103 protein-coding genes (1 of these 103 running past the window's edge) are annotated in these 113,640 nt (G+C 64.6%); 53 read left to right on the top strand and 50 right to left on the bottom strand.

The window, feature by feature from the left end; translation table 11 throughout:
• Nucleotides 1-720, top strand: the final stretch of a protein-coding gene (xsc, locus tag FDN03_RS06355; protein WP_246049685.1) for a sulfoacetaldehyde acetyltransferase. The gene continues 1,140 nt to the left of window position 1, outside the view; 720 of the gene's 1,860 nt are visible here — the last part of the coding sequence; its start codon lies beyond the left edge, outside the window; it ends in the stop codon at nt 718-720.
• A gap of 146 nt (nt 721-866) precedes the next feature.
• Here xsc and FDN03_RS06350 read toward each other — a convergent pair whose 3' ends face one another.
• The 5 genes from FDN03_RS06350 to FDN03_RS06335 form a co-directional block, all read right to left on the bottom strand.
• The gene (locus FDN03_RS06350; protein ID WP_138175171.1) at nt 867-1,529 is read right to left on the bottom strand and encodes an alpha/beta family hydrolase; all 663 of its coding nucleotides are present in this window, start codon (nt 1,527-1,529) and stop codon (nt 867-869) included.
• Nucleotides 1,530-1,581: 52 nt separating this feature from the next.
• Entirely contained in the window at nt 1,582-1,908 is a 327-nt protein-coding gene (locus FDN03_RS16765; protein ID WP_249354351.1) for a hypothetical protein, read from the bottom strand.
• Between the two features lie 9 nt (nt 1,909-1,917).
• The gene (locus FDN03_RS16760; protein ID WP_249354349.1) at nt 1,918-2,511 is read right to left on the bottom strand and encodes a hypothetical protein; all 594 of its coding nucleotides are present in this window, start codon (nt 2,509-2,511) and stop codon (nt 1,918-1,920) included.
• A gap of 205 nt (nt 2,512-2,716) precedes the next feature.
• The gene (locus FDN03_RS06340) at nt 2,717-5,131 is read right to left on the bottom strand and encodes an ATP-dependent Clp protease ATP-binding subunit (RefSeq protein ID WP_349291708.1); all 2,415 of its coding nucleotides are present in this window, start codon (nt 5,129-5,131) and stop codon (nt 2,717-2,719) included.
• Nucleotides 5,132-5,376: 245 nt separating this feature from the next.
• Nucleotides 5,377-6,069, bottom strand: a complete 693-nt coding sequence (locus FDN03_RS06335) for a response regulator transcription factor (RefSeq protein WP_138175167.1) — start codon at nt 6,067-6,069, stop codon at nt 5,377-5,379.
• 314 nt (nt 6,070-6,383) lie between these two features.
• Here FDN03_RS06335 and FDN03_RS06330 point away from each other — a divergent pair, with 314 nt between their 5' ends.
• Both FDN03_RS06330 and FDN03_RS06325 read left to right on the top strand, forming a co-directional pair.
• The gene (locus FDN03_RS06330; protein WP_138175165.1) at nt 6,384-7,574 is read left to right on the top strand and encodes a histidine kinase; all 1,191 of its coding nucleotides are present in this window, start codon (nt 6,384-6,386) and stop codon (nt 7,572-7,574) included.
• 341 nt (nt 7,575-7,915) lie between these two features.
• Nucleotides 7,916-8,536: a malonic semialdehyde reductase gene (locus tag FDN03_RS06325; RefSeq protein ID WP_138175163.1), complete on the top strand. Its 621-nt coding sequence runs from the start codon at nt 7,916-7,918 to the stop codon at nt 8,534-8,536.
• Nucleotides 8,537-8,615: 79 nt separating this feature from the next.
• Here the strand turns inward: FDN03_RS06325 and FDN03_RS06320 are convergent, their stop codons facing one another.
• A complete protein-coding gene (locus tag FDN03_RS06320; RefSeq protein WP_138175161.1) occupies nt 8,616-9,809 on the bottom strand; it encodes a hypothetical protein in 1,194 nt (397 codons plus the stop codon).
• 362 nt (nt 9,810-10,171) lie between these two features.
• On the opposite strand from FDN03_RS06320, the gene FDN03_RS06315 reads away from it, so the two are divergent.
• Entirely contained in the window at nt 10,172-11,449 is a 1,278-nt protein-coding gene (locus tag FDN03_RS06315) for an FAD-dependent oxidoreductase (RefSeq protein WP_138175159.1), read from the top strand.
• A 152-nt stretch (nt 11,450-11,601) separates the two neighbouring features.
• On the opposite strand, the gene FDN03_RS06310 is transcribed toward FDN03_RS06315, so the two are convergent.
• Entirely contained in the window at nt 11,602-12,450 is an 849-nt protein-coding gene (locus FDN03_RS06310; RefSeq protein WP_171021148.1) for an NAD(P)H-binding protein, read from the bottom strand.
• Nucleotides 12,451-12,603: 153 nt separating this feature from the next.
• On the opposite strand from FDN03_RS06310, the gene umuD reads away from it, so the two are divergent.
• Genes umuD through FDN03_RS06295 form a run of 3 tightly spaced genes read left to right on the top strand, consistent with a single transcriptional unit; the run spans nt 12,604 to nt 15,652 of the window.
• Nucleotides 12,604-13,020, top strand: coding sequence for a translesion error-prone DNA polymerase V autoproteolytic subunit (gene umuD, locus FDN03_RS06305; RefSeq protein WP_054821624.1), 417 nt, complete (start codon nt 12,604-12,606; stop codon nt 13,018-13,020).
• Nucleotides 13,010-14,335 carry a Y-family DNA polymerase gene (locus FDN03_RS06300; RefSeq protein WP_138175155.1) on the top strand — a complete coding sequence of 442 codons (1,326 nt, stop codon included), beginning with the start codon at nt 13,010-13,012 and terminating at the stop codon, nt 14,333-14,335. Before umuD ends, FDN03_RS06300 begins: the two co-directional genes overlap by 11 nt.
• 48 nt (nt 14,336-14,383) lie before the next feature.
• Entirely contained in the window at nt 14,384-15,652 is a 1,269-nt protein-coding gene (locus tag FDN03_RS06295; protein ID WP_138175152.1) for a glycoside hydrolase family 3 N-terminal domain-containing protein, read from the top strand.
• A gap of 94 nt (nt 15,653-15,746) precedes the next feature.
• Here FDN03_RS06295 and FDN03_RS06290 read toward each other — a convergent pair whose 3' ends face one another.
• The 5 genes from FDN03_RS06290 to FDN03_RS06270 all read right to left on the bottom strand — a co-directional run bounded on the left by FDN03_RS06290 (nt 15,747) and on the right by FDN03_RS06270 (nt 22,644).
• Nucleotides 15,747-19,079 carry a S8 family serine peptidase gene (locus FDN03_RS06290; protein ID WP_138175150.1) on the bottom strand — a complete coding sequence of 1,111 codons (3,333 nt, stop codon included), beginning with the start codon at nt 19,077-19,079 and terminating at the stop codon, nt 15,747-15,749.
• 370 nt (nt 19,080-19,449) lie between these two features.
• On the bottom strand, nt 19,450-19,938 hold the full coding sequence (locus FDN03_RS06285) for an FBP domain-containing protein (protein ID WP_138175148.1): 489 nt from the start codon (nt 19,936-19,938) through the stop codon (nt 19,450-19,452).
• Nucleotides 19,939-20,348: 410 nt separating this feature from the next.
• Nucleotides 20,349-21,173, bottom strand: coding sequence for a bifunctional hydroxymethylpyrimidine kinase/phosphomethylpyrimidine kinase (gene thiD / locus FDN03_RS06280; protein ID WP_138175146.1), 825 nt, complete (start codon nt 21,171-21,173; stop codon nt 20,349-20,351).
• Between the two features lie 30 nt (nt 21,174-21,203).
• A complete protein-coding gene (locus FDN03_RS06275; RefSeq protein WP_138175144.1) occupies nt 21,204-21,824 on the bottom strand; it encodes a hypothetical protein in 621 nt (206 codons plus the stop codon).
• A 109-nt stretch (nt 21,825-21,933) separates the two neighbouring features.
• Nucleotides 21,934-22,644 (bottom strand): TetR/AcrR family transcriptional regulator, encoded by a 711-nt coding sequence (locus FDN03_RS06270; protein ID WP_138175142.1) that lies wholly within the window; start codon nt 22,642-22,644, stop codon nt 21,934-21,936.
• 507 nt (nt 22,645-23,151) lie between these two features.
• Here FDN03_RS06270 and FDN03_RS06265 point away from each other — a divergent pair.
• Genes FDN03_RS06265 through FDN03_RS06255 form a run of 3 tightly spaced genes read left to right on the top strand, consistent with a single transcriptional unit; the run spans nt 23,152 to nt 26,183 of the window.
• Nucleotides 23,152-23,868, top strand: coding sequence for a queuosine precursor transporter (locus FDN03_RS06265; RefSeq protein ID WP_138175140.1), 717 nt, complete (start codon nt 23,152-23,154; stop codon nt 23,866-23,868).
• Between the two features lie 58 nt (nt 23,869-23,926).
• Entirely contained in the window at nt 23,927-24,613 is a 687-nt protein-coding gene (locus FDN03_RS06260; RefSeq protein WP_138175138.1) for an ABC transporter ATP-binding protein, read from the top strand.
• Between the two features lies 1 nt (nt 24,614).
• Complete coding sequence (locus FDN03_RS06255; protein ID WP_138175136.1) at nt 24,615-26,183, top strand: hypothetical protein; 1,569 nt, start codon at nt 24,615-24,617, stop codon at nt 26,181-26,183.
• A gap of 22 nt (nt 26,184-26,205) precedes the next feature.
• Here the strand turns inward: FDN03_RS06255 and tgt are convergent, their stop codons facing one another.
• Complete coding sequence (gene tgt / locus FDN03_RS06250) at nt 26,206-27,498, bottom strand: tRNA guanosine(34) transglycosylase Tgt (protein ID WP_138175134.1); 1,293 nt, start codon at nt 27,496-27,498, stop codon at nt 26,206-26,208.
• Nucleotides 27,499-27,669: 171 nt separating this feature from the next.
• Between tgt and FDN03_RS06245 the strand changes: the two genes are divergently transcribed.
• Nucleotides 27,670-28,755 (top strand): FUSC family protein, encoded by a 1,086-nt coding sequence (locus FDN03_RS06245; protein WP_171021147.1) that lies wholly within the window; start codon nt 27,670-27,672, stop codon nt 28,753-28,755.
• Between the two features lie 78 nt (nt 28,756-28,833).
• On the opposite strand, the gene FDN03_RS06240 is transcribed toward FDN03_RS06245, so the two are convergent.
• On the bottom strand, nt 28,834-29,373 hold the full coding sequence (locus FDN03_RS06240) for an NUDIX hydrolase family protein (protein WP_054821910.1): 540 nt from the start codon (nt 29,371-29,373) through the stop codon (nt 28,834-28,836).
• Nucleotides 29,374-29,572: 199 nt separating this feature from the next.
• Here FDN03_RS06240 and FDN03_RS06235 point away from each other — a divergent pair, with 199 nt between their 5' ends.
• Both FDN03_RS06235 and FDN03_RS06230 read left to right on the top strand, forming a co-directional pair.
• Nucleotides 29,573-31,018 carry an MDR family MFS transporter gene (locus FDN03_RS06235; RefSeq protein WP_138175130.1) on the top strand — a complete coding sequence of 482 codons (1,446 nt, stop codon included), beginning with the start codon at nt 29,573-29,575 and terminating at the stop codon, nt 31,016-31,018.
• Between the two features lie 160 nt (nt 31,019-31,178).
• Nucleotides 31,179-31,955, top strand: a complete 777-nt coding sequence (locus FDN03_RS06230; protein WP_138175128.1) for an SDR family NAD(P)-dependent oxidoreductase — start codon at nt 31,179-31,181, stop codon at nt 31,953-31,955.
• 9 nt (nt 31,956-31,964) lie between these two features.
• Here the strand turns inward: FDN03_RS06230 and FDN03_RS06225 are convergent, their stop codons facing one another.
• From FDN03_RS06225 to FDN03_RS06195, 7 genes are all read right to left on the bottom strand, one after another.
• Entirely contained in the window at nt 31,965-32,849 is an 885-nt protein-coding gene (locus FDN03_RS06225; protein WP_138175126.1) for a hypothetical protein, read from the bottom strand.
• A 105-nt stretch (nt 32,850-32,954) separates the two neighbouring features.
• Nucleotides 32,955-33,968 (bottom strand): pseudouridine synthase, encoded by a 1,014-nt coding sequence (locus FDN03_RS06220; RefSeq protein ID WP_171021150.1) that lies wholly within the window; start codon nt 33,966-33,968, stop codon nt 32,955-32,957.
• Between the two features lie 11 nt (nt 33,969-33,979).
• Nucleotides 33,980-34,792, bottom strand: coding sequence for a DNA-formamidopyrimidine glycosylase family protein (locus FDN03_RS06215; protein ID WP_138175122.1), 813 nt, complete (start codon nt 34,790-34,792; stop codon nt 33,980-33,982).
• A 71-nt stretch (nt 34,793-34,863) separates the two neighbouring features.
• Nucleotides 34,864-39,525 carry an ATP-dependent helicase gene (locus tag FDN03_RS06210; RefSeq protein ID WP_138175120.1) on the bottom strand — a complete coding sequence of 1,554 codons (4,662 nt, stop codon included), beginning with the start codon at nt 39,523-39,525 and terminating at the stop codon, nt 34,864-34,866.
• Nucleotides 39,526-39,583: 58 nt separating this feature from the next.
• Nucleotides 39,584-39,889: a transcriptional regulator gene (locus FDN03_RS06205; RefSeq protein ID WP_138175118.1), complete on the bottom strand. Its 306-nt coding sequence runs from the start codon at nt 39,887-39,889 to the stop codon at nt 39,584-39,586.
• On the bottom strand, nt 39,873-40,343 hold the full coding sequence (locus tag FDN03_RS06200) for a hypothetical protein (protein ID WP_138175116.1): 471 nt from the start codon (nt 40,341-40,343) through the stop codon (nt 39,873-39,875). The genes FDN03_RS06205 and FDN03_RS06200 overlap by 17 nt, the downstream gene beginning before the upstream one ends.
• 94 nt (nt 40,344-40,437) lie before the next feature.
• On the bottom strand, nt 40,438-40,896 hold the full coding sequence (locus FDN03_RS06195; RefSeq protein ID WP_171021146.1) for a 23S rRNA (pseudouridine(1915)-N(3))-methyltransferase RlmH: 459 nt from the start codon (nt 40,894-40,896) through the stop codon (nt 40,438-40,440).
• Between the two features lie 90 nt (nt 40,897-40,986).
• On the opposite strand from FDN03_RS06195, the gene FDN03_RS06190 reads away from it, so the two are divergent.
• The 5 genes from FDN03_RS06190 to FDN03_RS06170 all read left to right on the top strand — a co-directional run bounded on the left by FDN03_RS06190 (nt 40,987) and on the right by FDN03_RS06170 (nt 46,350).
• Nucleotides 40,987-41,676 carry a phosphatase PAP2 family protein gene (locus tag FDN03_RS06190; RefSeq protein ID WP_171021145.1) on the top strand — a complete coding sequence of 230 codons (690 nt, stop codon included), beginning with the start codon at nt 40,987-40,989 and terminating at the stop codon, nt 41,674-41,676.
• A 437-nt stretch (nt 41,677-42,113) separates the two neighbouring features.
• Nucleotides 42,114-42,833, top strand: coding sequence for an IclR family transcriptional regulator C-terminal domain-containing protein (locus tag FDN03_RS06185; RefSeq protein WP_171021144.1), 720 nt, complete (start codon nt 42,114-42,116; stop codon nt 42,831-42,833).
• Complete coding sequence (hutG, locus tag FDN03_RS06180) at nt 42,830-43,768, top strand: formimidoylglutamase (RefSeq protein ID WP_138175110.1); 939 nt, start codon at nt 42,830-42,832, stop codon at nt 43,766-43,768. The genes FDN03_RS06185 and hutG overlap by 4 nt, the downstream gene beginning before the upstream one ends.
• A 6-nt stretch (nt 43,769-43,774) precedes the next feature.
• On the top strand, nt 43,775-45,058 hold the full coding sequence (locus FDN03_RS06175) for a sodium/glutamate symporter (protein ID WP_138175108.1): 1,284 nt from the start codon (nt 43,775-43,777) through the stop codon (nt 45,056-45,058).
• Between the two features lie 122 nt (nt 45,059-45,180).
• Nucleotides 45,181-46,350: a hypothetical protein gene (locus FDN03_RS06170; protein WP_138175106.1), complete on the top strand. Its 1,170-nt coding sequence runs from the start codon at nt 45,181-45,183 to the stop codon at nt 46,348-46,350.
• An 11-nt stretch (nt 46,351-46,361) separates the two neighbouring features.
• Here the strand turns inward: FDN03_RS06170 and pcaC are convergent, their stop codons facing one another.
• The 7 genes from pcaC to FDN03_RS06135 all read right to left on the bottom strand — a co-directional run bounded on the left by pcaC (nt 46,362) and on the right by FDN03_RS06135 (nt 53,212).
• Nucleotides 46,362-46,757: a 4-carboxymuconolactone decarboxylase gene (gene pcaC, locus FDN03_RS06165; RefSeq protein ID WP_138175104.1), complete on the bottom strand. Its 396-nt coding sequence runs from the start codon at nt 46,755-46,757 to the stop codon at nt 46,362-46,364.
• 13 nt (nt 46,758-46,770) lie between these two features.
• Nucleotides 46,771-47,568, bottom strand: a complete 798-nt coding sequence (locus FDN03_RS06160) for an alpha/beta fold hydrolase (RefSeq protein WP_138175102.1) — start codon at nt 47,566-47,568, stop codon at nt 46,771-46,773.
• A complete protein-coding gene (locus tag FDN03_RS06155; protein WP_138175100.1) occupies nt 47,550-48,956 on the bottom strand; it encodes a lyase family protein in 1,407 nt (468 codons plus the stop codon). Before FDN03_RS06155 ends, FDN03_RS06160 begins: the two co-directional genes overlap by 19 nt.
• Before the next feature lie 106 nt (nt 48,957-49,062).
• The gene (pcaG, locus tag FDN03_RS06150; RefSeq protein WP_138175098.1) at nt 49,063-49,641 is read right to left on the bottom strand and encodes a protocatechuate 3,4-dioxygenase subunit alpha; all 579 of its coding nucleotides are present in this window, start codon (nt 49,639-49,641) and stop codon (nt 49,063-49,065) included.
• Nucleotides 49,642-50,427 carry a protocatechuate 3,4-dioxygenase subunit beta gene (gene pcaH / locus FDN03_RS06145; protein ID WP_171021149.1) on the bottom strand — a complete coding sequence of 262 codons (786 nt, stop codon included), beginning with the start codon at nt 50,425-50,427 and terminating at the stop codon, nt 49,642-49,644. It abuts the gene before it with no gap.
• A gap of 104 nt (nt 50,428-50,531) precedes the next feature.
• Nucleotides 50,532-51,728 carry a 4-hydroxybenzoate 3-monooxygenase gene (locus FDN03_RS06140; RefSeq protein ID WP_138175094.1) on the bottom strand — a complete coding sequence of 399 codons (1,197 nt, stop codon included), beginning with the start codon at nt 51,726-51,728 and terminating at the stop codon, nt 50,532-50,534.
• Between the two features lie 254 nt (nt 51,729-51,982).
• On the bottom strand, nt 51,983-53,212 hold the full coding sequence (locus FDN03_RS06135) for an MFS transporter (RefSeq protein ID WP_138175092.1): 1,230 nt from the start codon (nt 53,210-53,212) through the stop codon (nt 51,983-51,985).
• Nucleotides 53,213-53,292: 80 nt separating this feature from the next.
• Between FDN03_RS06135 and FDN03_RS06130 the strand changes: the two genes are divergently transcribed.
• The gene (locus FDN03_RS06130; protein WP_138175090.1) at nt 53,293-54,183 is read left to right on the top strand and encodes a LysR substrate-binding domain-containing protein; all 891 of its coding nucleotides are present in this window, start codon (nt 53,293-53,295) and stop codon (nt 54,181-54,183) included.
• Between the two features lie 59 nt (nt 54,184-54,242).
• Here the strand turns inward: FDN03_RS06130 and FDN03_RS06125 are convergent, their stop codons facing one another.
• Both FDN03_RS06125 and FDN03_RS06120 read right to left on the bottom strand, forming a co-directional pair.
• Nucleotides 54,243-54,992: an IclR family transcriptional regulator gene (locus FDN03_RS06125; RefSeq protein ID WP_138175088.1), complete on the bottom strand. Its 750-nt coding sequence runs from the start codon at nt 54,990-54,992 to the stop codon at nt 54,243-54,245.
• Between the two features lie 350 nt (nt 54,993-55,342).
• Complete coding sequence (locus tag FDN03_RS06120; RefSeq protein ID WP_138175086.1) at nt 55,343-55,813, bottom strand: MarR family transcriptional regulator; 471 nt, start codon at nt 55,811-55,813, stop codon at nt 55,343-55,345.
• A gap of 140 nt (nt 55,814-55,953) precedes the next feature.
• On the opposite strand from FDN03_RS06120, the gene FDN03_RS06115 reads away from it, so the two are divergent.
• The 10 genes from FDN03_RS06115 to FDN03_RS06070 all read left to right on the top strand — a co-directional run bounded on the left by FDN03_RS06115 (nt 55,954) and on the right by FDN03_RS06070 (nt 65,921).
• Entirely contained in the window at nt 55,954-56,880 is a 927-nt protein-coding gene (locus FDN03_RS06115) for an SDR family oxidoreductase (protein ID WP_138175084.1), read from the top strand.
• A gap of 21 nt (nt 56,881-56,901) precedes the next feature.
• The gene (locus FDN03_RS06110; RefSeq protein WP_138175082.1) at nt 56,902-57,795 is read left to right on the top strand and encodes an amidohydrolase family protein; all 894 of its coding nucleotides are present in this window, start codon (nt 56,902-56,904) and stop codon (nt 57,793-57,795) included.
• Nucleotides 57,792-58,979 (top strand): acyl-CoA dehydrogenase family protein, encoded by a 1,188-nt coding sequence (locus FDN03_RS06105; RefSeq protein ID WP_138175080.1) that lies wholly within the window; start codon nt 57,792-57,794, stop codon nt 58,977-58,979. The genes FDN03_RS06110 and FDN03_RS06105 overlap by 4 nt, the downstream gene beginning before the upstream one ends.
• A gap of 69 nt (nt 58,980-59,048) precedes the next feature.
• Nucleotides 59,049-59,519 (top strand): MaoC family dehydratase, encoded by a 471-nt coding sequence (locus FDN03_RS06100; protein ID WP_138175078.1) that lies wholly within the window; start codon nt 59,049-59,051, stop codon nt 59,517-59,519.
• A 103-nt stretch (nt 59,520-59,622) separates the two neighbouring features.
• Entirely contained in the window at nt 59,623-61,152 is a 1,530-nt protein-coding gene (locus FDN03_RS06095) for a long-chain fatty acid--CoA ligase (RefSeq protein ID WP_138175076.1), read from the top strand.
• Nucleotides 61,153-61,322: 170 nt separating this feature from the next.
• Nucleotides 61,323-62,378 carry an ABC transporter substrate-binding protein gene (locus FDN03_RS06090; protein WP_249354337.1) on the top strand — a complete coding sequence of 352 codons (1,056 nt, stop codon included), beginning with the start codon at nt 61,323-61,325 and terminating at the stop codon, nt 62,376-62,378.
• Nucleotides 62,379-62,451: 73 nt separating this feature from the next.
• A complete protein-coding gene (locus FDN03_RS06085) occupies nt 62,452-63,429 on the top strand; it encodes an ABC transporter substrate-binding protein (protein ID WP_138175074.1) in 978 nt (325 codons plus the stop codon).
• Between the two features lie 83 nt (nt 63,430-63,512).
• A complete protein-coding gene (locus FDN03_RS06080) occupies nt 63,513-64,268 on the top strand; it encodes an ABC transporter permease (protein ID WP_349291707.1) in 756 nt (251 codons plus the stop codon).
• On the top strand, nt 64,265-65,038 hold the full coding sequence (locus tag FDN03_RS06075) for an ABC transporter permease (RefSeq protein ID WP_138175072.1): 774 nt from the start codon (nt 64,265-64,267) through the stop codon (nt 65,036-65,038). Before FDN03_RS06080 ends, FDN03_RS06075 begins: the two co-directional genes overlap by 4 nt.
• Nucleotides 65,028-65,921, top strand: coding sequence for an ABC transporter ATP-binding protein (locus FDN03_RS06070; RefSeq protein WP_138175070.1), 894 nt, complete (start codon nt 65,028-65,030; stop codon nt 65,919-65,921). The genes FDN03_RS06075 and FDN03_RS06070 overlap by 11 nt, the downstream gene beginning before the upstream one ends.
• A gap of 499 nt (nt 65,922-66,420) precedes the next feature.
• Here FDN03_RS06070 and FDN03_RS06065 read toward each other — a convergent pair whose 3' ends face one another.
• Nucleotides 66,421-67,017 (bottom strand): PadR family transcriptional regulator, encoded by a 597-nt coding sequence (locus FDN03_RS06065; RefSeq protein WP_138175068.1) that lies wholly within the window; start codon nt 67,015-67,017, stop codon nt 66,421-66,423.
• A gap of 166 nt (nt 67,018-67,183) precedes the next feature.
• On the opposite strand from FDN03_RS06065, the gene FDN03_RS06060 reads away from it, so the two are divergent.
• The 4 genes from FDN03_RS06060 to FDN03_RS06045 all read left to right on the top strand — a co-directional run bounded on the left by FDN03_RS06060 (nt 67,184) and on the right by FDN03_RS06045 (nt 71,709).
• The gene (locus FDN03_RS06060; protein WP_138175066.1) at nt 67,184-68,278 is read left to right on the top strand and encodes an aromatic ring-hydroxylating dioxygenase subunit alpha; all 1,095 of its coding nucleotides are present in this window, start codon (nt 67,184-67,186) and stop codon (nt 68,276-68,278) included.
• 37 nt (nt 68,279-68,315) lie between these two features.
• Entirely contained in the window at nt 68,316-69,332 is a 1,017-nt protein-coding gene (locus tag FDN03_RS06055; protein ID WP_138175064.1) for a PDR/VanB family oxidoreductase, read from the top strand.
• Nucleotides 69,333-69,346: 14 nt separating this feature from the next.
• Entirely contained in the window at nt 69,347-70,699 is a 1,353-nt protein-coding gene (locus FDN03_RS06050) for an MFS transporter (protein WP_138175062.1), read from the top strand.
• Between the two features lie 209 nt (nt 70,700-70,908).
• Entirely contained in the window at nt 70,909-71,709 is an 801-nt protein-coding gene (locus FDN03_RS06045; protein ID WP_138175060.1) for an aspartate dehydrogenase domain-containing protein, read from the top strand.
• Here the strand turns inward: FDN03_RS06045 and FDN03_RS06040 are convergent.
• Nucleotides 71,706-72,599, bottom strand: coding sequence for a LysR family transcriptional regulator (locus FDN03_RS06040; protein WP_138175058.1), 894 nt, complete (start codon nt 72,597-72,599; stop codon nt 71,706-71,708). The two genes, FDN03_RS06045 and FDN03_RS06040, sit on opposite strands and share 4 nt — an antisense overlap.
• A gap of 99 nt (nt 72,600-72,698) precedes the next feature.
• On the opposite strand from FDN03_RS06040, the gene FDN03_RS06035 reads away from it, so the two are divergent.
• The 9 genes from FDN03_RS06035 to FDN03_RS05995 all read left to right on the top strand — a co-directional run bounded on the left by FDN03_RS06035 (nt 72,699) and on the right by FDN03_RS05995 (nt 83,761).
• A complete protein-coding gene (locus FDN03_RS06035) occupies nt 72,699-73,760 on the top strand; it encodes an MBL fold metallo-hydrolase (protein WP_249354334.1) in 1,062 nt (353 codons plus the stop codon).
• A 26-nt stretch (nt 73,761-73,786) separates the two neighbouring features.
• Nucleotides 73,787-75,202 carry an MFS transporter gene (locus FDN03_RS06030; protein WP_138175054.1) on the top strand — a complete coding sequence of 472 codons (1,416 nt, stop codon included), beginning with the start codon at nt 73,787-73,789 and terminating at the stop codon, nt 75,200-75,202.
• 959 nt (nt 75,203-76,161) lie between these two features.
• Nucleotides 76,162-77,373 carry a thiolase family protein gene (locus FDN03_RS06025; protein ID WP_138175052.1) on the top strand — a complete coding sequence of 404 codons (1,212 nt, stop codon included), beginning with the start codon at nt 76,162-76,164 and terminating at the stop codon, nt 77,371-77,373.
• A 54-nt stretch (nt 77,374-77,427) separates the two neighbouring features.
• Nucleotides 77,428-78,099 carry a 3-oxoacid CoA-transferase subunit A gene (locus FDN03_RS06020; RefSeq protein ID WP_138175050.1) on the top strand — a complete coding sequence of 224 codons (672 nt, stop codon included), beginning with the start codon at nt 77,428-77,430 and terminating at the stop codon, nt 78,097-78,099.
• Entirely contained in the window at nt 78,099-78,755 is a 657-nt protein-coding gene (locus FDN03_RS06015) for a 3-oxoacid CoA-transferase subunit B (protein ID WP_054821251.1), read from the top strand. Before FDN03_RS06020 ends, FDN03_RS06015 begins: the two co-directional genes overlap by 1 nt.
• A 149-nt stretch (nt 78,756-78,904) precedes the next feature.
• A complete protein-coding gene (locus FDN03_RS06010) occupies nt 78,905-79,702 on the top strand; it encodes an IclR family transcriptional regulator C-terminal domain-containing protein (protein ID WP_249354332.1) in 798 nt (265 codons plus the stop codon).
• A gap of 127 nt (nt 79,703-79,829) precedes the next feature.
• A complete protein-coding gene (locus FDN03_RS06005) occupies nt 79,830-81,035 on the top strand; it encodes a glycerophosphodiester phosphodiesterase family protein (protein WP_249354330.1) in 1,206 nt (401 codons plus the stop codon).
• A 377-nt stretch (nt 81,036-81,412) separates the two neighbouring features.
• Nucleotides 81,413-82,063 (top strand): hypothetical protein, encoded by a 651-nt coding sequence (locus FDN03_RS06000; protein WP_138175046.1) that lies wholly within the window; start codon nt 81,413-81,415, stop codon nt 82,061-82,063.
• A gap of 288 nt (nt 82,064-82,351) precedes the next feature.
• A complete protein-coding gene (locus FDN03_RS05995; protein ID WP_138175044.1) occupies nt 82,352-83,761 on the top strand; it encodes an anaerobic C4-dicarboxylate transporter family protein in 1,410 nt (469 codons plus the stop codon).
• Here FDN03_RS05995 and FDN03_RS05990 read toward each other — a convergent pair.
• From FDN03_RS05990 to FDN03_RS05970, 5 genes are all read right to left on the bottom strand, one after another.
• A complete protein-coding gene (locus FDN03_RS05990) occupies nt 83,758-84,897 on the bottom strand; it encodes an N-formylglutamate amidohydrolase (RefSeq protein WP_138175042.1) in 1,140 nt (379 codons plus the stop codon). The genes FDN03_RS05995 and FDN03_RS05990 overlap by 4 nt on opposite strands.
• Nucleotides 84,898-84,958: 61 nt before the next feature.
• Nucleotides 84,959-85,462, bottom strand: coding sequence for a molybdopterin-binding protein (locus FDN03_RS05985; RefSeq protein ID WP_246049690.1), 504 nt, complete (start codon nt 85,460-85,462; stop codon nt 84,959-84,961).
• On the bottom strand, nt 85,455-85,973 hold the full coding sequence (moaC, locus tag FDN03_RS05980) for a cyclic pyranopterin monophosphate synthase MoaC (protein ID WP_138175037.1): 519 nt from the start codon (nt 85,971-85,973) through the stop codon (nt 85,455-85,457). Before moaC ends, FDN03_RS05985 begins: the two co-directional genes overlap by 8 nt.
• Nucleotides 85,966-87,198 carry a gephyrin-like molybdotransferase Glp gene (gene glp / locus FDN03_RS05975; RefSeq protein ID WP_138175034.1) on the bottom strand — a complete coding sequence of 411 codons (1,233 nt, stop codon included), beginning with the start codon at nt 87,196-87,198 and terminating at the stop codon, nt 85,966-85,968. Before glp (FDN03_RS05975) ends, moaC begins: the two co-directional genes overlap by 8 nt.
• Before the next feature lie 3 nt (nt 87,199-87,201).
• Nucleotides 87,202-87,453 (bottom strand): MoaD/ThiS family protein, encoded by a 252-nt coding sequence (locus FDN03_RS05970; RefSeq protein WP_138175032.1) that lies wholly within the window; start codon nt 87,451-87,453, stop codon nt 87,202-87,204.
• Between the two features lie 53 nt (nt 87,454-87,506).
• Here FDN03_RS05970 and FDN03_RS05965 point away from each other — a divergent pair, with 53 nt between their 5' ends.
• From FDN03_RS05965 to FDN03_RS05955, 3 genes are all read left to right on the top strand, one after another.
• Nucleotides 87,507-88,676 (top strand): ThiF family adenylyltransferase, encoded by a 1,170-nt coding sequence (locus FDN03_RS05965; RefSeq protein ID WP_138175030.1) that lies wholly within the window; start codon nt 87,507-87,509, stop codon nt 88,674-88,676.
• 22 nt (nt 88,677-88,698) lie between these two features.
• A complete protein-coding gene (locus tag FDN03_RS05960) occupies nt 88,699-89,106 on the top strand; it encodes a molybdenum cofactor biosynthesis protein MoaE (RefSeq protein WP_138175028.1) in 408 nt (135 codons plus the stop codon).
• Nucleotides 89,107-89,216: 110 nt separating this feature from the next.
• Nucleotides 89,217-90,185 (top strand): IS481 family transposase, encoded by a 969-nt coding sequence (locus tag FDN03_RS05955; protein ID WP_138175026.1) that lies wholly within the window; start codon nt 89,217-89,219, stop codon nt 90,183-90,185.
• Nucleotides 90,186-90,740: 555 nt separating this feature from the next.
• On the opposite strand, the gene FDN03_RS05950 is transcribed toward FDN03_RS05955, so the two are convergent.
• The 5 genes from FDN03_RS05950 to FDN03_RS05930 form a co-directional block, all read right to left on the bottom strand.
• Nucleotides 90,741-91,895, bottom strand: coding sequence for an FAD-binding oxidoreductase (locus FDN03_RS05950; protein ID WP_138175024.1), 1,155 nt, complete (start codon nt 91,893-91,895; stop codon nt 90,741-90,743).
• Complete coding sequence (locus FDN03_RS05945) at nt 91,892-93,382, bottom strand: sodium:solute symporter family protein (RefSeq protein ID WP_138175022.1); 1,491 nt, start codon at nt 93,380-93,382, stop codon at nt 91,892-91,894. Before FDN03_RS05945 ends, FDN03_RS05950 begins: the two co-directional genes overlap by 4 nt.
• Nucleotides 93,379-94,548, bottom strand: a complete 1,170-nt coding sequence (gene solA, locus FDN03_RS05940) for an N-methyl-L-tryptophan oxidase (RefSeq protein ID WP_249354328.1) — start codon at nt 94,546-94,548, stop codon at nt 93,379-93,381. Before solA ends, FDN03_RS05945 begins: the two co-directional genes overlap by 4 nt.
• Nucleotides 94,538-95,245, bottom strand: coding sequence for a GntR family transcriptional regulator (locus tag FDN03_RS05935; protein WP_138175020.1), 708 nt, complete (start codon nt 95,243-95,245; stop codon nt 94,538-94,540). The genes solA and FDN03_RS05935 overlap by 11 nt, the downstream gene beginning before the upstream one ends.
• A 412-nt stretch (nt 95,246-95,657) precedes the next feature.
• Nucleotides 95,658-96,614, bottom strand: a complete 957-nt coding sequence (locus FDN03_RS05930; protein WP_138175018.1) for a YafY family protein — start codon at nt 96,612-96,614, stop codon at nt 95,658-95,660.
• A 91-nt stretch (nt 96,615-96,705) separates the two neighbouring features.
• Here FDN03_RS05930 and FDN03_RS05925 point away from each other — a divergent pair, with 91 nt between their 5' ends.
• A complete protein-coding gene (locus tag FDN03_RS05925) occupies nt 96,706-97,254 on the top strand; it encodes a DinB family protein (RefSeq protein ID WP_138175016.1) in 549 nt (182 codons plus the stop codon).
• Here the strand turns inward: FDN03_RS05925 and moaA are convergent, their stop codons facing one another.
• On the bottom strand, nt 97,255-98,298 hold the full coding sequence (gene moaA, locus FDN03_RS05920; protein WP_171021143.1) for a GTP 3',8-cyclase MoaA: 1,044 nt from the start codon (nt 98,296-98,298) through the stop codon (nt 97,255-97,257). It abuts the gene before it with no gap.
• A gap of 240 nt (nt 98,299-98,538) precedes the next feature.
• Between moaA and modA the strand changes: the two genes are divergently transcribed.
• Genes modA through FDN03_RS05905 form a run of 3 tightly spaced genes read left to right on the top strand, consistent with a single transcriptional unit; the run spans nt 98,539 to nt 100,907 of the window.
• Entirely contained in the window at nt 98,539-99,339 is an 801-nt protein-coding gene (gene modA / locus FDN03_RS05915; RefSeq protein WP_138175012.1) for a molybdate ABC transporter substrate-binding protein, read from the top strand.
• A gap of 3 nt (nt 99,340-99,342) precedes the next feature.
• Nucleotides 99,343-100,152, top strand: coding sequence for an ABC transporter permease (locus tag FDN03_RS05910; RefSeq protein WP_138175010.1), 810 nt, complete (start codon nt 99,343-99,345; stop codon nt 100,150-100,152).
• A complete protein-coding gene (locus FDN03_RS05905) occupies nt 100,149-100,907 on the top strand; it encodes an ATP-binding cassette domain-containing protein (protein WP_138175008.1) in 759 nt (252 codons plus the stop codon). Before FDN03_RS05910 ends, FDN03_RS05905 begins: the two co-directional genes overlap by 4 nt.
• Nucleotides 100,908-101,003: 96 nt before the next feature.
• On the opposite strand, the gene narI is transcribed toward FDN03_RS05905, so the two are convergent.
• The 4 genes from narI to FDN03_RS05885 are packed head-to-tail and all read right to left on the bottom strand — an operon-like array spanning nt 101,004 to nt 107,873.
• Nucleotides 101,004-101,786 (bottom strand): respiratory nitrate reductase subunit gamma, encoded by a 783-nt coding sequence (narI, locus tag FDN03_RS05900; protein WP_171021142.1) that lies wholly within the window; start codon nt 101,784-101,786, stop codon nt 101,004-101,006.
• Nucleotides 101,783-102,487, bottom strand: coding sequence for a nitrate reductase molybdenum cofactor assembly chaperone (gene narJ / locus FDN03_RS05895; protein ID WP_138175006.1), 705 nt, complete (start codon nt 102,485-102,487; stop codon nt 101,783-101,785). The genes narI and narJ overlap by 4 nt, the downstream gene beginning before the upstream one ends.
• Nucleotides 102,484-104,139 carry a nitrate reductase subunit beta gene (gene narH, locus FDN03_RS05890; RefSeq protein ID WP_138175004.1) on the bottom strand — a complete coding sequence of 552 codons (1,656 nt, stop codon included), beginning with the start codon at nt 104,137-104,139 and terminating at the stop codon, nt 102,484-102,486. Before narH ends, narJ begins: the two co-directional genes overlap by 4 nt.
• Nucleotides 104,136-107,873, bottom strand: a complete 3,738-nt coding sequence (locus tag FDN03_RS05885) for a nitrate reductase subunit alpha (protein WP_138175002.1) — start codon at nt 107,871-107,873, stop codon at nt 104,136-104,138. The genes narH and FDN03_RS05885 overlap by 4 nt, the downstream gene beginning before the upstream one ends.
• A gap of 205 nt (nt 107,874-108,078) precedes the next feature.
• On the opposite strand from FDN03_RS05885, the gene FDN03_RS05880 reads away from it, so the two are divergent.
• The 4 genes from FDN03_RS05880 to FDN03_RS05865 all read left to right on the top strand — a co-directional run bounded on the left by FDN03_RS05880 (nt 108,079) and on the right by FDN03_RS05865 (nt 111,676).
• Nucleotides 108,079-109,311, top strand: a complete 1,233-nt coding sequence (locus tag FDN03_RS05880; RefSeq protein ID WP_138175000.1) for an MFS transporter — start codon at nt 108,079-108,081, stop codon at nt 109,309-109,311.
• A 91-nt stretch (nt 109,312-109,402) separates the two neighbouring features.
• A complete protein-coding gene (gene glp, locus FDN03_RS05875) occupies nt 109,403-110,650 on the top strand; it encodes a gephyrin-like molybdotransferase Glp (protein ID WP_138174998.1) in 1,248 nt (415 codons plus the stop codon).
• On the top strand, nt 110,647-111,354 hold the full coding sequence (locus FDN03_RS05870; RefSeq protein WP_138174996.1) for a molybdenum cofactor guanylyltransferase: 708 nt from the start codon (nt 110,647-110,649) through the stop codon (nt 111,352-111,354). Before glp (FDN03_RS05875) ends, FDN03_RS05870 begins: the two co-directional genes overlap by 4 nt.
• 52 nt (nt 111,355-111,406) lie before the next feature.
• Nucleotides 111,407-111,676 carry a DUF6457 domain-containing protein gene (locus tag FDN03_RS05865; RefSeq protein WP_138174994.1) on the top strand — a complete coding sequence of 90 codons (270 nt, stop codon included), beginning with the start codon at nt 111,407-111,409 and terminating at the stop codon, nt 111,674-111,676.
• A gap of 38 nt (nt 111,677-111,714) precedes the next feature.
• Here the strand turns inward: FDN03_RS05865 and FDN03_RS17015 are convergent, their stop codons facing one another.
• From FDN03_RS17015 to FDN03_RS05850, 3 genes are all read right to left on the bottom strand, one after another.
• The gene (locus tag FDN03_RS17015; protein WP_349291706.1) at nt 111,715-112,083 is read right to left on the bottom strand and encodes a M23 family metallopeptidase; all 369 of its coding nucleotides are present in this window, start codon (nt 112,081-112,083) and stop codon (nt 111,715-111,717) included.
• A gap of 369 nt (nt 112,084-112,452) precedes the next feature.
• Nucleotides 112,453-113,007 (bottom strand): YetF domain-containing protein, encoded by a 555-nt coding sequence (locus FDN03_RS05855; protein WP_138174992.1) that lies wholly within the window; start codon nt 113,005-113,007, stop codon nt 112,453-112,455.
• Nucleotides 113,008-113,276: 269 nt separating this feature from the next.
• Nucleotides 113,277-113,510, bottom strand: coding sequence for a hypothetical protein (locus FDN03_RS05850; RefSeq protein ID WP_138174990.1), 234 nt, complete (start codon nt 113,508-113,510; stop codon nt 113,277-113,279).
• Between the last annotated feature and the right edge of the window lie 130 nt (nt 113,511-113,640).

Here is a 113,640-nt window from a genome sequence, read left to right as displayed (position 1 = left end):
GCTGAGAAAGAAGCGTGGGAAGAAGAGCTCTCGGCTTGGACTCACGAAAAGGATGACTATTCGCTGGATGTGATTGAAGAAGCCAAGGACGAAGACGGCAATTGGCTGCATCCTCGTCAGGTCCTGCGCGAGCTGGAGAAGGCCATGCCGGAAGACGTTATGGTTTCAACCGACATCGGCAATATCAACTCTGTGGCCCACAGCTACCTTCGTTTTGAGAAGCCACGCAGCTTCTTTGCGCCGATGTCCTTTGGCAACTGCGGCTACGCGCTGCCGACGATCATTGGAGCTAAGGCAGCCGCGCCTGAACGACCGGCGATTGCTTACGCAGGGGACGGCGCGTGGGCCATGAGCATGGGAGAAGTTCTGACGGCGGTCCGCCACGATATCCCTGTCACTGCGGTTGTATTCCGGAATCGGCAGTGGGGTGCAGAGAAGAAGAACCAGGTGGAGTTCTACGGGCGCCGCTTTGTTGCTGGCGAACTCGACAACGGCGAGAGCTTTGCAGAGATGGCTCGCAGCATGGGCGCTGAAGGAGTCGTAGTCGACAAACTTGAGGATGTCGGACCCGCACTCCAAGCTGCCGTGGATGCACAAATGAACGACGGCAAGACCACTGTCATCGAAGTGATGTGCACCCGAGAATTGGGTGACCCGTTCCGCCGTGATGCGCTGTCGACTCCAGTGCGCCACCTCGAGAAGTACAAGGACTACGTATAAAAGGAGACCGAATATAAGCAGCGAATAATCTGCAATAAACGGCCCGACTAGAGGGCTCTGTACACCGGGTAATGGGTGTCCTGTCACTCTCCCACTAGGGGAGGGCCAGGACACCCATTGCCTTTACCCTCGGGCCCAAAAAATAGTTACAGCAGAAACTGGTCGATGAAGTTGGAGGCAAGCGGAGCGAGCAGGGCTCCATCTTGCTCGACCGAGCGCCCGGAGTATGCAGTTTTGAAGGAATGATCCCCGCCTTCGATCCAATGCAGCGTTGCCCTTGCGCCAAGTTTTCCGACCACATCCTCGAGCAGCTGCGGTGTTGCAAAAGGGTCCTTGGTTCCCTGCAAGAACAACATTGGGGTGTCCAGACCGTACAGATGCTCATCGCGCAGTTTTTCGGTCTTCTTTGGTGCGTGCAGCGGATAACCAAGGAAGATGAGGCCTGGAGTCTGCATCCCTTCGGCCACCGCTGCCGACGCCATGCGCCCACCGAAGGATTTGCCAGCGGCGAATACGGGAAGACCTGCGGCAAGATTTTCAGCAGCCCATTCCCTTACCTGTTTCCACACTTCTACTGCTCGGGGAGCGCGGTCCGGAAACTTCTTGCCCGCATCCATGTATGGAAAATTAAAGCGCAGCGTGCTGATCCCAAGTCCGGGCAACGCAGTGGCAAACCCGGACATAAACGGGTGGTCCTTGCCCGCGCCTGAGCCGTGAGCGACGATGAGAAGCGCCTTTGGATCCGCGGCTGGATCCCAGAGCGCGCTCACGGTCTCGCCGTCGAATGGAATTCGTAGTTCTTCGCTCATGTGGTTAACCCTATGTGGAGGCATTGACGTCGTAAGGTCGTGGAGTAGAGCATTACTGGCTCCATTGCTCGCGCGTTCCCGTGCTGGATTCCTTCCCGTTTTCAGTTTTTACAGTCAACTTCTCCACGGCCTCACTACTATGAGCTTTCTTGTTGATCTTCAGAATCATGTTGCCGGAGACAAAATCAACACCGGGGATTCTTGCAGTGTCGTAGGTATTGTTTTGCCATTTTCCGTCCGCCAAGGTCACCAGGAGCTCTCCGCGTGCAGGCGCCTCAACGGATGCAATGTACGCGTGAGGATCGGTGGGAATGCAGGACCGATAATCCTCCAATTTCTTGATGCTCTTTCCGCAGAAGGACTCGTACGTATCATTCATGCTGTCGAGCTACTGCACGTATTTTTCTTCGGCCCAACTCTCCAGGTCGGCCGGATCCGCTCCGGTGCGCGCACGAGAGTAGGTGCCGCTTTTTGAGCCGTCTTCTGTCGTGAAAGTGACGGCTTCCAGCTCTGGAGAGGATTCTCCGATGCTCTCGAACATAACTAGTCCCATGACGCGCAGCTCATCCTCAGCGGTTTGGTAGCTCTGGAACATGCCGTCCGAATTGAACCGATAGGAATTCTCTAGGTAGACAGTGATATTGCCCGGTTCGTTAACTTTCCATGAGTTGATGAGGTTGTAGGGCGGAAGAAACCCCTTAACGGACTTGATCCCCGAATTCTCTACCCACATGGCCATCTTTTCGTCCGCCCACTGCTGGGCGGTAGCCGTCGTGGCAGGGGATGCGCCCGGACGTGACGATGCAGGATCCTCACTCTGAACGGAGGATACGTCTGGATTCGCTGTAGCGGCAGCAGTGGACGGTGCCGCCGACGAAGGCTGGGTGACCGCTTCAGCGCTCTTCTGCGGAACCGCTGCCGTGGAACAGCCGGTGAGCAGCAGCCCGGCAACAACAAGAGACAAGGGGATAGCTGCGCGCATGAGGCCTTCCAGGTCGGGTGATTCCCGATCAGTGTAGACCGGGACCTGATAAGGAACGAAACCTGTTTGGCCACCTTCTCGCCTCGTCTCGCCCCGCGGCTCTGTCCGCTGTTCCCGGCACAGCAAAACTGCCCCGCAGCCTTCGCACACAAGGTGAAAAGGACTGCGGGGCAGTTGCAGCTAGCAGCTGGCTACCGCGTTCGGGTTAGACCCCGAAGTATTCGGCGGTGGTGGCGGCCGCCACCGGCTGGTCCTTGCCGACCGACAGTTTCCCGTCGACGACATCGACCAGAACGGTGTCGCCCTCGCCCAGTTCGTCGGCGACCAGCAGATCCGCGATCGCGTCGTGAACCCTGCGCTGCACCAGGCGGCGCAGTGGGCGGGCGCCGAACTCCGGATCGTAGCCCTCGGTTGCCAACCAGCTGGTGGCCGCATCGGTCACCTTCAGCTGCAGCTTCTGGTCGGACAGGTAGCTGCGGGTTTCCCCCAGCACCAGGGTCACGATCTGGGCAATCTCCTCCTCGCTGAGCTTGCTGAACAGCAGTACCTCATCCAGGCGGTTCAGGAACTCGGGGCGAACGAATTCGCGCACCTTGCCCATGACCTTTGCCCGGATGTCCGAGCGTTCGCTCTGCGCATTGGCGGAGGCGAAGCCCAGTGAACCGGTGCGGCTGGCCAGGTACTGGCTGCCCAGGTTGCTGGTCATCAGGATCAGCGTGTTCGAGAAGTCCACGGTCCGGCCCTGGGCGTCGGTCAGCCGTCCGTCATCGAGCACCTGCAACAGAACGTTGAAGATGTCCGGGTGGGCCTTCTCGATCTCGTCGAGCAGGATCACCGAGTATGGGTTGCGCCGCACCTTTTCGGTCAGCTGGCCCGGCTCGTCGTGACCGATGTACCCCGGAGGGGCACCGATCAGCCGTGCCACGGTGTGCTTCTCACCGTATTCGCTCATGTCGATACGGATCAGCGCATCGGACTTGCCGAACAGGTTCGTCGCAAGCGCCTTGGCCAGCTCGGTCTTACCCACGCCGGTCGGGCCCAGGAACATGAACGAGGCAATCGGACGGTTGGCGTTGGCCATGCCGGTGCGTGAACGACGCACCGCACGAGCCACCGCGGAGACCGCATCGTGCTGGCCGATGACCGAGGAATGCAATTCCTCTTCCAGTTTGGCCAGGCGCGACTTGTCATCCGAGGTGATCCGGGCGGCCGGGATGCCGGTCGAGCGGGCAATGACCTCGGCGATCTGCTCCTCATCGACCACGCGGGTCACGCTCTTGCCACCGGTGGACTCCACCTGGCGGATCCGTTCGGTCAGCTCGGTGATGTGGTCGCGCCACGCACCGGCGTCCTCGAACCGTTCCTCCGCGATGGCCCGGGCCTTGTCCCGTTCGGAGTCAACCAGCTCGGAACGCAGCGCCTGGACATCCACGGTGCCGTCGGCGGCAATCGAGCGCCGGGCACCGGCAATGTCCAGCAGGTCGATGGCCTTGTCCGGCAGCTGACGGTCGGTCAGGTAGCGGGCCGAGAGGCTCACCGCGGCCTGCAGGGCCGCGTCCGTGTACTGGACTTGGTGGTGATCCTCGTAGGACTCCTTCAGACCCTGCAGGATCTGCAGTGCATGCTCCTCGCTGGGCTCATTGACGGTGACCTTGCCGAAGCGGCGGGTCAGCGCGGCATCCTTCTCCACCTTGCGGAACTCGGAGAGGGTGGTGGCGCCGATCAGCCGCAACTCACCGCGGGCCAGCCGCGGCTTGAGGATGTTGGCCGCATCCATGCTGCCCGATTCCCCGGCCCCCGCGCCGACCAACAGGTGCATCTCATCGATGAACACGATGGTCTGGCCCTCGGCGCTGGCGATTTCCTCCAGCAGGGAGGTCAGGCGCTGCTCGAAGTCACCGCGGTAGCGGGTACCGGCGAGCATGCCCGGCAGGTCAATGGAGATCAGCCGGGTGCCCGAGATCTGCTCCGGCACCTCGTCGGCGACGATGGAACGGGCCAGGCCCTCGGCGATGGCGGTCTTGCCGACGCCGGCTTCACCGATCAGCACCGGGTTGTTCTTGGTGCGCCGGGCCAGGATCTCAATGACCTGCTCCAGTTCCTGGTCGCGACCGATCACCGGGTCGATCTGCCCATCGGCAGCCAGTGCGGTCAAGTCGGTGCCGAAGCGCTCCAGCATCGACTCGTCGGATTCCTGTTGCTGTTCCTGCTGCCCCTGGCCGGCGGCACGCTGTGCCTGTTCGGCAGCGGCCTGCTGCAGGGACTGGGCGGTCACACCGTGCTCGGCCAGCAAGATTCCCACCGGGGACTCCGGGGAGAAGACAAAGGCCAGGAACAGGTGCTCCGGATCAATGTAGGTGGAGCCGTAGTTGCGAGCCACCTGGTAGGCGTCAAACAGGGAACGCTGGGCAGCGGCCGAGAGCCGGTTGGTCTTCTCGTTGCTTTCCGAGCGCTTGGGAAGACGCTGGTTGGCTGCGGCGGCCAGGGCCTCGAGGTCCACTCCCATGAACTTCAAGTGCGAGGCAACCGGTTCGGTATGCAGCAATGCCAAAAGCAAGTGCAAGGCATCGATTTCGTCGTGGCCGTCCTCGCTGGCAATAGTGGCAGCCCGTGAAACCACTTCATGAGTGCGTTGCGAGAGCAGACGGGTGATGTCGATCGGACGGGCTGATTGGGCTCGCGAAGAGAGGAACCGCGAAAGGAATTCCTCAAACGAGCCATCGGCGGATGAACCGAAGAACGCTGGCAAGTGAGCCTCCTGAAACTTGAGTGTTACGTACTCATGTTCAACGCTACAGATCGCCAACTATTCCCGAACACCGAAAATTGGTTCGAAAGTTATGCGCTTCACACGCTGGGGCGGCTTTAACGGTGCGGGGGGTCGATTTCTCGCGCGTTGAGATTCACCAGTTGGAGCTGGGTGGCCACGATCAGTGCCTGGACGCGGTCACGCACGCCAAGCTTGTGGAAGATTTTGGCCATATGCGATTTAACCGTCGTCTCGGCGACATCGAGGTATTTGCAGATTTCGGTGTTGTTCAGGCCTTGGGACAAGAGGGTGAGGATCTGCATCTCGCGGGCGGTGAGGCCCAGCTCGTCAGCGACACCTTCGGAGGAGGCGGGCGGGCTGTAGGCACGCTGCACGGCTGCGATCAGGTCCGTGGATACCGAGGGGGAGATGGCGGCGGTGCCCGAATGCACCGACAATACTGCCTGAACGATTTCCGCCGGCTCGGTATCCTTCACGAGGTATCCCGAGGCGCCGGCCAGTAGGACGGGCACCAGGTAATCATCGGAGGAGAACGCGGTAATCGCCAGGATTGCCGTTTGTGGACTGTGGTGTTTGATCTGTCGGGTGGCCTCGACGCCGTCCATGATCGGCATCTGCAAATCCATGAGAACAACATCCACCTCGTGAGAGGAGCAGTAGTTTACTGCTTCCTGTCCATTTTGTACGGAATTTAATAACAAAATGGCATCGTCTGTTGCTAGGATTGTGCCCAAGGCACGCCGGATGAGCGGTTCGTCGTCCGCAATCAGAACTCTGACTTGCTCCATGGGTAATTCAACTTCCTTTGCGGGAACCGAAAAAGTGGCTGCTTAGTGTCGAAGTATATAAGTTCTAGCGTTGGGGATGGATTATGAAACTCGTATATGCAGCAGCTGCACTGGCCTTGGCTATCTCGCCAATTGCCGCCGTTCAGTCCGCCGCACCCGCCCAGGCCGCACCGGCCGTGGCGCAGGCAGGACCTCCGGTGGCTTCGCCGGCCGGTTGGGCAACCGACTTCTCGAAGTGGGTCTGCAAGCGCTACGGAGTGTCTTGCTAATCAGCCTTTCGATGGCTTACCGCTTAGGCCCGGTTTAGAGTGCGCATGAGTTTACGAACAAAATTGCACCTAAGCCGGGTCTTCGGCGGTAGGAACCTGATTATTTGGCTCGGAATACTCGCTCTCGCAGCTGTAACGCTTACTGAGATTGTAACGCTGCTACAGAACGGCATCGGAAACAGTGATGGGCGAGTGATCCGAGCTGCTGGCTTTGCGGTCCTACTTATAATCATTCTTGCTCTGGCTTACAGGTTTGTGTGGGCTTCCCTTGGCGCCTACATTGCGATGTTGTTTTTTGCCTTTGGCAATGGGGAACAATTACTTCTTCTTGTTGCTTCACTCGGTATTTTTACCGCCTTGGTCGCAAGCGTTGATTCTGCGCTCGTCCGAAACATCTACCTGTCATTGTTAGTGGTTTGGATGTTGCAGTTTGCCATCCGTGCTCAAGATGACGCAATCACGCTAGTCGTACAAATTCCCGTAGTTATTCTTGCTTTTATGACCTCACGCAGCATCTTTGTGCTGCTCGAGAAGAACCAGCAGAGCGTGAAACAGATGGAGAGACTGCGGGAACGTACAGAGAACGCTATTCGTGATGAGCGAAAGAACATCGCGCGGGATTTGCATGACATTGTCGCCCACGACATCACTATCGTGGCGATGCAGTCCAAGGCCGCGAAGTTCGCAAACAATGACAATACTTCGCGTGAAGCGATCGACGTGATCTCTAAGCTCAGTTCGGAAACGCTGCACGATCTACGCTTAATGCTTAATGTTCTCCGTAGCGATGGAACCATGAGTGATATTGGGGCAGATCTCGACGGGAAGCCATCGGCAACTACTATCCAAGCCCTCCAGGGAGTAGCGGTTTTCTCCCAGCGTCTCAGAGACGCTGGGTTCGGCGTGCAGACTGACGTAGACGAAGAAGAAATTTCTGAATTGCCACGCTCGGCACATACTGCTCTCTATCGAGTGATGCAGGAAGCAACTACTAACATCATCAAGCACGCGGAGCCTGGCAGCCAGTGTTCCATTTCGCTCAAGCGCCGCGGAGACACTGCGGTGCTGCGCATGGTGAATCAAGTGATGACTAGCAAGAAGATCGCCACCAACGACGCATTGTGGGGTGGCAGTGGTCTCATTGGCATGGAAGACCGCATGCGGGCTTTCGGAGGCCAATTTGAGGCCGGAAAGCATGCTCACCAGTGGATTTTGGTCGCTGAGATCCCCTTCTGACCCACCCCCTCCTACTTAAGTACTATTTCGCTTCACAGAATGACGGGTTAAGTTAGATATGTATCGGTGAAGACCGATCACCGCGGAAGACGAATGACGGGGTTTTGCGAGTGGCTCCTGATTTTATCCGCAGTGATTAAAAGGTACGTTGCGTGTACTACGGAGTGTAACTTTCTCGGTGATGTGCCCCCATCGCATGCCGTGTCCGAGAGTACATGCAACGTACCTTTTATAACGTCCAAACGCATTCTGTATGTGCTTCCACTCACAATCGGTTGCACGGATCCCCAATGATGGCGAACTGTTGAGTTGTAAACGAATTCGCCCCTGAAGGAGACCCCGTGACCCAGCAGGCATATGCCACGGCCCACGACGCATACACCATCGATCCCGCAGCGATGGATCAGCTGTTTTTCGAAGCCCGCAGCGCTAATTCCTTCAGTGGCGAACCGGTATCCGACGAGACCCTCGAAGCCATTTACGATGCCATGAAGATGGGTCCGACGCTGATGAACAATCAGCCGCTGCGCATCAGTTGGATCAAGAGCGATGAAGCGCGCAACGCCATCGCCGCTACCATGTCCGGCTCAAATGCTGCCAAGGCGCTGGCGGCCCCGGCCCTGGCGGTGTTGTCCTTCGATCCGGAATGGCATGAACAGTTCCCCAAGTTCTTCCCGCACGCCCCGGAACGCAAGGCAATGTTCGAGGACGCCGAGTCCCGCGCCGCCGTGGGCAGCAGCAATGCCTGGCTGCAGGCGGGCTACTTCCTGATGGCCGTGCGCGCAGTAGGCCTGGCCGCCGGACCGATGGGTGGATTTGACCATGCAGCTGTGGACGCGGCCATTAACGAAGAAACGGGCCACAAGTCCTTCATGATCGTCAACGTCGGCAAGCCGGGCGCCAATGCCTGGATGGAGCGCCTGCCGCGCCATGAGGCGAAGTTCGCGGTGCGCAGCCTCTAGCAAGAAGTACAGGTGGGGCGCGGTCCATACTTGGACCGCGCCCCACCTGTATCAGACGTCCTGTTCGTGGGACTGTTTGCTAGCCCTGTTCTGGGGCCTCGGATTCGCCGCTGAGCAGCCGTTCGGATACCTTCTCCAGCGCGCGTTCCAGCGGGCCGCGAACGACTTCTGGCACCTCGATGAACTCGTCGATGACCACCAGGCCCTCGCGCTCGAAGCAGCGCAGCACGCGCTCAACTTCGGGGATGGTCGATTCCAGCTTGGGAATCAGGTGATGTTGTTCCTCGGGCAAGTCATCCTTGCCCGGTACTTGCAACGCGAACTCGGCACGCGGCTGGTTGGACGAAGCGGCATTGCTCAAGACGCCGGCCACCATCTCGGCCACCTCGCCTTGGCCGGGAACCGCCAGAGCATTGGTGAGCACGTTGGAGAAGATGACTTCGGCGACGAGCTCCTTGATCAGCCGGGCGCCTGGGCCGGTGGCGGCGTTCAGGGCGTCCCGCAGGCTCTCGGTGGGCACTGCGTTGGGCGCATCGTAACGCAGCATGGCCGTTCCAATCAGGGCATCCCAGTAGGCCGAAAGCCGTGGAATCTGGCCGAGGGAGGAAACTGCCGTTCCATCGGCCGGTTCCCAATCCTTTACCGGGTCCGTGGCGGCCTCATCAATCCGCACGTCCATGCCCAAGGCCGCGGCGGCCTGCTGCAGCTGATCGCCATGCAGCACGCCACTGGGGTCTGTCGGCTGACCCGCGCCAACCCACGCCACCAGCTCCCGCGCGGCGAAGACCAGCGGCAACTGCTCCAGTGCGGCGTTGGCCTCGTCGTCCTCCATGAAGGGCACGACGATGGGGGAGTCTCCGGCCATGCGGGAAAGGAACTCGAAGCTGGCCTTGAAGTCCTCGACGCTGCCGCCGAAGTGGGCGCTTTGACCCAGGAAGACCAGGTACTGCTTCAGCAGCCCGGCGCTGGCCTTGAGCACTTCCTCACCCAACGAGCGCAGGTGTCCGAGTTGCTCACCCAGGGCTGTGGAATCCAGGGTTGTCACATCGACTTCCTTGCGCAGCTGCGCATGCACGGTCAGCAGGGTGGTCAGCCCCTCCAGCGCGGCGCGGGTTTCGGCGGCAGACTCGTGTTGGAAGTGGCGGTACAGGGCCTGCTTGAAGGGCTGCAGGGCCTGGCGGACCTCGGTTTCGAAGGGTACCGAGCTCGCGCCGGGGCGGCGCGCGGGGTGGCCCTGGGCGGTCTTCTTCTTGTGCGGTTTGCGTGATGCCATGACGGGCGCGCGGTCCTTTGCGTAGGTTGGCAGTAAGAATCTGATTCCAGTCTACGCAGGCGGTTCTTAGCCCCGATGGGCTCCATCGGCGGGCTGGAATTCCAAAACGTGGAAAACATCAGCAAAACACCGGTATTCCGAGCAGAGGCAGCGAAAGCCCGTTGAGCGCCGCAAATATTGCGGTAGTTCCCAAGTTTTACTCCAAAAAATTCAGCGTAGTACAAAATGTGGTCTGGATCACCGTTGAATCTCCAGTTCGCGTTGCAATCGGGCGGCAAAACCGAGACAGTGAGTGCAAAGTTATTCCCTTGTGTCTGCAGGGGAAGCAAAAGATTTTCGTTGGTTTCCAAGGAGTGTGGATCATGGCCAAGGGTGCTGCCCCGGATCATGTAGTTATCGTCGGCGCGGGCTTCGTCGGCCTGTCGACCGCCTGGTACCTCCAGGAGCAGGGTGTGAAGGTCACGGTCGTAGACCGCGGCGGTGTCGCCTCCGGTGCATCCTGGGGCAATGCCGGCTGGCTGACCCCGGCCCTGACCCTGCCGATTGCAGAGCCCTCGGTCTTCACCAACGGGCTGAAGATGATGTTTGACCCGGCCTCGCCGCTGTACATCCCGCTGAAGGCCGACGCCAAGCTGATCCGCTTCCTGCTCGGCTTCGCCTGGCACAGCACCCCGAAGAAGTGGGAGCAGGCCATGCGGACCTTCTCCGAGATCGGCACCAGCGGCCTGGACGCCTTCGACGAGATTTCCGAATCCACCTCGGCCGGCCCGGGCGTGCAGGAAACCACCACTCCGGCCAACCCGTTCCTCACCGGCTTCCGCACCATGGCGGACCGCGACGGGCTGCTGCACGAATTCGAGATGATCCACAAGACCGGTGGCAACGTGGAGTACGACCTGCTGACGGGCGATGAGCTGCGCGGCATCGAGCCGACCCTGTCGGAGAACGTCGTGGCCGGCATTGCCATCAAGAACCAGCGCTTCCTGAACCCGCCGAAGTACATGGCTTCGCTGGCGGAGTCCGTTCAGGCCCGCGGCGGTGACATCATCGGCTCGTTCAACGTCACCGATGTGCGGGACAACGGCGGCTCGGTGACCGTTATCGGTTCCGAGGGCCGCGCAATCACCGCGGATCACGTGGTCATGGCCACCGGCGCCTGGATGAACGACCTGACCAAGAAGTTCGGCGTGAACGTCGTCGTGCAGGCAGGCCGCGGCTACTCCTTCACGGTCAAGCCGGAGCACATGCCGACCCACCCGATTTACTTCCCGGCACAGCGCGTGGCCTGCACCCCGCTGGGGGACCGCTTCCGCATCGCCGGCACCATGGAGTTCCGCGACGCCAACCACAAGCTCGAGCCCAAGCGCATCGAGGCAATTGTGGCGGCCGCGAAGCCGGTCTACACCGGCATCAACTGGGAGAACCGCCAGGAGGAATGGGTTGGCGGGCGTCCCTGCACCGCCGATGGCCTCCCGCTGATCGGGCAGACCAACTCCTCGCGCGTTTCGGTCGGTGGCGGACACGGCATGTGGGGCGTGGCCCTGGGGCCGCTGACCGGCAAGATCCTGGCCTCGCAGATCACCGGCCAGTCGGTGCCCGCAGTGGCCCGTCACTTCAACCCGTTGCGCAAGGGCTTCTAAGACCAGTAATCGGTCGAAGACCAACACGCATTCTGCCTCGCGGCCGGAGCCTCACCTTGGGGGATCCGGCCGCGAGGCCGTTTAAGAGCCCGGCCCCGAGGTTCGGGCCGCCCCGGAACGCCGGGGCCGGGAACCTTCAAGGTGTTGCGCGGTCAGTGGTGCCGGCGACCGGAGCCGCGCAGGATGGCCCGGTACCCTTCCCGGTAATTCGGGAAGGTCGGCTCCCAGCCGGTGGCGCGCAAGCGTGCGTTGCTCAGCCGGCGGTCGGCCCCACTGCCGGGGGCCTCCTCGCTGGCGGGTGGCGGCGTGGTGCCCAATAGGCCGGCCAGGTGCTCGTAGACCTCGGCCAGCTGCGCCGGCTCGTTGTCGGTGGCCAGGTAGAGCTCGTCGATATCGGAGCCAAAGTGCGCCAGGTGCACCACTGCCTTGGCCAGATCGTCGCGGTGGACCCGGTTGGTCCACTGCGAGCTTCGCGGCAGGCGGGCCTTGCCCTCGCGCAGGGAGTCAATCAGCCGGGTGCGCCCCGGTCCGTAGATGCCCGAGGCGCGCAGGATCGTGACCGGCAGGGCTGAATCCAGCAGGTAGTCCTCGGTGCAGGCCAGGACCTTGGCCGTTTCCCGCCGCGGCTCCTTGGGGTGTTGCTCGGTGACCCACTGCCCGTCGTTGCCGGCGTTCACCGCCGTGGAGGAAATGTAGAACAGCCTGCGCAGCGCGGGGGCCTGTTGCTGCAGGGCGGTGACCAGGTGCCGGGCCGCCTGCAGATAGCTGTGCTCGTAGCCTGCGGCGTCGCGGCTGGCCGGGACCGGGGTGAACAGCGCGACCTCGGTGTCCGGGTCGATTGGCGGCAGCTGCCCGCTGGCCACATCCACCTGCTGCCCGTGAAAGGTTGGCGGCAGCTTCTGCGGATTGCGCCGCCAGGCGGTGACATGGGCTCCGCGGGCCTGGAAGCGGAAACCGGCCTCCGTGCCCACGTCCCCGCAGCTGATCAGTAGTACCTTCACGAATGCGGCTCTCTTCCCCCGGGTGCAATCTTGGCAGGTGCGCCGGCCGACGGCCGTGGTGCGCAAATCCTGCCTGCTTACAGCATAGACACTGCGGCGTGTTTCCTTGCTAGAATCACAGTGTTCGAATATGTGTACGAAAAGTGGTGGGCGATGGCTGCGAAGGATCCGCTGGTCCCCGAGGCCAGCAGCAGCGGGCCGGTCGGCGCGGTGCAGGCCATGGGGTTCCCCTCACCGGCGCGCGATTACTTCGACGGCGGGCTGGACCTGAACCGGCTGCTGATTACCGACCGCGTCTCCACATTCATCATGCGGGTCGCCGGAGGGGCGATGGTCTCCGCAGGGATCCATGACGGGGATGAAATCATCGTGGACCGCTCCCGCTCGGTCCAGCACGGCAGCGTGGTGGTGCTGAGCCTCAATGAGCAGATGCTGGTGCGCCGCTGGCAGGTGGAGCGGGGCCGGGTCGGGCTGCTCAGCGACGAGTCGGCCCAGCCGCAGTGGCTGGGTGAGCATGACGAGGTCGAGGTATTCGGCGTCGTGACCAGGTGCCTGCATTATGTCCGCTGACCCATCCGCACAGGCCGGCGAGCACATCGCCCTGGTGGACGTGAACAACTTCTACGTTTCCTGCGAACGGGTTTTTGATCCCACCCTGCGCAACCGGCCGGTGGTGGTGCTGTCCAACAACGACGGGTGCGTGGTGGCCCGCTCCGCCGAGGCCAAGGCCCTGGGCATCACCACCGGCCAACCCTACTTCCAGGTCCGCGACCTGCAGCGCAGCCACGGGCTGGCGGTGCGCTCGAGCAACTACGAACTGTACGGGGACCTCTCGGCCCGGGTCATGGAGGTGCTGGCCCGCTTCGGAACCTGGCAGGAGGTGTATTCCATCGACGAGTCCTTCCTGGGGCTGACCGGGTCCCTGCAGCAGGTGCAGCGCACGGCCGCGCAGATTAGGGCGGCCCTGCAGCGTTCGGTGGGGGTGCCGGTCTGCGTGGGGGTGGCCGCCACCAAGACGCTGGCCAAGTTCGCCAACCATGTGGCGAAGAAGAACCCCGGACTGCAGGGGGTCTGCGTGGAGCAGTTGATGGACCCGGAGGTGGTGGCGCGGATCAAGTCCCTGGTGCCGGTCACCGAGGTGTGGGGTGTGGGACGCAAAACCGGCAGGAAACTGGCCGGGATGGGCATCGTGAGCATCGCCGACCTGGCGGGCGCGGACCCGCAGCTGATCCGCAAGAGGTTCTCCGTCGTGCTGCAGCGCACCGTTTTTGAACTGGGCGGCACCCGCTGCATCGGCCCGGTGGAGGAGCGTGCCGACAAGGGGCAGGTGATGTTCACCCGTTCCTTCGCCCACCCGGTGACCAGCCGGGAGCAGATGCGCGAGGTGATGAGCTTCTACGCCCAAAAGGCCGCGGCGCGCCTGGCGCGGGAGGGGCGCTACGCCGCACTGCTGACGGTGATGGCCGGAACCAGCCGCTTTGCCGCAGGCCCGGCCTCCTTCCCCTCCACCCAGGTGCGCCTGCCGCAGGCGACACGGGACCCGATCCTGATTACCCGGCTGGCGGTGCAGGCGATGGAGGGGCTGATGGAGCCCGGCACGGAGTATGTGCGTGGCGGGGTGATCCTCTCCGGGCTGAGCGACCAGCCCGAGGCCACCCAGCTGGACCTGCAGTGGCAGGACGCGGCACCGGCACCGCAGGGCGCCGGGGACAGCGGGGAAACACTGAGCCAGATGGTGCAACAGGTGACCGAGCGTTTTGGCAGCAAGGCGATCGGGCTGGGACGCAGCGGACTGGCCGGGGACCCGGACTGGGCGATGCGCCGCGAGCACATGTCCCCGCGCTTCACCACGAACTGGGATGAGCTGCCCACGGTCCGGGCCTGAATCCGGTTGCCGCGCGGCGGGGGCCCGGCGGGGTGCCACAATGAGAGCATGAGGTTTCCCCGGCGTGCACCACAGTCCCTGGCCCTGTCCTGCGTCCTGGCGTTGGCGCTGAGCGGATGTTCCGGCGGGGCCCCGCAGCCCGACCCCGCCCCGACCCCGGCCCCCGGCTCTTCCAGCCCCGCCCCCAGCGGCAGTGCCTCCGCACCGGCGTCCCCCACGGCGTCGCAGAGCCCCACCGCCTCCCCGACGCCCACCGCCTCCCCGCAGGATCCGGAGGCGCAGCGGGCCAGTGAACTGGTGCGGGACCTGGAGGTGCAGCAGCAGGCCGGACTGCTGGTGATGGCCGGGGTGCCGGCCACCGGTGCCACGCAGCAGGAACTGGACCAGCTGGCGGACGCGGGGATTGCCAGCGTGTTCCTGCGCGGGCGCTCGCAGTTGTCGCTGCAGCAGACCGCCGGCCAGGTGAAGCAGATCCGCAAGGCCGTGGCACCGAACGTGCCCGGCCAGCTGGAGCCGTGGATCGCCACCGACCAGGAGGGCGGTTCGGTGCGGGTGCTGCAGGGCTCGGGCTTCACCAACCTGCCCAGCGCGCTGACCCAGGGCGGCTGGTCGGCCAAGCGTCTGGCCCAGTCCACCGGGCAGCTGGGCCGGCAGCTCAGTGAGGCCGGGGTGAACGTGAACCTGGCGCCGGTGGCCGACACGGTTCCCAAATCGCTGGGGGCCGGCAACGCCCCCATCGGGCAGTGGCAGCGGAATTTCGGTTACGACCCGGACACCGTGTGGGATGCGGTGGGCGAAGTGAACCAGGCGCTGGATGATGCCGGGGTGCAGCCGGTGATCAAGCACTTCCCGGGCCTGGGAAGGGTGAAGGGCAACACCGACACCACCGAACGCGTGGTGGACACCGTCACCGACGCCCAGGACCCATACCTGCAGCCCTTCGTGCGCGGCATTGAACAGGACCTGGCCTGGGTGATGATCTCCAACGCCAGCTACTCCAAGCTCGACGCCAAGAACCCGGCCCCGTTCTCCCGGGCGATCATCGATGAGCTGCTGCGCGACCAGCTGGGCTATGAGGGCCTGGTGATCTCCGATGACCTGTGCGACGCAGCGGCCGTGTCCGAGACCGCGCTGGGGCAGCGGGCGGTGAAGTTCATTGCCGCCGGCGGCACCTTGGCCCTGTGCGTGCAGGCCGATGAGGCGGTGCAGATGGTGCAGGCGATTGCTGCCCGCGCTGCCAAGGACGGGGCCTTCGCCGACACCGTGCGCCAGGCGGCCACCCTGGTGGTCACCGAGCACCTGCGGGCGCAGGAGTAAGTGCAAGAGCCCCGGTCGTGCCCCCAGCATCTGCTGGGAGCACGACCGGGGCTCGGTACCTCAGGACGGAACAAGTCCTGCCGGATCGTGCCGGCTAGTTCTTGTGGTGTCCCGACTTGTGTCCGTCGACCACGGTGAGCACCTCGGCGCGATCACCATCGTTCTGCGGCTTGTGCTTGTTCTTCTTCTCACCGAGCTTTCCGGTGCCGTTGTGCAGGTGCAGCAGCAGCGCCTTGGACTCCTTCTTCACGTTCTCGACGCTGACCGGGATGTGGTTGCCCTTCAGGTCGGTGAACAGGGTGCCGGTGGCGCCGAAGTCCAGCTGCGGGCTGGCGACGTTGAAGTCGATCCACTTCGTGGTGTCCACCGGAACCAGGGCGCCCTGGTCATCCGTGTGGTACCAGGAGTAGGACTGCACGCGGTAGGAGATCTTGCTGCTGGACTCATCCAGGCCCAGCGAGCTGAGGGCCACCGGCAGGATCGCCACGTTCGTGTCGAAGGTGTTGGTGTCCACGTCTCCCAGCACGCCGTTCAGCGGCTGCAGGTCAACCTGGGCCCCGGTCTTCGAATCGAAGGTCGCCACCAGGTCCAGGTCGATGTCATCGAGCTGGGTGGTGAACGAGACGTAGTCGGCCTTGCCGTCCCCGTTGGTGTCGAATTCGACGTCCAGTTCGGTGGCGCCGGCCAGGTTCGCCCAGTTGTCCCAGGTGGAGATGCCGATGTTCAGCAGCCCATCGGCCACCCCGGTGCGCGGTGCAGTGGTGGAGGCGCCCACGTACTGCAGGTCCATGGCGCTGGCCACGGGGATCGACTCCAGGCGCTTGCCCTCACGCTTGCTGGTGGCGCCCAGTTCGAACGCGCCCAGCAGGCTGGTCACCTGGCCCTCACCCTTGCCCAGGGCCAGATCCTGGCCCTTGAGCTTGATGCTGGTCTGGTTCTGCCCCTTCTTCAGCTTCTTGACCTGCCCGCTCATCTCGGCAGTGGGCTTCGGCGCGGCCTGGACCGGCACCCGCAGGGTGGGGGCCTTGGAGCTGCTCAGTTCCACGCGCCCGGTCACGTCGCTGACCCAGGCCCGGGCCAGGCCGGACTGGGTGCGCTCCATGGTCGGGTCCATGGTCTTGGAGAACTTGCGTGGGTCGATGCGCAGGGTCACGTTGACCTTGGCGCTCTTGCCCGGCGCCACCCGTACCAAGGAACGGTCCAGGCTGTAGCTGGCACCCGGGATCTCGGTCGAGGGCACGTACTTCAGCTTGTAGTCCACGCTCTTCTTGCTGGTGTTCTTCACCGTGATCGAACGGGTGGCGGAGAACTTCTTCTTCGCGTCCAGTTCAATGACCCCGAATACCACGGAGGTCAGGTCCGGGTTCTTGGTGTCGAAGGCGTAGGCCGGGGAGGAGATTGCAGCATCGGCCATCACCCGTCCGGCGCCCACGCGGTTCGGCCCGTAGGCCTTGCCGTTGGCGGCCAGCACGTCGGCGGCGGCGGTGTTCATGATCAGGCTCTTGGCCTGCTCCGGGCTGTAGTTTTTGCCTTCCAGCACCAGGGCGGCCACACCGGCGACCATTGGGGTGGCCATCGAGGTGCCGGACTTGACGGACGGACGGTTTCCTGTGCCTACGGCCACGGAGCCGATCTGCGTTCCGGGGGCCGCCACGTCCGGCTTCACCACGCCGTTGGAGCCGTGCACCCCGCGCGAGGAGGAGGAGTTCAAGGTGTCCTTCGCCCCGGAATCCCCGGAGGTGGCCCCGATCAGATCGGGGGACAGGGTGACCTTCAGGGTTCCGGCCTCGGCCGCCGGGCGCAGCTTCTTGGAGTTGTCCAGGGTCAGCTGGGCGCCGGGGATGGTGGCGTTGCCGGCGATCCCGGCATCAAACAGGTTCGTTTCCGAATCCAGCAGCACCCCGGTGGCGCCCCCGGCTTCGGCGTTGTTGAAGCGGGCGGCGGAGCCACAGGGGAACTGCCCGTCTTCGCTCCACTGCAGCCACACCCACTTGCCCTTGAGCGAATCGGCCGCAAAGGGCTCACAGCCAAAGGCGTTGGAGGACGGGGCCATGACCACTTCACCGCTGAGCTTGGCAGGATCGGCGGAGGTGTAGTTGAAGTTCGAGGAGTACTGTCCGGCGACGGTGCCGGCCACATCGGCCGGGGCATCGACCTGGATGCCGTCCAGGGAAACCTGCGAGCCCACGGTGTTGGCCACCGTCAGGGAGCTGCGTGAGTTGCCCGGCGAACCGCCGATGTCGGTAACGTCCCCGGCGTTGCCGCTGGCGACGACCGAGAGGATCCCGGCCTTGCTCAGCGCGTCAACGATGTCGTTTTCCGGGTCCTGCGTGGGGGAGCGGTCCGAACCCAGGGACATGTTCACCACGTCGGCGCGGTCGGAGAAGTCCCCGTCGCCGTTCGGGTCCAGCACGTAGTCCAGGGCCTGGCCCACCACGGCGGAGGAACCGGAGCAGCCAAAGACGCGGATGCCGATCAGCTGGGATTCCGGCGCCGTGCCCGGACCGACGCGCATCGTGGAGACCTCCTTGGCGGTGAGCTTGGAGTAGTCCCCGCTGAAGGTGGTGCCATCGGCGTTCACGCCGTAGCCCGAGGAGCTGCCGGCCACGTGGGAACCGTGCCCTGCGCTCTGGCAGTCCAGCGGGTTCGGGTCGGGGCGCGGCACCGGCTGGTAGTCCGCAGCCTTCGGGTCGGCATTGTAGTCATCGCCCACCAGGTCCCAGCCGCCAATGAACTTCTCGGGATCCAGCAGGCCGGAGTCGGCCGAAGGCAGTTCGTGGGAGGCCTGGGCCTGCTTGTATCCCTCCAAGGTCCCCGGACCGCCGAATCCGGCGTGGGTGTAGTCCACGCCGGTGTCCAGCACGGCGATCTTCACGCCCTCGCCGGTCTTGCCCAGCGCCTTCCAGCTTTCCAGCGCGCCGGTGTCAATGACGGCGCCGCGGTTGGTTGGATGCTTGGGAACGATGGCGCTGATCTTGGCAACGTCCGGGCTTTCAGCCAGTTCGCGCAGCTGTTCGGCATCGCCCTTCAGTGCCACGCCGCGCAACGTGTTTGCCGTGGTGTACAGGACTTCGGACTTTGATTCCTTGGCCAGCGCCTTGCCGCGCTTTTCGACCTCGGAACGGATCTGCTTGACCCGCTTGGTGTTCTTCTTGCGGGTCTTGACCTCCACTTCCTCGAAGGCGCCGGCGCCTTCGAGCTGAACGTATACCGATACTTCACCGCTGGCCTTGGCCAGCGGCCCGGAGACCTTCAGGTCCTCCAGGGTTGAATTGTGCTTGCCGCCAAGCGACTGTGCTGCCTCACCGTCGGCAGGTCGCGGCACCGGGGCCGCCATGGTGGGTGAGGATATGGTGACTGCCAACGCCAAGGCGGTGGCCGACGCCATGACCGTACGGGCAAGGCCCGATGGGCGCCGAGTGATCATGATTCTCCTAGCTGGGCTGGAAAGCGGAATCATCCTGCGCGAGTATCGGCTCCCGGCAGAAGCACCCCATTGCCCCAAGATCAGTCGCCGCTAGGCTTTCTTGACGTCCGCTCGTGCGTCAAGATCCCACCGTTATCTTATGTGACCATGACCACATTTCAAGCGTTTATTGAATAGTAATCTTCGGAGCTTCGCATTTTCACTACCCAGCGGGCGATAGCGGGAGGAAAAATGCCGCGAGATTCCCGGCCCGGAGGCGGTTCGCAGCTCGCGCGGCGTTCGTGGGAAGTATGACGCCATCTGACGTCCGCCCCCGGCCGGGGGCGGAGATCAGCTGGCGTTGTTGGTGCTGTGGGGTGCGGGCGCCGGGCTACACCCGGTTGATCAGTGCCTGCAGCCGTTCGCCCATTTCAATGATGCGTTCGGCCACGACCGCCGCGGGGTCCGGGTTGATTGCGTTCTTCGGCGGCAGTACACGGATGTTCTGCGGGCATTGGAAGTCCGAGCAAATCAGCGTGCCCAGGCTGTTGCCGTTGCGTCCGCTGGCGCCCGAACGCCGGGCGTTCCACATGGTGACAGGGTTGGGGGCGTTGACGTCACGGCAAATCTCGCACATGATCGCGCGCTTGACCTTCGGGGTGGTGTCCGGCGCGCGCAGCAGCAGTGCGCGGGTCGTGCCGTCCGGGCCCGTGGCGACCAGGTAGGCGCGCTGCGGCATTTTAGGATCGCGCCAGCCCAGGAAATCATGTTGCTCCCACTGCAGGGTGGGGAAGCTTTCCGGAAGGGTGAGTTTGCGGGCTTCGGAGCGGGAGGCGTTGATGAAGCTGGAGCGGATGGTGGATTCGGTAATGGGCTGCATGAGGATGTCCTGGCGTAGGTGGGTGCGGACAAGGCGCACCGGCGGGTAGGGAAGCTAGGCCCTGCAACGAACATCGGGAACGCGAAACGGCGGCAGCGCGCACGGCGCACTGCCCGAGGTGGCGTTAACCCCGTCCGCCGGCAGGGGCGAACGGGCGGGGAATCCTCAAGCCCATGTGGGCCACACCCCTTTCCCGTGCCAGGCACGTATCGCAGTCAGCAGACAAGTCATCGGCGGCTCCGGCAAGGGCGGAACCAGAATGAGCCCTGCGGCGCCAACAGCGGCACACGACTCACTTTTTAGGGTAACAGCCAACGAACGCCGAGGATCTCACATTCCCGGGGGGAGATGCGCCACAAGGGGGCAGTATCGCAATATTGCCCCCTTGTGGAATCCTGCGTGGCTGGAGCCTAGCGACGTCCGCCCTGCCAGAGGGCATCGAACGGGGTGGCGCCCGAGACGCGGTGGCGGATGCCCTCGGTCACGAACTCCTTGGCGGTGCGGGCCGCCTCCAGTGGGGAGGCGCCCTTGGCCAGCTCAGCGGTCACGGCGGCAGCCAGGGAGCAGCCGGCGCCGGAGACGGCAACATCACCAATCTTCTTGGCGCGCAGCACCTCCAGGGTGGTGCCGTCGTAGAAAACGTCGATCGCGTCCTCACCGGCAATGCGGACCCCGCCCTTGGCCAGCACCGCGGCGCCGGAGGCCTCGTGGATCTTCTTGGCGGCGGCGATCAGGTCTTCCTCCGAGGAGATCGAGATCCCCGACAGCTGCTCGGCCTCGAAGTGGTTCGGGGTGACGAAGGTGGCCAGCGGCAGGAGGTTCGCCTTCAGGGCCTGGTCGGTGTCCAAGGCGTGGCCCGGCTCCTGGCCCTTGCAGATCAGCACCGGGTCGAGCACGACGTTCTTCCACGCCTGCTTCTTCAGGGCGTTGGCCACGGTGTCGATCGTGGTCGGCGAACCCATCATGCCCAGCTTGACGGTGTCCAGGCTCTCGGCGTAGCAGGCCTGCACGGCCTCGAGCTGGTCGGCGATCACCTGGGCATCGACCGGCACGAAGCGGTGGTTCCAGTTGTCCTTCGGGTCAAAGGAGACGATGCAGGTCAGTGCGATGATGCCGTAGGTGTTCAGTTCCTGAAAGGTCTTCAGGTCGGCCTGCGCCCCGGCGCCGCCGGTCGCTTCGGAACCGGCGATGGTCAGGGTGATGGCAGGGCGTTCAGCAGTGCTCGTAGAAGTCATAGTTCAAGTGTAGGGAATCGGCGGGGGTGCTCAGTTCGATTCACGGGACATGACACTGATCTGTGTGGCCTTGGACCAGCCGGGCGCCAGCGGGTTGGCGTGCTGCTCCTCGGCGACCAGCAGCATCCAGCTCATCCCGTGCTGAAATGCCGAGCCGGCGAAGTTGGCCAGTACGGCCCTTCGGGCCAGGTCCGGTTGGGAGGGCGAGTACAGGTCCGGGTCGGAGAGCAGCGCGAAGTTCGAACCCAGGTGCATCCGCCCGCGGGCGACGGGGCGGTCAAAGTCGGTGACCTCCACGACGTCGTAGTTATCCATCGGTGCTTCAAAAATGGTGGAGGTATCGGGCAGCTTGACGACCTGCTCGACATCTTCGGGCTTCCCGGCCAGCAGGACGAGCGTGGCGGTGTGCTGCCAACCCTGCTGCGAAAGTTCGGTCGCGGCCTGGTCATTGCGGGCGCCGAGCAGCATCAGCCGGGTCGCGTCGGAAGGGGCCTTCCAGGAGCCCTGGGGCCAGTAGCGCAGCAGCTCCACATCATTGCCGTCCTCGGAGACCGAGCGGACTTCCTCCGGGGAGGGCACCGAGGGAATGCGGTCCCGCAGCAGGGCATAGCTGTTCGTCCATTCCGGAAGCTGTCGGGCTGCGGCGTTCATGCGGGACTCCTCTGGTGGTCAGGGCCTGGGATTCGTACTTTCGACTTTACGCCCATTTGCCGCCCCGTCCAGATCAGTGTGACCAAACCCGGGCCGGGAACCCGGTGCGTCAGGAGGCCAGGTTTCCGGCGGCAGGACGCCCGGGGTGGGTGCCCTGGGGTTCCTCGGCATCCCGGGCTGCGGAATCATCCAGCAGCCCCAGCAGGTCATCGAACAGGGAGCGCACCACCGGCAGCCGGGAGAGAACCGCGAACTTCGCGGCAAGGGGCGCCGCATTGCGCATTAACCGGCGGGAGCGGCGTTGGTTTGCAGTGCTGTCATAGGCCCAGAGGAAGAACAGCATCCGGGAGAGCAGCAGCAAGAAACGCGGCAGGTCCCGGCGGATTCCCAGGGGCGGCAGGGGTCGGGCCTGCTCGACCACCTGCTGCCACATCTTCAGCTCGGTCTCCCGGCCCGGCGCGCCGGTGGGCTCCGCCTCGCCGAGCAGCACCTTTAGAAAAGTGGGGCCAAAGCCGTGGTACGGCTGCAGTACGCCGACCGAGATATCCAGTGCGCTGCGGATATTGCTTTCCAACGTGTTGCCCTCTGTCAGGACCTGCTGGCAACGCTCGAACTGTTCCTGGCGCAGGCGCAGCAGCAGCTGCCCGACAATCTGTTCCTTGGACTCGAAGTAGTAGTACGCGTGCGACAGCGACACACCGGCCCGCTGGGCGATGACGCGCATGCTCGCCTCCCGGTAGCCGAGCTCGGCAAAGGCCTCCAGGGCGGTCTGCAACAGTTCGGCCCTGGTGTTGCGGCCCTTGCGGGTGGCTGGCTGCACGGCGGCGATTCTCCTTCAAGGCCCGGCGATCAGGGTCCCGGGCTCTATTCTACGGACTTTTGAACGCGTTCAAAAATAACGGTTCGGAAACGACGGATCCAGGCCTGAATCAACTGAAGCCCCCTGTTCCTACCGGATGTTGATCGAAGAACACCAGATGGAAATGGGTTTGGGAGCCTACCCGTATCCACTGTGACGCAGCTGACTTTTGACCCGACAGGCTGCAGGCGGCCCAAAGTGCTGTGGTTCTTCGAATGGGGCTGGCTGATCGGCGGGAACCCGAAGGGGCAACAAGCGCCGGGCAGGCCGCTGGGCCCAGCGCCATCCAAGGGGCCGAAGCGTGGGATAATGGTGGGGCAAGTGCTAATACAGCGGGGTCCGGTCGGCCCCACTTCCGGGGCGGATCGCCCCACCCCTCCAGACGGAAACCGCAGCCGGTTTCCCGCGGGCGGCGAAGTGGGAAGGCAGGCAGGACCCTGGCGAACCACTTCTAATGAGGAAAATTTCATGGGCGCATCAAACGCCAACTCCCTGACCGAACATCGCTCCAAGGCCATTTTCGCGGCCACCGGCAGCCCCTATTTCTCCACCGTCCTGGCCCTGATGGCCACCGTGGTCATCCTTTCGAACATCGGCGCCTCCAAGGGCGTGGCGTTCGGGCCGATCATCACCGACGGCGGGTTCTTCCTGTTCCCCATCGCCTACATCCTGGGCGATGTGATCTCGGAGGTGTACGGGTTCAAGGCCGCACGCCGCTCCATCCTGGTCACCTTCGCCCTGGCCATCTTCGCGGTGGTGTGCTTCTGGATCATGATTGCCCTGCCGTCGGCCGACTTCTATGACGGACAGCAGGCCCTGGAGCGCACCCTGGGCCCGGTGTGGCAGATCGTGCTCGCCTCCGTGCTGGGCTTCCTGACGGGGCAGATGGCCAATGCCTGGGTGCTGGTCAAGCTGAAGGAACGCTTTGGCGAACGTGGACTGATCGGCCGCCTGATTGGATCCAGCGGGGTTGGTGAATTCCTGGACACCCTGATCTTCTGCTCCATCGCCGCCTCGGTGATCGGCATCGCCGATGCCGCCAGCTTCATCAACTACGTGGTGGTCGGCTTCGTGTACAAGACCGGGGTGGAGATCATCTTCGTTCCCCTCACTTCCCTGGTGATCCGCTGGTTCAAGCGACGCGAGCCCGGGTACCGGGACGCTGGCCTGCAGGGCCAGGGCTAGGACGAAATCCTCCACGCGGAGGATGCCTCTGCCACCGCGGGGCCGATAGCCTCGAAAGATGAGCGAAGCGGCCCCCACCATCGGCATTCAGGGCCTGGTCGCCGGTTACGGCGCCCAGGCCCTGTGCGCACCCCTGGACCTGCAGCTGCACCCCGGGCAGGGGGTTGGCATCATCGGGGTCAACGGCAGCGGGAAGTCCACGGTGCTGCGCGCCATCTTTGACCTGCAGGCGCCGCTGGAGGGCAGCGTGCGTTTCGGGGACGAACCGATGAACGCGGCCGCGCTGGACTACCGGCGCAAACTGGCCCTGCTGGTGGAGGACGCCGCCTTCCTTGACGAGCTGAGCGTGGCCGAACACCTGGACCTGGTCGCGCGCGGACACCAGGTCCGGGACCCGGAACAGGCCGTGGCCCGGGAGCTGGACTTCTTCGGCCTGCAGCCGGTGGCCGCGCATCTGCCCCACGAGCTCTCCTCCGGTCAGCGGCGCAAGCTGATGCTCGCCGCCGCCCTGATCCGGCCGGCGGACTACCTGGTGCTTGATGAACCCGAACAGCGCCTGGATCCCCAGTCCAAGGCCCGGCTGGCCGAGCGGCTCAGAGACCGCCGCGAGCAGGGGGCCGGGCTGGTGCTGGTCAGCCACGATGCCGGCTTCATCGGGCAGTGCACCGCTCGCGTGCTGCTGCTGGACCAGGGGCAGTGGAGGGAACTGACAAGCGCGCAGGCGGTGAACTGGCTTGCCCGCTAGCATGCGCTATCCGCAACCGGCCGCCAACGCACCGGGCCTGGATCCGCGCGCGGTACTGCGCCAGGCGCGGCGGGCGCGCAGCCGGGCAGAGAAGTTCGACGCCTTTTCCGACACCTACATGTGGATCCTGCTGGTGGGTTTCGGGTTGGCCTATGCCTTTGGTTTCCTGCGGGCCTGGCTGGGGGCGCTGCTGGGCGAGTTCGCCGCGCCGGTGCCGTTGCCGAGCGCGGTGCTGCCCCTGGGACCGGTGCTGCTGGTCGCGGTCCTGGTGATCCCGGCCCTGGTGGCGCGCCTGCTGCTGCATCTGGGGCCGGCCGCGGTCAGTGCCGCCCAGGCGGTGTGGTGGCTTTCGCTGCCCATTGACCTTCGGGGGCTGCACGCCGCGGCGTTGCGCCGCGCCCGTTGGATTGGGGCGCTGGGCAGTGTGGCCGCCGGGGTGCTGTGGTTCGCCCTGTGCTGTGCGGTGATGCCGGCCCCCACCCTGGTGCTGGCCGCTGCCGCGCTGGGAGCTGCGGTCCTGGCCGGGGTGCTGGTGGCGAACCTGGCGGTCATCGCCCAGGCCCGCGGCGCCACCAACCGGCTGCGCCGGGCCGGCACGATGCTGTTGTGGTCGGTGATGCTGGCGTCACTGGCCGGGTGGGGGCTGGCGGTGGCCGGGATCCTGCCCGATGTGGAGGGCTGGATGCGGGACTGGGCCTGGCAGGGGAGGAGCTTCCTCGTGCTCGTCCTGGTTCTGCTGGTGCTGGTGCTGCTCACCCACGGCCCGGCCGGGCGTGCGGTGCGCGGCATTCCGCCACGGGTGCTGCGCGCTGCCGGGCAGCGGCAGCAGGTGGTGTCCGCGGCGCTGGGCGTGATGAACCCGGGAGCCGCGTTCGTGCAGGCCCCGGCCATTCGCGGGCCGCGTCCGCGGCGCCAGAAACGGGGCGCGCGGCTGCCGGTGCTGCAGCAGGTGCTGCTGACCCGGGTGTGGCGCCGACGCCTGGCCGTGCCGCCACTGGGGATGGGTCTGGCGCTGGCGGCGGTGCTGCTGCTGGTGCGTTCGGCGGCGAACCCGATGACGCTGGCGGTTGGGTTGCTGCCGCTGCTGGTGCTGCTGATGCTGGCCGCGGCCAGCGCGGTGGAACCGCTCCTGGCCTCGGCGGCGCTGCGCCGGATGCTGGCGGCGGACCGCACCCAGGTGGTGCGCGCGGCGGCGTGGCTGATCCTGCCCGCGGCCCTGCTGGCGACCTGCCTGGCGGTGGGCGTTGCCGCCTGGTTGTTCGTGCTGCCCTCCTGGACGGCGGCACTGGCCGGGGTGCTGCTGGCCAGCGGCGGGGTGTTCGCCGGAGCGGTGCAGCGGGCCGGGCGCGGGCACCAGAACTTCTCAGGCCAACTGCTGGCGGCCGGCACCAGTACCGAGGGGTTCGCAGCGGTGGGGTATTCCCTGTCCGGGGTGCTTCCGGTGTTGGCCGGGGCCGCACCGCTGCTGGCGGTGCTGCTGGGCACCACCGATGTGCCCTGGGTGCTGTGGGCCGTGGGCGCACTGGCCTGCGGGGGCGCCCTGGCGGCGCTGCGCGAGAAGGCAGCCTGAGCTTCCTCCGGCCGTTAGGCCGTTAGGCCGGCTGGCCCTGCGGGTCGGGTTTGCCGGCGTAGTACTTGGCCATGACCTCGTCCTTGAACTCGAAGAACGTGCCCTGTTCGATCGCTTGGCGGGCGGATTCAACCAGGTTCACGGTGAAGTGCTCATTGTGGATCGAGATCAGCGTGTGGCTGAGCAGCTCCTTGGCCTTGTACAGGTGGTGGATGTAGGCCCGGGTGAAGTGCTGGCAGGCGTAGCAGGTGCAGCCGTCGACCAGCGGGGTGAAGTCGCGCTTGTAGCGGGCGCCGGAGAGGTTGAAGCGGCCGTGCGGCGTGTAGAACGCCGAGTTGCGCGCCACCCGGGTGGGGGAAACGCAGTCGAAGGTGTCGGCCCCGTTTTCGATGGCGGTGAAGATGTCATCCGGTTCGGAGATCCCCAGCAGGTGCCGCGGCTTGTCCTCGGGCAGTTCCTGCGCGCACCATCCCACGATGGTGCCCAGGTTTTCCTTCTCCAGGGCCCCGCCGATGCCGAACCCGTCAAAGGCCATTGCCCCCAGGTCCCGGCAGGCCTTGCGGCGCAGGTCTTCGTACTGGGCGCCCTGGATGACCCCGAACAGGGCCTGGTAGGGCTTGGTGCTGCGCTCGTCGGTGAGCCGGAAATGTTCGGCGATGCAGCGTTCGGCCCAGCGCCGGGTGCGCTCCAGAGACTCGACCTGGTAGCCGCGCGAGTTCTGCAAGGTGGTCAGCTCGTCAAAGGCGAACATGATGTCCGCCCCGATCTGGTGCTGCACGCCCATGGAGATTTCCGGGGAGAAGCGGTGCATGGTCCCGTCCAGGTGGGATTTGAACCAGACCCCGTCCTCGTCCACGTTGGCCATGCGCTCCTTGCCGGGGGCCACCGCATCATCCGGGCCGGACTGGTCCACCGACTTCATGTCGATGACCTTCTTGAACCCCGACCCCAGGCTCATCACCTGGAAGCCCCCGGAGTCGGTGAAGGTCGGGCCCTGCCAGCCCATGAACGAGCCCAGTCCGCCGGCGGCGTCCAGGATGTCCGCCCCGGGCTGCAGGTACAGGTGGTAGGCGTTGGCCAGCACCGCCTGGGCGCCCAGCTCCTGGACCTGCACCGGGGTTAGTGCCTTGACCGTGGCCTTGGTGCCCACCGCGATGAACGCGGGAGTCTTGATCTGCCCGTGCGGGGTGGTGATGGTTCCGGTGCGCCCGGGCAGGGTGTTGCCCTCGCCGTCCGTCAGCCGGGTGCCGACCTGGAAGGAGAACTCGGCTTGCTGGGGGTGGGCGGCGGCGGGATCAAAAGTTGTTTCTGGCACCTATCTAGTGTGCCGCATGCGCGCACCCGTGAGGAAAACGACAGGTGGCGGCGTGGAACAAACTAGGCAATGCGCGGTGCAGCGGACAAGAATGGACAGCGGAAGGCCGCGGGCCGCCGGAAAGCGGTGGGGCCGTGGGCGCAGGTGGTGTCGTTGGGCAAGGGAGGCAGCGTGGGTTTGGAGCAGCCGGGACTGCGTGGAGCATTGAAGTCGCTGGTGACGCTGGGCCCTGCCCGCAATGACCACTGGATCGGGTTGCGCACCGCGCTGGGAATCTTCCTGCCGCTGCTGGTGCTGATGCTCGTGGACCGGCTGGATCTGATGGTGTTCGTGGTCTTCGGCGCGTTCACCGGCGTCTACGGCCGAGTGGACGGGTACTGGAACCGGCTGCGCATGCAGGTGCGCTCGGGGCTGCTGTTCTTCGCGGTCATCACCCTGGCGCTGGCGGCGTCCACCTGGTGGGTGGCCCACGATGACCCGGAACTGAAGTCCTGGCAGATCGTGGGGGCGACCACGCTGGTGGCCGGGATCTGCTCGGTGCTCGCTGGGCTGCTGCGGTTGCGTCCGGCCGGTTCCCTGTTCCACATTTTCGCGTTTGCCGCGATTGCCTCCATCCCGCAGCCGGTGCCGTTTGCCGATGCGTTGATCGCCACCGGGGCCACCATGGCCCTGGCCGTGGGGATCGGGGCGGCCGGGGCGGTGGGCCAGTGGGCGAACGTCTGGCAGCGCACGAAGTTGCCGCCGTTGTCGGACAACGTGAAGAAGGCGATCTGGTGGGAGGGACTCTTCCACATCCTGACCGCCGGTGCGGCCGGGGCGCTGGCCAACATCGTGGGCAGCCAGCTGGCGGCCGGGCACAACTACTGGGCGATGGTCGCCGCGGTGGTGCCGTTGGCCGGGCACACCACCCGGCTGCGGGTGCGCCGCGGCATCCACCGTGTGCTGGGCACCTTGGTGGGCATGATCCTGATGGCCGCGCTGATTCTGATCAACCCGCCGCTGTGGGTGCTGGTCGGCTGCATTGGTCTGTTCCAGTTCATGACCGAGGTGCTGGTGATGCGCAACTACTTCTTCGCGCAGATCTTCGTCACCCCGCTGGCCCTGGTGGGGGTCACGCTGGTGACCGGGTTGTCCACGGCCGTGATGTATGACCGGATTGTGGAGACCGTGATCGGCTCGCTGGTGGGCATCATTGGCGTGCTCGCCGGCAGCGCCTTCGGGCGGATGCTGCTGCGTCGCCGCGCTGAGCAGGCATAGCCGCCGGCGCTTCGGTGCCGGCACCGCCGCAGGACGGGGGTCCGGTGCGGCGGCGCGGGCGGTGGATTGGCGGTCGGGTTAGACGTTGATGCCCACGTGGGCCATGGCCTGGCGCAGGATGTTTTCCCGTCCGCCCACGAACTCGGACTGGATCTGGCTGCTCAGCGCCTCGGCGGGTGACAGCCAGCTCAGTTCCAGGGCGTCCTTGCGCGGGGTTGACTCCCCGCGCACCGGCACGATGTAGCACATGGCCACCGCGTGCTGGCGGTCATCGGTCAACCCGGTCTCGCTGGGGGCCGGGAAGTATTCGGCGACCGTGAACGGCACCGGGCTGGCCGGCAGCTGCGGCAGCACCAGGGTGCCCAGGTCCTTCTCAATGTGGCGGATCAGCGCGGCCCGGATGGTCTCGCGGTACATGACCCGCCCGGAGACGAAGGTGCGGCGCATGCGCCCGTCCCCGTCCCCGGTGAGCATCAGGCCCACCTCGTTGACGTAGCCCAGCGGGTCCAGCCGGACGGGGATCGCCTCCACGTACAGCATGGGCAGGCGTTGGCGGGCCTCGTAAAGATCCTCTTCACTCAGCCATCCCGGATAGGGGTCAGGTGTGCGCACGTTCATACTTCCCATCTTCTCCCACAGCCGGGCGAATGGAACAGAAGCTGACCCGGTGTTGCGCAACTCACTGGCGAAGGTACCCTCCGGGGGTAGTCAGCAGCCGCGCAGGGCGGTAAACTTGTTGGGATTCTTCAATCACTTGCGGCGCGATGTCGGGCCCGCCCTTTCAACCACGCGACCATCCACTCGAGCGGGGACCAAGATGACCAATGCCACCGAGCGCCTGAGCGCCAAAAACTTCACCACCATTGCGGTGCTGATCGTCTCGACTTTCGTGGTCATCCTCAACGAGACGATCATGAACGTTGCCCTTCCCGTGCTGATGGGTGAATTCCAGGTCACCGCCGACACGATCCAATGGCTGACCACCATCTTCATGCTCACCATGGCGGTGGTCATCCCCACCACCGGGTTCCTGCTGCAAAAGCTGAGCACCCGGCAGGCCTTCGTGCTGGCCATGGGCCTGTTCACCCTGGGCACCGCGCTGGCGGCGCTGGCCCCGGGCTTCTCGGTGCTGCTGGGGGCCCGCATCATCCAGGCCTCCGGCACCGCGATCATGATGCCGCTGCTGATGACCACCATCCTGGACCTGGTGCCCCCGGAGCGCCGCGGCGTGCTGATGGGCAACGTGTCCATCGTGATCTCGGTGGCCCCGGCGGTCGGGCCGACCCTGTCCGGGCTGATCCTGCAGTACCTGTCCTGGCGGTTCATGTTCATCGTCATCATCCCGGTGGCGGTGCTGGCCCTGCTGATCGGCACCCCACGGCTGGATGCCACCGCCCAGAGCTCCAAGACCCCGCTGTCGGTGCCCTCCCTGCTGTTGGCCTTGCCGGGCTTCGGCGGCCTGGTGTACGGGCTGAGCCGGCTCTCGGCCGCGGGGCTGAACGCCGTGAACGCCACCGTGCTGGTAGTGGCGGTGCTCTGCCTGGTGACCTTCACCCTGCTGCAGGCCCGCCTGCAGCAACGCGATGCTGCGCTGCTGGATCTGCGTTCGTTCACCTACCGGCCCTTCACGCTTTCGCTGCTGCTGATGGTCTTTGCCATGGTGGCCCTGTTCGGGGTCATCATCCTGCTGCCGATGTTCTTCACCTCGGTGCTGGGCCTGGACACGCTGGCCACCGGCCTGATCATGCTGCCCGGCGGGCTGTTGATGGGTCTGCTGGCCCCGTTCGTGGGCCGGCTGTTCGACAAGGTCGGTGCCCGGCCGCTGCTGGTGCCCGGCGGGGTGATCCTGACCGCGGTGCTGCTGGGCTACGCGCTGGTGCTCGATGCCCAGACCCCGGTCTGGCTGCTGGTGGTGATGCACCTGGTGATGAGCCTGGGCATGGCGCTGATCTTCACCCCGGCGTTCACCACCGCGCTGAACCCGCTGCCGCACCACCTGCATTCGCATGGTTCGGCGGTGCTCTCCACGCTGCAGCAGCTGGGCGGGGCCATGGGCACCGCCCTGGTGGTGGGCGTGGTCGCCGCCACCACCGGTGCGCGCGCCGCCGCCGGCGTGGATGAGCTGGATGCGACCATCCAGGGCTTCTCCGCCGGTTTCAGCGTCGGGGTGGTCTGCGGCATCGGCGTCATCGTCATCGGGTTCCTGCTGGGCGGCAGGCAGCAGGCGCCGGTTGCCGAGGAGGGCGCCCTGTCCACCCACTAGCCAAGCGCGTGGATCCTACTGAGCAGGCCGCATCCGGGATTTGCCCGGATGCGGCCTCTTCAATTTCCGCCGGTCCCGAACTAGGCTGAAGTCGAAACCACATCAGTAAGTGAGCATTAACCGAATGTCGGTGGTCGCCACGACGGCGGAGGGGTAGCGGATGCAAATCAAGAATGCGGTGGCACTGGTCAGCGGCGGCCTGTCGGGATTGGGGCGGGCCACCGCCCAGACCCTGGCCGAGGCCGGGGCCAAGGTCGTGGTGCTGGACTTGCCGCGGGAGGACGGGGATGAGCTTGCCGCGCAGATCGGGGCGGAGGTCAGCTACTGCGCGGCCGACGTGACCAGCGCCGAGCAGGTGCAGGCGGCCGTACAGGCCGCCGCCGCGCGTGGGCCGCTGCGCATCGTGGTCAACTGCGCCGGGGTGGCCACCCCGGGCAAGGTGCTGGGCCGTGAGGGGGTGCTGCCGCTGGAAAAGTTCGCCAAGGTCCTGGAAATCAACACCATCGGCACCTTCAACGTCATCCGGCTGGCGGCCGAGGCCATCAGCCAAACCGATGCGCTGCAGGACGAGCAGGGCACCAGCGAACGCGGGGTCATCGTCAACACCGCCTCGGTGGCCGCATTCGACGGGCAGATCGGCCAGCCGGCCTACGCGGCGTCCAAGGGGGCGGTGGCGGCCATGACCCTGCCGCTGGCCCGTGAACTGGCCCGCCACCAGATTCGGGTGATGACCATTGCCCCGGGGATTTTCGAAACCCCGATGATGTCCGGGCTGCCGCAGGCCGCCCAGGATTCGCTCGGCGCCCAGGTGCCGCACCCTTCCCGGCTGGGCAAGCCGCAGGAATATGCCGCGCTGGTGAGCCACATCGTGGCCAACCCGATGCTGAACGGGGAAATCATCCGGTTGGACGGCGCGATTCGGATGGCGCCGAAGTAGGGGGCGGTTCTACCCCGAGGAATCTTCCGGCAAGGTGCTCCCGGGGTCGGCGGGGTGGGAAGCGTGGTGCCGGGCGGCCCGGTGCTCGGCGTGCGTGACCTGGTGACGTCGGGTCTCGGCGGCGATCAGCACGATCACGGCGCCCAGGGCGGTGCTGACGGGCAACCACCATGAAAGCCCGGGGTCCCGCCACTGGCCAAGGGCCACCGGCAGCATCCCGGCAAGGAAGCCCATGGCCACCGAATGCCGCCCCCGTTCACCGTGGGCGGCGGCCGCGCCCAGCACGGCCAGCACCAGGACCGCCACCAGCCCCGCCCACGCCTGCTCGTTCCATTGCGTGGCGGAGAAGAACAGCTCGGTGGTGAAGACCAGCCCGTAACCGGTCAGCAGCCCCAACGGCACATCGGTGCCCAGCCGCTCGGTGAGGTTGCCGGCGGTGTGCCGATTCAGCTCCCGCAATCCCAGGGCCGCGGCCCCCGTGGTCGCCACTGCCGCGACCACCGCCGTCCACGGCAGGAACGCGGCCGCCAACACCTGGCTGCAGCCGAACAGCGCTGCCGTGCAGGCCAGCAGCGGGCCGGCCGCCCGCTGCCGACGGGCGCTGCGCTGGGTGGGCAGCAGCGCAAAGAGCCCGGCCCCGAACACCGCGAACGCCAGGACCGGCCAAACCGCCACCTGGCTGGCACCGGTGCTCCACAGGGCGGTCGCGGTGCGTGCCACGCCGGCGGCGCCCAGCGTCAGGACGCTGAGCGCAAACAACACGGTGGCCAGCAGCTGCACCCCCAACCGGTAGTGATCCAGCGCCTCCACCGGCGGGTCGGTGCGCAGGGCCGGGGCCGCGTAGGGCAACGGAACCGCGCTGCCGCCGGCGGGACCGGCTGCGTCGCTGCTCATGACGGACCTCGCTTCCCGGGCGGGCGGAGCCGCCCGCGGCTGTGCCACCCAGCCTAGGAGGAATGCCCGGCCCTGACCAGCGCCCGGCGGGAAGCGCCCGGCGGCTCACGCTGCCGGTGGGGCCTCCAGCAGCTGCTGTTGGGAGGTGAAACTGCGCGCCTGGCCGCTGAGCGGGTCGGTGAACGCAATGGACTTGGCCAGCAGCTGCAGCGGACGGTCGTAGTCATCCGGGGCCAGGTCCCACAGCCTGGGGTAGAACGCGTCATTGATGATGCCCAGGCCCAGCGAGGCCAGGTGGACCCGCAGCTGATGGGTCTTGCCGGTCAGTGGATCCAGGTCCAGCAGCGCCACCGGAAGGCCGCTGAAGTGCCCGGCACTGCGCCCCAGGGCGGCCAGGCTGATTCGGGTGCGGGCATTGGGCTCGCCGTCCTGCACGATGGAGCGCAGCTGGCCCTTGACCTTGGTCATCCGGTTGGCGAAGTCCAGGGGCAGGCTCTCGATGAGTTCGCGCAGCTGGGCGGGGCTGCGTTCGGCGATGATGTCCCCGGCCTGCAGCACCTTCCCGGTTTCCAGTCCGGGCCCGGGGGCCAGCGGAACCACCGCCTGGTAGCCCTTGCGGATTTCGCGGCGTTCAAACAGGCTCTGGTAGGCGCCGCGGGTCTGCGGGTTGACCGCAAAGAGGATCACCCCCGCGGTGGCCCGGTCCAGCCGGTGCATCGGCACCAGCTCATCGATCCCCGTCTGGTTGCGCAGGCGCACCAGCGCGGACTGCTGGATGAACCGTCCGCCCGGGGTGGTGGGCAGGAAATGCGGCTTGTCCACCGCGATCAGGTGCTCGTCCTGGTGCAGGATCCGCGCCTGGAACGGGATCGGCTCCTCTTCCGGCAGGGAGCGGTAATACCAGATGAAGTCGTGACGCCCCAACGGTGTGCCGGCATCCAGCGGCTGCCCGCCCAGCCCCACGATCTCCCCGTCCTGGAAACGGCGCAAGATACCCGCCGGGTCAACATGCCCGAAGCGTTCGAGCAGGTAATCGGCCACGGTGGGCCACGGGCCGGAGCCGGGCAGGCGCAGCCGGGTGGCGTTCACGCCGTTGCGCACCGGTAGCGGGGAGAGCATTGCCATGGGTTCTATTGTTCCAGCTGTTGGCAGTGCGGGCAGTAATAGCAGTCTCGTTCGTGCTGCCCGGATTCCTCGGCCAGCTTCAGCAACCGGATCCCGGTGCCGCAGCGCAGGCACGGTTTGCCGGCCCGCCCGTAGACCCAGAACGGGTCCCGGGTGCGGGCGGTGCCGGTGGTGACCCGCCGCCCGCGGTCCTTGTTCGCCTGAATCAGCCGGTGGGACATGGCCACCACCTGATCCAGCTGCGCCACCTGCCCGCACGGGGTCAACGGGTGCAGCCGGGTCAAAAACAGCACCTCACAGCGGTAGATGTTGCCCAGGCCGGCCAGCAGGCGCTGGTCCAGCAGCGCGGTGCCGATGGTGCGCCGCGGGTCGCAGCGCAGGTTCTCCGCCGCCAGCCCGGGGTCCCAGTCCGGGCCCAGCAGATCAGGTCCCAGGTGGCCCACCAACTCGGATTCCCGGTCGGTGGGCACCAGGCGCAGCTGCTGGATGTCGTAGCCGACCACGTCCGCCGACTCGGTGCGAAGGATCACCCGGGCGGTATGGGCCGGGCGCTTGAAGCGCTCGCCGGGAACGTAGAAGTCCCAGCGCCCCTCCATCATCAGGTGTGAATGCAGGCTCAGCGTCGGCTGCTCACTGTCCGGGTTGTGCAGGCGCAGCAGCAGGTGCTTGCCGCGCGGAACCACCTCGGTCACCCGGTACCCGGCCAGGTTGGTGGTGGCCAGCTGCGGCACCCGGAATTCGGTGGAGCGCAGCACCTGCCCCTCAAGGGCCGTGCGCATGCGCCGCGCCAGGCGGTAGACCGAATCTCCTTCGGGCATTGTTGCTCTTCCTCCTGCATCGGGAAGCGCCGGCCGGGTCGCGTCGGGTCCCGGCCGGCGCCGTGGTCGGGTTAGCGCCGGAAACGGATTCCCTGCGGGGTGCTGTAGAAACCGGCCTGCAGCAGCGCCTGGGCCAGCGGGTCCTCAAGCACGGGGAGCCCGTTGACGGTGGCGATGGCAATCTTTTCCACCGCCGCGGTGCGCAAGGTGGCCACCAGCCTGGCGCCCAGGGCCGCCAGGTGCTCGGCCGGCCAGGAGCCGAAGCTGAGCACGGTGCGTCCACCGCGTTCCAGGTAGAAGGCCAGCTCCCCGTCGATCAGCCCCACCAGCGCCCCGGCCTTGCGCCCGGGCCGGTGCCCGGTCTCGGTGGCCGGCCAGGGCAGGGCGGCCCCGTACGGGTTGGCCGGGTCGGTGGCCGCCAGCACCAGGATGCGCGGTTGGCGCCGCGGGGTCTGGGTTTCCAGTTGGAAGGAACGCAGCCGGTCGATGGTGTTGGCGGAGGCGAACTGGGCGGCGCCGAGCTTCTCGATGAAGTAGCCGCGCCGCGTATGCCCGGCCTCCTCCAGCTTGCCCAGCACCCGGTACAGGGTGCCGAAGCCGCCGGGCACCTGTTCGGCGGCGACCGAGCCGCGGGTCACCACCCCGTAGCGTTCCAGCAGCACCTCCGCGGCGGCATGGGAGCGGATGGTCGGATCGGCCACCGGCTCGGGCAGCCGGCTCCAGCGGGCCCCGCCCGAACGCGCCGGGGCGTGCGGCGCGGCCGGGCTGCCGGCCAGCCGGGTGAGTCCGGAGAGCCGGTTCAGCCGTGCCGCGCGGGCCCGCGGCGGGGGCTTGGCGATCTTGTGCGCGGTGCTGCCCCCGGCCAGATAGCCGCGCACCGGGGACAGGGTGTCCGGGCTGATGAAGCCGGCCCAGAACAGCTGCCAGCACGCGTCACCGACCTGGGACAGGGACGGGGGCGCGTTGTCCTCCTCGGTCATCCAGGCGGCCAGCTCCTCCACAAAGTAGGCGCCGGTGCTCTCGAACCGCTCCAGCAGGCGCAGCGCGAACGCGTCCAGTTCGCTGCGGTCCCCCGGCGGCAGGGTCAAGCTGGCGTGCTCGGCCGTGTGCAGCGCCAGCCAGCCGTCCTTGCCGCCGGCGGCCCCCGCCCCGGCAATCAGCACATCACCGGAACTGGTCAGCTCATCCAGCGCGGCGCCGGTGTAGTTTTTCACCCGTGCCGGCAGCACCAGGGATTCCAGGGCGCTGGCCGGCACCTGGGCGCCGGTGAGCTGGCCGATGGCCTCATAGAGCCCGTCGGCGCCCTCCAGCTGGGAGCCCACCTGCTGCCAGACCGGCAGGAACCGGGCGAAGGTGGGCTGGTCCACCGGCTCAACCTCGGCGCGCAGCGCAGCCAGCGAACGGGTCCGGATGGTGCGCAGCACCTGGATGTCGCAGTACTCATCGCCGCTGACCCCCTCGGGCACAATCTCCAGGGGGCGGAACGCCCCGGTGGCCAGGCGCCCGGCGGCCACCAGCGCGTCGAGCACCGCCCGCACCACCGCCACGCCCAGGCCCAGTGCGCTGCCCGCCTCGGCCGGGGTGAACGGCCCGTGGGTGCGGGCGTAGCGGGAGACCAGGTCCTCGACCGGGTTGCTGGCCGGCTCCAGGAACGCCTGCGGGATCCCCGGCGGCAGCGGGGTGCCCAGCGCGTCGCGCAGCTTGCCGGCGTCCTCGATGGCCGCATACGCGTTCTGCCCGCCGCGGCGCAGCGGGAACACCCGGCGGGCGGCGAGCAGCGACTCGGCGTGCATCCCGGCGGCCGCCGCCTGCAGCGGCTCCCGCTCATCACGGGGGTCCGCCAGGCGCCGGGCCAGCTGCTCGGCGGTGAGCGGGCCGAGCAGGCGCAGCAGGTCCGCGGCCCCCTCCATGCCGCGCAGCCGCCGCTGCGGGGCCAGGTGCTGCAGCTGCGCCTCGTACTGGCGGATCACCTCGGCGTCCAGCACCTCGCGCACGTCGTTGCGGCCCAGCAGTTCACCGAGCAGCACCGGGTCCAGGCTCAGCGCCGCGGCGCGGCGTTCGGCCAGCGGGGCGTCGGACTCGTAGAGGAACTGGGCCACGTAGCCGAACAGCAGCGACTGGGCGAAGGGGGAGGGGGTGGGGGTCTGCACCTCCACCATCCGGATGCCGCGGCTGCCCAGATCCTTGAGCACCTGCACCAGCGCCGGCAGGTTGTACACGTCATTGAGGCATTCGCGCACGGTTTCCAGGATGATCGGGAAATCCGGGTACTTGCGCGCCACATCCAGCAGCTGGCTGGCCCGCTGGCGCTGCTGCCACAGCGGGGTGCGCTTGGCCGGGTTGATCCGCGGCAGCAGCAGGGCCCGGGCCGCGCACTCCCGGAACCGGGCGGCAAACAGCGCCGAGTTGGCCACCTGGGAGGTGACCGCGTCCACGATCTCATCATCGGCGAAGGTGAACAGCTCGGCGCCCGGCGGCTCGTCATCCATGGCCGGGATGCGCAGCACGATCCCGTCATCGGCGGCCATCGCCGAGGCGTCCAGGCCCCAGCGTTCGCGGATCCGCGCCCCGATCGCCAGCGCCCAGGGGGCGTGCACGCTCAGCCCCAGCGGGGAGTGCAGCATCACCCGCCAGTCCCCGAGCTCGTCGACAAAACGCTCAACGACAAAGGTGGTGTGGCTCGGCACGGTGCCGGTGGCCTGCTTCTGCTCCTGCAGGTAGCTGAGCAGGTTGTTCGCCGCGTACTCGTCCAGGCCCTGCCCGCGCAGCCGGGCCAGGGCCGCGGGCTCCTCGGCGGCCAGCAGCCCGGTGGTGAAGCGCCCCAGCTCCCGGCCCAGCTCGATGGGCCGGCCCTGCCCGTCCCCGTGCCAGAAGGGCAGCTTGCCCGGCTGGCCGAACGCCGGGGAGACCAGCACCCGGTCATGGGTGATGTCCTCGATCCGCCAGCTGGTGGCCCCCAGCGCGAACACGTCGCCCACCCGGGACTCGTAGACCATCTCCTCATCCAGTTCACCCACCCGCTTCGGGGCCTTGGAGTCCTCGGCCCCGGCCAGGAACACCCCGAACAGCCCGCGGTCCGGGATGGTGCCCCCGGAGATGACCGCCAGGCGCTGGGCCCCGGGACGGGCGGAGAGGGTCCCGGCATCCCGGTCCCAGATGATCCGGGGCTTGAGGGTGGCGAACTCATCGGAGGGGTACTTGCCCGAGAGCATGTCCAGGGTGGCCAGGTAGGCGCTGCGCGGCAGCTGCGCGTAGGGGGCGGAGCGGCGCACCGTGTCAAACCAGGATTCCACGCCCAAGTCCGCCAGGGCGACCGCGGCCAGGGTCTGCTGGGCCAGCACGTCCAGCGGGTTGGCCAGCACCGTCATCTTCTCGATCTGCCCGGTGCGCATCCGGGTGACCACCAGCGCGGTGGACAGCAGGTCCGCCCGGTGCTTGGGGTAGAACACGCCGCGGGAGACGGAGCCGACCTGGTGCCCGGCACGGCCCACCCGCTGCAGCCCGGAGGAGACCGAGTTCGGCGACTCCACCTGGATCACCAGGTCCACCAGCCCCATGTCGATGCCCAGCTCCAGGGAGCTGGTGGCCACCACGGCGCGCAGCCGCCCCAGCTTCAGGTCCTCCTCAATCACCGCGCGGGTGTCCTTGGACACCGAACCGTGGTGGGCGCGGGCCAGGATGGGGGCGGCCGGGTCGCTGCCAGCGCTGGAACCGGCCTGGGCCATCAGTACCGCCGGGGTGCCGGCCGGCTGCGCCGGATCCGGGGTGAAGCCCTCGCGTTCGGCGTAGAGCTCGTTGAGCCGGCCGGTCAGCCGCTCGGCCAGGCGGCGCGAGTTGGCGAAGATGATCGTGGACTGGTTGGCCAGCACCAAATCCACCAGCTGGTTCTCCACGTGCGGCCAGATGCTGGCCCCGGCGGTGGGGGAGGAGCCAGGCCCCAGGTCGTGGGCGGCGGCCGCGGCCGGCAGGTCGGTCATGTCCTGCACCGGCACCCGCACCGACAGCTCCCACTGCTTGGCCGCCGGCGGGCGCACAATGTTCACCGGCCGGGTGCCGCCCAGGAAGCGGGCCACCTCCTCGGGGGGTTCCACGGTCGCCGACAGCCCGATGCGCTGGGCCGGGGTGCCCAGCAGCGCATCCAGCCGCTCCAGGGACAGGGCCAGGTGGGTGCCGCGCTTGGTCGCGGCCAGGGCATGGACCTCGTCAATGATCACCGTCTGCACGGTGGCCAGCGTGCTGCGGGCCTGGCTGGTGAGCATCAGGTACAGCGATTCGGGGGTGGTGATCAGGATGTCCGGCGGGTTCTTCACCAGCTGGCGGCGTTCGGCGGCCGGGGTGTCCCCGGAACGGATGCCCACGCTCACCGCCGGCTGGCTGATGCCCAGATCGTGCGCGGTGGCCCTGATCCCGGCCAACGGGGAACGCAGGTTGCGTTCCACATCCACGCCCAGGGCCTTCAGCGGGGAAATGTAGAGCACACGGGTGCCGCCGCCGCTGGGCGGCTGCGGCAGCCCGGGCAGCGCCGGGGCGCCGGCGGCGGTGTTCAGCAGCGAGTCCAGGGCCCACAGGAACGCGGCCAGCGTCTTGCCCGAGCCGGTCGGGGCGATCACCAGCGTGTGGTTGCCCCGGGAGATCGAGTCCCAGGCGCCGTTTTGGGCCGCGGTGGGTTCCCGGAAGACATCGGTGAACCATTTGCGGGTCGGGGCGCCAAAACGCGAAAGGATTTCGCTCATGGTTCGATCTTAGGACCTGGGACCGACGGGTTTGGCGGGAACCGGAGCCGGGGCGCGGTCACCGGGTGGTCCCGGTGATTTCGCGCAGCGCCGCCAGGTGCCCCACATAGGCGGCGCGTCCGGCGGCGCTGAGGCTCAGGCGCGTGTGGCTGCGCCCGGCGCGGCTGAAACGCTCGGCCCGGAGGTAGCCGGCGGCGTCCAGCTGCCGCAGGTGCTTGCTCAATACCGAATCGGTGATGCCCAGCAGGTCGCGCAGCTGGGCGAATTCGGCCCACTGGACCGGGGTCAGGCTCGCGCAGATGCGCAGCCGTATCGGGGCGTGGATCAGCGCATCGAATCCTTGTGGTTCAGTGGGGGTGCTCATGGGCGTCCTTCTGCCGGGCCAGCGCCAGCGCCCGGCGCATGCGCTGCTGGCAGAACCAGAACACGGCGAAGACGCTGAGCCACTTCGCCGTGATCGCGATGGGGCCCAGGGCTTCCCAGAACTGCAGCCCTGCCAGCGCCAGCAGGCCGAACAGGAAATAGCCGGCGTAGGCGCCGTCATTCTCCACCAGCCGGCGGGGCCGCGGGCGGCGGCGGTAGTGGAGCAGGCACCACAGGGCCAGGGGCAGCAGCAGGCTGGCCAGGACGATCAGCAGCCCCGGCGGGGCGACGTGCCGCAGGCTGAGCAGGGTTGCCACCCAGGCCCCCAGCAGCGCCAGCAGGCCCCGGGGGGCAGCGCTGGTGCGCACCATGTTCGCCGCGGCGTCATCGGCCAGTGCCAACAGCTCGGCCGCGGACTGCGCCGGAGCTCGGCCGGAGCCCGTGGATCCATGCATGAGCCGCTCTCTTTCCGTTGTGGAAAGTCTTGTCTTTCCGGTATGGAAAGTCAACCGGGTGCCATCGCCAGGGGCACTGATGGGGGCCGGAAGTCTAGACGTGGTGGTACTTGCCGCCGGCCAGGATGTCCTGGGCCCGGTAGAGCTGTTCGGTGAGGATCAGCCGGACCAGCTGGTGGGGAAAGACCAGCTTGGACAGCGACCAGGTGAAATCCGCGCGGTCGTGGACCGTGGAGTCCACCCCGTAGGCCCCGCCGATGACCACCACCACATTGCGGCCGGCGTCGATCGGGGCGCGCAGCGTGTTGGCCAGGGCCGGCGAATCGACGTTGCGCCCACGCTCATCAAGCAGCACCACGAAGTCGCCGGGCGCCACCTTGGCCAGGATGCGCGTCGATTCCTCGGCGCGCGCCGCCTCGTTGTCGCGGGCGGAATGGCTCAGCAGCTGCCAGGACAGGTTGAAGGGCTTCTTCAGCCGCTTCTCATAGCGCCCGATGCCCTCGGTGACCCAGGACTCATGCTTTTTCCCAACTGCCAGCACCTTGATTGTCATGACGCCATTCTCCCGCATCCCCGGCGGTGACCCGCTGACTTCTGCCGCAGGGCACGCACCGGGGCGGGGGCGAAGACTACGATGGAAGCCATGCGATCCTCGTGGTATTTCCGGCCCGGCCAGCGCACCGGCGCAGCCCGGGCGCTGTGGGTGGTGCTGGGCCTGATCGTCGCCATGTTCTACTTCACCCGCCGTGTGGTGGTTTCCCTTGGCGCGGGTGGCTGGGTGCAGGATTTTGACGCCCCGGTGCAGCAGTGGGTGCTGGAGCACCAGGACCCGGCGCTGGCGGCCCTGGCCCATGGGTTGTATTGGTGGGGGTCCACCCCGGGGATGACCGCCACCATGGTGTTGGTGACCGCGCTGTTGTGCTGGTTTACGCGCAGCTTCTGGCCGCTGGCCACCGTGGGCTTCACCGCGCTGGTTTCCGTCCTGCTCACCACGATCCTCAAGGGACGGCACGAAGTGATCAGGCCCGACGGGATCCCCGGGGGCCCGGAACCCCCCGGTTCCTTTTCCTTTCCCAGCGGCCACACGCTGAACGCCGCCGCGCTGATCGGCATCGCCGCCTACCTGGCCATCGTCTACGGGCTGCGCCGCTACGCCTACCTGATTGCCTCGCTGGCCGCGCTCTTCGTGCTGGCGATGGGCTTCTCCCGGATCTACCTGGGCCACCACTGGCTCTCCGATGTCGTGGTCGGCTTCGTGATCGGGGTTGGCTGGGCTGCGGTGGTGGCCATCCTGCACTACTACTTTGTCCCCTCGAAGCGCATTCGCCGATAATTCCTGTGTGCCAACGATCATTTCAAGTTGTGAGAAATGTATCAAAGAACCGACGGCTTGTTGAGACTCGCGGCACATTAAAGCGACGAGCGAGATCGTCGGATTTTCCGCCGCGGATGTTGCCGCGGCCACGCGGCGGGGCCTGCTCCGTCACATAAAAACGTTGGATTCGCGCCGATCAGGGACCCATGGGCCGCGCTGCGGCCCGCGCGTGCGGTGTCCTTTGCGGACACGGTTAAGCCAGCTCACTCTTTTCCAGCTCCCGGGAATTTTCCCTGCGGCATTCTCATGCGGTGAGAATTTCGACTTGCTCCACCGCCGCGGTGGAAAGAACAATGGGTGACTGCGCCTGATTCCACCTGCCTTGAATCGGGTGGTGAACAGATCGTGGCCCGCAGCCCCGGGCCCCCGGCAAAGGTGTTATGTACGTAAGAAAAGTGTCCGATTCGCAGACCGCTCGGGTCCTGTGGATCCTCGCGGCGTTGGCCAAGGTTCCCCAGGCGACCGTTAAGGAGCTGTCCGAGTTGTCCCAGATTCCGGTCAGCTCGGTCTACCGGCTGCTGGATGACCTGGTGACCTCCGGCTTCGTGCACAAGACCTCCTCGCGGCACTACGGGGCCGGCCCGGTGGCCGTGCAGCTGGCCGAACGCTACCGCGACACCACCATGATGACCGGGACAATCACCCCCTACCTGCGCCAGCTCAGCCAGGACACCGGGGAGCTGGCCGCGTTCATGGTCGCCCACGGCGCCGAGGCGGTCTGCGTGGAATCGGTGGAGGCGGCCCGGGCGCTGCGCTGCAGCTACACGGTGGGCGCCTCCCAGCCGCTGACCTTCGGGGCCAGCGCCACCGCACTGCTGGCCCAGCTTCCGCCCGCATCCCGGGCGGAGATCTTTGACTTCCATGCCCTGGCCGAGACCGACCGCGAGCGCATCGACGCCGCCTGCGCGGCCGCCCAGGCCGCCGGCTACGCCCAAAGCGCCGGGGAACTGGACGAAGGCATCTGGGGAGTCAGCGCCCCGGTGCTTGACGGCGCCGGGGAACTGCAGGGTGTGGTCACCCTGATGGCTCCCATCCAGCGCAGCCAGCAGCGCCGCGCCCACCTGATCGAGCAAACCCGCCGCACTGCGATGAACCTGAGTGGAGGAATTAAATGACTTGGAAACAGCCCCAGGGCTGGTCCGGACGCGATGACGGGCCCGGACCCCAGAACGCCCGATGGCACAACACCATCACCCCGTGGCAACCCGGTGCCGACGCGGGCACCGCGTTGCTCGGCTTTGCCAGCGACGAGGGCGTGCGGCGCAACAAGGGCCGCACCGGGGCCCGCACGGGTGCCGCCTCACTGCGCACCGCCCTGTCCTCGCTGGCCCTGCACGAACCGCTAAGGCTCTACGACGCCGGAGACATTGAAGTCCAGGGCCAGGGGCTGGAGGCCGGTCAGGAGGCCTTCGCCGCCGCGTTGGCCACCCTGCTCAGCGAGGGACACTTCACCGTGGGCCTGGGCGGCGGACATGAAATCACGTTCGCCAGCTACCGCGGGCTGGCCCGGGCCCTGGGCGATGAGGCGCCCTGGAGCCTGGGCATCGTGAACATCGACGCCCACTTTGACCTGCGCGACGAGCCGCTGGCCAGCTCCGGCACCGGGTTCGCCCAGATCGCCCGGGCACAGCAGGACGCCGGCCGGGACTTCCGCTACGCCGCGGTGGGCATCAGCGAGGCCTCCAATACCCGCAAGCTCTTCGACTACGCCCGCAGCCTGGGCGTTGAGGTGCTGCTGGACACCGAATGCCACCTGGGGAACCTGGATGGGGTGCGCGGCTTTGTCACCGACTTCGCCGACTCGGTGGACCACCTGTACCTGACCATCGACCTGGACGCGCTGCCGGCCAGCGTCGCCCCGGGAGTCAGCGCCCCGGCCGGATTCGGCATCGGGCTGGAGGTGGTGCGCGAGGTGGTGCTCGCCGCGGCCGGCAGCAACAAGCTCATGCACGCGGACATTGCGGAGCTGAACCCGCTCTTTGACATTGACCAGCGCACCGCCCGCACGGGCGCCCGGCTGCTCAACGACCTGATCCTGAACCGAGGGTAGACATCTATGGAATTGCAATTATCACTGGTCCAGACCTCGGCGCTGGCCATGGTCCTGCTGGCCTTCGGCGAGTTCGCCCGGCGCCGGGTGGGATTCTTGGAGAAGTTCTGCATTCCCGCCCCGGTGGTGGGCGGCTTCCTCTTCGCACTGCTGGTGCTGGTGCTGCGCCAGACCGGCGCTGCCGAAATCAGCCTGGACACCTCGCTGCAGACCCCGGCCATGATCGCGTTCTTCTCCACCATCGGCCTGGCCGGTTCGCTGGCCACCATTAAAAAGGGCGGCAAGCTGCTGCTGGTGTACCTGGTGGCCTGTTGGTCCCTGGCGATCGCGCAGAACCTGATCGGCATGGGCATGGCCAAGGTGCTGGGGGTCGATCCGATGCTGGGCATCATGGCCGGCGCGGTCAGCCTGGAAGGCGGGCACGGCGGCGCGGCCGCGTTCGGCCCGACCGCCGAGGAAATGGGCGTGCAGGGCGCAACCACCGTGGCGATCGCCTCGGCGACCTTCGGCCTGGTGGCCGGCAGCCTGCTGGGCGGCATGCTGGCCAGCTTCCTGATGCACTGGCACAAGCTCAAGGCCCCGCAGAAGGCCGGGGTGCGTGAGGCAAAGCAGCCGGTGGGCGCGGGCATGCGCAAGCTGGCCGGTGGCGGCGGCTCGGCCGGCGGCCCGGCGGTGGGTGAGGACCTGGACGAGGCGATCAAGCAGCCCGGGGATGAAATCAGCAACTACTCCTCGCTGTTGTCCACGGCCACGGTCATCGGCATCATCATGGTGGTCGGCATGCTGCTGGGCGACTGGATCGCCGAGATCACCGGCTTCTCCCTGCCGGCCTACGTCGGTGCGATGATCATCGCGGTGATCTTCCGCAACCTGAACGACAAGCTGAAGCTGATCAAGATCAACGACGACTCGGTCAACCTGATCTCCCAGATGACCCTCGGCTTCTTCCTGACCCTGGCGATGATGAGCCTGAAGATCTGGGAGCTGGCGAACCTGGCCGGCCCGCTGTCGGTCATCCTGCTGGTGCAGCTGGTGTTCATCGTCCTGTTCTCCGCGTTCGTGGTGTTCCGGATGATGGGCAAGGACTACGACGCGGCGACCATGGTCGCCGGCTTCCTGGGCCACGGCCTGGGCGCCACCCCGAACGCGCTGGCGAACATGGACGCGTTCAACGCCAAGTTCGGGATCCGCTCCGAGAAGGCCTTCCTGATTGTGCCGCTGGCCGGTGCGGTGCTGATCGACCTGGTGGCGCTGCCCTGGATTGTGTGGTGCATGAACCTGGTCGCCTAGCCGCGCCACGGTCTTCACCCCGCGGTGCCCCACCCCCTGCTGTTGCCGGGGGTGGGGCACCGTTGGTTTCCCCGGTCCGCTGGCCGTCGCGCTAGGCTGGGGCGAAACCCCGGGGAGGAACAATGGGCGCCGAGATGGACATGCAGGCCGCGCTGCTGGCCGGACGCCGCGGACGGCGGCTGCTGTACGAGCTGGTTGCGGCCAGCCAGCTGGAGCAGGACACCGAGGGTGGCGGGCCGGCACCGGTGCTCGGTGCGTTCCACGACGCCGCCTACCTGGTGGCCAAGGAGCGCGGGGATGCGGTGGCCCGGTTCGTGGCTGTCCCCGAAGGCGCGCCGGTGACCACCGCGGACCTGGAACCGGTGATGCCCACCGACGCCGAACTGGCGGCGCTGCTTGGCCAGGTGGCGCTGCCGGAACCGAGCCTGCCCACGGTGCGCCGGGCCCTGGCCGCCTCGGTGGACGCCGCAATGTACTGGCAGCCACCCGATGGCGAGGATACGCTGCTGGGCCGGGCGGACATCATCCCGGCCCTGCGCCGGCTGGCGGGTGCGCTCGGCCCCTCACGCCCGGTCACCGGGTGGACGGATGCGTGCGCCCGGGCGGATCAATGGAGCATCACCTGGGATGATGTGCAGGGCCTTGGCGAGCCCGGGCCGGAGGAACCGGTGCCATCGGCGGCCGAATGCCTGGCCCGCTGGAAGGAACAGGTTGTGCGGGAGAACGGGCGGCGGCGCCGGGAGCTGCGCCGGCCGCTGCGCAAGCTGGGCAGCGGGCCGTGGTGGTCCACCCCGCCCTTTGGCACGGCCCGCTCCACCGGGCGTTTTGCCGACGGCACCCCGGTGGGGCTGTGGTGCGCCGAAGACGGGATGGGTTGGCGCGGGGCGCAGCTGCGCCGGCTGAGCGTGCCGGCCGATGCCCCCGTCTATGAGATCACCGGGCCCAACAGCTGGGCCGGGCTGTGCCGCCAGTACCCGCTGGAGGTCACCGCGCTGCGCCGCCGCGACTGGTTTGATACCACCGGGCGCGACGGGCGCTGGGTGATCCCGGACTTCTCGGCGGTGGCCCGGGACTACGCGGGCGTGCACCTGAGCATTGCCGGGTACCTGGCCACCGCCGGGGAAGTGGTCCCGGTGGATGAGCACACCGCCTCGCTCATCGCCGGCTGGGACCCCGATGCCACCTACTGGCTGCGGGACGAAACGGCGCTGGTCGGGCAGGCGCAGCGCTGGGTGCTGGACGATGCCGGTCCGGGCCCGGATGACTGGGTCCGGGTCCGGTCCTCGGGCTGAGGACCGCTGGGCTACTGCTGGTATTCGGCCAGGACCTTCTTGCCGATCTTGAAGGCCACGTTCGCCGCCGGGACCGAGCAGTAGATGGCGCTTTGCAGGAACACTTCCTTGATCTGCTCGGGCGTCATCCCGTTGCGCAGGGCCGCATGCACGTGCATCTCCAGCTCCTCCCAGTAGCCGCCGGCGATCATGGCGGTCAGGGTGATGGCGCTGCGGGTGGTGCGCGGCAGGCCCTCGCGGGTCCAGATCGTGCCCCAGGCGTAGCGGGTGATCATTTCCTGGAATTCATCGGTGAACTCGTTCGAGGTGCTGCTGGCCCGGTCCACGTGCTCGTGGCCGAGCACCTCACGGCGGACCGCCATCCCGGCATCATAGGTGTCCCCGGGCAGGCGCTGTGAATCTGTCATGGTCAAACCTTTGCTAGTTGGCGGTGAAGAAGGCGCTCAGCTGGCGCGCGGTGGCCTGCGGGTCCTCGGCCGGGGCCAGGTGGGCGACGCTCTCAATGATGGCGCAGCGGCCCCGCGGGGCGTGCTCGGCAATAAACTGGGCATCGGAGGGCGGACAGACCTGGTCATGGGCGCCGTTCAGGGCCAGCAGCGGGTCGGTGAGCCCGGCCAGCTCTTCGCGCAGGTCGAACCCGGCCAGCGCCCGGCAGACGTGGGCGTAGGAGAAGCGGTCGGCGTCCTGCAGGTTGTGCAGCAGGTTGGTGGAGGTGACCGGGTCCTTCTCGATGAACCCCGGGGCAAACCAGCGCTGGGCGGAGCCGACCACCATGGTCGGGGTTCCGGCGGCGGCGACCAGGTCGGCCCGTTCGTTCCAGGCCTGCTCCGTCCCGATCTTCGCCGCCGAGCACACCACCGAGAGCGCCTGGAACGCGCCGGGATGGTCGTGGGCCAGCTGCAGGGCGATGGCCCCGCCCACGGACACCCCCGCATAGTAGGGCCCGGCCCCCTGGTCGATGACCCCATCCACGCGCAGCGCCTGGATCATGTCCATGACCGCCTGGGCCAGCTCGGTCATGGTGAACGGCTGCGTGGCCGGCTGGCTCGCACCGTGGCCGGGCAGGTCCCAGGCGATGAGCTGGAAGCCGTCCTTCAGGTGGGGGACGGCCGGGCCCCACAGGTGCAGTGCGCCGGTACCCAACGACGGGCCCAGGATCAGCGTCGGCAGCGAGGCGTCGAGGTGGAGCAGCGAGGGGGTTAGTTGTGGGACAGCCATGATTCCTTCCACAGGGCGTAATCGGCAAGAACGGTGTCGGTGAAGCGTGCGGCGCTGCCCAGGTAGCCGGCCGGGTCCAGCAGCTCATCAAGCTGCGCGTCGGACAGGTCCGTGTGGGAGACCTCCAGGCGCAGCAGCTCGCGCAGGCTCACCTGGTCGGTGAGCGAACGCCGCACCAGATCCTGGACGGCGGGCTTGCCGCCCGCAATGACCGGGGCCAGCACGGTGGCCAGGCGTTCGGAGAGCACCGCGTCCCCGCCCAGGGCCAGGTTGCGGGCCAGCGCCGATTCGTTGACGCGCAGCCCGTTGGCCAGCACGTCGGCGTGCTCGGCGCTGCCCACCGCCAGGCGCAGCAGTTCGCGCAGTGCCGGCCATTCGGCGTGCCAGGCGCCATCCGGGCGTTCGTCGGCCGCGGTGCCGGCGGCGGTGAACAGCGTTCCCACCAGGGCCGGGGCGCTGAGCGCCGCGGTGCGCAGCAGCAGCGAATGCACCGGGTTCTGCTTCTGCGGCATGGCCGAGGACCCGCCCTTGCCGACCTCGCGTGGCTCGGAGAGCTCCCCAATTTCCGGGCGGGAGGCGGTGAGCACATCGGTGCCGAAGGTGCCCAGCGCCGCGATCACCGTCCCCAGCGCGGAGCCGGCCTGCAGCAGCGGCACGCGGTTGGTGTGCCACGGGACCTGCCGGTCCACCAGCTGCAGTTCGGCCGCCAGCCGGCGGACCAGTTCGGCGCTGTCTGGGTGGGTCCCGGGCTGGTCGGCAAGGAACTGGTCCAGGGAGGCCAACGTGCCCACGGCGCCGCCCCACTGCAGCGCCAGCGTGTTGGACAGCTCCTGCAGCGCCCGGCCGGCCGAACCCAGCGCGGAAAGCCACGCGGCGGCCCTGTAGCCGAAGGTGGTGGGCAGCGCATGCTGGGTCAGCGACCTGGCAATGCACGGGGTCCGGGCGTAGGCGCGCGCCAGTGCGGCCAGGCCGTCACCCGCCGAATGCAGGTGGGCGGACACCACCTTGATGCCGCGGGCCAGCAGCAGCATCAGCGCGGAATCGATGATGTCCTGGCTGGTGGCCCCGCGGTGCAGCACCGTGCCGGTGCCCTCAGGCGCGCCGTCCCGGGCCAGCAACTCGCGCATCATGCCCAGCAGCGGGATCAGCGCGTTCGCTCCGTCCGGGGTCCGCCGCGCCACTTCGGCCAGGTCGTAGCGTTCGGCGCGGGCCACGGCGTCCACCGCCGCGGCCTGCTGCGCGGTGCACAGTCCGGCCCCGGCCTGCACCCGCACCCAGGCGGCCTCAACATCAAGCATCGCCTGGACGAAGGCGGTGTCATCGGCCAGCCGGGCCGCGGCGCCGCCGGCCCACGCCGGGCTGAGCACCCCGTAATCGGCATTAGTCATCGGTCAACCTCACTTCGGCACTACGTTCAACGCCCCGCCGGGGCGGAAGGCCGCGGTGCTTGGGCACCTGCAGCTTCCACCCTAGCGGGGCAGCTTCTCCTGCTTCCTAGCTTTCGCGCGGGTAGGTCAGGAACACGGTCTCGTCCTCACCCTGCAGCCGAATGTCAAAGCGCAGTGATCCGTCCTGTTCCCGGGTGGCGATCAGGGTCTTGCGCCGCTCCTCGGGCAGCGCCGACAGCAGCGGGTCATTGGCCAGCGCCTCGGTGTCCTCCGGCAGGTAGATGCGGGTGAACAGGCGGTTGAGCAGCCCGCGCGCGAACACGGTGAGCATGATGAACGGGGCCTTGCCCGCCTCGGTCGCGCCGGGGTTCACGGTGGTGAAGGTGTAGTGGCCCACGTTGTCCACCGCCACCCGGCCCCAGCCGGTGAACGTGTAGCCGTCGCGCAGCAGCGAACCGTCCTGGGTGGGCACCCGTCCCTGATGGTCCGCCTGCCAGATCTCCAGCATCGAATCCGGGATGGGGGTGCCCTGCCCATCGGTGATCACCCCGTGCAGGCGCACCGCGTTCGGGTTGGACGGGTGGATCAGTTCGTGGCCCTTGTCGTAGGGCAGTGCGTAGCCGTAGAACGGGCCGATGGTCTGTCCCGGGGTCGGGGCGAGCTTCAGCTCTGGTGCCGGTGCCATTTAGTGGTCCCCCTCTTCGTCTTCCATCCAGGTGCGGTTGCTGCCGGTGAGCACAATGTCCCAGTTGTAGCCGGTGGCCCACTCATGCGAGGTGATCGAGTGATCGTAGGTGGCGACCAGCCGGTCGCGGGCCTTCTGGTCGGTGATCGACTGGTAGATCGGGTCCAGGGAGAACAGCGGGTCACCGGGGAAGTACATCTGGGTGATCATCCGCTGGGTGAAGTCGGTGCCAAACAGCGAGAAGTGGATGTGCGCCGGACGCCAGGCGTTGTGGTGGTTCTTCCACGGGTACGGTGCCGGCTTGATGGTGGTGAACGTGTACTCGCCATTCGGCCCGGTGATCGCCCGGCCCACCCCGGTGAAGTTCGGGTCAATCGGGGCCGGGTGTTGGTCGCGCTTGTGGATGTAGCGTCCGGCCGCGTTGGCCTGCCAGATCTCAATCAGCTGCCCGGCCACCGGACGGCCGTCCCCGTCCAGTACCCGGCCGGAGACCACGATGCGCTCGCCGATGGGGTCCCCGTTGTGCTGGATGGTCAGGTCCGATTCCAGGATGTGCACGTCCCGGTCCCCGAAGGCGGGGGAGTGCAGCTCAATGGTTTCCGGATCCGTGTGGTGCAGGTCCTTGGTGGGATGGCGCAGCAGGGAGGAACGGTAGGGGGCGAAGTCGATCCGCGGCTGGGTTTCCTCTTTCTTCCCGGCCAGCACCTCCTGCCGGTAGGCCTCGTGGATGTCCTGGATTTCGCTGGTGATGGTTTCCTGCGAGTCGGCGGTGGCGGCAGGATCCAGGACGCACGGGTTCTCGAACGTCTCATCGGTGGTGTGGTTCGTATCGGTGCTCACTGCGTGCTCCTTTCAGTGGTCAATGGGCGGGAAGGTGGTGGTTGGGCGGGTCAGGCGTGCGGCCAGCCGGTGTAGGACTCGGCCAGGTATTGCTGGCCGAAGCGCGAGGAGGTCACGGTTTCCAGCTCTCCCAGGGCGCGGCGGGTCATGAACGGGTCGGCGCCCACGGGGGTGTGGAGCATGGAGGTCATCCAGTATGAAAAGTTCTGGGCCTTCCAGACCCGCTTCAGCGCCAGGTCCGAGTAGCCGGCCAGGAGCCGGTCACTACCGGTGGTGTAAAACGAGTCGATGGCCTCGAACAAGACCTTCACATCCGCGAAGGCCAGGTTCAGGCCCTTCGCCCCGGTGGGCGGGACCGTGTGTCCGGCATCTCCGGCCAGGAACAGTCGGCCGTGGGAGAGCGGTTCGCGCACAAAGGAGCGGAACCCCAGCACGGTTTTGTCGAAGATCGGCCCGGTCGCCAGCTGGAAGCCATCCGGTCCATCCACCCGCCGCTGCAGCTCGCTCCAGATCCGGTCCTCGCTCCAGTCATCAACGTTTTCGTTCGGGTCGCATTGGAAGTACATGCGCTGCACCGTCTCGGAGCGCTGGGAGATGAGCGCGAATCCGTGGGGGGAGTTCGCATAGATCAGTTCCGGAGAGGACTTTGGGGCCTGGGTGAGGATGCCGAACCAGGCGAAGGGGTATTCGACCTTGAAGTCATTGCGCTGGGCTGCCGGCATCTGGCGGCGGGTAAAGGAACGCGACCCGTCGGCGCCCACGATCACGTCAGCGTGCACCTCGAACAGGGTGCCCGCTGCGTCGGTGAAGCGGAACTTCGGGGTGTCGGTTTCGATGTCCAGGATCTCGGTGACTTCGGCCCCGTAGCGCACGTCCCCACCATCGCGCTTGCGTGCCGCGGCCAGGTCGATGAAGACCTCGTTTTGGGCGTACAGGGTGACCGTGGCGTCCACCAGGTCGCGGAAGTCCAGCGGATGGGACTCGCCGTTGAAGCGCAGGTCGATGCCGGCGTGCTCGTCGCCCTCGGTCAATACCCGGCCGTTGACCCCGCTGTCGGTCAGCATGGCCACGGCCTGGGCCTCAAGGATGCCGGCGCGGTGGGTATTGCGGATCGTTTCGTGATCCCGTTTTTCCACCACGATGTTCTCGATGCCTGCCTGGGCCAGCAGATGCGAGAGCATGAGCCCGGCCGGACCGCCGCCGATTATGCCCACCTGGGTGCGGATGATCCGGGGAGTCTGCGTCATTGAAGCCTGCCTCAGCGTTCGGGGCCGTGTCTGCCGCTACGCCGATTCTCGTCGGGCAGGGCGACATGGGTGGGGACAAGAGATTGACTTCAAGAATGCAGTGACGTGCGGAACAAACACACCATGCTTCTCATTGAATAAGAATATTTATGGACAGTGCGTTGGGAAGCATGAAATGCGGGGCCCCCGGGCCGGTCACCCGGGCGGCCGCCGCATTTTCAGCATCGGGAAGGTGCGGGACGAATGCTTCTGTCCTAGATGCCCGCGCGCCGGCTGCGCATCAACAGCAGGAGGGTGACGCCCAGCAGCAGCAACATGAAGACGCCAAAGCCGAGCACCGATGGCGCCAGCGCAATGAACTGTATCAGTGCGCCAAGCAGCAGGACCGGCACTGACATTCCCAGGTAGCCGGCCAGGAAGATGCCGGCCAGGGCTTCGCCGCGCTGGGCCGGGGAGGCAATGGAAATGGCGGTGCCGATTCCCGCCTTGAACGACATCCCCGAGCCTGCACCGGCCACCAGTCCGCCAATGACCAGCAGCGCCAGGGACGCCACCAGGATGCTGGCGGTCACCAGCAGCAGGCCGATACCCAGGCAGGCCAGACCCGCTGTGGTCTGCCGGTGCAGGCTCCAGCGCGAGGAAACCACCTGCATCGCGGCAGCCGCGGCAAAGACCACGAAGGCCACGGCGCCGGAGACCACATGGGAGGTGATGGCCAGCTCGCCGGCAATCAAAGCCGGGGCCAGGGAGGTGAACAGCCCAAACATGGCAAATCCGACAAATGCCATCATCGCCGCGGCCGCGAAGCGCGAATGGGCCTCCGGGGGCACCGAAACCCTTTGTGGCCGATAGTTCCAGTTGCGATCCACCTGCACGGTTTCCGGGACACGGGCCAGTGACAGCAGGCCGAGCAGCAGCAGCGCGGCAAAGACAAGGTAGGTGGTGTAGAGCGGAGCCGGGGCGAACTCCGCCAGCATCCCAGAGACTAAAGGCCCCAGACCCAGCCCGCCGATGTTGGCGGCGGTGGCGATGACCTCGGCCCGGCGCAAGCCGGTCCCCGGGCGGGAAGTGGCGTGCAGTTCGGTCATGTAGGCGGTCGCGGTCGCGGTCAACATGCCCACCCCAAGGCCCGAGACGAAACGCGCGGTGAGCAGCCCGGGCAGGTCCTGCCAGAAGATGAAGACGAGTGTGGAGATGAAAACCAGGGCCACGGCGGGCACCAGGATGCGGCGTCGGCCGACACGGTCGGAGATATGTCCGGCCAGGAACAGGCTCACCACTACGCCCAGGGCGTAGGCGGCAAAGATCAGGGTGACGGTGAAGGAGCTGAACCCTGACCGCTGTTGATACAGGACGTAGAGCGGAGCCGGGGCGGAGGCAAAGGCCATCGAGGTCAGGAACGCGAAGGCGACAATCCAGAAGCCGCGGCCGTGCTGCGCGGCGGGTGCGGAGCGGGTTGCCGCGGGGGAAGGTGAAACGGGCATGAGTCCATCATCCGTGGCGGTATTGATCGCGTCCAACGATAAAGGTTGATTGCTTGCATCTTGCTTGGTGATACTGAAGCATGCAGTTATCCCAGATCCAGTACTTCATGGCCGTCGCCGAACAGCTGAGCTTCACCCGTGGGGCACAGGAGTTGAACGTGGTCCAGTCGGCCGTCTCGGCGGGAATCAAGCAGCTTGAACGCGAACTGGAAGCCCAGCTTTTCGTCCGTCAGGGGCGCAGCGTTCGCCTGGCTCCCGCGGGGGAGGCGCTGCTGCCCCGGGCACGGGCCATCCTGGCGGAAGTGGCTGGCGCGCGGGATGCAGTCGATGCCGTGGGAGGAACGGTGCGTGGCACGGTGTCGCTGGGCACGCTGTCCTACCTGGGGGCCTTGGACATGGGGAAGGTGCTGCTGGAGGTTCATCGACGGTATCCGGAAGTCGTCGTCAAGCTGCGGCTGACCGTGGAGGGGACGCGCACCAGTCTAGCCGCTGTGCAGGAGGGAACGCTGAACCTGGCACTGCTCTCGGTCAGTGATCCCCAGGTCGCGGGGATAGCGCTGCATGAGCTCCATGCCGAGCCAATGGTCCTGGCCATCCCGGCGGGGCATCGGCTCGCCGGGCGTCAGCAGGTAGACCTTTCGGAAATTGCCGGGGAACAGTACGTGGACTTCCCCGAAGGCTGGGGAAACCGAACCACCATTGACTCCGCCTTCTCCGCGCAGGGACTGCACCGCAGCGTGCGTACGGAGGTCGTCTCACTGGATTTCGCACTGGAGCTTGTCCGACAGGAGCTGGGTGTCGCCTTTTTGCCGCAGTCCACCGTGGAGCGCTCGGGGAGCCAGGGAATCTGGGCGGTGCCGGTGCCCCTGAAGTGGCGAATTCAGCTGGCTCGCGCCACGAATCGGCAGCCGACCGCCGCCGAAGACGTGGTCATGCGGGCCATCCTTGCCGAAGCACACAACGCCATATAGACCGACCAGCCTAGGCAGCATCAAGCCCGTGCGCGCTGTGGGGGAGCCGGCGGCCCGGGTTAACCGTCGGCGGCGTAGCCCAGGGCCCGCGAGATGCCTCGTGCCGCAGTGCGCAGAGCCATGGCCGCGGCGGGCAGCGTTGCAGAGCCCCGGGGAACCACCACAGCCAACACGGCCGCCGCGTACCCCTGACCGTCAAGAATCGGGGCCGCCGCCCCGGTCGTCTCGGGATCGATAAAGCCATCGAAGGTGGCGTAGCCGCGGCGTCGGATCTCAGCCAGCTCATGACGCAGCCGGGGATGGTAGTCGAGGACGGCTTCCTCGTGTCGGCTCAGGTAGTCCTCCAGCACCGGGGCCGGGGAGTAGGCCAGCAGCGCCATGCCCATGGAGGTGCGGTGGATCGGCATGCGCCCGGCAACGCTGGCCTGATTGACCACCGACCCGGGACGGGAGAGACGCTCAATGACCAGGACGTCATCCTGATGCAGCATTGCCAGCTGGGTGTTCTGGCCCAGAAGCTGATTGATGTCCTCCATGAAGGGCAGTGCTGCGGTGCGCAGGTCCTGGGTAGCGGCACTGCGGTTGGCCAGCTCCCACAGCCGCAGCCCCAGTGAAATTTGTCCTTCGTGATCACGCGCGAGCAAACCGTGGCCGACCAGGTCCTCAATCAGGCGGTACATGGTGGCGCGGGGAATCTGGGCGCGCCGAGCCAGGGCGGCGACCGAGAGCTTCGGGGTCTTGGGGTCAAAGGAATCCAGGATCCGCACAATGCGGTCCAGCATGGAATCCCCACTGGGCGAGTTGGCCATGAATCAACTCTAGTCTGCTGATGGCAGCATGAACGTGGGGGTCATTACGGAACGCGCTTAGGCTGTTTTTCACTATGACGCTATCGATGCCGACCTGCGTTCGCGAGTGCGCCAGTGTAAAACTGGCAGGCATCGTCGATGCCGGTGCCAGAGCTTTTACTGTGCGTCGCGAAACGGCCCTAACGATTCTGCACCCTTCAGTAGAGCGACCTGTTCCAAACGCCCAATTCTGTCAGAGGCCGCGATAGCGAAACCAAGGAAACAGGACTCGTCATAGTCATCTGTCTCCTCGGAAATGCGAAATCGTTTGCTCTAAAACGGAGGGAAGGTGGTCGACAGAGGTAATTCTCTTAGAACGGGCGCAGCGCGACCCGACTCAGAAGCTCGCGAAGTTGCGTTCGCTCTTCTTCGTTCAGGTTGCTGAGGGTCTCTGCTTCACTGTGGGCAGTGACTCTACGTGCCCGAACGTATAGATTGCGCCCGTCTTCGGTAGCGATTACCACCTTTGAGCGACGGTCCGTGGGGGACGCCATCCGGGTAACCAAGCCGCGCTTTTCCAGATCGTCAACTAGCGGCACGATTTGGCTGGGATCCAGCGTGAGGAAGTCGGCGAGATCACGCTGAGTCGGCGGAACCTTTTCGCAGGCTAGGGAGAGCACCGAATAAGAGCGTACCTTCAGCTCTAGTGGTTTCAGGGCGTCATTCGCACGAGTCGAGCCGATAGCCCGCATTCTGGCCACGAGGAAGCTCAATTCCCCAGAAAGATCACTTGTCATGAACGATTCTACTTTCGATGTCTTACTGGGGCTATCTGCCGCCATGGCCATCCTTCCTAGTTTAGATGAAAAAATAAATCGTTGACTTTTTCAAGAGTTTAGGATTTTATGTATATCGTCAAGGTTCCCACGATCGCATCGGCGGAGCAATGACCCCCAAATATCTACGCATCAAGGAGTCTTCAATGTCGTTGGCAGGGAAAGTTGCAATCGTTACCGGAAGCGGCCGCGGCCTGGGTTTGAGCTATGCTCAGGAACTTGCTCGCCAGGGTGCTGCCGTAATCATCAATGATGTTGATCAGGCCACTGTGGACGCGGCAGTGGCCACCATCATTGATCGCGGAGGTAAAGCTGCCGGGGTCGTTGCCGCGGTAGGATCTACCCAAACGGCTCAGGCGCTGGTGGGCGCAGCTGAAGAAAAATTTGGTCGTTTGGACATCCTGGTAACCAACGCCGGAGTGCTGCGCGACAAGTCCCTGTTGAAGATGACAGACGAAGATTTTGATCTGGTCATTAACGTCCACTTACGCGGCACCTTTACTTGTGTTCGTGAGGCCTTCGGCTATTTCAAGAGCAATGATGTTGCTGGACGAATTATTACGATCGGTTCGCCGACCGGACAACGCGGTAACTTCGGACAGACCAACTATGCCGCGGCCAAGGCCGGCATAGTTGGCATGGTACGCACTTGGGCAATGGAGATGAAACGTGCCGGAGTCACCGTTAACGCTGTCATTCCAGTCGCGGCCACCGAGATGACGAAAACCGTTCCGTTCTTCCGTCCTGCGGTAGAAGCCGAGGAGCGTGGCGAAGCCATGCCGGATTTCTATCGCAAGGATTTGGGCTTCGGTACTGCGGATGATGTAGCAGGGCTGATTGCGTTCTTAGCATCGGACGAGGCCGCCAATATCACCGGTCAGGCCATCGGTGCGGGTGGTGACCGGTTGCAGTTGTGGAGCCACCCTGAGGCGGTGCGAAGCGAATTCAACGAGGGCGGCTGGGATTACACAGCTCTGCAGGCGCGGTTCAATGAGCTGTTCGGTGCGGACCTTCAGTCGGTGGGAGAGAGTTTCCCGGAGATGCCAGCAGAACTCAAAGCCCAACTCGCCTAGCCGCGAAGGGACTGACTGAAGATGAGTACTCGTTACGAACTGGGCATCGACTTTGACGCAGTCGAAGCCGTGGACATGCACGTGCACCTGGAAATCGACGAATGCGGTCACAAGGCTATGCCAGAGGTTTTCTTTGAGGCCTCCGCCAAGTATTTCAAGTCCGAGGAACGCACTCCATCCATCGACCGGATCGCTGAGGTGTACCGAGAGCACAAGATGGCCGCAGTGGTCTTCACAGTGGACGCGCGCACCGCGCTCGGTCATGAGCCGAACTCTGTCGCGGACCTGGTGGCCGGGTGCGTCCGTAACAACGACGTGCTGATTCCGTTCGGATCCGTAGACCCGCGTCGCGGGGATGCGGCATTGCAGGATGCGAAATATCAGGCCACCGAGCTGGGCGTGCGCGGGTTCAAGTTCCACCCCTCGGTTCAAAGCTTCGACCCCTCCGATCCGACTTATTACCCGCTTTGGCAGGTGCTACAAGACCTGGGATTGCCGGCCATCTTCCACACCGGGCAAAACGGGATGGGTGCCGGGCTGCCAGGTGGCAACGGTATCAAGCTGCGCTACTCCAATCCCTTGTTGCTTGACGATATCGCCGCCGATTTCCCGCAACTGACTATCATCATGGCGCACCCATCCGTGCCCTGGCAGGACGAGGCCAATTCAATCGCTACCCACAAGGCGAATGTGTACATTGACCTGTCCGGCTGGAGTCCAAAGTACTTTCCAGAGTCGTTAGTGAAACTGAGCAACAACGTGTTGGCCTCCAAAGTACTCTTCGGCACCGACTTTCCGCTGATTACCCCGACTAAGTGGATGGCAGCCTTCGAGGACCTAGCGCTAAGTGATCAGGTGCGACCGAAGATCCTGAAGGCCAATGCGCTCAAGGTGTTGGGGGTCGAGCGGAGATGAACGAGCAGCCGACCTGCGACCTCTACGGGAACTGGGACCTGCTTAGCGAGCCGGAGCGAGCCGTGCTGTTGCGGTTGCGTGGAGTACTCAACGAGCACGTGCGTCCGGTGATAAACGATTACTGGGAGCGCGGGGAATTTCCAGAGCAGATCATCGCGCCATTGGTCGAAGCCGACCTAATGGATCCACCGGAACTGCGGGCGGTGGGGGTGAAGCGCTCTGGGTTGTACGATGGCTTCCGCAACTTTGAAATTGGCCGCGTGGACGCGTCGGTGGTCACTTTCTACAACGCGCAGTCGGGATTGTTTCGCACCACTGTGAAACTTGGCGGTAGCTCTGAGCAGGTGGCCGAGCTGGATCCGCTGATTACTTCCTATCAATACAAAGGCGTGTTCGCGCTGACCGAGCCGGAACACGGCTCGGACATCGCTGGTGGTCTGGCCAGCACCGCCACTGCGCAGGAACGTGACGGGAAGCCCGGTTGGCGGATTAACGGAGCGAAGCGCTGGATTGGCGGGGCTGCGCAAGCGGATGTGCTGGCGGTATTCGCCCGGGACACTGCGGACGGGCAGGTCAAGTGCTTCCTGGTGCCCACCGATGCAACAGGTGTGACGATCAGTAAGATCCAGGGTAAGACCAGTTTGCGGATTATGCAGAACGCGAACATCGAACTGGTCGATGCATGGGTGCCCGAGCAAGCTCGGCTGGTAAACATCAACTCCTTTGCGGACGTGGCCGCTTGTCTGCGAAACATGCGCTCAGATGTCGCCTGGATTGCTGCCGGAGCGGGTGCCGGAGCCTACGAAGCGGCGCTGAAGTACGTTATGGAACGCCAGCAGTTCGGCAAGCCGTTGGCCAGCTTCCAGCTAATACAGGAGAAGCTGGCGCACATGTTGGCCAACGTTAACGCCTCGCTGAGCATGGTGGTGCGCCTGACACAGCAACAGGAGGCCGGGATCTACAAGGACGAGGCCTCTGCTATGGCCAAAATGTTTACCGCTCGGATGCTGCGCGAGACCGTGGCACTGGCCCGCGAGGTTTGCGGCGGCAACGGGATTCTGTTGCAGAGCGACGTTGCCCGCTTTCATGCGGACGCCGAAGCAATCTATTCCTATGAAGGGACCCACGAGATTAACTCCCTGATCATCGCACGAGCCGCCACCGGTATCAGCGCTTTTCGCTAGGGCGTCGCACGACCTCAAACTAACAACAAACTGACAAGCAGGATCCAACAACCTAAGGGGCAGTCCATCATGGATCAAACTACAACCGCCAAAACCCTAATCGGCTACGAGGAACTGGCCAATGCGGCAGGCATGGAACTGGGGTTCAGCGACTACCGCGAAGTCACCCAGGAGCAGGTCAATACCTTCGCGGATGCTACTGACGACCACCAGTGGATCCACACTGATCCCGAGAAAGCAAAGCAGGGGCCGTTCGGTGGTCCGATTGCCCACGGTTATCTCACTCTCAGTCTGCAGATCGCATTCTGGTCCGAGCTGTTCGACGTGACCGGGGTGAAAACAAAGGTCAACTACGGTTTGGAGAAGGTTCGATTCCCTTCGCCTGTCCCGGTAGGCGCCCGTATCCGCATGAGTGCCACTATTGCCGACGTTACAGAGGTGACCGGTGGATATCAGATTGCAGTAGATCAGATCGTAGAGGTTGAGGGTGCACCGAAGCCGGCCGTAGTTGCGCGTGGCCTATACCGCTTCTACGCGTAAGATCAGCGGCCCCGGGGCAGACCCCCGGGGCTGGCCATTGGCTTCGCGTCCTGCCTGGACCTTGTGGCCGTGCGGTTAACACATTTCTGACAGGGGAATACTGATGCTGAACAATGGAGTGGGTAACTGGATCCACCGGCGCCGGCTCAAGTCTGCCGGACAAACTGCTGTGATTCTGGCCGATTTTGAATTGACATATGACGCGCTCGCTCGACGCATCAACCAGGTTTCCAATGCGTTAGCAGAACGCGGGGTAGTCAAAGGTACGCGTGTGGCGTTCCTAGGGGGTAACCACCCTGCTTTTCTGGAAACCATGTTTGCTGCCGGCCAGTTGGGGGCGGTCTTTGTGCCGCTGAATATACGCCTAACTCCCCGCGAGTTGAACTACGCGCTGAATGATTCAGGCAGCGAAGTTTTGATCGTATTAGCCTCTCAAGATGAGCAAGGCCGTGCCGCCGCGCAGAGTTCGCCCGTGCGTGAATATCTCGTGGTCGCCAACCACCCAGGCGAGTCTTCTGACTACGAAACCATGCTCTCCGGCGCGGCAGACAATCACCGCGATGTGTCTGTCGCACACGAAGATGCGGCTATCATCCTGTACACCTCCGGAACCACAGGTTCGCCGAAAGGGGCTGTGTTGACCCATGGGAATCTGACCTGGAACTCTCTAAACGTGTTGGTCGATTATGACGTGACCAGCAAAACCGTGGCTCTGTTGATCGCCCCGCTGTTCCACACCGCATCGCTGGGCATGGGGGCGTTGCCGGTACTGCTTAAGGGCGGAACCCTGGTATTACAGGAACGATTCCTGCCCCACGAAGTGTTGGCCGCCATCGAGCGGTATCGGGTTACTTCACTGTCCGGGGTACCCACCACTTTCCAGCTACTCGCTGAAGACCAGGCGTGGAATACCACAGATATCTCTTCCCTGGAAATGCTCACTTGCGGCGGTTCAGCCGTTCCAATGCGCGTGCTGGAGGCATTTGAAGCGCGTGGGCTGGGCTTCTCCGGTGGGTACGGTATGACAGAAACGTCTCCGGGAGCCACCTCATTGCGAGCCGAACACACCAGGGAAAAGATGGGGTCAGCAGGTCTGCCACATTTTTTCACCGACGTTCGCGTGGTCGATGCCCTGGGCCAGGACTTGCCGCGTGGAGAGGTAGGAGAGATCCTCGTCTGCGGACCTAACGTTATTCGTGAGTATTGGGCTCGTCCCGAGGCGACTGCTAATTCGTACTATGAAGGTGGCTGGTTCCGTTCCGGGGACATGGGATATTTGGACGAAGACGGGTTCCTTTTCATCTCGGATCGGTTGAAGGACATGATCATATCCGGTGGTGAAAATATCTACCCGGCAGAAGTCGAGCAGGCCATCATGGAGCTGCCAGCAGTGGAGTCGGTGGCAGTGATCGGTGTACCGGATGAGAAATGGGGCGAGGTGCCGCGGGCAGTGCTGGTGCTTAGAGAAGGCAGCAGCTTGAGCACGGAGCAGCTCATTGCACACTTGAGCGAGCGAGTAGCCCGCTACAAAATCCCACGTACGGCGGTTATTGTCGACGAGCTGCCACGCACCGCCAGCGGGAAGATCCGCAAGAATGACTTGCGCAAGCAGTTCGGTGTCACGAACGCTTAAATGGTTTACAGAATAAAGGGGTAGGGCCCGCCGAGTATCGCTGCAGCGTTGCTCGGCGGGCCCTCTCGCACTCCAAGACTCTTGGCTGATTTACAAGCATCTCGTTAATATTGAATAAAAGTTACAAGATCAACTATTGACTTTTTCAATGGCCTAGATATGGTTGGAATGTGCGTCACATCACATGGGGTGATGTCTACCAGCAGGGGTGGATGGACGTACTTATCGAAAGGGAAGACATGACCAAGCGCCTTTCAACCATCGTGGCAGGGGCCTCAATTCTCGCTTTGACTCTGATCGGCTGCAGTTCTGGCTCACCCTCTGGAAGTGAAGACAGCTCCGGCAGTCCTCAAGGGGACGAATTGACCAAGGTGGTGCTAGGTATTTTGCCCATTGCACCGTCCGCGGCCCTGCAGTACGGGATTGACGAGGGGATTTTTGAGAAGCATGGCTTACAAGTAGAGCTGAACACCTCCAATGCTGGAGCTGCGATGCTTCCTGCGGTGTCGACCGGAGAGCTGAACCTGGCCGTTGGCAACCCGCTCTCGGTGATCACCGCCGTTGACGCTGGACTGGATATGAGAGTAGTCACCGGCTTTTCCGCTTCTAATCCAGATGGCAAGGACGTCAATGCGGTCATTGTGCGCAAGGACTCGGGTATCGACAGCTGGAGCGATCTAGCAGGCAAGACCACCTCAGTTAACGCCTTGCGAACCCAGGGGGACCTGACCATTATGGAGTCGGCGGAAATAGACGGGGTAAATCCTGACGATCTGAAGTTCAGCGAAATGCCATTCCCAGATATGCCGGCCCAGTTGGATCGCCGGAATGTAGATGCAATCTGGGTTCCGGAACCCTTCATGTCCCGCGCCCTTGCTGACGATAACAACGAATTGCTGGGATATCCGAACCAGGAGGCTATCCCTGGTATGCCAACTATGGTCTCCTTTACCAGCGGTAAGTTCGCGGAAGAGAACCCCGAAACCATTGCCGATTTTAAAGAGGCAATGCACGAGATCCTGACGGATACCCAGAACGACGACGCCGTGGTGCGGGATTTGCTACCCGACTTCATCAATATGGATCCGGAAGAGTCCAAGAGCATAGTCATGGAGGCCTGGAATGCTGATGTGCCTTCCGCGCAGCTCGAGATGCTGGCCAAGATGGCGGACAAGTTCGGATTCATTGAAAGCGCACCAAACATCGCAGACATGACCGTCGAGTAGGCGCCTTGTTAGCGAATATTCAAAGTCTGCGTCTTCTGGGCGCATCAATTTTCAAGTCAATGGAGACAAAGCCATGAAACACTCGCTCAAATTGGCGCTATCCTCGCTGGCCGTTTTGACTCTGGTCGCCTGCGGTTCCGGTTCTCCCAGCGACGGTGAGAAAACGGTTGGCGCTGATGGCAACGATAAGTTGGAACACATTACGGTGGGCGTGATTCCGATTGTGGATACCGCCCCAATCTGGCTGGGCGACGAAAAGGGGTTTTTCGAGGAGGAAGGCTTGGACTTGACCATCGAAACTGCGTCAGGCGGCGCAGCAATCGTTCCTGGGATTCAGTCTGGCAGTTACGACTATGCCTTTTCTAATCTAATCTCTCTGATGGTCGCCAATGATAAAGGTCTGGAGATGAAGGTTGTCGCTAATGGCATCACAACCACGGGCGATGCGAATTCGGACGTAGGCTCAGTACTGGTGAAGGAGGGGTCGGACATTAAATCGCCTAGAGATCTTGAAGGCAAGAAGGTCTCGGTGAATAACCTGTCTAATATTGGCGACACTACTGTCTCAGAGCTCGTGGCGCGGGACGGCGGAGATCCCGATAATGTCGAGTTCGTTGAAGTGGGTTTCTCGGACGCACCTGCAGCGCTGGAGAACGGCATTGTGGACGCCGCCTGGATTCTAGAGCCTTTCCAGAGTGTTGCGATTGAAGGGGACGCCAAGAAGTTGGTATCCAACTTCGCTGAGTTCGACCCGGAGCTGGACGTGGCGGTCTATTTCACATCCGCTAAGAATGCTGCAGAGAACCCTGAAGTCACTGAAAAGTTCACCCGGGCGATGAACAGGTCGCTGGAATACGCACAAGAAAACCCTGACGAAGTGCGCGACATTGTCGGAAATTACACGGAGATTAATGAGGAGGTACGCGCCAAAATGGTCCTGCCCCGCTTCCGTACTGAAATCAACCGCGATACCGCACAGAAACTGGGCGATGCAGCGCACAAATACGGCACCCTGGAAAACACGCTCGACCTAGAGAAGCTACTCCCGTGAGTGCCTCTACGTTACCTGAGGTCTCGCGAAAACTGAGACGCAAAGCGCAAGTCGCCAAGCCGACTACAGGGCTGCCGCGCCCAGTGTGGGGGCTGCTTGGCGTCGTCTTCTTCCTGGGAATCTGGGAGTTGCTGCCCACGCTGGGTATCGTGCAAGGCCGCTACCTGCCGCCAGCTTCCGAAGTGCTGGTTCAGCTTGCCAAGGACTTCACCTTCACCGCCTTCTGGGTGTCGGTAGGGGAGACCATGATGGCATGGGCGATCGGCCTGTTCTGGGCTGTCCTGCTGGCCCTGGTGCTGGGCTTGGTGATCGGCATGTCGGGGTTCCTGCGCCGGTTCACCTACTCCACGGTGGAGTTCCTGCGCCCGATCCCGTCGGTGGCGCTGATCCCGTTGGCGGTGCTGATGTTCGGCACCAAGATCGAGTCCTCGCTGATGCTGATCATCTACGCCTGCTTCTGGCAGGTGTTTATCCAGGTACTGTATGGTGTGGCTGACGTGGACAATGTGGCCATGCAGACCGCCCGCTCCTACGGGTTCTCCTGGATCCAGCGGGTGCGCGACGTGATTTTCCCGACCGTGCTGCCCTACCTGATGACAGGCATTCGCCTGGGTGCCTCGGTGGCGCTGATCCTGGCGATCACCGCCGAGCTGATTATAGGCTCGCCGGGCCTCGGCCACGAGATCCAGCTGGCGCAGTCCGGCGGGGCCATCGCTGGGATGTACGCACTGATCGTCGCCACCGGCCTGCTGGGCGTGGTGATCAATCTGGTGATGCGCGCGATTGAGAAAAAGGTGCTGTCCTGGCACCCATCCGTTCGTGGGGAAGTGATCGTATGAAAATTCTCAAGTCAGTCGCCTTCCTGCTGGGCCTTCCGGCAATCCTCGTGTTCTGGTGGTACTTGGGATCGAAGGGCACCGACAGCTTCTTCGTCCCGGTTCCGGGCGAACTGGTCCAGACCTTCATCGACACCTGGGTGGGGGACCGGTTCTTCACGGACGTGCTGCCCAGTGTCCGACGCCTGATCATCGGAGTGCTCTCGGCGATCATCCTGGGCATCCTGCTGGGACTGCTTGTGGGCATGAACCGCACCGCTCGGGCGATCACCGAGCCGGTGTTCGAGTTCTTCCGCGCGTTGCCGCCACCAGTGCTGATTCCCGTGCTGATGCTGCTAGTGGGCATCAACGACGGCATGAAGGTCGCGGTGATCATCTCCGGCGCAATCTGGCCGGTGCTGCTGAACACCATCGAGGGCGTGCGCTCGATCGACCCTGTGCAGAACGAGACCAGCCGCTCCTACGGGATCAGTGGGTTCTCCCGGATCCGCTACCAAGTACTGCCCTCGGCGACCCCGACCATCATGGCCGGCGTGCGCCAGTGCCTCTCGATTGGCCTGATCCTGATGGTCATTTCTGAGATGTTTGCCTCCTCATCGGGGCTTGGATTCACGATCGTGCAGTTCCAGCGTTCTTTCGCGGTACCGGAAATGTGGTCTGGCATCGTGGTGCTGGGATTGATCGGTGTCCTGATGTCATTTATTTTCCAGTGGACCGAGCGGCGAATCTTGCGCTGGTACCACGGGTTGAAAGAGGTAGAAAATGCTGTCTGAAGCAACTAACACCGCGAACCCGAGCGGCCAACCGATCCCGGCAGGACGTACGTTGCCAGAAGGTCAGGCGTTGCTCTCGGTGCGTGACCTGCAGAAGATTTACCAAACCGATGCCGGTCCGATTGAGGCGGTGCGCAATCTAACGTTCGATCTGGGGCGTAATGAGTTGGCGTGTCTAGTCGGACCTTCTGGATCCGGTAAGACGACTTTGCTCAAGTGCATTGCAGGGCTAATGAGCGCTACCAGCGGCGAGGTAAAGCTCGATGGGCGGCTGGTGACTGGCCCGCCGAAGAAGATGGCGGTGGTTTTCCAGGAGTACGGCCGGTCGCTCTTTCCGTGGCTACGGGTAACGGAGAACGTCGAGCTGCCACTGAAAAATGCGGGCGTGGCGAAGGCCGAACGCAAAAAGCTGGTAGACGAAGCGTTGGAGGCGGTGGGGCTATCCCACGTGCCTAAGTCCTACCCCTGGCAGCTGTCGGGCGGCATGCAGCAGCGCGTGGCGATTGCCCGAGCGGTGGCCTATCAGCCCGAGGTCTTGCTTATGGACGAGCCGTTCGCAGCCGTAGACGCGCAGACACGTGCGGATCTGGAGGACCTGATCCGCTCGGTGTGGAAGAAACTGGGCGTGACAGTCCTATTCGTCACCCACGACATCGACGAGTCAGTGTATCTAGGGCAGCGCGTTATCATCCTCTCCTCCTCACCCACCGTGGTGCAGGAGGACCTGATTATAGACCTACCTGATGAACGTGATCAGTTGGAGACCCGCTCGTTGCCGAGGTTTACCGAGCTGCGCCACCACGTATACGAACAAATCCAGTTGGCGAAGAAGGGGCACCGTCCGGAGGAAGCGATTACCCAGGTTCTAAAAGATCCCAAGTAGGGCGGCTTCAGTCGTGAGTTGTCACGCATGACCACAGGTATTCCCCCGAACACAGTTCGGGGGAATACCTGTGTCTGAAGCCGGGAAAACGAACCTTGAAGGCCATATAGGCCTTTCAAGGTTTACTCGACGGGAGCCGTGCGGCAGGCAAACCACAAGCGAATACTTGCAGTGGATCGGGTGGGGCGAGCGAAGGTGTTTCTCGTCGAGACGTAGCTGAACAGTCCGAAGGGGGAGATGGTCTCTCTGCAGAGATTGGTGTATGAAGAAATCGCCGAGGTATCTCAACTGTAGTCATTTGGGAGTAAACCAGGTTCTACCCTGGCACTACCCCTCCTCGTCCCCATGTGTTGCGTTTATAGAGGACAACTGTGCGTCGAGACGCTCCGGGCGACTCGAAATACCATCGGAGAAGGGGCACTCGTTCTTGAACCTCTTCCTTCACAGCTATGCCCGTTAGCATCGCTTCAGTATGCTCATGCTTGGTAGGTCTTCTGCGCTAAGTCGGGAGCGGACATTGCCCCAAACGATTGACGAGCTGTAGGCCGCGCCGGGCCCATTCGATTTCTGCTTCTGTTTTGGCGATCAATCCTTGGTAGGTGAATTCCTTGAAAGCGATCGTGGCTTCGCGGGCCTGCGGCGGCGTGTTTTCCAAGCGGCGGTGCAGCATCGCGCTGCTTTTGTCCCGGATCGCTTGGGCGGTATCGAGCCATTGCTCACGCAGCGCCTCGTGGTATTCGATATGTGAGCGGAAGAATTCTCGGGCCGACTTCGGGTCTGCCCATTCGAGGTAGGCGGCCTTAAGGTGGGCTGGGTCCCGCGTGCGCGCATACTCCATAGGTGCGTTCATCCATCTTTTGAAGTCCCTGCGTCCCGCGTCAGTGATGTGATACTGGCGTTTGCGTCCTCGGGGACCCCACGGAATTTCCTCCCCTTCGATCAAGCCTGCGGACTCCATGCGCCGTAGCTCCGGATAGATTTGCGAATCCGGGGCATGCCATACATGGGCCACGGAGGACTCGAACTGTTTGTGCAGGTCGTAGCCTGTCATGGGTTCAACCGTCAGCAGGGCCAGTAGCGCGTATCGCAGGCTCACGAAGAAATCCTTCCCAAAATGTGTTGCAAACCACTATCTGTATAGCTATTCTAATTGCATGCCAACTAACTATGCGCATAGTTAGTTGTGTTTTTTACGCTTCCCCCCTTTTCTTCGTTTTCCCGTCGGACGGGCGCAGTTCCCGCACCCTTTGGAGAGGATCGTCATGACCACCACTGCCACTTCGAGCACCACCACTGCCAAAATTCTGGGTCATCCGCTGAACGCCTGGTACGTTGCTGCCTGGGACCATGAGGTGACGCGCACTCCCATGTCGCGGCGTATCGCCAATCGCCCGGTAGCTCTATATCGGACCGAAGACGGCAAAGCTGTGGCCCTGGCGGACTCGTGCTGGCACCGCCTCGCCCCTCTGTCGCTCGGGAAGACCGTGGGCAAGGACGGGATCCAGTGCCCGTATCATGGCATCGTCTACAATTCCGCAGGGCGCTGCGTGAACATGCCAGCACAGGAGACCATTAATCCCTCCGCTACAGTGCCTTCCTTCCCAGTGGTCGAACGGTATCGCTTCATATGGATCTGGATGGGGGATGCCACGCAAGCTGATCCGGACCTGGTGCCGGACATGGAGCAGATGGACTCGGCCGAGTGGGCCGGCGACGGGCAGACCATCCATGCCGAGTGCAACTACCAGCTGATCCTGGACAACTTGATGGACCTGACCCATGAGGAATTCGTGCACTCCTCATCGATCGGTCAGGACGAGTTGAGCGAATCGGAGTTCGTCACTATCCGTGAGGGCAACCGGGTGACCGTCACACGCTGGATGCACAACATCGAGGCTCCGCCGTTCTGGCGCAAGAATATGCGGGACAAGTTCCCTGACTTCGAGGGTAAGGTCGACCGCTGGCAGATCATTCACTTCGAAGCCCCCTCGACTATCCGCATCGACGTGGGCGTGGCGAAGGCGGGAACCGGGGCTCCGGAAGGCGACCGTAGCCAGGGCGTCAACGGCTACGTCATGAATACGATCACCCCAGAGACGGACCGCTCGTCCCATTACTTCTGGGCCTTCATGCGCAACTACCGGCTCGAAAGCCAGCTGATCACCACCCAGCTACGCGATGGTGTGCACGGGGTGTTCGGCGAGGACGAGCGCATGCTCAAGGCTCAACAGGAAGCGATCGACGCGAATCCGGACTACGAGTTCTACAACCTAAACATTGACTCGGGCGGTATGTGGGTGCGCCGCATCCTGGAATCTATGATGCAAGCCGAAGGTCGCGTGAACACCTCCGCTTAGCGGACGGGGGAACGGAACAAAGGACTGAGCAAATCTAATGGCAGCGACAAATATTGAGGTATGGCAGGATGCCACGATCACGCGCTCGGCACAGGTTGCTGACGGCATCGTGCGCATCGAACTGGAACCGGAACTGCCCACGCGCGCGGAACCCGGGTCCCATATCGACCTAATGGTCGAGATCGACGGCCAGCAGACCAAGCGCAGCTATTCGGTGGTGGACACCAGCGAGGATGGCTCGCGTCTGGCGATCAGCGTGCTGAAATCGCCGCTCTCGCGCGGCGGATCTGTATACATGCACCAGCTAGAGGTCGGGCAGCGTCTGGAAATCACCCAGCCGCTGCAGAATTTCCCGCTACGTGTGGGTGCCACGCACTACATTCTGCTCGCCGGCGGTGTGGGCATCACCGCGGTCATCAGCATGGCCTCTGTGCTCAAGCGATTGAAGGCGGACTACACCCTGGTATATGCCGGACGCCGCAGGACCGCCATGGCATACCTGGAACAGTTGAGGGCTGAGCACGGCGAACGGCTGGAATTGCACGTGGATGATGAGGGTACTTCGCTGGAAGTCCCCGAACTGCTCGTCAGGGCTACTGCGGACACCGAACTGTACATGTGCGGACCCATTCGACTAATGGATGCGGTGCGTCGTGGTTGGGCAGAGCGCGATGATCTGGAATTCTCCTCGCTACGTTACGAGACCTTCGGCAACAGCGGCTGGTACGACCCGGAGGAGTTCATCGTCAAGGTGCCCAAGCTGGGTCTGGAGGTCAGCGTGCCGCAGGACCGCTCGATGCTCGAGGCGCTGGAGGACGCAGGGGCGGAAATGATGTTCGATTGTCGCAAGGGCGAGTGTGGGCTGTGCGAGGTGCGCGTCACCGAGCTGCGCGGGCGCATTGACCACCGCGACGTGTTCTACTCCGAGCGCCAGAAGCGCCAATCCTCCAAGATGAACTGCTGCGTTTCGCGAGCGGTTACCACCCCGACCGGGGCGCGCACCGACGCCGCCCACGGCGATGGGCCTGCTGTCGTTGTTATCGAGCCCAATTAGTGAAGGAACCTCGCATGAACTTGAAGGAAAGAATCGATTCATCGGTCATGTCGCCCTTCCAGTGGGTTGTCGTCGCAGTGTGTACGTTTCTCAACGCACTGGACGGTTTTGATGTTTTGGCCATGGCCTTCACCGCCAACCGCGTGTCCGAAGAGTTCGCGCTTACCGGCTCCGAGCTGGGCGTGCTGCTCAGCGCTGGCCTGCTGGGCATGGCCGCCGGCTCGCTGTTCCTGGCACCGTTCGCCGATGTCTTCGGGCGCCGCCCGATGCTGCTATTCACCACCGCACTGACCGCGGTTGGCATGTTTCTCTCGGCGACCGCGCACAGCATGGTGGAACTGAGTCTGTGGCGCATCGTGACTGGTTTGGGCGTGGGAGGTATTCTGGCCTGCACCAATGTGATCACAAGTGAATACTCCAACCAGCGCTGGCGCGGCATGGCGGTGAGTATCTATACCGCAGGGTACGGGGTGGGTGCGACGCTCGGTGGCATGGCCGCTGTCGCTCTACAGGCGAGCTACGGCTGGCGTTCGGTATTCATCTTCGGCGGGGTATTGACTACGGTGGCGTTCGTACTGCTGGCGCTGGTGGTTCCTGAGTCCGTGGACTACCTGCTCACCCGGCGTCCACGACGCGCCGAGACCAAGCTTTCGGTGCTGGCACACAGGATGCGCCTGGACGCGGCCAACCCACTGGGCACGATCGCTGAGTCGGCGACCACGCCCGCCCGTTCCTCCAATCAGGGTGTGTTGGCGTTATTCAGCGGCGAGAACCGCAGGGCTACCGGGCTGATCTGGGTGTCCTTCTTCGCCGTGATGTTCGGTTTCTATTTCGTGAACTCCTGGACTCCGAAGTTGCTGGTCACCGCCGGCATGACCGAGAGCCAAGGAGTTGTCGGCGGGCTGATGCTCACTCTGGGCGGCATCTTCGGCTCGTTGCTCTTCGGAGCCCTGACCACCCGCTGGGCGGTGCGCAAGGTGCTGGTGGTCTTCACCGTACTTTCCTCGGCAACAATGGTGCTGTTTATCTCCACGGCTGGTGTGTTGGCACTAGCTTTCGCGCTGGGGGTGGTGGTGGGCATGCTGGTCAATGGCTGCATTGCCGGCCTGTACACGCTTACCCCCGCCTCTTACGCGGCGCAGACCCGCAGCACTGGGGTCGGCTGGGCGATCGGCATTGGCCGGTTCGGTGCGATCTTGGCCCCCCTCGCAGCTGGGATGCTGCTGGATGCCGCATGGACCGCCGGCCAGCTCTACTTGGGCGTGGGTGTTGTGATGCTGGTGGCAGCCGCCGCGCTGCTGCTAATGCGAGAGCGGTCTGTAGTTGGCAATGGCCCGGTGGCGCAGGAGGCCGTCGCTTCCAACTAGCCGTGCGCCGTCCTCCGCTACGCGCAAATTGCCCTGCTCCGGGCGAACCGTTGAAGAACCCTAAAGTTCCGCAGCGGGACGTTCGGAGTACGGCCATGTGTACTCGGCTGCGGCCGGCCTCTGCTCGACGCACCTCTGACTGTCCTATGCTGGCGCTAGGGCATCAACCAAATGATGTTCATTCTGATTGGAGTCCAGGAGGAAAGCAGATGACTGCCCGCACCGTACGTCGCATCGGCGTGGTGGGCCATGGGGCGATCGGTTCCACGGTGGCGGCCGAGCTGGCCGCTGGCCGCGTAGAGGGCGCGGTGCTGGCCGGGGTGGTGGGGCGCGGCACCCCGCACACGGCATCGATCCGCCTGTTGTCGCTCGACGAGGCGTTGACAGAGTGCAACGTGCTGGTGGAATGCGCGGGGCAGCCGGTGGTAGCTGAGCACGCCGAGGCCGTCCTGGATTCCGGAGTCGATCTGCTGGTGACTTCAATCGGCGCGCTGGCCGATGAGGAGCTCGCAAGCCGATTGCAGCAGGCCGGTCCCGGCCGGCTATTCCTGACCTCTGGGGCGATTGGTGGCCTGGACCTACTTTCGGCCGCAGCCCGCATGGGCAAATTTGAGCGCATCATGATCACCACGCGCAAGAAACCCGCTACCCTCGTCCAGGCGTGGATGACCGAAGAGCAACAACGGGAACTCGCGGGAACCCAAGTGGCAGTCGATGTCTTTTGCGGTCTGGCACGTGAGGCTGCCGGGTTGTTTCCGCGCTCCCTGAATGTGGTAGCTGCGGTGGCACTGGCGGTGGGTGCCTGGGACGCAGTGACGGTGCGGCTGGTTGCAGACCCGCATGCCCACTTGACCCGGCACCACATCGAGGCGAGCGGGCCCGGCGGCGACTACGAGTTCAGCATTAATAACCGACCCGACCCGAGGAATCCGCGAACTAGCGGTGTGGTGCCTTGGGCCGTGCTGCGTTCGTTGGAATCGATCCTGGCTGTGCGCGGCGGATTTGCCTAGCGCCATTGTGCTTTCAGAGCTCTGATCGCTTCCTGCACCATGGCGCTCGGCCGTACGCCACGGGGCAGTGCGGCGACCAGGGAATTCGGTTCGGTGGGATCGCTTAGCGGCCGCATCAACAGGGGTAAGCCTTCCGGGCTGGCACTCGTCGGCTGCATCAGCAACGAGTAGGCAAGCCCCCGGCCGACCAGCGAGTGGATCGCTGGAACATTAGCAAAAAGCCATTTGACCTTGGGCTCAACACCATACCGATGAAATTCTGCCAAAGTGCGCTGCAACGCTGGTTCCAGGCTTAGCAGTGCTGCCGGATGGTCGGTCAGCTGGCCGAAACTGAGTGACTCATAGGCCGCTAGAGGGTGGGTGGGGCTGAGCAGGACCTGCCGGTAGAACTTATGGATCACCTGAACGTCGCTGTGATCGTCGAACATGGCCACATAACCGATCGACAGCTGCGTCCGTCCGTTATCGGCTGCCTCCCGCAGCTCCGGGCCGGGCGCTTCGATGAAGTTAACCTCGACGGCGGGGTGCCGATCCGCGAACCAGTGCGCCAGATGCGGGATTACCAGAGCCGCAACGGTCGTGAACACGCCAATATTCAACCGTCCTGCCAACTCGTCGTGTGCCCGGGTAACTTCGTCCCTCAAGGTCTTTACTTGCTCGACCACCGATCTAGCCCGTGCGGCAGCCATGCGCCCCTCCGCCGTCAACTGAAGTGACTTTCCCGGACGTCGGATCACCAGACTCAGGCCAAGAGCCTCCTCTAGCTGGCCGAGCGCTAGACTCACTGCCCCTTGGCTCACATGGCAACTTTTCGCCGCCGCAGTCACCGATCGCGTTTCTGCCAGCGCCGCAAAATATTCGAGTTGTCGAAGCGTTAGCTCTGTAGTCATTAGGTCTCCTAATGTGTTATTTCAATAAGTTTAGCTGGTCAAATGTGGCGTAGACCACCAATATTGAATCAATCACCCACTTCAGGAAAGCGACAGACCTTGAACTCCAACAGCTTGAACCCATATGTGATCACCCTCGGTACGGCCGGCGGCCCTCGTTGGTGGTCCGATCGAAATGGCGAACCTCGATTTGGCATCGCCACGGCTGTGGTTGTCGGCGAACGCTGGTACCTGGTTGATTGCGGACAAGGTGCGGGGCGCCAGGCAAATGTAGCGGGACTTTCCATGTCCAACCTAGGCGGCATCTTTATCACGCACATGCATTCCGATCACACAGTTGACCTGCCCTCCTTGCTCCTGTTCGGCGCGTTTGAGCTCAAGAACGCTCCACGTGGGCCGATCCCAATTGTCGGCCCTGGTGACCGTGGCAAACTCCCGCCGCTCTCGCCGCGCGCTACCAAAGTGCCATCGCCGGTCGCGCCGGGGCGGCCAACCCCAGGGGTGGGTGGACTGCTGCACGGCCTGCTTGAGGCCTACGCCACCGACTGCAACGACCGGATCTTCGACTCATTGGCCAAGTCCCCAGTAGAGCAGTTTGCTGCACGGGAGATCCAAATTCCCGAGCACCTCGGCTTTGATCCGAACACGGATGTAGCACCTGATATGGATCCATTGGTCGTCTATGAGGATGAGCTAGTCACCGTGAGCGCGATCCTGGTTTCGCACCATCCCACCGCGCCGGCTTTCGCGTTCCGGTTCGACACGCTCGAGGGATCAGTCACCATCTCAGGAGATACCGCGCCGTGCCGGAACATGGTACGCCTTGCGGAGGGAACTGACCTGCTGCTTCACGAGGCCATCAATCTGGAGCTGATGGCGACAAAGTACAAAGACCCGAAGATGCTTGAAGCCACCATGGATCACCATCGGCGGGCTCACACAACCGCCGAACAAGCCGGCCAGATCGCCACGGATGCCGGTGTTAAACACTTGGCCCTTCACCATCTTGTTCCTACTTATTCGCCGCCACAAGCATGGCAGTCGGCGCGTAACACCTTCGCCGGACACCTTACGATTCCCGATGATCTGGAAATCATTCCCTTTGGACGGTCGTTGGAAGGGCAGCGGTCCCTCTCGGCCGGCATGACGGCGTCTTACTGAATCACACGCAACTCAAGGACAGAGCAATGACGACATCACACAATTCGTCGGCATCTCCTGAATCTCAGGGGGCCGTCTACCACGCGTCGCGCAAGGACATGCGTCGGATCCTGTTTTCCAGCTTCATGGGCACGGCAGTGGAGTACTATGACTTCATTCTGTACGCCACTGCCGCAGGAATCGTCTTCAATAAAGTCTTTTTCGCGGATTTGGATCCAGCTATCGCGATCTTCGTCTCCTTCGGGACCTTAGCAGTTGGATACGTCGCCCGCCCCTTGGGTGGTCTCATTTTCGGGAACCTCGGTGACCGGGTGGGGCGAAAGACGATTCTGATGGCGACGGTGCTGATCATGGGTATCGCCTCGACTCTCATGGGACTGATGCCGACAACCGATCAAATCGGTATCTGGGCGCCACTTCTGCTGGTTTCCCTGCGATTTTTCCAGGGCCTTGCAGTGGGAGGCGAATGGGGTGGGGCCATGCTGCTCGCCTTTGAGAGCGCCAAGCGGCAGTCTCGCGGTTTTGCCTCGTCGTTCGCCTATATGGGTGCTCCAGCGGGAACGATCCTCGGTACGCTGATCCTGTCCTTGATGACCCTCTTGCCGTCCGCTCAGTTTCTGGCATGGGGCTGGCGCGTTCCCTTCATCTTCTCGGCCGCGCTGATGATGGTGGCGATCTTCATTCGTATGAAGGTCAGCGAATCGCGTGTGTTCCGCGAGATGTCTCTGGCCTCGGAAAAGGCCCAGCGCAAGGTACCCGTCGCAGACCTGTTCCGGAACCACCGCAAACCCCTGCTCGCCGCGGTACTCGCCGGTCTGTCCGGCCAGATGACCCAAGGCCTGATGGGAGCATGGGCGATCTCCTACGCGGTGCAACAGGCGATCCTAGCCCCATCAGAGGTTTTGAATATGAAGGCCATCGGCGGTGTATTCACCATCGTCTTCATCATCATCGCTTCGCGGCTCAGCGACCGTTTCGGGCGGCGGCGCATCCTGGTCATCGGCAACCTTACCGCCATGGCCCTAGCCTTCCCCGTGCTTTTCCTGCTGGATGCCGGTAGCATGCTGGCCTTCCTAGCGGCCATGATCCTTGGTCTGAGCCTGGTTCAGGGTTTCACCTCGGGCCCGTACGGTGCATTCGCTGGAGAGCTTTTCCCCACTTCAGTGCGCTATTCGGGCACTTCCGTCGGGTACCAGCTGGCTTCTACCCTGGGGGCCGGGTTCACGCCGATGATCGCGACCGCCCTGGTTATCGCTGGGGGTGGCAATCTGTGGATGGTAGGCATCCTCTGGATGGGATTCTCGGCTCTCGCACTAGGTGGATTGTTGATGTCCCAGGATCGGTCAGGTGAGGATATCCAGAGCCTCGACCGGGTTGAGTCAGGTGTTGAGAGCGCTGCGACCCCCGAGATCCCGGGAAAGCAATTGGCTTCGAATATCTAGCATTGTCTGAGCCTGGAGGGTATTCCCGTCTGTGCGGGAGCACCCTCCAGGCGCATTCTGCGACTGGCTACTTCTACGAGTGACCATGGCCAGGGAGCTTAGGTTCCACGCCGACCTCGTTGCGGCCCGGGCCGGCCTCCTCATTCCGGAAAACCCCGGCGCCGCCTGTCTGCAACCCGAAGCTTCAGGGGCTTCCAGTAGATGCACGCAACCCTCTGGCATAGGACTATCGCGACCCCCCTTTTTCACCCTGTTGAAGCTACATCACATAAGAAAGCGTAACCAGATGCTGCTGTTCAGCGCCGCGCTGATAGCCGTGGAGATATTTCGCTCGGGGTGACTGCTTACAGCAAGGTGGAACTGAGCTTGAGACGAATCCCGATCCGTCTGGGCAGGCACGGTATTCTGGCCGACACCAATGTAATTGCCAGCGCATGCTCCGACTGGCTATGGGTGCATGACAGCAACTGCGGTACAAGGTAGCGACGGCTGGCTTTCCGTCTTTATTTCTAACACGCGTGATAACCGAAGTCGTGTTTGTGAGCCGTAGGGTCGCTGCCGGGCTTACACTCACTCCGGAAATCCTTTTCTGTTGTTGATCTGCGGCAGGCGGTTCGCATTCGCTTGCTGGCAGGATGGTCGAGCCGCCCGTGAGCACCACAGAGAGTACCGGAACCGCATACCACTGGGAATCGAGGAACGGGACAGCAGTACCGGTTGTCTGCTCGTCGATGAGCCTGTCGAAGGTGCAGTGGCAGAGGCAATGGATCTTGGCTAGCTCCTAGCGCAGCTGCGGGGGTTTAAGCATTGTTCCGGAGGGACGGAAGTTCCACCGGCGTCCTCCCGCGTCGGATAAGGAGATGTCCTGCCTTATTGAAGTGCGGTTCATTCATTGCTAAAGTTCATTTTACGAACATTAGTTCATAGTGCGAACATTATGCGATGAGGGAGTAAGAATCATGCAGCAGGCCTATCTCTATGACGCGATCCGTACGCCTTTTGGCAAGCTGGGCGGGAGCCTGTCAGGGCATCGGCCGGATGATCTTGCCGCGCACGTGATCCGCGAACTGGTGGCCCGCGCGCCGCAGCTGGATGCCTCCGCCATCGATGAGGTTATTTTCGGCAACGCCAACGGGGCCGGCGAGGAGAACCGGAATGTCGCGCGCATGGCCACGCTGCTGGCCGGGCTGCCCACCTCCATCCCCGGCACCACCATGAACCGGTTGTGCGGTTCCTCCCTGGACGCGGCCATCGCCGCCTCCCGCGAGGTGGCCACGGGGGACGCGGATCTGGTGCTTGTTGGGGGAGTGGAGTCCATGAGCCGTGCGCCATGGGTGCTGCCCAAGACCGAGCGCCCCTTCCCCATGAACAACCTGGAGCTGGCCAACACCACCCTGGGGTGGCGCCTGGTCAATCCGTCCATGCCGGGTGAATGGACTGTTTCGCTTGGTGAAGCGACCGAGCAGCTGCGTGAAAAGTACCAGATCAGCCGCGAAGACCAGGACCAGTTCGCGGCGACCTCCCACCAGCAGGCTGCCGCCGCCTGGCAGGCCGGCAAGTACGACAACCTTGTCGTGCCGGTGCCCCCAGCGTCCAAGAAGGGCACCGAAGTCACCCGCGACGAGACCGTCCGCCCGGACTCGACGGCGGAAACCCTCTCCGGACTGCGCACCGTGTTCCGCCCGGCCGAAACCGGAACCGTGACCGCAGGGAACGCCTCACCCATGAATGACGGGGCCTCGGCAGTCTTCATTGGCTCGGAAGCCGGAGGACAGGCGCTCGGGTTGGACCCGCTGGCCCGCATCATCTCCAACGCGGCCCACGCCCTGGACCCGCAGTACTTTGGATTTGCCCCCGTCGAGGCGGCCAACAAGGCGCTGTCCAAGGCGGGACTGTCGTGGAACGACATCGCCGCGGTGGAACTGAACGAGGCGTTTGCGGCGCAGTCGCTGGCCTGCCTGCGCGCCTGGGACATTGACCCGGACATCGTCAACGCCTGGGGCGGGGCCATCGCCATCGGCCACCCGTTGGGCGCCTCGGGCCTGCGCATACTGGGAACCTTGGCCCGTCGACTGCAGGAATCGGGGCAGCGCTACGGCCTGGCGGCCATTTGCATTGGCGTTGGCCAGGGCCTGGCCGTGGTCATCGAGAACGTCAACGCCGCCAACTAGCCACACCGGGAGTTCATCCCTCCCAAGGATTTTCGCTCAGAGAGGTAGACACTGATGGCACCACGTATCGCCACCTCGCCCGCCGAGGCCGTGGCCGAAGTGAAGGACGGATCCACCGTTCTGATCGGCGGCTTCGGCAACGCCGGGCAACCCATGGAACTGATCGACGCCCTGCTTGATGGCGGGGCCACGAATCTGACCGTGGTGAACAACAACGCCGGACAGGCCGACGCGGGCCTGGCCCTGCTGATCAAGGAACGTCGGGTAAAGAAGATCATCTGCTCCTTCCCCCGCCAATCCGATTCCTGGCACTTTGATGAGGCCTACCGGGCCGGGGACATCGAGCTGGAGCTGGTTCCGCAGGGAAACCTGGCCGAACGGATTCGTGCGGCGGGCGCCGGGATCGGCGGATTCTTCACCCCCACCGGCTACGGCACGCTGCTGGCCGAGGGCAAGGAAACGCGCATGATTGACGGGCGCGGTTATGTACTGGAGACCCCGATCCACGCCGATGTCGCACTGATCAAGGCGCTGCGGGCTGACACCCACGGCAACCTGGTCTACCGCAAGACCGCGCGCAACTTCGGACCAATCATGGCCGCCGCCGCCAAGCAGGCCATTGTCCAGGTTGATGAGATCGTGCCGGTGGGCGGCATCGACCCGGAGGTCGTGGTGACCCCGGGCATCTACGTGGACACCATGGTGGCACTGGGAGGGAAGAACTGATGAGCACGCTGCTGCACACCGATGAGAAACTGACCCGCGATGCGATGGCCCAGATGGTGGCCGCGGACATCCCCGCCGGTGCCTTCGTCAACCTTGGCATTGGCCAGCCCACCAACGTTTCCAACTTCCTCACCGCCGAACAGGGCGTCACCCTGCACACCGAGAACGGAATGCTGGGCATGGGACCGGTGGCCACCGGGGAGCAGGTGGACGAGGACCTGATCAACGCCGGCAAGATTCCGGTCACCGAGCTGCCCGGAGCCAGCTTCTTCCACCACGCCGACTCCTTCGCCATGATGCGCGGCGGGCACCTGGATGTCTGTGTGCTCGGGGCCTTCCAGGTCTCGGCCGCCGGGGATCTGGCCAACTGGCACACCGGAGCCGAAGGGGCGATCCCGGCCGTGGGCGGCGCCATGGACCTGGCCATCGGCGCCAAGCAGACCTGGGTCATGATGAGCCTGTTTACGAAGAACGGAGACTCCAAGCTGGTGGACCAGCTCAGCTATCCGGTTACCGGGCTCGGCTGCGTCTCGCGAATCTATACGGAGGTCGCGGTCTTTGAGCTGCGCCAGGGGCAGGTGTTCGTGCGCTCCACCCACGGGATCAGCTTCGAGGAGCTTCAGGCCAAGCTGCCGGTCGAACTCGCCCGCGGCTAAACGCGCCAGGCCGCCGCGGGCATCCGCGGAGGCGGTGCTCGCCAACAACCAGTAAATTAGGAGGGGCACGCGCCATCCCAGGCCGCGTGCCCCTTCACCATCCCCGCAGCACGGCACCCCGTGGGCGGAGCACATCAATCAGGAGAGCCTTGAGCAGCGAGAACAGCGAGAACAGCACGTCGGCGAAGACCTCGGTGCAGTCCCTGGCCCGCGGGCTGCAGGTCATCCGCAGCTTCGACGCCGAACACACGTCCATGACGCTGTCCGAAGTCGCCGCACGCACCGGACTGTCCCGGGCCACCGCGCGCCGATTCCTGCACACCCTGGCCGAGCTGGGCTACGTGCGCACGGACGGGAAGCAGTTCGCGCTCACCGCGCTGGTGCTGCAGCTGGGGTATGCCTACCTGTCCAGCGCCACCCTGCCGCAACTCATTGAACCGGTGCTGGAGGAGCTCTCCGCAAGTGTCGGGGAATCGGCCTCCGCCTCCGTGCTGCAGGGCAGTGAAATCATGTACATCGCCCGCGTGCACACCCGCTCCATCATGCAGGTGGGGATCTCTGTGGGGACCCGCTTCCCGGCGCTGAGCACCTCCATGGGCCGGGTGCTGCTGGCCCATCAGCCGGCGCAAACCGTGCAGCAGGTCCTCCAGGACACTCCGACTGCACTGACCCCGCGCACCATCACCGACGCCAAGGCCTTGGAAGCGGAACTGGAGAAGGTCCGGGAACGAGGGTACGCACTGGTGGACCAGGAGCTGTCCGTCGGACTGCGCTCGGTGGCTGTTCCGGTGTTCAGCAAGGACGGCAGCATCGCGGCGGCCATGAACGTATCCATGAGCGTGGGACCCGACAGCCCGGCCGATGCGCAGGAAGCGGCCCAGCGAGTGCTCCCGCAGCTGCTGCGGGCGGCCGGCCAGGTCGAGGAGGCGCTCGCCGCGCGGCGCTAGTTATCAAGAGATGTACTGACTCGGAATATCTTCGGTTCAGGCTCAGTTCACGTCCATTTCGCAGAGCTGTTGCCCGAGCGCGAAACAGTAGGCGGTGTTGTATTCGAAACACAGGAGAACCGCTGACGTGAACATTCGATCGCTTTGCCTTGGGGCGCTTTCAGCCCTCATGCTCGCCGGGCTGGGGCTGCCGGCCACCGCCGCTCCGGGACCCCACTCACAAGACGAACCCCTACTCATCGGCCACCGGGGAGCTGCCGGAGTGGCTCCGGAAAACACGCTTCCCGCCATCAAAGCCGGCAGCCAGTCCGGTGCCGAATTCATCGAAATCGACGTGCAGCTCAGCCGCGACGGCGTCCCGTTCGTCTTCCATGACGACACCCCGGCACGCACCACGAATGTCGAGCAGGTGTTCCCAGGCCGCGAGCATCAGCCGATCACGTCATTTACCTGGGATGAGCTGCAGCAGCTGGATGCCGGCTCCTATTTCTCCGCGGCCTACGCCGGGGAACGCATCCCGCACTTTGACCAGGTGCCGCAGGCCGTTACCGGCACTACCGGGGTTTTCATTGAGATCAAGTCGCCCAAGAATTCGCCGGGCGTCGAAGAAGTGGTGGCCAAGGCGCTGGAGCAGGAGCGCAGCTGGTCCCGGCTGCTCGATGCCGGGCGCATTGAAGTGCTCGGCTTTGACGCCGAATCCAACCAGCGGTTCGCGCAGCTGGCCCCCGAGGTGCCGCTGCAGCAGCTGGCCGGCACCGTGCCGGACGCCGCCACCTTGGAAGGCTACTCCCGATTCGCAGACGCCTTCGGCACCAGCTATCGGACCCTGGATGCAGCCGGTGCCGAACGGGTCAAGCGGGCCGGGCTCGGCCTGGGCGTTTACACGGTGAACTCCACCGAGTCTGCCGATGCCGCCAGGCAGCTGGGCGTGGAACGCATTACCGGTGATTTCCCGGCCCAGCTGTCCCGGCACTTCTCCGGTCGTGACCCGTTTCCGGGCAAGCCCGGCTTGGTGATCCACTCATCGGTCAACGACGTGCCGGGCAATGACCTGCAGCCCGAGACCGGTGAACACGTGGTGCTGAGCAACCCCGGGCACCGTCCGGTCGATGCCTCGGGCTATCTGCTGCGCGATGCCGCCAATAACCTGCTGCAGATTCCTGCCGGCTACACCATCCCCGCCGGAGGCCAGCTGCGCGTCTACCCTGGCCCCGGCACCAGCAGCATGGATGCCTTCTACGCCGATATGGGCAGCGCAATCCTAAACAACGGTGGTGACTCGCTGGGGTTGTGGAACGGGCAGGGCAAACTCGTGGACACCTTCGCCAACTAACCGGCCCGGATCCGCCAACGTCACAATCCCATCCACCGCTTCTGCCCCTGCCGGCTTGGGGGACCCACAGATTCCCAAGCCAGCAGGGGCAGGGGCGTGCCGGGGGCGAAAAACTGATGAAAGCCCCCACCACGCGACACGCGCGCCCTGCGACACGGTTTGCCCCGCCCCGGGAAAACCGGGTTCACTAAAGGTGGGGAAATTGGGGTCCGAACCTTGTGCCACTGCACTGGAACGGCAAAGTCGCAGGGGGAGCATTGGGCGTAAACGAACTGAAATGCAAGCTTCGAACCGTTACCGGCAACTGGTGGAGCGCCGCGACCGGGCGTGGCCCGCGAACGCTGTTAGGACGAAGCTTTCCCTGGCATCTGTGCCTGGTGGCCACCACCTTCTGGGTTGGGGAAATCCATGATCCGAACGCCCACGACGGCTCGCAGATGATCAGTGCCTACGACGGATGGTGGTACGAGCGCTACGGCGGATGTGACGGCGTGGTCGAAGACGGCGTCTGCAACACGGAGGTTCGTGAGGCGGCCAACAACTATTTCCCGAAGCACATGACACCCCAGCAGAACCCCTTCTACCTGGACCTGCCGTTCAATGACGTGACCAACGAGAAGGCGTTCTCGCAGCGCCACCTGATCCCGTGGGCCAACGACTTCGGCTATGCCGGAAATCTGGAGAACAAGAATTTCTCCTACATGAAGAACCGCTGGGTTGAATTGAGCTTTCGGGGCAAGACCTGTTTCGCCCAGATCGCCGATGCGGGCCCTGTCGTCTACGACGACTTTGAGTATGTTTTCGGGGAGAACAACGAACGCCCGAAGAACTCCGAGTTCAACGGGGCCGGAATGGATGTTTCCCCGGCAGTCGTTGGATGTCTGGGCTTTGATGCGCTGAACGGAACCCAGGCCGGGGTCTCGTGGCGGTTCGTCGATGAAGTCGATGTCCCCGACGGACCGTGGAAGATTGTGGTGACCGAAAGCGGCTACGACTGGAGCAGCGGCGGTCCGCAGGCCAACCAGTAAGTGCGCCAGCATGGCCAACCTCAGCAGGTAGGGAGCCAGGAGCTGGAATACACGGGAGAAGTCTGTTTGATCATGGTCCGGTGTGGTGGCGGCAACCGGCCAGCGATAGGTTACTCACAGCATTTGGGCGCTGCCATGACTTCTCGTGGGTAAAACGGCGGATGTACCAGTCTGTAGTGGGGTTTTAGTTTCTCCGCTTGGCTTTTCCGGTGATCTAATGGGAAATACCTGCCCTTGAAGCAAGGCTCACGCGCTGTAGGCCTACAGCCCGAATAACGGAGTCACCACGTGGAAACAGTAAAGGTCTTACTCGAACTAGCGGTTGTCATCCTGGCGATCCTGATGGGCACCCGCTCCAGCGGCGTCGGCCTGGGGCTGTGGGGAGGAACCGGCGTTGCAGTGCTGGTCTTTGGCTTCGGTCTGCAGCCCGGGGCGATTCCCACCTCGGCCATCATCATTGTGCTGGCCGTGGTGCTCTCTGCGGCGGTGATGCAGCAATCCGGCGGCATTGACTGGATGGTGGCTGTTGCAGCGAAGGCCATCGCCAAGAACCCGAAGATGATTACCTTTGTCGCCCCGCTGATTTCCTTCCTCTTTTCTGTCGGAGCCGGTACTTCGAACATCCTTTATCCGCTGCTGCCGGTCATCAAGGATGTCGCCTACCAAAACGGGATCCGTCCATCCCGGCCGCTATCGCTCTCGGTGGTGGCCACCGGTGTGGCCTTGGCGGCCAGCCCGGTTTCTGCGGCCATGGCAGCAATGATTGGGTTCACCAGCGAACTTGGCTTCGAAATGATCAACATCATCATGATCACCCTGCCCGCAGCCCTGATCGGGATCGTGGTGTCTGCCTTCATCGTGAACAAGCTGGGCAAGGACATTGAGGACGACCCCCAGATCCAGGCGAAAATCGCGGCGGGGGAAATTCCGCCGCCGGCCGGAGCTGCCGCGGTCAAGGCCGCCGCGGATGCACACCGTTCCGGCACAGGCGCGCCAAGGACCCACCTGTCTACCGCTCCGGCGAAGGCCGCAATTCCGGAGCCGACGGCCGCCGGCCGCAACGCTGCTCTGATCTTCTTTACCGGAGTGCTGGCGATCGTGGTGTTCGGACTGTTCCCATCGCTGCGCCCGCCCTTCGGCGCCGAAACGCGCATGGAAATGAGCCAGCTGATCCCGGTGATCATGTTCGTGGCCGGAACAGTGATCATCATGGTGGCCCGCCCGAAGGTGGGGGACATTCCCTCCTCTACGGTGTTCAAAGCAGGCATGGTCTCGGCTATCGCACTGTTCGGTCTGGCCTGGCTGACCAGCACCTTCCTCGAAGCCCACAGCGACCTGGTCAGCAACGGCGTAGGGGCACTGATCGGGCAGGCGCCGTGGATCTTCGCCCTGGGCGTGTTCCTGATCTGCGTGCTGACCACCAGCCAGTCCACGGCGACGAACACCGCAGTGCCGATCGCGCTGAGCGCCGGTTTGCCACTGGGACTGCTCTCAGGCATGTGGGCTGGCGCATTTGCCGGAATCTACCTGCTGCCGACCAACGGCTCACAGATCGCTGCCGCAAACTTTGATGACAGCGGCAGCACCAAGCTCGGCACCAAGCTGGTGGATCACTCCTTCTTCCTTCCCAGCATTATTCTGGCCGTTACCACCATCATCGCCGGATCGGTCATTGGCCTGGCCGTGGACGCGTTCTAGCCGCGGTAGCGGTCCCAGGCAGCTTTGCAGGCGCGGGCCAGGAACTCCACTTGCTGCGGGTCTTCCTGTGGCCAAGAGGTTCCCGGCTCGTGCAGTTGCGCAGTGAATGCCTGACCATGCAGGTATTCGCGACGGAACTCCGCCTGCACCGCGTCGGTGAGCAGGGCCGAGTCCGGGTGCCGGTGGTGGAAGTCTGAGAAGCGTTCGCGTGCGGCAATGATTTCCTGGCTGCCCAGGTAAGGGGTGTTCAGCTGAACCTCATCCGCACTGGCGACCTCGAACGCCGCCCGGTGCGCCTCCGCCAAGCGGCGCAGACGTTGCGGATTCATGCTGGGCGGGTCCTCTTCGGTACGGGCTTCACCGCGCTGATCCCCGCGGTTGGACAGCGCCACCACGTTGGGCAACCGGTCTTCGGGCTTGCGCGGCACATTAACCGCGCCTTGCGCAGTGGTGGTCGTGTTCATGGTGTCGTGGAAGGAAAGGAAGCTCAGCGACGTCTCGGCACCCGGGGTGGCGGCCGCATGCCTGATCTGCAGCAGCCGCTCCAGCAACTCGTCACGGGTCCGCTCGTAGACACCCAATCCCTGCTCGGCGGTGTCGGCGAAGTCCTGGCACAGTTTCTGCAGCGCCTCATGGTCTTCGGGGATTTGCAGGATGGGGAAGAAGGAAAATGTCACCGGGCGGATCGCATCCACTCCGCTAAGGTCTACCGGATTCCATTTCCCGGCTTGTGCCACCCGCTCAATGGCCTGACTCAGGGTCTGCACCACGTCCTCGGGTTTAGCCCGGTTGGGGTCACGAACCATACGTGGATGCGGGTTGATTACTGCAACGATCCGCGGATCAATGTCTGCCCAGCGACGGACCACGGAGGCGGTGGCCACATCGGAGAAATCGTACTGCAGTCGCTGGGTCAGTTCTGGGGCAAGATAACCGGCCAGCTCCTCGGGGATCACGGCACCTGAGTGGGGTGTGCTGACCAGCAGATCGGCCTCGGTCAGGGCCTGCTCCAGGGTGCGGGAGTCCGTAGGCTGGCCGGTGGTGTCCGTGCCGTGCGGATTCTTGCCCTGCCAGTGGGTAATGTCCTCGGAACGGAATCGGGTGCCTGCCGGAATCAAGGTTGGTGCAGTGTCCATGACTTGACTCTACTGCTGCTTCACCGGTTGGCGCAGGCGCGGCACCGGGTCGGGCCGTCCCCTAGTGTCGCGGGCCGTGTCCGCCGCCGGTGATGCGCTGTTCGAGCAGGTGTTCCAGCAGCGGGTCCAGGACCGCCAAGCCGTCACGCACTCCTCCGGTGGAGCCAGGCAGGTTCACGATCAGGCAGGAGCCGGCGAAACCGGCGACCCCGCGGGTGAGGACGGACAGCGGGGTCACCGCTTCACCGCGACGGCGAATGGCCTCAATGACTCCGGGCAGCTGCACCTGCAGCAGCGGCGCCGTCTGCTCGGGGGTGAGATCGGTGGGGGAGACCCCGGTGCCGCCGGTGGTCAGGATGAGCCGGGGTTCACCCGCCAGCAGCTGGCGCAGTCCGACACCGACCTCCGGCCCGTCGGCGGTAATACGAAGATCCACGGTGAAGCCGCGCTGTTGCAGCCACTGGCTGATCACCGGCCCGGTGCGGTCCGGGTTCGTCCCGGCGGCTGCGCTGGTGGAGGCGACCAGCACCCCGGCGCGGCGCACGGCGGCGGCTGCATCAGTCACGGGCCCAGTCCCCGGATTTTCCGCCGGATTTGGCCAGTACCCGGATGCCGGTGACCTCGGCGTGCTTGTCCACGGCCTTGACCATGTCATAGAGGGTCAGCGCGGCGACGCTGGCGGCGGTCAACGCCTCCATCTCCACCCCGGTGACCCCCTTGGTGGTCACCTGCGCGCTCACCCGAACCGCCGACTCCTCGGCAGTGAAGTCCACCGACACCTTCGAAATCGGCAACGGGTGGCACAACGGCACCAGCTCCCAGGTACGTTTAGCCGCCATGATCCCGGCGATGCGGGCAGTGCCCAGCGCCTCACCCTTGGGCAGGTTGCCGCTCATCAGCATCTGCACCACGTCCGGGCGGGTGACGAACACGGCTTCCGCGGTGGCCACCCGCTTGGTGACCTGCTTGTCGCTGACATCGACCATGGCCGCGCTGCCATCGGCGCGCAGGTGGGTCAGCTGCTGCTCGCCGGACGGGTTCGAATCAGCTGCGTGTGGGGTGTTTGAGTCAGTCATGGAATCTCCAAGTGTCTACCTTGGTGCCGGCCGGAAGGTGGGCGACACCGACGGGAAGGTGCACGAGCACATCGGCCCGTGCCAGGTCGTGAATCAGGTGGGAGCCGGGATCCAACACGGTGACCTGCCCGTCGTCGAGCAGTCCGCGGCGGACCTGGTGCTTGTCGCCCGGGGAATGCACCTCGTTGGCCAGGGCGTACTGTTCGGGAACGGGTTCGGCCACTGCGGCCAGGCGGCGCAGGGTGGGGGCCAGGAACAGTTCCAGCGAGAGCAGCGCGCTGACCGGGTTGCCCGGGAAGCAGAGCACCGGGGTGCCCTCCAGCAAGGCGAAACCCTGCGGGCCACCGGGTTGCAGGGCCACATGGTGGAAACTGCCGCCGGAGGGGGCCAGCGCCTCGCGCACCACCTCGTAGGCCCCGGCGCTGATGCCGCCCACCGTGAGGATGAGATCCACCTGGGGCGCCTGCATGACCAGTTCGCGGGTCAGCGCCGGCGCGTCATCGGGCAGCCGCAGAACTTCCACCTGGGCGCCGTAGCCGCGCAGCACCGCCGCGAGCATCGGTGAATTTGAATCGGGGATCCGCCCGGACTCGGCGGTCCCGCCCATCAGCTCATTGCCGGTGGTGCATACCAGCACCCGCAGCCGTGTGCGCACCGGAACCCCGCGCACGCCACTGGCTGCCAGCGCGCCGATCAGGGTGGGCGTCAGCCGGGTGCCGGCCTCCGCGACCACGGCACCGGCCTGCAGGTCCTGGCCGAGCGGCCGGATGAAGCGCCCGGGCTCCGCGGGCTGCGTGAAGGTCGCCACCCCGCTCGGCTCGCCCTCGCCCCGGCGCACCAGCGGACCGAAAGTGCCCTGCATGGTGGCCTCCACCGGAATGACGGTGTCCGCCCCGGAGGGGATCACGGCCCCGGTCATCACCGGGGACACGGTGCCGGGCAGCAGTTCGATTTGCCGGTCCCCGGCCGCGGCGGTCACCCCCAGCGGCAGCTGCACCGGGTGCTCGGCGCTCGCGCCGGCCAGCTCCGCGCTGCGGGCGGCGAACCCGTCCATCTGCGAATTGGTGAAGGCGGGAATGGGCAGGGGCGCGGTGATGCGGGCCGCGGTGACGCGTCCGGGCAGATCGGCGGCGTCGACGCCCAGCGTCTGGGTGCCCAACGCCGCGATCACCGGGTCCAGCAGCGCCGCGATTTCCGCGCGGTGGGTTTCCAGGGTGCAGCTCATGGGCTATCCGCCGGCGAAGGGAGGCAGCACGTCCACGGTCAGGTCGGCGTCATCGCCCAGCTCACCGTCATCGCGCCGGACCACCCCGTTGATCAGGAAGCTGCCCGCCCGCAGGACCTGGGCCATGGCATCGCCATAAGCGCCGGCCAGCTCGGTGCGCAGCTGGGACAGTGAATCGGGGCGCGCCCAGCGCTCCTGCTCGGTGCCCGCCGCGGCCGCCGCCGCGGCGAAGTAGCGTATCGTAATCTGCGACATGACTTCATGCTATCGCCTATCCTCCGGCGCGGCCGGGCGCGTAGGATCCGACTATGAGTGATCGTGCGTTTAAGCCCCTGGTCGACCCGGCCCCTGCGCTGAGCGACGAGCAGCTGGCCCGGGCCCAGCGCCAGCTGTCCCTGCCCGGATTCGGGGAGGCGTCCCAGCGCCGCCTGGCCGCCGCCCGCGTGCTGGTGATTGGGGCCGGGGGACTGGGCAGCGCCTGCATCCCGTACCTGGTCGGTGCCGGGGTGGGCACCGTGGGCATCGTGGATGACGACGTGGTGGAGCTGTCCAACCTGCACCGCCAGATCACCCACACCACCGCCAACATCGGGCTGCCCAAAACCGCCTCGCTGGCCGCCGCCGCGCGCGCCCTGGACCCCGGGGTGCGGATCATCGAACACCACCTGCGCTTGACCTCCGCGAACGCGTTAGAGATCTTCTCCGGCTACGACCTGGTGATCGACGGCAGCGACAACTTCCCAACCCGCTACCTGAGCAACGACGCCGCCCAGCTGACCGGCATCCCGCTGGTTTGGGGCTCAATCCTGCAGCACCACGGTCAGGTGTCCGTGGCCTGGCACGAACACGGGCCGGGCTACCGCGACCTGTTCCCGCTCCCGCCGGCCCCGGGCACCGTGGCCGACTGTGCCACCGGGGGTGTGCTGCCCGGACTGTGCGGAACCATCGGCTCGCTGCTGGCCACCGAGGCGCTGAAGCTGATCACCGGGATCGGCGATCCGCTGGTGGGCCGGGTGCTGATCTACGATGCGTTGGGCGCAAGCACCCGCACCCTGGAGTACGCGCCGGATCCCACCGCGCCACCGGTGACCGAGCTGATCGACTATGAGCTGTTCTGTGCCGGCAACCTGCCGCAGCCCAAGCAGCTGGCCCCCGAGGCGCTGGTGGCTGCGCTGGCTTCGCAAGAACCCCCGTTCCTGCTGGATGTGCGCAACCCGCAGGAACGCGCCGCGCTGAACCTGCGCGGCTCCCATCACCTGCCGCTGCCGCAGCTGGAGGCGGCCATCGACGCGGGCTCGCAGCTGCCGGCGCTGCCCGAAACCCTGGTGGTCTACTGCGCCAGGGGTCCGCGGGCCCTGCGTGCCGCGCAGCTGCTGGCCGGGCGCGGCATCACCGCCTCCTATGTGCCCGGCGGCGCCCCAGCGGTCGCGCAGCTGGCCCCCGACCTGACCGAATCCGCGCTGCACCAGCAGTCATAAGAGTCTTAAGCAGAGGAGCTACGTGAGCTACGCACTGATCACCGACCAGCCCATCGATGAGGACGCCGTCAGGCAGGGCGTGCAATCGGACACTGCCGGAGCCGTGGTGCTGTTCCACGGGATCATCCGCAACCACGACGGCGGCCAGGCGGTGAACTCGCTGGACTACTCGCATCATCCGCAGGCGCAGGAATTCCTGGAGAAGATCCTGGCTGAGGAGGAGGCCCGCACCGGGCTGCGGCTGGCAGCCGTGCACCGGGTCGGGGCCCTGACCATCGGGGATGCCGCACTGGTTGCGGCATCCGCGGCCGCGCACCGGCGCGAGGCCTTCGAAGCCATCGAGAATCTGGTGGAGCGCATCAAGGCGGAGGTGCCCATCTGGAAGCGCCAGCACTTCACTTCGGGATCCTCCGAATGGGTGGGGCTCTAGTTGTAATCTCCACGGACGTTAGGTACACACGGCGTGGCTAGGTGATATAAAGAAGACCTCCGGGTGAGGTGGAGCTTGTCTAAGAGTTCACTTCTCACCCGGAGGTCTTCATGTCCCACTCTAACGCCTTCCTTGCGCCCAAAGGACGTTTGGAACTAGCTAAGTGCATCGTTACCGATGGTTGGAGCTACCGTCGGGCCGCTGAGCGGTTCCAAGTCGCGGTCAGCACGGCCAGACGATGGGCCGAACGCTACCGGCTCGAGGGCGAAGCTGGCATGCAGGATCGCTCCAGCCGCCCGCACACCAGTCCGGGGCGCACCCCGCTACGGCGTGAACGTCGGATCATCGCACTACGAGTGAATTACCGGTGGGGGCCGGACCGTATCGGTTACAAACTGGGCCTGCATCCCTCGACAGTTCATCGTGTGCTCTCGCGCTACGGGCTATCGAAGCTCACCTGGCAGGACCGGGCCACGGGACGCACAGTACGCCGTTACGAACACGCCAACCCCGGGGACCTGATCCACGTGGACATCAAGAAACTTGGGCGGATTCCTGACGGCGGTGGCCATAAAGTCCTTGGCCGGCCGGCAGGGAAGAAGAACAAGGCTGGCACCCCCTCCAACCGGCGTCCTGGTTACGCGTACCTGCACAACGCGGTCGATGACCATTCCCGGCTGGCCTACACCGAGATCCTCACTGATGAGAAGCAGGAAACCGCAGCCGGGTTCTGGAAGCGGGCCAACGCATACTTTGACTCGGTGGGGGTCACGGTCAAACGCGTGATGACCGATAACGGCTCCTGTTACCGCTCAAAGATGTTTGCCGAAGAGTTGGGCCAGGCCATCAAACACCAGCGAACCCGGCCGTACCGTCCGCAGACCAACGGCAAAGTCGAACGGTTCAACCGCACGATGCTCGAAGAATGGGCCTACGCCAGGCCCTACGCCTCGGAAACCGAGCGGGTTAAAGCGTTCCATGGATGGCTACACGACTACAATCACCACAGAGGCCACACCTCGCTCAAAGGTCGACCACCAGCCAGCCGCGTACCCAACCTCACTGGAGACTACATCTAGTCCTGTCTTATTTGTACGCGCTTTGGCAACTCAAGTGCTCGTCCATCTCGAGGTGGGGGAGTGCAAGAGTGCGCCAGGCAGCAGATGACGTAACTGTCAAGGCAATATCGGCGTTGCGTAATCTGGCAGGTCTTCCTACAGTTGGCTCAGAGGTGAGGCGAGGTGAGAACTAGGCTCGGATTGTCGAAGGGTCTCACTGTTTCTAGCGCGCGGTGCTTCTTTATGGCGAGTAAATGCTGTCTAGCAACTAAAGCTGTTAAAGTGATGTCATGTGAGCAGCTGGGTCTCATGGTCCCGAGATTTAATAGTCATTCAAGTCTCGCGGTTTTTGAGCTGAAGCGCTTTGTTCTGTTGAGACTTCTTGCAGCTCATAGATTGCAAGACGTGGACACCGATTCTCTTCGCTACCGCCGCCCAGTCGCAGGTCTTGCACAAAGGGGCAAAAGTTACCCCGGGCCAAGACTGCGTCAGGACTCGGGGTAACCAACACTGTTGCGCGAAGTGACTAAACCATATGTTAGGACAGCATGTGGGGTAGTTACTTATTTTAGGCAGTCACTGCCGCCCAATGAAGTAATCGAACCCTGCTTCTTCGACTCTCCCGTCTGCAAAACGGGAAGGACGAAAATCTTCCAGCAAGTCAGAATCCTTACCTTCGAGTTCTTCTACAGCGAGTCGGCCAAATAAAGGACCGAGCGTCATGCCTGAATGCGTGACGATTGTGTAGAGTCTCTTTGGCTCGTCGAGAAAACCAATAATCGAGTGGCCATCTTCGGGAAAACTGCGGCCCGAGTAGATGACTTTCTCAATAGGCACTGGTCGGTCGAAGAGCCTTTCGAGCTCTTCCCCCATGACCTTGGCGACCTCAGCGAGCATTCGTGGGTTGTTTCCCTCAGCTACACGTTCTTCAACCCGAGCAACTTGCACCCACATCCTTCCATCGTGACGCGGGCGGACGTTCACGCGGTCCGAGATCAGTATTCGCTGCAACGGAATGTCTACGGGTTCTGTCAGCCCCAGGAGGCTGTGAGTTCGGGTGGTTTGCTCTGCTAGATCGGCAACGGGAACGAAGAAACCAGAAGCTGCAGCCAGCTCACGTGTCCATGCTCCTACGGCCAGCACGACTGAGTCTGCGGAGATACTAGTACCGTCGGAAAGGTTCACCCGAGCAGTGGAGCTGTCCGTTTCGATGCTGACTGCTTCAGAGATGCGAAGTTCAACTCCTCGATCATTCAGGACGCGTAGGAGCTCTTCTCCTAGTATATCGTTGTCGAGCCAAGCTTCTTCAGGGTAGAACAAGGCGCAATCCAGGCTGTCCGGCCAGTGGATCGTCGGCTCGATTTCACGTAAACGGTTGAGTCCAATGGTCTCGACTGGGTAACCCATACCATTGGCGTCGGCGGTACGCTTCGCGTATGTCTCTGAGCGGGTATTCCCGAAATCTACTAAGAGGTTGCCCGATGGGTGAAGCCATGTGTGTTCAGATGGAAACTCCTGTTGGAAACGTTTATGTTCCTCAATCCCTTCCCGGTTAATACGGTAATAGGATTCCGGGAACTTATTGTTTGCGTTGAGCCAAGCGAATGAGCGATGGCTAGCGCCAGCGAATGGGCCCTCCTTTTCAATCAGGATTACTTCATGGCCTCGCTCTGTAAGGGAATAGGCCGCTGCGAGCCCTAGGATTCCGGCCCCTATAACGATCGTTTTCATGCGTTGCTCATTCCTTCCTGTTCTTGAACACCCATGTTCGTCCTATGCGGTTCGGCGTCGAGTGAGGGAGCTTCATCAGTTACTACGGGAGTCGGCTTCCAAACCAGCATCATGAGGAAGTAGACGACGGCGCTGATAACGATCCCGAATACTGCGTAGGGAATAGTCGTTTTCATGATGTGCGCGATGAAGCAACCAAGTAGGCCTGCGCCCATGGCTGCAAATGTGACTTGAACTGGGACACGTACACGCTTGGCTAAAACCATGCCGACGAGCAGCGGAACAGCCAGAATCGCTGCGGAGTATGAATATGTTGCGACAAGCCACTCAAGTGCTTTCGGGTACACGATTGCTAACGAGGCCGCAACCGCCGTAACACCGACTGTGCACCAGCGCGATAGGGTGACGATTTTTTTCTCGCTGGTTTGTTTGGTTACGAATGCGCCGCGCAGGTCGTTGATCATGTTGGCGACTACTGATTGCAAGGCCGATCCGGTTGTGGAAACGATTGTGGCCATGAGGAACGCTCCGTAGAGGGCGAGCAACCAGGTGGGAAGGTTGGTAAGGAACCAGCCTGCTGCTAGCTCTCGCCCGTCGGTTCCTAACGATGGGTTCATTGACCTGACGGAGACGCCGATTAGGAAGGCATAACCGCCAGCGATTACGACCATGATGGCGCTGAGGTATAGGGAAGTGCGTGCTTCTTTACCCGAGCGGGATGCGAAGATGCGCTGGTAGTACAGCTGGTTTGTCAGTGTGCCTGGGACGATGGCGAAGAACCAAAGGACGATTGTCCCTACTCCGGCAAGTGTCAGTCCTTGTGGCATTTGGAAGAAGTCCTCCGGGACACGTTCAACGATCTGTCCCCATCCTCCTGCCTTTATGACTGCATAGACAGCGATGATGACTGAGGTGCCGACCATGAAAACGCCGAAGAAGAAGTCTGACCACGCTACTGAAGTGAGCCCGCCTGGTAGTACAAAGAGGAGGCTGAGGATTGCCATTGCAATAATCAGAGGGGCGAGAGCGATTCCGGTGACTTCGCTAAAGAGGCTGGCGAAAGCAACGAACTGAGTGGCTAACCAGCCAAAGGGCACAAGGATTACAGCGATCGCGACGATTGTCAGCAGCGCCTTGTTCTTTCCGTAGAGCCGCACAAAAATATCCGGGATAGTAGAGAATTTTCCTTTGCGTAGCCAGTTCGCAAAGATTGCAATGATTAGCATCCCAGCAACCACAAAGAGTTCGTACCAAAAAACGGAGAGTCCCCAGGCATATCCGATACCCACATGGGCGACCAATACGCCGCCACCGACAGCTGTGGCGTATTGGGTGAAGGCAACGACGTACACTGGTAGGTTGCGTCCACCTACCATCCAGTCTTCGCGACTCTTGTTTTTCTTACCGACGTAGAAGGAAATCCACGCGCCGATCCCTAGAACTATTAGCGCGGTGGTGGAGATTAGAGCGACAACACTTGTATTCATTGCGAAGCTCCTGGGTTGAATCGGGATGGGTCCATAATGGAGATGGCATCGGCTGAGGAGCCCGTAGAAACGAGATCGGCAACGACGCTGCCGACCATGGGAGAGAACTTGAAACCTTGACCTGACATGCCCACTGCGAGCACAATTCGGTCGTCTACAGGACTGAGTCCTACGATGGGTGCGCCATCTGAGGTGAAGCCTTCTGTCCATGTAGAGACACGGATAGCAGTGGGATCCAGATGAGGCATTAAGCGAGCAACGGTCGTTTCGGCTGAGCGCACGAATTCCGGTTCGATGAAACGGGGCAGCTCCTCGACTGTGCCTAAATCTGGCCATTGAAGATGGTGAGGCAGGATTTTGACACTCATCCCGTCAAGGCATGGGAAACATGAGTATCCTCCTTCTGGATGTCGGCGAATAGCAATAGGCATATTTGCTGGTTTGTGCATTGTTAGATCGCGAACCGGATACCATGCTGCGACTAACCGTTTAGCGCGCACAAGTGGTACGTCGAAGCCCGCCAGTTGTTCTGCCCAAGGTCCTGTTGCCAAAACTACGGAGTCAAAGAGCGAAGCACCTTCTGCCGTATCGACCGCGACCGAATTGGCTAAAGGCCGGATGTTCAGAACCTTGGTATAGGTGCGGTACTGAACCCCGTGACGGACTCCTTCGTTTCGTGCAGCCAATACTGCTAGCTCAGGGCGGAAAACTCCGGCAGCTGGGTCAAAGACCCCCACCTCATCGTCGTCCACTGCGTATTGCGGGAACTCGGCGCGCATGGCAGTCGCATCTAGAATGCGGTGCTCCAGCCCCTGGGTGCGCGCGCGCTCGCCTACTGCGGCAACTTCAGGTTGATCTGGGCGGCCAATGGTTAAACCACCGCACCATTCGAGTACTTGAGCATCTTGTGAGGCTTCAAGTTCCCGCCACATTCGCCCGGACTTTTGAAGGAACTGGACGTACTCTGGCCCCTCCTTGTAGATGGTGCGAAATATTCGCGATTCTCCAGCAGATGCGCCGCGGTCGTTAGGGCTATTCCACTGGTCAAAGACAGTAACGTGATGTCCGCGGGCTGCCAGTTGCCAAGCGGCCATTGTTCCAATGATTCCTGCCCCAATTACACCAACGCGCTTCTGGTCGGCAGGATTTTCTTTACTAGTGTTCAAGCTGGCTGACCTCCAATGTGATCTTCGAGGGGTGAAAGAAGAATTCTGCGCGTTCGATCGGAACCCCATTTGAGTTGTGGATTGTTCGTTGCTGTCGAATCACGGGTGTGGTGCTATCGATGCCGAGGAATGCAGCTTCGGATTCTGGCATGTGGACGGCAGAGATCACCGTAGATGCATAGAGGGTTTCGATCCCGACCGAGAAGTAATGCATAGCTGTTGTGATGGTAGTTAAATCCTGATTGAGGATGTCAGGTGCTTGAAGAAGGTCCACGACGCAACGTTCGAATGCGATTCCTTCATCGTTTCCATCTAGCTTGACGCGCGTGAGCTCTGCGACTGGGGTATTGGGGTCAAACAAACCAGTAGACAAAGGGTGGCTTTTGGCACCCAACACCTTTGTACTAATGACCCGGTGGAGGCCTTCGACTTCTGGTTTATCTGTTGAAGCTTGCAGGAGACGAAGTAGGTTGCTTCGCAACCCGGTGGAGGCGACGACTGTCCCTGAACCTCTTCGCCTGTGAATCAGTCCGGTTTCCACCAGTTTTGTCATAGCTGTCTGGACTGGGTTCCGGCTGACATCAAAGCGTTCCATTAGCTCCCGCTCGGTCGGCAATCGATCGCCTATCGAAAGGCGACCAGAGTGGATTTCGTTTTCAATCCACTCCCGTATCTCCGCATGTCTGGCTTGGTTCATGAATGTGATCCTAGACACACATATAAATAATGGCAACTACTAAATTGTCATTACATTTGGGACAAATGACTTCTTGCTTCCTCCGCGCAAGAACAAGAAAGGCCTAACTAGGTGTTAGGAGACCGGGAGGATGTGCTCTCTTGCAGGATACGGAGAGATGGTGGTGTCTTAGCTTTCGCCCTTCCGGTTCTGACGCATTCAAGACTGTGAAGTAGAGCGACGCTTACGCGTCTGCAACGGCCGAATGTTACTCCTCCGACCCGGCGGCCGATCCGAGGGCCAGCACATTGGCTGCACACCGGCGACCAGTAGGAGCAACCGCCAACCGTGCCCCGACAACCTTTGTCAGTCGGGATCGCAAATTTTGAGACTTTTGCAACCTCAGGTTCCGTAGAACAAGATGCCTTACTCTCTACGTTCGAGAATCGTGTACCAGTGCCGCGAACCATTCCCTTAGCAGCTCGCGCAGCTCCGGCGGCTGCACCTCGCTGACCGGGGCCTCGCACAACGCCAGTCCAAAGGCGGCCCAGCGCAGGTCTGCGTTCTGGGTGCGCAACATGCTGCTGTGCTCATCCAACGGCTCAATCTCAAACCAGCGCCCCACACGCGGGGCCAGCTGCGCGGCGCTTGCCTGCACCCGTGCGCTGACCTGTGGGTGCCCGGACCCGCTTAGCCCGGCCCGCACGAACTGCGCCGCGTCGCCACCTGGAATCTGCCGCGGCGCGAAGCGCAGCGCCCGGGGTTGGGCGTTTTCGGCCCGGTCCACCCGGAAACTGCGCCAATCCGCACGGTCCACATCGTAGGCCACCAGATAGTAGCGGTTTCCCACATTCACCAGATTGACCGGCTCCACCCGGCGCGAAGTGGCGGTGCCCTGGGCATCGCGGTAGTCGAAAGCCACCCGTTCACGGTCGCGGCATCCCTGGGCGAAGACCACCATCACCTGCGGGTCTACCGGCTCCGGCGCGGAATATTGGGTAGTTAGCGCAACGGTGCTCGAAGTCAGGGCCTGGGCCCGTTGCCGCAGCCGCGTCGGAAGCACCGGAACCACCTTGGACAGGGCACGCAGTCCCGCCTCAGCCAACGTGTTCTCCCCGCCGTGGATGGTGGACTGCAGCCCGATGACCAGCGCTACGGCTTCCTCGTCGTCGAGCACCAGCGGCGGCAGCGCGGCTCCGGCGGCGAGCTGGTAGCCCCCGCCCACACCGCGTTCGGCCTGTACCGGGTAGCCCAGTTCACGCAGCTGATCCACGTCGCGGCGCAGGGTGCGCAACGAGACCTGCAGACGCTGTGCCAGTTCCTGTCCAGACCAGTAGCGCCGACTCTGCAGCAGCGAGAGCAGGCGCAGCGAACGTTGGCTTGTACTCATGCCCACATTCTGCCTCGATTTAGGACAGAAATAGACACCTATGGCTCCTAGGGTGGTTTTATCCGGCACACCGAGAATGAGGAGCAATGCCATGAGCACCACCATGAAAGCCGTCAGCACCACACTGAGCGGCGAGCGGGCCGACCTGCACCGGGCGCTGGCCAACGCCCGCCACTTCCTGCGCTTCACCGCTCAGAACCTGAGCGACGAACAGGCCGCAACCCGCGCCACCGTCAGCGAACTAACCGTCGGGGGACTGATCAAGCACGTAAGCGCCGTGGAACTGCAGTGGCAGCAGTTCATGGTCAGGGGCAAGGCCGCCATGGACTGGGACGGAGTGGACTTCTACAACATGCCGCCCGAGGCGCTGCAGGCCTTGAAAGCCGAGTTCAGCATGCAGTCCGGCGAGACGCTGGCCGGACTGCTGGAGAAGTACGCCCACATCGGCGAAGAAACCGACGCGCTGCTGGCGGAAATCGACCTGGACACGGTCCACGAATTGCCCCGGGCGCCGTGGTTTGTGGACACCCATTGGTCGGTGCGCCGCACGCTGCTGCACATCATCGGCGAAACCACCCAGCACGCCGGGCATGCGGACATTATCCGCGAGGCGCTGGATGGCCAGAAGACCATGGGCTAGCTAACCGCCGATGTACGACATCTCGATGCGTCGGCGGTTGCCGGGGGTCAGTGCCGCGCGCAGTTCCGAGTAGTTGTCATTGCGCACCCGCCACAGTCCGCTCAGAGCCACAGCCAGCTGCTCATCGTCGGCCCCGCCGCGCAGCAGGGCCCGCAGGTCGGTGCCGCCGGTGGCGAACAGGCAGGTGTACATCTGGCCCTCGGCCGAGATCCGGGAGCGGGTGCAGTTGCCGCAGAACGCATTGGTGACACTGGAAATCACGCCAATTTCCCCCTGCCCGTCGGTGAAGCGCCAGCGGTTGGCGGTCTCCCCGGGGTCGGTGCGGGCCAGCGGCTCCAGCGGGTATTTCTCATGAATCCGGGAAATCACCTCGCTGGAGGGGACCACGTCATCCAGCCGCCAGCCGTTGGTGCTGCCCACATCCATGTACTCGATGAAGCGCAGGATGTGCCCGGTGCCGCGGAAGTGTTCGACCAGGTCCAGGATTTCGTCGTCGTTGACCCCGCGCTTGAGTACCGTGTTGATCTTCACCGGTCCCAGCCCGGCCTCGGCCGCGGCGTCAATGGCCTGCAGCACCCGGGAGACCGGGAACTTCACATCGTTGATCGCCTGGAATCGCTCTTCAATCAGTGAATCCAGGGAAATCGTCACCCGGTTCAGCCCGGCCGCCTTCAGTGCGGCGGCCTTGACCGGCAAGGCGGAGCCGTTGGTGGTCAAGGCAAGGTCCACCGGTTCACCGTCCGGGGTGCGCAACGCGGCGAGCATCTGGATCAGCTCCTCGATGCCCCGGCGCAGTAGCGGCTCGCCGCCGGTCAGGCGCAGTTTGTGCACGCCCAAGCCCACCGACACCCGGGCCAGGCGCTCGATCTCCTCAAAGCTGAGCAGTTCGGAACGCTCCCGGAACTGGAAGTCGCGCCCAAAGATTTCCTTGGGCATGCAGTACACGCAGCGGAAGTTGCAGCGGTCGGTCACCGAAATCCGCAAATCCCGCAGGGGCCGGCCCCGGGCATCACCCAACGGTACGAATGCGGGCTTGTCTGCCACGCCAACCTCCTGACTAGTCGGTGCCGCCACGATAGCAGATCGCGGCGTCGCCACCTTCAGCTTACGACAGCCAGTCTGCGCGCTGTAGGGCTCACGGGGCAAGCACCGGGCAGAATCCGCAGCCGCCGGTCAGCTCGCCCCGCCCTGTCCGCGGCCCGAGCCGTGCTTCTCAGGTCACACTTTGGTGCACCGGGCGCAGGCGATAGCATGGCGGCAACCGTTCACAATCAAGGAGTGGGTATGCGCATCCGCGGAACACTGGCACTGCTGGCACTGACGGGGCTGGGCCTGACCGGATGCTCCACCGCGGATCAGCCCGCCGATTCGCCGGCTGCGCAGGATGAAGGCCACACCCAGATCACCATCTCCGCGGCGGCCTCCCTGCAACGCTCCCTCGATGAGATCGCCAGGGACTTCCAGGAAGAACACCCGCAGATCAAGGTGAAGCACATTTCCTATGACGGCTCCTCCACCCTGGCCACCCAGATCGTGGAGGGAGCCCCGGTGGACGTCTTCGCCTCCGCCGATGAACGCAACATGGACACCGTGAGCGATGCGGGCCTGGCCAAGGACCCGGTCATCTTCGCCACCAACACCCTGGTGATCGCGGTCCCGGCCGGAAACCCGGCCCACGTACAGTCCCTGGCGGATCTGTCCCGGGTGACCACGGTGCTGTGCGCACCCCAGGTCCCGTGCGGCGGGGCCTCGCAGAAGCTGCTGGATGGTGCCGGGGTGCAGCTGGAACCGGCCAGCATGGAACAGAACGTGAGCGCGGTCCTGCAGAAGGTCTCGGCCGGGGAAGCCGACGCGGGGCTGGTGTACCGCACGGATGTGGTGGGCGATGACAGCGTGGACAGCATTGTGCCCGACGGGGCGCAGGAGGTCGTGAACTCCTACCCGATTTCCGTGCTCAGCACCTCTCAGTCCCAGCAACAGGCCGACGCCGCCCAGCAGTTCGTGGACTACGTACTTGGCGCCGAGGGCCAGGAAGTGCTGGTTGAGCACGGGTTCGGCAACGCCGGTGCCGGAGCCGAAGGCTAGGGCATGGGCCAGGCCGATGTGGGGGTGCGCGCACCCGTTGCCGCGGTGTTGCCGGCCATCCTGGGTGTGGCGCTGCTGGTGCTGCCGCTGCTGGCCCTGGTGGGCCGGGCCTCCTGGGGAACGCTGTGGGCGGATGTGACCAGTCCCAGTGCGCTGCAGGCGCTGGGGCTGTCGCTGCGCACGGGGGTGGCGGCCACCGCGCTGTGCGTGGTGCTGGGGATCCCCCTGGCCCTGGTGATTGCCCGCAGTTCACCGCGCACCGCCCAGCTGCTGCGCGCCGTGGTGGCGGTGCCGCTGGTGCTGCCGCCGATGGTCGGGGGCGTGGCGCTGCTCTTCCTCTTTGGCCGCACCAGCCCGGTGGGCCAGTTCATTGAGTCGTTGTGGGGGTTCACGCTCCCGTTTTCCACCCCGGCGGTGGTGATCGCCCAGGCGTTTGTGGCGCTGCCGTTCCTGGTGCTCTCCGTGGAGGGGGCGCTGCGCTCGGCCGGGGCCGGGTACGAGCAGGCCGCCGCCACCCTGGGGGCAGGGCGCTGGATGGTGCTCACCCGGGTGACCCTGCCCTTGGCGGCCCCGGGCCTGGTGGCCGGGGTGATCCTGTGCTTTGCCCGGGCGATTGGCGAGTTCGGGGCCACGGCCCTGTTCGCCGGCAACGCGCCGGGGGTGACCCAGACGATGCCGCTGGCCATCTACACGGCGTTCAACGGTGCCGGGACCGGGCGGGAATCCGCGGTGGCGCTGTCCCTGCTGCTGCTGGCCACCGCCGTGCTGGTGCTGGTCTGTGTGCGGGCCTGGCGTCCCGGGGCCCTGAAATGAGCCCGATGCTCACGGCCCGGTTCGCGGTGCCGCGCTCCGGGTTTGAGGTTTCCATCGACCTGGAGCTGGACCGCGGCCAGGCGCTGGCCCTGATGGGCCCCAGCGGGGCGGGCAAGTCCACGATCGTGCACGCGCTAGCCGGGATCGAGCAGATCAGCGCCGGGCAGATCACCCTGGACGGGCAGCGGCTGGCCGCCCCGGGGGTGCACCTGCCCCCGCACCGGCGCGGCATTGGGCTGCTGGGCCAGGACCCGCGGCTGTTTCCGCATCTGGATGCGGCCAGCAACATCGCCTTCGGGGCGCGGGCCGGCGGCAAGGACAAGCGCCAGGCCCGGCAGGTCGCCCAAGGGTGGCTGGAACGGCTGGGCTTCCAGGCCCTGGCCGGGCAGCGTCCGGCGGCCCTGTCCGGCGGTCAGCGCCAGCGCGTCGCCCTGGCCCGCGCCCTGGCGGCCGGGCCGAAGATGCTGCTGGTCGATGAGCCGTTCGCGTCACTGGATGTGGAGGCCGCCGCGGACATGCGCGAGCTGCTGCGCACCGAACTGCAGCGCACCGGGATGACCTCGATCGTGATTTCCCATTCGGCGGCGGACGCGATTGCCCTGGCCGGGCAGCTGGCGGTCATCGAGCACGGGGTGGTGGTCCAGCGCGGCCCGGTGGCCGAGGTGCTCAGCGCCCCGGCGACCCGTTTCGTGCGCGCCGTGGCCGCGACCGTGCCGGCCAAGGGCGTCTTCGGGACCGCCGGCGAACCCGGCTAGGGTCGCGGGCTCCCCGGCCCCAGGACGGCAAAAGGCCTCCGGACCGAGAAGGGAACAGGAAGTCCCTTTTCGGTCCGGAGGCGGTGCCGGGCCAGCCTAGGGCCGGTTGGCGGTGATGCCGCGGCGGTTGCGCCGCCGCTCCGGGGGAGCGGTGACCGGGTCCCAGCCGCGGCGCACCGGGCGCATGCCGCTGGGGGCCTCATCGCGCGAACGGTACACGATGTAGGGACGGAACAGGTACGGGATCGGTGCGGAGAACACGTGCACCAGCCGGGTGAACGGCCATAGGGCGAACAGCAGGTTCGCGGTGATCACGTGCAGCGCGAAGGACAGCGGGATCTGCTGCATCAGCGCGGGGTCGGGCTGGAAGATCAGCAGGCTGCGCACCCAGGGTGAAATGGTTTCACGGTACGGGTAGCCGGGCCCGAACACCTGGTGGACCATGGTGGCCACGGTGCCGAAGAACAGTGTCGCCCCCAGCAGCACGTACATCAGCTTGTCCATCCGGGTGGTGGCCAGGAACACCGGTCCCACGGTGCGTCGCCGGTAGATCAGGATCACCAGCCCAGCCAGCGTCAGCACGGCCGCCGCGGTGCCCATCCAGGTGGCGCCCAGGTGGTAGAGGTGTTCGGTGACGCCGATGGCGTAGAGCCATTCGCGCGGGATCAGCAGCCCCACCACGTGGCCCACCAGCACCAGCAGGATGCCGAAGTGGAACATCGGTGAGCCCCAGCGCAGCAGCCGGTTCTCATAGCTTTGGCTTGACCGGGTGGTCCAGCCGAACTTGTCGTAGCGGTACCGCCAGATGTGGCCCACGATGAACACGGCGGCGCATGCGTAGGGCATCGCCACCCACAGCAGGAATTGCATGGTGCTCATACTCCCGTCCCCTCCCTCGGACTAAATGGTGGTAGGTTGCCCAGGAAGCTGAGCCCCACGGTCTCGGTTGGCGGGCCCTCGCTGACCAGGGACAGGATCCGTTCCTGCGTGGCCCTATCCACCGGCGGCAGGGAGAGGGTGATGGTGCGCACCACGTTCGCCCAGGGGCTGTGCATCCCCTCCAGGGCGGCGCGCAGCACCTCAATGCCCTCCACGTGCGCGGCCAGCAGCGCCCCGGCGATCTCATCATCGCTGCGGGCGGAGAACTCCAGCACCGCCGGCAGGTAGTCCGGCAGGTCCTGGGCGTCGAACTCGAAGCCGGCCGCCCGGTAGGCCTCCAGGAAGGTGACCAGCGCGGTGCCCCGCTTGCGGGTGTCCCCGGTGGCGAAATAGCTCAGGTACAGGCTGCACTTGCGCTTCTGGTCGAAGGTGTCCACATAGCTGCGCTGCCACTGGGCCGAACCGGCCGCCCGGGAGGCGGCCACGAACTCGGTCAGCGGCCCGGCGAGCGGTGCCGGCAGCGCGGCGATGTGCGGTTCGAGCACCTCCAGCTGGGCGAACCAGTCCTCGTCGGGGTAGTCCAGCAGCAATGAGGCGAGCATGTGCACGGCGCGGCGCTGCGGGTTCTTCAGCGGCACCGGATCCAGGGTGCCGGGCAGCCGGCGGCGCGGGGTGGCGCGGTTGAGCAGCTTGGGGATCATTGCTCATTCTCCTTGGAACGCTGGTGCTGCGGCGGGAAGAGCCCCTCGGGCCGGCCATTGCCGTCCCAGTTCAGCAGGTTCACCCGTCCCGGGGTGGAGGGCCGGTCCGCGGTCTGCCGGCTCTGCAGCGAATGGAAGTTCTCCACCGCCACCGGCACCTGCTCGCCGCTGGAGGAGCCGAACGGCCCGGCCCCGCCCATGCCCGGTCCGCCCTCGAACTCCAGCGAACAGCCCATTTCCTCCAGGTCGTGGGCCTGCTCGGCGTGGGCCGGGGGGATCACATAGCGTTCCTCGTACTTCGCGATCGCCAGCAGCCGGTACATTTCCTCGATCTGCGGCCCGCTCATGCCCACCGCGTTCGCGATCGACTCATCACGCACGTCATCGATGGACACCCCGCGCATGTAGGAGCGCATGGCCGCCAGCTTGCGCAGCGCCAGGTCCACCGGGGCGGTGTCCCCGGCGGTGAACAGCTCGGCCAGGTAGCCGATCGGGATGCGCAGCTTGTCAATCGCCGCGAACAGGTTGTTCGCGTCCTCCCCGTCGTTGCCGGTGCCGGTGACCACGTCCACCACCGGGGACAGCGGCGGGATGTACCAGACCATCGGCATGGTGCGGTACTCCGGGTGCAGCGGCAGCGCCACCTGGTAGTCGCGGATCAGCTTCCAGATCGGGCTCTGCTGGGCGGCGGTGATCCAGTCCTCGTCCATCCCCTCGGCGCGGGCCGCGGCGATGACCTCGGGATCACGCGGATCCAGCAGCACCTGGCGCTGGGCCTCGAGCAGCTCGTGCTCGTCCTCCACGCTGGCCGCGTCGGCCACCGCGTCCGCGTCGTAGAGCACCAGGCCCAGGTAGCGCAGGCGCCCCACACAGGTTTCGGCGCACACGGTGGGCAGGCCCACCTCGATGCGCGGGTAGCAGAACGTACATTTTTCGGCCTTGCCGGTGCGGTGGTTGAAGTACACCTTCTTGTACGGGCAGCCCGAGACGCACATCCGCCAGCCGCGGCAGGCATCCTGGTCCACCAGCACGATCCCGTCCTCGGCCCGCTTGTACATCGCCCCGGAGGGGCAGGAGGCCACGCAGGAGGGGTTCAGGCAGTGCTCGCAGATGCGCGGCAGGTAGAACATGAAGGCCTTCTCGTACTCGGCCTTCACCTCCTCGCTCATCTTGGCCAGGATCGGGTCATCGGCCATGGTTTCCAGCGAGCCGCCCAGGTTGTCATCCCAGTTCGCCGACCAGCCGATCTTCATGTCCTTGCCGGTGAGCAGGCTCTTGGGCCTGGCCACCGGGGTGTGCTCCCCGGAAGGGGAGTTCAGCAGCATGTCGTAGTCGTAGGTCCACGGCTCGTAGTAGTCCTGGATTTCGGGCAGCTTCGGGTTGGAGAAGATGCGCGAGAGCTTGTGCAGCCGGCCGCCGTCCTTCAGCTTCAGCCGGCCGCGCTTGGTGCGCTCCCAGCCGCCGCGCCACTTCTCCTGGTCCTCATAGGTGCGCGGGTAACCCACCCCGGGGCGGGTCTCCACGTTGTTGAACCACACGTACTCCACCCCGGAACGGTTCGTCCAGGCCTGCTTGCAGGTCACCGAGCAGGTGTGGCAGCCAATGCACTTGTCCAGGTTCATCACCATCGACATCTGGGCCATGACCTTCATCGGTATTGCACCTCCTGGTTGCGGCGACGGATCGTGGTGACCTCATCGCGCTGGTTTCCGGTTGGACCGAGGTAGTTGAACGCCCAGGCCAGCTGGCCGTAGCCGCCGATCAGGTGGCTGGGCTTCATCAGGATCCGGGTCAGTGAGTTGTGGATGCCGCCGCGCAGCCCGCTGGTTTCGGCGATCGGCACGTCCACGGTGCGGTCCTTGGCGTGGTACATGTACACCGTGCCCTCGGGCATGCGGTGCGAGACGATCGCGCGGGCCACGACCACGCCGTTGCGGTTGTAGGACTCAATCCACTCGTTGTCCCGCACCCCGATCTTCGCGGCGTCCTGCGGGCTCATCCAGATGGTCGGTCCGCCGCGGGAGAGGGAGAGCATGAACAGGTTGTCCTGGTATTCGGAGTGGATCGACCACTTCGAGTGCGGGGTCAGGTAGCGCACCGCCACCTCGGCGTTGCCCGACTCGTGTTCGCTGGTGCGCCCCAGCTGCGCGTCCCCGTACAGCCGGTGCATGTCCAGCGGTGGACGGTAGATCGGCAGGGCCTCGCCCAGCTCGTCCATCCAGTCGTGGTCCAGGTAGAAGTGCTGGCGCCCGGTGAGCGTGTGCCAGGGCTTGAGGTGCTCCACGTTGATCGCGAACGCCGTGTAGCGCCGGCCCCCGTGTTCGGAGCCGGACCATTCCGGGGAGGTGATCACGCTGCGCGGCTGGACCTGCACGTCATGGAAGGAGATGTGCGTGCCCTCGTGCTCCTCGGAGAGGAAGGCCATCTTCTGCCCGGTGTGCTCCTCCAGCGCCCGGAACCCCTGCGTGGCCAGCCGCCCGTTGGAGGTGCCGGAGAACGCCAGGATCATCTCGCACGCGCGCCGGTCGGTGTCCAGGCGCACATGCCCGGCGTACGGGCCGGAGGGCACGGTGCCGTTCAGCCCCTCCAGGGTGCTGATCTCCGGTTCCGGGTGGTAGTTGATGCCCTTGGTGGTCATCCCCATTTTGGCGGTCAGCGGGCCCAGGCTGCGCCACTGGTCGAACAGGTTCGGGTAGTCGCGTTCGACCACCTTCAGCTTGGGCATGCTCACCCCGGGCACCAGCGGCACCTCGCGCTGCACCCGCCCCTTGGGGGTGGCCATCGCATCCGGGGTGTCGTGCTGCAGCGGGGTGGCGACCAGGTCCCTGCGCACCCCCAGGTGCTTGGCGGAGTACTGGCTGAAGCGCTGGGCCATCAGCCCGAACAGTTCGAAGTCGGTCTTCGTCTGCCAGGGCGGGGCGATCGCCGGGTTGAAGGAGTGGATGAACGGGTGCATGTCCGTGGAGGACAGGTCGTATTTCTCGTACCAGGTGGCGGCCGGGAAGACCAGGTCGGAGAACAGCGTGGTGCTGGTCATCCGGAAGTCCGCCGTGGCCAGCAAATCCAGCTTGCCCTCCGGGGCCTGCTCATGCCAGGCCATCTGCTGCGGCCGGGAGCCCTCGGCGGCCTCGGGGGCGCGCACCGCCGCGTTGGTGCCCAGCAGGTGCTTGAGGAAGTACTCGTTGCCCTTGCCGGAGGAGCCGAGCACGTTGGCCCGCCACATCAGGATCACCCGCGGGAAGTTCGCCGCATCATCCGGGTCCTCGCAGGCGTAGGCCAGCGAGCCGTCGTTCAGCGAATCCACCACGTGCTGCGCCGGGTCCTTGCCGGCGGCCTCGGCCTCATCCACCAGATCCAGCGGGTTGCGGTTGTAGGTGGGGTAGGAGGGCATCCAGCCGCGCTTGGCCGATTCGACCAGGCAGTCCGCGGTGGTCAGCCCGTCGAAGTGGCCGCGGGCCAGCGGGGAGGCCAGCTGGTTGGCCGGCAGCCCGTCGTAGCGCCACTGGTCGGTGGACAGGTACCAGAACGCGGTGCCGATGGTGTAGCGCGGGGGCCGCACCCAGTCCGAGGCGCCGGCGTACTGCTGGTAGCCGGTGAGCGGGCGGACCTTTTCCTGGCCCACGTAGTGCGCCCAGCCCCCGCCGTTGACGCCCTGGCAGCCGGTCATCATGGTCAGCGCCAGGAAGGTGCGGTAGATGGTGTCTGAGTGGAACCAGTGGTTGGTGCCCGCGCCCATCAGGATCATCGAGCGTCCCCCGGACTTCTCCGCGTTGTCCGCGAATTCCCGGGCGATGCGGATCGCCTGCTCGGCCGGCACGTTGGTGTGCTCCTGCTGCCAGGCCGGGGTGCCCGGGGCGGTGGCGTCATCGTAGCCGGTGGGCCACACCCCCGGCATGCCCGCACGCTGCACCGCGTAGCGGGCGAGCATCAGATCGAACACGGTGGTGACCAGCTTGCCGGCCACCCGCATCACCGGCACGCCGCGGGTGAGGATCCCCGAACCGCCGGCGTGTTCCTGCCCGGCCTCCGGTTCCAGGTCGAAGCGCGGCAGGTTGACCTCGCTGGCCGCGCCGTCCCAGCCATCCAGGTCCGCGACCGAGAGCATCGGGGTGATGTCCCCCAGGTCCAGGTTCCATTCGCCCTTGTCTTCGGAGGCGAAGCGGTGGCCCAGGGTGCCGTTGGGGACCCGGGCGGTGCCGCTGGCGTCCAGCAGCACCGGCTTGAACTCGGCGTTGGCGGCACCGGCGGCCTGCCCGCCCAGATCCGCGGCGGTGAGGAACTTGCCCGGCACCGGTAGCCCGTTGGCTTCATCGATTTCCACCAGGAACGGGGAGTCGGTGTAGCGGCGCATGTAGTCCTGGAAGGGGGCGGTGCGCTTGGCCACGTAGTGCTCGTTGAGGATCACGTGGCCCATCGCCATGCCCAGTGCGGCGTCCGTGCCCGGGTGCAGGGCCACCCATTCGTCGGCGAACTTGGTGTTGTCGGTGTAGTCGGGGGAGACGGTGACGACCTTCTGGCCGCGGTAGCGCGCCTCGGCCATGAAGTGCGCGTCCGGGGTGCGGGTCACCGGCACGTTCGAGCCCCACATGATCAGGTAGCCGGCGTTCCACCAGTCCGCGGACTCGGGCACGTCGGTCTGGTCCCCGAACACCTGGGGGCTGGCCACCGGCAGGTCGGCGTACCAGTCGTAGAAGGAGAGCATGGTCCCGCCGACCAGGTTCAGGTAGCGTGCCCCCGCCCCGTGGGAGACCATCGACATCGCCGGGATCGGGGAGAACCCGGCGATCCGGTCCGGGCCGTACTTCTTCACCGAGTACACCTGGGCGGCCGCCGCGATCTCCATCGACTCGTCCCAGGTGGTGCGGATCAGCCCGCCCTTGCCGCGGGCCTGCTTGTAGCGCTTGGCCTTGACCGGGTCCTCCACGATCGAGGCCCAGGCGTCCACCGGGTCGGGGTGTTCGGCCTTCGCCGCCCGGTACAGTTCGGCCAGCACGTCGCGGATGTACGGGTAGCGCACCCGGGTGGGCGAGTAGGTGTACCAGCTGAAGGCGGCGCCGCGCGGGCAGCCGCGCGGTTCATATTCGGGGGAGTCCGGGCCCACCGACGGGTAGTCGGTCTGCTGCGTTTCCCAGGTGATGATCCCGTCCTTGACGTAGACCTTCCAGGAGCATGATCCGGTGCAGTTCACCCCGTGGGTGGAGCGCACCACCTTGTCGTGCGACCATCGGTCGCGGTAGAAGACATCACCCTGGCGTCCTCCGGAGAGGAACATCGCCCGCAGATCCTGGCTGGTTTCCCCGCGGCGCAGGTACTTGCCCATGGTCAGCAGCGAATCGGCCAGTGGTCCGTCGGTGGCCGGTGTTGTGTGGTTTGGCCTTTCGGTCATGACAGTGACTCCCAACTGTGACGCTTGACTCAAGCTTCGTCCTTTGTCTCGATAGATGCAAGGGTTCTTCCCCGGGTGTCACTGGAAGTGAGATTTCACATTCCCTAGATAAAAATGTTTGTTTCACTAGCGCGTTGGCGTTTGAGCGGTTAGTGTGCACAACAAGTGGTAGTGCAGCACCTGACGGTTACGGTGGAGGAAAACCATGAGCCAGAAGTCCCCAGCACAAGCCGCGCAGACGTCCCCGGAGCTGCGTGGGCAATTCCCGCAGCTGCTGCTGGCCACGCTCGCCAGCGCCGTGGGTTTCTGGGCCTGGATGCTGATTTCCCCGATTCAAACCCACTACGCGGAGCTGATGAAGCTGGGCGAGGGGCAGATTTCCCTGATGCTGGCCACCCCGGTGCTGGTCGGTGCGCTGGGGCGCATCGTGATCGGTTCGCTGACCGACCGCTTCGGGGCCAGGAAGATGTTCACCGTGGTGCTGCTGGCCTCCGTGCCGGCCGTGCTGCTGGTGGCGCTGGCCGGAACGCTGGGCAGCTTCGCGCTGCTGATCGCCTCGGGCACCTACCTGGGCATCGCCGGCACCATCTTCGCGGTTGGGGTGCCCTTCGCCAGCGCCTGGTATGAGCCGCGCCGACGCGGTTTTGCCAACGGCGTGTTCGGCATGGGCATGATCGGCACCGCGGTGTCCGCATTCTTCACCCCCCGGCTGCTGCGCCAGCTCGGCTACTTCGAAACCCACCTGTTCATTGCCGGCCTGCTGGTGCTCAGCGCCGCGGCCGTGTGGTTCTTCATGCGCGAATCCCCGGCCTGGACCCCGAACCGCCAGCCGCTGCTGCCGAAGCTGATCGACACGCTGAAGCTGCCGATCACCTGGGAGATGTCCTTCCTGTACGGCATCGTGTTCGGCGGGTTCGTCGCGTTTTCCACCTTCCTGCCCAAATACCTGGTCACCATCTACCCCGATGACGTGGACCCGGTGGGGGCCGGCGCCCGCACCGCGCTGTTTGCGGTGGCCGCGGTGATTGCCCGGCCGATCGGCGGCGTGCTGGCCGACAAGTTCGGTCCGAAGCTGATTGCCCTGATCTCCCTGGCCGGGATCGTCTCGCTGGCCTACATCGTGGGCATGCAGCCCCCGGAGGGTATCCTGACCGGCATCACCTTCCTGCTGATGGCCTCGGCCATGGGCCTGGGCATGGGCGCCGTGTTCGCCTGGATCGGGCCCTCCACCCCGCCGGAGAAGGTGGGCGCGGTCTCCGGCGTGGTCGCCGCCGCCGGTGGCCTGGGCGGCTACTTCCCGCCGCTGGCGATGGGCGCGACCTACCACGCCGAAACCAACTCCTACGCGCTGGGGCTGTGGCTGCTGGTGCTGGTGGGCACGTTCGCGCTGATTGTGGCCGGCATGCTGCGCGGCACCAAGGGCCGCGGCGGCATGTAACACCGGCCAGGCGCATGCCACATGGGCCTTTGCGGCTGACTTTGGGGTGCCAATGGGGGCATACTGGCGGTAGGCAACCGAAAGGACGCAGATGGCCCTGACCCCCGAAGCGCACCTGGAGTGGATCCTGGATCAGCTGAGCCCCCTGCCGGCCCGGCAATACAGCCTGGCCAACGGCTTCCACCACCTGTACGGCACCGTGCTGGCCGAGGACTTCGCCGCCCGCCACCCGCTGCCGCTGTGGGACAACTCGGCCATGGACGGGTACGCGGTGCGTGCCGCCGACACCCTCGGAGCCAGTGGCAGCACGCCGGTCACCCTGCGCGTGCTGGGCGAAATCCCGGCCGGCAGCACCCAGGACCCGGCCCTGGAACCCGGGCAGGCGGTGCGGATCATGACCGGGGCGCCGCTGCCCACCGACGCGGACGCCGTGCTGCGGGTGGAGGACACCCTGGGCGAGGACGGGCAGCGCTGGGGCACCGGGCAGGTCACGATCCTGCGTGAGGTCCAGCCGGGCAAGGACATCCGGCACCGCGGTGAGGACCGGGCCGCCGGGGACCTGGTTGCCGCCGCCGGACAGCAGGTGGACGCGGCACTGCTCTCCGCGCTGGCCGCCGCCGGGGCCGAACGGCTCTTGGTGCGCCCACTGCCCACCGCCGCGGTCCTGGTGACCGGCGCGGAACTGCAGGAGGTGGGCGCGGTGCTGCAGCGCGGGCAGATTCCCGAATCGAACTCCTGGCTGATGCAGGGGCTGCTCACCGAAGCCGGCATCACCCAGATCACCGTGCAGCGCTGCACCGATGACACCGACCTGGTGCGTGAACAACTCGCCCGGTTGGGGGCCAGCCACGATGTGGTGATCTCCACCGGCGGGGTGGGCCCCGGTACCCACGACGTGATGCGCCAGGTGCTGCAGGACGAGCCGGGGGTGCGGGCGGTGCGGGTGGCCCTGCGTCCCGGAGCCCCGCAGTGCGCCGGACGCCTGGAATCCGGGGCGATGATGTTCGCCCTGCCCGGCAACCCGGTCAGCGCCGCGGTCGGATTCGAGCTCTTTGTGCGTCCGGCCCTGCGCGCCCTGCAGGGCAACGCGCAACTGCGCCGGCCCCGGCTGCGCGCCACCGCGGCCGTGGGATGGAAATCCCCGGTGGGGCGCCTGCAGGTGCTGCCTGTCGTCTTTGACCCGGTGAACCCGCAATTGTGCGCCCCGGCCGTACAGGCCCAGGCGATCTCCCATTCAGTGGGCGGCTTCGGGGCGGCCGAGGGCTACGCCCTGGTCGGGCCCACACAGGGAGACGTGCAGGCCGGAGACCAGGTCGAAGTGTTGCGGGTTAAACCATGACGGAAGCACCTGCGCCAGGGAACCAGCGGCCAGCGAACACGCCGGAGGCGGGCGCCGGATTTGACGCCCTGGTATTGGCCGGCGGGCGCGGCACCCGCCTGGGCGGGGCGGACAAGGCGGCCCTGACCCTGCACGGACAACGGCTGGTGGACCGGGTCATCACCGCGGCACGAAGCGCCGGAGCAAACCAGGTGGTCGTCATCGGCCCACCGCACGCCGGAACCGACGCGGACCGGGTCGTGCGCGAGGAACCAGCATACGGTGGACCGCTGGCGGCACTGGCCGCCGGGATCCGCGCCGTGGACAGCGAATGGGTCATGGTGCTGGCCTGCGACCTGCAGCACCCGCTGGCGGTGGCCACCGCGCTGCGCACCGCCAGCGGCATGGAGCTGGGGGATGGGGCGCTGCTGGAGGACGAGGAAGGCCACCTGCAGTGGCTGGCCGGCTACTATCGCACCGCCGCGATCACCGCCGCCTGTAAACGGCTCGGGGATGAGGTGGCCAACGCGCCGCTGCGCCGGGTCCTGGGTGAGCTGGAGCTGCACCGGATTCCGGTGGGTGAAAGACTCAGCGACGACATCGACACCCCGCAGGCCCTGGCCACCGCGCGGCAAAGCACGAAACCGGTGGAGCCGGACGACGCGCGCGGCCCCGGGCAACCTGGGGCCGGCCGCCAAGCGTCGGCCCCACCCACACCAAACTGAGCGAGAACACGACCAGCGCCACGCAAAGGGTGGCCGTGAAAGGAATTCGAAAATGGCACAGCATCTCCCGCCGGAGGCCCTGGATGAATGGCTGAGCGCAGCCGCCGCCGAACTGGGCCTGGATGAAAACGAGGTGGACATTGCCACCATCCTGGACGTCGCCAAGCACGTCGCCCACGACGTTGCGCGCCCCGCGGCCCCCTTGAGCACCTTCCTGCTGGGCCTCGCCCTGGGACGCGCGGGCGAACAGGGCTCGCTGGCGGCGCTCGCCGGCCAGCTGACCGAGCGGGCCCACCGGTGGGAGCAGGAAAACCCCCAGTAGGAAGATCTGGTGAGGTGCTACCCGGCCAGCAGGGCCTTCTAGAGGTCCAGGATCTGCCGGTTGTGGGGCAGCTGGCCGTGGAACGTAATCGGTACCGGGGCAGCACGGCCGGGCTGCGGGCCATCCATTGCCTGCAGGTGCAGGTGCGGTTCGGTGCTGTTGCCGGTATTGCCGCAGCGTCCCACGGGCTGCCCGGGAGCGAGGTGTTGTCCCACCTCCACCTTCACGCTGTCCTGCATGAGGTGGCAAAGCGCCACGATGATTCCGTCGTGCTCGATCATCACATGGTTGCCGGCCAGTCCCGGCCAGCCGGCGCGGACCCGGGCGCGCTGGCCCAGCGCGTAGCCAACCGAGGCCAGGGCGCGGTGGGCTTGATGATCCGGGATGGCGTGCTCAACGGCGATCACCCGACCGCCGCACGGGCCAGTACCCTGCGGCCAAAGCCAGGGAACGCGGCAGCCGGTTCGCGCCCACGCCAGGTGTTCCACGTCAGTGGGGCACGGCGCCCGCTGTCACCCACGGGCACAAAATCGATGGCATGGGAACTGGCGAACAACGTCGTTCCATGGCTCGGCACACGGTTGGCCGGACTATTTTGCACCAGCCACCTGCCGGTGAATGGGTAGTCCAGGTCGATCTGCGCTGTCATGGCAACCCCGTGGCTCGGTCATTTGCGTGTTGCCCGCATTCTTGCATCACCGTCTGGAATTTGCCGGTGAGCACGGGGTTGCCGAGCCGGACTGCGGTGCTGTGGAGCTGATCTTCCGTTGTTTCGCCTAGGCTTCGTGTGGGGCCAGGAAAGCCTTCGGAATCAGTTCGGCGCCGGAGACATTCTCCAGGAACTCCGGTTCAATGGGCACTCCGGTGCGCAGAACGCTGATCTGCCCGGTGGGTTCGAGGATGACGCAGGCGATTTCCGAGCGGTTGCGGACCCCGCTCAAGCGCAGCCGGGAGAGCAGCTCGCTTTCCGAGACGTGAGTGCGCTTCAGATTCGCGGTGATGAATTCTTCCCCGGCCATCAGCAGGTACGCCTTGTTGTTGACTGCGGCCCGGCCCCGTGGAAATCGGCGCAGCTGACCGGTGAGGGCCTGCAGAACCAACAGGGTCACCAAGCCCAGCGCCCCGGCGGCCAGTGTGGGCGTGTAGCCGAGGATCGCACGCCCGATGACGGCGCCGAAAGCCACCACCGCGGCAAGGTCAAAGCTGGACAGGTTAGCCATCGTGCGCTGACCGAGCACTCGGATCGCCACGAGCACCAGAACGTATAGCGCAATCGCGGAGAGCACCACGCGCCCGGCGTCGGCCCAAGTTAGTCCGAAATCATGCCACACAAAGAATCCCCTCTAACCTCATCGCTGGAGTGCTTTCGCCCCAACCCATCCTCTCAATAGGGCAGGCACCCGACCGAATTGAACCCAGGACAAAGCGCAACCGAATCGGTCGCAATCGGGGAGCAGACCACCAGCGCATGAGACGGAGAGGACCCGGAACCTCTAATGTCATGGGTTGTGAACATGAGAGTGTTTGGTCCTACGGGGACCTGCGCGTCGCGAATCTTTTGGCGATTTGGCCCTAGTTAAATCGGGGCCTTACAACGGGCTCACCCATTATTCAGATCCTTCTTGATGCCCACTGCTGCGAATCCGAGGGCGATGGCGAAGCAAATCCAGAGTGCGCCGAACGCAACCGGGTATGCGTGGCCGCCTATCAAGGTCATGGCGCCCATGAGCAGTCCGGTCAGGACCATGATGATGGTGAAGCGGTGCGTGATGATCTTCTTCATGGTGTTGAGAATTGCCAGCTGTGTTTGCCGGGCGACACGGGCAGTTGCCATATTTCGCGTTCTGGCTTCTGGAGCTGCTCACTTCCCGCTCGCGGCCACGCGTGATCATGCTGGCTCACTGCGGTAAGGGTGCCGTGGCAAGCAAACGACGGAGACTAGCTCGTTCCCTTGCACTTCCTTC

It is taken from the genome of Glutamicibacter sp. V16R2B1 (assembly GCF_005774635.1).
Classification (GTDB): Bacteria; Actinomycetota; Actinomycetes; order Actinomycetales; family Micrococcaceae; genus Glutamicibacter; species Glutamicibacter creatinolyticus.
This window is presented reverse-complemented; position numbering and strand designations above follow the sequence as displayed.

Excerpts from the sequence above, each read along its gene's own strand:
- FDN03_RS06075 (WP_138175072.1), top strand. The coding sequence starts at position 64,265 with ATGAAAATTCTCAAGTCAGTCGCCTTCCTGCTGGGCCTTCCGGCAATC.
- FDN03_RS06285 (WP_138175148.1), bottom strand. The coding sequence starts at position 19,938 with ATGCAGCCCATTACCGAATCCACCATCCGCTCCAGCTTCATCAACGCC.
- FDN03_RS05965 (WP_138175030.1), top strand. The coding sequence starts at position 87,507 with ATGAGTGATCGTGCGTTTAAGCCCCTGGTCGACCCGGCCCCTGCGCTG.
- FDN03_RS06120 (WP_138175086.1), bottom strand. The coding sequence starts at position 55,813 with ATGGCGGCAGATAGCCCCAGTAAGACATCGAAAGTAGAATCGTTCATG.
- FDN03_RS06275 (WP_138175144.1), bottom strand. The coding sequence starts at position 21,824 with ATGAACGCCGCAGCCCGACAGCTTCCGGAATGGACGAACAGCTATGCC.
- FDN03_RS06015 (WP_054821251.1), top strand. The coding sequence starts at position 78,099 with ATGAGCACGCTGCTGCACACCGATGAGAAACTGACCCGCGATGCGATG.
- FDN03_RS05935 (WP_138175020.1), bottom strand. The coding sequence starts at position 95,245 with ATGAACCAAGCCAGACATGCGGAGATACGGGAGTGGATTGAAAACGAA.
- FDN03_RS06295 (WP_138175152.1), top strand. The coding sequence starts at position 14,384 with ATGAGGTTTCCCCGGCGTGCACCACAGTCCCTGGCCCTGTCCTGCGTC.
- FDN03_RS05850 (WP_138174990.1), bottom strand. The coding sequence starts at position 113,510 with ATGGCAACTGCCCGTGTCGCCCGGCAAACACAGCTGGCAATTCTCAAC.
- FDN03_RS05955 (WP_138175026.1), top strand. The coding sequence starts at position 89,217 with ATGTCCCACTCTAACGCCTTCCTTGCGCCCAAAGGACGTTTGGAACTA.
- FDN03_RS06200 (WP_138175116.1), bottom strand. The coding sequence starts at position 40,343 with ATGCATGGATCCACGGGCTCCGGCCGAGCTCCGGCGCAGTCCGCGGCC.
- FDN03_RS05970 (WP_138175032.1), bottom strand. The coding sequence starts at position 87,453 with ATGTCGCAGATTACGATACGCTACTTCGCCGCGGCGGCGGCCGCGGCG.
- FDN03_RS06135 (WP_138175092.1), bottom strand. The coding sequence starts at position 53,212 with ATGCCCGTTTCACCTTCCCCCGCGGCAACCCGCTCCGCACCCGCCGCG.
- FDN03_RS06110 (WP_138175082.1), top strand. The coding sequence starts at position 56,902 with ATGAGTACTCGTTACGAACTGGGCATCGACTTTGACGCAGTCGAAGCC.
- FDN03_RS05910 (WP_138175010.1), top strand. The coding sequence starts at position 99,343 with ATGGGCCAGGCCGATGTGGGGGTGCGCGCACCCGTTGCCGCGGTGTTG.
- FDN03_RS05870 (WP_138174996.1), top strand. The coding sequence starts at position 110,647 with ATGACGGAAGCACCTGCGCCAGGGAACCAGCGGCCAGCGAACACGCCG.
- FDN03_RS06030 (WP_138175054.1), top strand. The coding sequence starts at position 73,787 with ATGACGACATCACACAATTCGTCGGCATCTCCTGAATCTCAGGGGGCC.
- FDN03_RS05905 (WP_138175008.1), top strand. The coding sequence starts at position 100,149 with ATGAGCCCGATGCTCACGGCCCGGTTCGCGGTGCCGCGCTCCGGGTTT.
- FDN03_RS06190 (WP_171021145.1), top strand. The coding sequence starts at position 40,987 with ATGCGATCCTCGTGGTATTTCCGGCCCGGCCAGCGCACCGGCGCAGCC.
- FDN03_RS06095 (WP_138175076.1), top strand. The coding sequence starts at position 59,623 with ATGCTGAACAATGGAGTGGGTAACTGGATCCACCGGCGCCGGCTCAAG.
- FDN03_RS05950 (WP_138175024.1), bottom strand. The coding sequence starts at position 91,895 with ATGAAAACGATCGTTATAGGGGCCGGAATCCTAGGGCTCGCAGCGGCC.
- FDN03_RS05925 (WP_138175016.1), top strand. The coding sequence starts at position 96,706 with ATGAGCACCACCATGAAAGCCGTCAGCACCACACTGAGCGGCGAGCGG.
- FDN03_RS06225 (WP_138175126.1), bottom strand. The coding sequence starts at position 32,849 with ATGAGCAGCGACGCAGCCGGTCCCGCCGGCGGCAGCGCGGTTCCGTTG.
- umuD (WP_054821624.1), top strand. The coding sequence starts at position 12,604 with ATGGCTGCGAAGGATCCGCTGGTCCCCGAGGCCAGCAGCAGCGGGCCG.
- FDN03_RS06320 (WP_138175161.1), bottom strand. The coding sequence starts at position 9,809 with ATGGCATCACGCAAACCGCACAAGAAGAAGACCGCCCAGGGCCACCCC.
- FDN03_RS06045 (WP_138175060.1), top strand. The coding sequence starts at position 70,909 with ATGACTGCCCGCACCGTACGTCGCATCGGCGTGGTGGGCCATGGGGCG.
- hutG (WP_138175110.1), top strand. The coding sequence starts at position 42,830 with ATGACTTGGAAACAGCCCCAGGGCTGGTCCGGACGCGATGACGGGCCC.
- narI (WP_171021142.1), bottom strand. The coding sequence starts at position 101,786 with ATGAGCACCATGCAATTCCTGCTGTGGGTGGCGATGCCCTACGCATGC.
- pcaC (WP_138175104.1), bottom strand. The coding sequence starts at position 46,757 with ATGACAGATTCACAGCGCCTGCCCGGGGACACCTATGATGCCGGGATG.
- FDN03_RS05885 (WP_138175002.1), bottom strand. The coding sequence starts at position 107,873 with ATGACCGAAAGGCCAAACCACACAACACCGGCCACCGACGGACCACTG.
- FDN03_RS06070 (WP_138175070.1), top strand. The coding sequence starts at position 65,028 with ATGCTGTCTGAAGCAACTAACACCGCGAACCCGAGCGGCCAACCGATC.
- FDN03_RS06315 (WP_138175159.1), top strand. The coding sequence starts at position 10,172 with ATGGCCAAGGGTGCTGCCCCGGATCATGTAGTTATCGTCGGCGCGGGC.
- FDN03_RS06060 (WP_138175066.1), top strand. The coding sequence starts at position 67,184 with ATGACCACCACTGCCACTTCGAGCACCACCACTGCCAAAATTCTGGGT.
- FDN03_RS05930 (WP_138175018.1), bottom strand. The coding sequence starts at position 96,614 with ATGAGTACAAGCCAACGTTCGCTGCGCCTGCTCTCGCTGCTGCAGAGT.
- pcaG (WP_138175098.1), bottom strand. The coding sequence starts at position 49,641 with ATGGCACCGGCACCAGAGCTGAAGCTCGCCCCGACCCCGGGACAGACC.
- FDN03_RS06155 (WP_138175100.1), bottom strand. The coding sequence starts at position 48,956 with ATGACTAATGCCGATTACGGGGTGCTCAGCCCGGCGTGGGCCGGCGGC.
- FDN03_RS06040 (WP_138175058.1), bottom strand. The coding sequence starts at position 72,599 with ATGACTACAGAGCTAACGCTTCGACAACTCGAATATTTTGCGGCGCTG.
- FDN03_RS06025 (WP_138175052.1), top strand. The coding sequence starts at position 76,162 with ATGCAGCAGGCCTATCTCTATGACGCGATCCGTACGCCTTTTGGCAAG.
- FDN03_RS06220 (WP_171021150.1), bottom strand. The coding sequence starts at position 33,968 with ATGCTCTCCCCGCTACCGGTGCGCAACGGCGTGAACGCCACCCGGCTG.
- FDN03_RS06050 (WP_138175062.1), top strand. The coding sequence starts at position 69,347 with ATGAACTTGAAGGAAAGAATCGATTCATCGGTCATGTCGCCCTTCCAG.
- FDN03_RS06105 (WP_138175080.1), top strand. The coding sequence starts at position 57,792 with ATGAACGAGCAGCCGACCTGCGACCTCTACGGGAACTGGGACCTGCTT.
- narH (WP_138175004.1), bottom strand. The coding sequence starts at position 104,139 with ATGAAGGTCATGGCCCAGATGTCGATGGTGATGAACCTGGACAAGTGC.
- FDN03_RS06290 (WP_138175150.1), bottom strand. The coding sequence starts at position 19,079 with ATGATCACTCGGCGCCCATCGGGCCTTGCCCGTACGGTCATGGCGTCG.
- FDN03_RS06160 (WP_138175102.1), bottom strand. The coding sequence starts at position 47,568 with ATGGCTGTCCCACAACTAACCCCCTCGCTGCTCCACCTCGACGCCTCG.
- FDN03_RS06130 (WP_138175090.1), top strand. The coding sequence starts at position 53,293 with ATGCAGTTATCCCAGATCCAGTACTTCATGGCCGTCGCCGAACAGCTG.
- FDN03_RS05865 (WP_138174994.1), top strand. The coding sequence starts at position 111,407 with ATGGCACAGCATCTCCCGCCGGAGGCCCTGGATGAATGGCTGAGCGCA.
- FDN03_RS05880 (WP_138175000.1), top strand. The coding sequence starts at position 108,079 with ATGAGCCAGAAGTCCCCAGCACAAGCCGCGCAGACGTCCCCGGAGCTG.
- FDN03_RS06170 (WP_138175106.1), top strand. The coding sequence starts at position 45,181 with ATGGGCGCCGAGATGGACATGCAGGCCGCGCTGCTGGCCGGACGCCGC.
- FDN03_RS06255 (WP_138175136.1), top strand. The coding sequence starts at position 24,615 with ATGCGCTATCCGCAACCGGCCGCCAACGCACCGGGCCTGGATCCGCGC.
- narJ (WP_138175006.1), bottom strand. The coding sequence starts at position 102,487 with ATGATCCCCAAGCTGCTCAACCGCGCCACCCCGCGCCGCCGGCTGCCC.
- moaC (WP_138175037.1), bottom strand. The coding sequence starts at position 85,973 with ATGACTGACTCAAACACCCCACACGCAGCTGATTCGAACCCGTCCGGC.
- FDN03_RS06240 (WP_054821910.1), bottom strand. The coding sequence starts at position 29,373 with ATGAACGTGCGCACACCTGACCCCTATCCGGGATGGCTGAGTGAAGAG.
- modA (WP_138175012.1), top strand. The coding sequence starts at position 98,539 with ATGCGCATCCGCGGAACACTGGCACTGCTGGCACTGACGGGGCTGGGC.
- FDN03_RS06265 (WP_138175140.1), top strand. The coding sequence starts at position 23,152 with ATGGGCGCATCAAACGCCAACTCCCTGACCGAACATCGCTCCAAGGCC.
- FDN03_RS06300 (WP_138175155.1), top strand. The coding sequence starts at position 13,010 with ATGTCCGCTGACCCATCCGCACAGGCCGGCGAGCACATCGCCCTGGTG.
- FDN03_RS06140 (WP_138175094.1), bottom strand. The coding sequence starts at position 51,728 with ATGACGCAGACTCCCCGGATCATCCGCACCCAGGTGGGCATAATCGGC.
- FDN03_RS16760 (WP_249354349.1), bottom strand. The coding sequence starts at position 2,511 with ATGCGCGCAGCTATCCCCTTGTCTCTTGTTGTTGCCGGGCTGCTGCTC.
- FDN03_RS16765 (WP_249354351.1), bottom strand. The coding sequence starts at position 1,908 with ATGAATGATACGTACGAGTCCTTCTGCGGAAAGAGCATCAAGAAATTG.
- FDN03_RS06175 (WP_138175108.1), top strand. The coding sequence starts at position 43,775 with ATGGAATTGCAATTATCACTGGTCCAGACCTCGGCGCTGGCCATGGTC.
- FDN03_RS06100 (WP_138175078.1), top strand. The coding sequence starts at position 59,049 with ATGGATCAAACTACAACCGCCAAAACCCTAATCGGCTACGAGGAACTG.
- FDN03_RS06195 (WP_171021146.1), bottom strand. The coding sequence starts at position 40,896 with ATGACAATCAAGGTGCTGGCAGTTGGGAAAAAGCATGAGTCCTGGGTC.
- FDN03_RS06335 (WP_138175167.1), bottom strand. The coding sequence starts at position 6,069 with ATGGAGCAAGTCAGAGTTCTGATTGCGGACGACGAACCGCTCATCCGG.
- FDN03_RS05990 (WP_138175042.1), bottom strand. The coding sequence starts at position 84,897 with ATGGACACTGCACCAACCTTGATTCCGGCAGGCACCCGATTCCGTTCC.
- FDN03_RS05945 (WP_138175022.1), bottom strand. The coding sequence starts at position 93,382 with ATGAATACAAGTGTTGTCGCTCTAATCTCCACCACCGCGCTAATAGTT.
- FDN03_RS06330 (WP_138175165.1), top strand. The coding sequence starts at position 6,384 with ATGAGTTTACGAACAAAATTGCACCTAAGCCGGGTCTTCGGCGGTAGG.
- glp (WP_138175034.1), bottom strand. The coding sequence starts at position 87,198 with ATGAGCTGCACCCTGGAAACCCACCGCGCGGAAATCGCGGCGCTGCTG.
- thiD (WP_138175146.1), bottom strand. The coding sequence starts at position 21,173 with ATGACTTCTACGAGCACTGCTGAACGCCCTGCCATCACCCTGACCATC.
- FDN03_RS06205 (WP_138175118.1), bottom strand. The coding sequence starts at position 39,889 with ATGAGCACCCCCACTGAACCACAAGGATTCGATGCGCTGATCCACGCC.
- glp (WP_138174998.1), top strand. The coding sequence starts at position 109,403 with ATGGCCCTGACCCCCGAAGCGCACCTGGAGTGGATCCTGGATCAGCTG.
- FDN03_RS06210 (WP_138175120.1), bottom strand. The coding sequence starts at position 39,525 with ATGAGCGAAATCCTTTCGCGTTTTGGCGCCCCGACCCGCAAATGGTTC.
- FDN03_RS06055 (WP_138175064.1), top strand. The coding sequence starts at position 68,316 with ATGGCAGCGACAAATATTGAGGTATGGCAGGATGCCACGATCACGCGC.
- FDN03_RS06350 (WP_138175171.1), bottom strand. The coding sequence starts at position 1,529 with ATGAGCGAAGAACTACGAATTCCATTCGACGGCGAGACCGTGAGCGCG.
- FDN03_RS06085 (WP_138175074.1), top strand. The coding sequence starts at position 62,452 with ATGAAACACTCGCTCAAATTGGCGCTATCCTCGCTGGCCGTTTTGACT.
- FDN03_RS06125 (WP_138175088.1), bottom strand. The coding sequence starts at position 54,992 with ATGGCCAACTCGCCCAGTGGGGATTCCATGCTGGACCGCATTGTGCGG.
- FDN03_RS06215 (WP_138175122.1), bottom strand. The coding sequence starts at position 34,792 with ATGCCCGAAGGAGATTCGGTCTACCGCCTGGCGCGGCGCATGCGCACG.
- FDN03_RS06020 (WP_138175050.1), top strand. The coding sequence starts at position 77,428 with ATGGCACCACGTATCGCCACCTCGCCCGCCGAGGCCGTGGCCGAAGTG.
- FDN03_RS06235 (WP_138175130.1), top strand. The coding sequence starts at position 29,573 with ATGACCAATGCCACCGAGCGCCTGAGCGCCAAAAACTTCACCACCATT.
- FDN03_RS06260 (WP_138175138.1), top strand. The coding sequence starts at position 23,927 with ATGAGCGAAGCGGCCCCCACCATCGGCATTCAGGGCCTGGTCGCCGGT.
- FDN03_RS06115 (WP_138175084.1), top strand. The coding sequence starts at position 55,954 with ATGTCGTTGGCAGGGAAAGTTGCAATCGTTACCGGAAGCGGCCGCGGC.
- FDN03_RS06230 (WP_138175128.1), top strand. The coding sequence starts at position 31,179 with ATGCAAATCAAGAATGCGGTGGCACTGGTCAGCGGCGGCCTGTCGGGA.